The organism is Pseudomonas sp. C6002, assembly GCF_013385805.1.
Lineage (GTDB): Bacteria > Pseudomonadota > Gammaproteobacteria > Pseudomonadales > Pseudomonadaceae > Aquipseudomonas.
This window is the reverse complement of sequence record NZ_JACAPH010000009.1, coordinates 1-109,833: the sequence shown is the minus strand read 5'-3', so window position 1 is coordinate 109,833 and position 109,833 is coordinate 1. Positions and strand designations below refer to the sequence as shown.

The 109,833-nt window shown below is 61.5% G+C and carries 85 protein-coding genes, 4 pseudogenes and 1 riboswitch; of the genes and pseudogenes, 49 read left to right on the top strand and 40 right to left on the bottom strand.

The window, feature by feature from the left end; genetic code table 11:
* Positions 1-30: 30 nt before the first annotated feature.
* Both HX817_RS04240 and HX817_RS04235 read right to left on the bottom strand, forming a co-directional pair.
* Positions 31-2,667, bottom strand: coding sequence for a glucosidase (locus tag HX817_RS04240; protein WP_177039843.1), 2,637 nt, complete (start codon positions 2,665-2,667; stop codon positions 31-33).
* Positions 2,627-2,824 carry a hypothetical protein gene (locus HX817_RS04235; protein WP_177022110.1) on the bottom strand — a complete coding sequence of 66 codons (198 nt, stop codon included), beginning with the start codon at positions 2,822-2,824 and terminating at the stop codon, positions 2,627-2,629. The genes HX817_RS04240 and HX817_RS04235 overlap by 41 nt, the downstream gene beginning before the upstream one ends.
* Before the next feature lie 38 nt (positions 2,825-2,862).
* Between HX817_RS04235 and HX817_RS04230 the strand changes: the two genes are divergently transcribed.
* Positions 2,863-4,221, top strand: a complete 1,359-nt coding sequence (locus HX817_RS04230) for a VOC family protein (RefSeq protein WP_177039842.1) — start codon at positions 2,863-2,865, stop codon at positions 4,219-4,221.
* Positions 4,222-4,346: 125 nt separating this feature from the next.
* On the opposite strand, the gene HX817_RS04225 is transcribed toward HX817_RS04230, so the two are convergent.
* Positions 4,347-4,586 (bottom strand): DUF465 domain-containing protein, encoded by a 240-nt coding sequence (locus HX817_RS04225; protein ID WP_003215657.1) that lies wholly within the window; start codon positions 4,584-4,586, stop codon positions 4,347-4,349.
* Positions 4,587-4,775: 189 nt separating this feature from the next.
* On the opposite strand from HX817_RS04225, the gene tkt reads away from it, so the two are divergent.
* Positions 4,776-6,836, top strand: coding sequence for a transketolase (gene tkt / locus HX817_RS04220; RefSeq protein ID WP_177039841.1), 2,061 nt, complete (start codon positions 4,776-4,778; stop codon positions 6,834-6,836).
* Between the two features lie 61 nt (positions 6,837-6,897).
* On the opposite strand, the gene HX817_RS04215 is transcribed toward tkt, so the two are convergent.
* From HX817_RS04215 to HX817_RS04200, 4 genes are all read right to left on the bottom strand, one after another.
* Positions 6,898-7,659: an SDR family oxidoreductase gene (locus HX817_RS04215; RefSeq protein WP_102368785.1), complete on the bottom strand. Its 762-nt coding sequence runs from the start codon at positions 7,657-7,659 to the stop codon at positions 6,898-6,900.
* A gap of 43 nt (positions 7,660-7,702) precedes the next feature.
* Positions 7,703-8,530, bottom strand: coding sequence for a DMT family transporter (locus HX817_RS04210; protein WP_008434678.1), 828 nt, complete (start codon positions 8,528-8,530; stop codon positions 7,703-7,705).
* A gap of 75 nt (positions 8,531-8,605) precedes the next feature.
* Positions 8,606-9,511, bottom strand: a complete 906-nt coding sequence (gcvA, locus tag HX817_RS04205; protein ID WP_087693730.1) for a transcriptional regulator GcvA — start codon at positions 9,509-9,511, stop codon at positions 8,606-8,608.
* A gap of 70 nt (positions 9,512-9,581) precedes the next feature.
* Positions 9,582-11,639: a methyl-accepting chemotaxis protein gene (locus HX817_RS04200; RefSeq protein WP_177039840.1), complete on the bottom strand. Its 2,058-nt coding sequence runs from the start codon at positions 11,637-11,639 to the stop codon at positions 9,582-9,584.
* Positions 11,640-12,071: 432 nt separating this feature from the next.
* On the opposite strand from HX817_RS04200, the pseudogene HX817_RS04195 reads away from it, so the two are divergent.
* Both HX817_RS04195 and HX817_RS04190 read left to right on the top strand, forming a co-directional pair.
* Positions 12,072-12,221 (top strand): annotated as a pseudogene (locus HX817_RS04195) (FAD-dependent oxidoreductase); the annotation flags it as partial.
* Positions 12,222-12,292: 71 nt separating this feature from the next.
* Positions 12,293-13,180 carry a LysR family transcriptional regulator gene (locus HX817_RS04190; RefSeq protein ID WP_177039839.1) on the top strand — a complete coding sequence of 296 codons (888 nt, stop codon included), beginning with the start codon at positions 12,293-12,295 and terminating at the stop codon, positions 13,178-13,180.
* Here HX817_RS04190 and HX817_RS04185 read toward each other — a convergent pair.
* Entirely contained in the window at positions 13,177-13,833 is a 657-nt protein-coding gene (locus tag HX817_RS04185; protein WP_177039838.1) for a peroxiredoxin-like family protein, read from the bottom strand. The two genes, HX817_RS04190 and HX817_RS04185, sit on opposite strands and share 4 nt — an antisense overlap.
* Positions 13,834-14,115: 282 nt before the next feature.
* Here HX817_RS04185 and HX817_RS04180 point away from each other — a divergent pair, with 282 nt between their 5' ends.
* The 7 genes from HX817_RS04180 to msrA all read left to right on the top strand — a co-directional run bounded on the left by HX817_RS04180 (position 14,116) and on the right by msrA (position 20,857).
* Complete coding sequence (locus tag HX817_RS04180) at positions 14,116-15,081, top strand: amino acid ABC transporter permease (protein WP_177039837.1); 966 nt, start codon at positions 14,116-14,118, stop codon at positions 15,079-15,081.
* Between the two features lie 15 nt (positions 15,082-15,096).
* Positions 15,097-15,861, top strand: coding sequence for an amino acid ABC transporter ATP-binding protein (locus HX817_RS04175; RefSeq protein ID WP_023658742.1), 765 nt, complete (start codon positions 15,097-15,099; stop codon positions 15,859-15,861).
* Positions 15,862-15,935: 74 nt separating this feature from the next.
* Positions 15,936-16,775, top strand: coding sequence for a transporter substrate-binding domain-containing protein (locus HX817_RS04170; protein WP_003215621.1), 840 nt, complete (start codon positions 15,936-15,938; stop codon positions 16,773-16,775).
* Positions 16,776-16,858: 83 nt separating this feature from the next.
* On the top strand, positions 16,859-18,166 hold the full coding sequence (locus HX817_RS04165; protein WP_008434708.1) for an FAD-binding oxidoreductase: 1,308 nt from the start codon (positions 16,859-16,861) through the stop codon (positions 18,164-18,166).
* 27 nt (positions 18,167-18,193) lie between these two features.
* On the top strand, positions 18,194-18,664 hold the full coding sequence (locus tag HX817_RS04160; RefSeq protein ID WP_003215617.1) for an Lrp/AsnC family transcriptional regulator: 471 nt from the start codon (positions 18,194-18,196) through the stop codon (positions 18,662-18,664).
* 202 nt (positions 18,665-18,866) lie between these two features.
* The gene (locus HX817_RS04155) at positions 18,867-20,354 is read left to right on the top strand and encodes an MFS transporter (protein ID WP_003215615.1); all 1,488 of its coding nucleotides are present in this window, start codon (positions 18,867-18,869) and stop codon (positions 20,352-20,354) included.
* Positions 20,351-20,857 carry a peptide-methionine (S)-S-oxide reductase MsrA gene (gene msrA / locus HX817_RS04150; protein ID WP_087693735.1) on the top strand — a complete coding sequence of 169 codons (507 nt, stop codon included), beginning with the start codon at positions 20,351-20,353 and terminating at the stop codon, positions 20,855-20,857. The genes HX817_RS04155 and msrA overlap by 4 nt, the downstream gene beginning before the upstream one ends.
* A gap of 139 nt (positions 20,858-20,996) precedes the next feature.
* Here msrA and HX817_RS04145 read toward each other — a convergent pair whose 3' ends face one another.
* The 4 genes from HX817_RS04145 to HX817_RS04130 all read right to left on the bottom strand — a co-directional run bounded on the left by HX817_RS04145 (position 20,997) and on the right by HX817_RS04130 (position 26,211).
* The gene (locus tag HX817_RS04145; RefSeq protein WP_003215611.1) at positions 20,997-22,340 is read right to left on the bottom strand and encodes a cytochrome c; all 1,344 of its coding nucleotides are present in this window, start codon (positions 22,338-22,340) and stop codon (positions 20,997-20,999) included.
* A 17-nt stretch (positions 22,341-22,357) separates the two neighbouring features.
* A complete protein-coding gene (locus HX817_RS04140) occupies positions 22,358-24,610 on the bottom strand; it encodes a xanthine dehydrogenase family protein molybdopterin-binding subunit (RefSeq protein WP_177028422.1) in 2,253 nt (750 codons plus the stop codon).
* Positions 24,610-25,065: a (2Fe-2S)-binding protein gene (locus HX817_RS04135; protein WP_003215609.1), complete on the bottom strand. Its 456-nt coding sequence runs from the start codon at positions 25,063-25,065 to the stop codon at positions 24,610-24,612. The genes HX817_RS04140 and HX817_RS04135 overlap by 1 nt, the downstream gene beginning before the upstream one ends.
* Before the next feature lie 252 nt (positions 25,066-25,317).
* A complete protein-coding gene (locus HX817_RS04130; protein ID WP_177039836.1) occupies positions 25,318-26,211 on the bottom strand; it encodes a LysR family transcriptional regulator in 894 nt (297 codons plus the stop codon).
* A 94-nt stretch (positions 26,212-26,305) separates the two neighbouring features.
* Between HX817_RS04130 and HX817_RS04125 the strand changes: the two genes are divergently transcribed.
* From HX817_RS04125 to HX817_RS04110, 4 genes are all read left to right on the top strand, one after another.
* A complete protein-coding gene (locus HX817_RS04125; RefSeq protein ID WP_003215607.1) occupies positions 26,306-27,490 on the top strand; it encodes an MFS transporter in 1,185 nt (394 codons plus the stop codon).
* A gap of 184 nt (positions 27,491-27,674) precedes the next feature.
* Positions 27,675-28,196 carry a helix-turn-helix domain-containing protein gene (locus tag HX817_RS04120; protein WP_177039835.1) on the top strand — a complete coding sequence of 174 codons (522 nt, stop codon included), beginning with the start codon at positions 27,675-27,677 and terminating at the stop codon, positions 28,194-28,196.
* Between the two features lie 22 nt (positions 28,197-28,218).
* On the top strand, positions 28,219-29,328 hold the full coding sequence (locus HX817_RS04115; protein WP_008434719.1) for an HlyD family secretion protein: 1,110 nt from the start codon (positions 28,219-28,221) through the stop codon (positions 29,326-29,328).
* A complete protein-coding gene (locus HX817_RS04110) occupies positions 29,325-30,890 on the top strand; it encodes a DHA2 family efflux MFS transporter permease subunit (RefSeq protein WP_177039834.1) in 1,566 nt (521 codons plus the stop codon). Before HX817_RS04115 ends, HX817_RS04110 begins: the two co-directional genes overlap by 4 nt.
* A gap of 9 nt (positions 30,891-30,899) precedes the next feature.
* Here the strand turns inward: HX817_RS04110 and HX817_RS04105 are convergent, their stop codons facing one another.
* Entirely contained in the window at positions 30,900-31,679 is a 780-nt protein-coding gene (locus HX817_RS04105; RefSeq protein ID WP_177039833.1) for an SDR family oxidoreductase, read from the bottom strand.
* A gap of 109 nt (positions 31,680-31,788) precedes the next feature.
* Here HX817_RS04105 and HX817_RS04100 point away from each other — a divergent pair, with 109 nt between their 5' ends.
* Positions 31,789-32,229, top strand: a complete 441-nt coding sequence (locus HX817_RS04100; RefSeq protein WP_003215603.1) for a helix-turn-helix domain-containing protein — start codon at positions 31,789-31,791, stop codon at positions 32,227-32,229.
* On the opposite strand, the gene HX817_RS04095 is transcribed toward HX817_RS04100, so the two are convergent.
* Together HX817_RS04095 and HX817_RS04090 are read right to left on the bottom strand one after the other, a co-directional pair.
* Positions 32,224-32,757 (bottom strand): hypothetical protein, encoded by a 534-nt coding sequence (locus HX817_RS04095; RefSeq protein WP_177039832.1) that lies wholly within the window; start codon positions 32,755-32,757, stop codon positions 32,224-32,226. The two genes, HX817_RS04100 and HX817_RS04095, sit on opposite strands and share 6 nt — an antisense overlap.
* 46 nt (positions 32,758-32,803) lie before the next feature.
* Positions 32,804-32,965: a DUF2986 domain-containing protein gene (locus HX817_RS04090; protein ID WP_008434728.1), complete on the bottom strand. Its 162-nt coding sequence runs from the start codon at positions 32,963-32,965 to the stop codon at positions 32,804-32,806.
* Between the two features lie 145 nt (positions 32,966-33,110).
* Here HX817_RS04090 and HX817_RS04085 point away from each other — a divergent pair, with 145 nt between their 5' ends.
* Both HX817_RS04085 and HX817_RS04080 read left to right on the top strand, forming a co-directional pair.
* Positions 33,111-33,737: a glutathione S-transferase family protein gene (locus tag HX817_RS04085; protein ID WP_102368774.1), complete on the top strand. Its 627-nt coding sequence runs from the start codon at positions 33,111-33,113 to the stop codon at positions 33,735-33,737.
* Positions 33,738-33,832: 95 nt separating this feature from the next.
* Positions 33,833-34,459, top strand: a complete 627-nt coding sequence (locus tag HX817_RS04080) for a LysE family translocator (RefSeq protein WP_177039831.1) — start codon at positions 33,833-33,835, stop codon at positions 34,457-34,459.
* Here the strand turns inward: HX817_RS04080 and HX817_RS04075 are convergent.
* Positions 34,456-35,319 carry a sensor domain-containing diguanylate cyclase gene (locus HX817_RS04075; protein WP_008434731.1) on the bottom strand — a complete coding sequence of 288 codons (864 nt, stop codon included), beginning with the start codon at positions 35,317-35,319 and terminating at the stop codon, positions 34,456-34,458. The genes HX817_RS04080 and HX817_RS04075 overlap by 4 nt on opposite strands.
* A 67-nt stretch (positions 35,320-35,386) precedes the next feature.
* Positions 35,387-35,536, bottom strand: coding sequence for a hypothetical protein (locus tag HX817_RS04070; RefSeq protein WP_177039830.1), 150 nt, complete (start codon positions 35,534-35,536; stop codon positions 35,387-35,389).
* A 92-nt stretch (positions 35,537-35,628) separates the two neighbouring features.
* On the opposite strand from HX817_RS04070, the gene HX817_RS04065 reads away from it, so the two are divergent.
* Entirely contained in the window at positions 35,629-36,201 is a 573-nt protein-coding gene (locus tag HX817_RS04065; protein ID WP_008434733.1) for a helix-turn-helix domain-containing protein, read from the top strand.
* A gap of 17 nt (positions 36,202-36,218) precedes the next feature.
* Here HX817_RS04065 and HX817_RS04060 read toward each other — a convergent pair whose 3' ends face one another.
* Positions 36,219-36,827, bottom strand: coding sequence for a LysE family translocator (locus tag HX817_RS04060; RefSeq protein ID WP_087694681.1), 609 nt, complete (start codon positions 36,825-36,827; stop codon positions 36,219-36,221).
* A 114-nt stretch (positions 36,828-36,941) separates the two neighbouring features.
* On the opposite strand from HX817_RS04060, the gene HX817_RS04055 reads away from it, so the two are divergent.
* From HX817_RS04055 to HX817_RS04045, 3 genes are all read left to right on the top strand, one after another.
* A complete protein-coding gene (locus tag HX817_RS04055) occupies positions 36,942-37,805 on the top strand; it encodes a LysR family transcriptional regulator (RefSeq protein WP_177019879.1) in 864 nt (287 codons plus the stop codon).
* A gap of 101 nt (positions 37,806-37,906) precedes the next feature.
* Positions 37,907-38,446: a kinase inhibitor gene (locus HX817_RS04050; RefSeq protein ID WP_177039829.1), complete on the top strand. Its 540-nt coding sequence runs from the start codon at positions 37,907-37,909 to the stop codon at positions 38,444-38,446.
* A 5-nt stretch (positions 38,447-38,451) separates the two neighbouring features.
* Positions 38,452-39,261, top strand: a complete 810-nt coding sequence (locus tag HX817_RS04045; RefSeq protein WP_003215582.1) for an AraC family transcriptional regulator — start codon at positions 38,452-38,454, stop codon at positions 39,259-39,261.
* A gap of 134 nt (positions 39,262-39,395) precedes the next feature.
* Here the strand turns inward: HX817_RS04045 and HX817_RS04040 are convergent, their stop codons facing one another.
* Both HX817_RS04040 and HX817_RS04035 read right to left on the bottom strand, forming a co-directional pair.
* Positions 39,396-40,655: a serine hydrolase gene (locus tag HX817_RS04040; protein ID WP_177022088.1), complete on the bottom strand. Its 1,260-nt coding sequence runs from the start codon at positions 40,653-40,655 to the stop codon at positions 39,396-39,398.
* A gap of 246 nt (positions 40,656-40,901) precedes the next feature.
* Positions 40,902-41,597 carry a hypothetical protein gene (locus tag HX817_RS04035; protein ID WP_177039828.1) on the bottom strand — a complete coding sequence of 232 codons (696 nt, stop codon included), beginning with the start codon at positions 41,595-41,597 and terminating at the stop codon, positions 40,902-40,904.
* 354 nt (positions 41,598-41,951) lie between these two features.
* On the opposite strand from HX817_RS04035, the gene HX817_RS04030 reads away from it, so the two are divergent.
* Positions 41,952-43,178 carry an MFS transporter gene (locus HX817_RS04030; RefSeq protein WP_003209751.1) on the top strand — a complete coding sequence of 409 codons (1,227 nt, stop codon included), beginning with the start codon at positions 41,952-41,954 and terminating at the stop codon, positions 43,176-43,178.
* A gap of 358 nt (positions 43,179-43,536) precedes the next feature.
* Complete coding sequence (locus HX817_RS04025) at positions 43,537-43,866, top strand: DUF6124 family protein (protein ID WP_177039980.1); 330 nt, start codon at positions 43,537-43,539, stop codon at positions 43,864-43,866.
* A gap of 217 nt (positions 43,867-44,083) precedes the next feature.
* On the opposite strand, the gene HX817_RS04020 is transcribed toward HX817_RS04025, so the two are convergent.
* On the bottom strand, positions 44,084-45,397 hold the full coding sequence (locus HX817_RS04020; RefSeq protein WP_102605913.1) for a phospholipase D family protein: 1,314 nt from the start codon (positions 45,395-45,397) through the stop codon (positions 44,084-44,086).
* Positions 45,398-45,713: 316 nt separating this feature from the next.
* Between HX817_RS04020 and HX817_RS04015 the strand changes: the two genes are divergently transcribed.
* From HX817_RS04015 to HX817_RS03975, 9 genes and pseudogenes are all read left to right on the top strand, one after another.
* Positions 45,714-46,703, top strand: coding sequence for an aldo/keto reductase (locus HX817_RS04015; RefSeq protein WP_003209745.1), 990 nt, complete (start codon positions 45,714-45,716; stop codon positions 46,701-46,703).
* Positions 46,700-47,290 carry a flavodoxin gene (locus tag HX817_RS04010; RefSeq protein ID WP_177039827.1) on the top strand — a complete coding sequence of 197 codons (591 nt, stop codon included), beginning with the start codon at positions 46,700-46,702 and terminating at the stop codon, positions 47,288-47,290. The genes HX817_RS04015 and HX817_RS04010 overlap by 4 nt, the downstream gene beginning before the upstream one ends.
* A gap of 24 nt (positions 47,291-47,314) precedes the next feature.
* Positions 47,315-48,307 (top strand): aldo/keto reductase, encoded by a 993-nt coding sequence (locus HX817_RS04005; RefSeq protein WP_008432612.1) that lies wholly within the window; start codon positions 47,315-47,317, stop codon positions 48,305-48,307.
* Positions 48,308-48,369: 62 nt separating this feature from the next.
* On the top strand, positions 48,370-48,837 hold the full coding sequence (locus HX817_RS04000; RefSeq protein WP_008432610.1) for a cupin domain-containing protein: 468 nt from the start codon (positions 48,370-48,372) through the stop codon (positions 48,835-48,837).
* A 228-nt stretch (positions 48,838-49,065) separates the two neighbouring features.
* Positions 49,066-49,839, top strand: coding sequence for a carboxymuconolactone decarboxylase family protein (locus HX817_RS03995; RefSeq protein WP_003209734.1), 774 nt, complete (start codon positions 49,066-49,068; stop codon positions 49,837-49,839).
* Between the two features lie 121 nt (positions 49,840-49,960).
* Positions 49,961-50,905 carry an alpha/beta fold hydrolase gene (locus tag HX817_RS03990; protein ID WP_177039979.1) on the top strand — a complete coding sequence of 315 codons (945 nt, stop codon included), beginning with the start codon at positions 49,961-49,963 and terminating at the stop codon, positions 50,903-50,905.
* Between the two features lie 48 nt (positions 50,906-50,953).
* A complete protein-coding gene (locus HX817_RS03985) occupies positions 50,954-52,006 on the top strand; it encodes an alpha/beta hydrolase (RefSeq protein WP_008432604.1) in 1,053 nt (350 codons plus the stop codon).
* A gap of 81 nt (positions 52,007-52,087) precedes the next feature.
* Positions 52,088-52,981, top strand: coding sequence for a LysR family transcriptional regulator (locus HX817_RS03980; protein WP_003209726.1), 894 nt, complete (start codon positions 52,088-52,090; stop codon positions 52,979-52,981).
* Between the two features lie 283 nt (positions 52,982-53,264).
* Positions 53,265-54,062, top strand: a pseudogene (locus HX817_RS03975) (methyl-accepting chemotaxis protein); the annotation flags it as partial.
* A 141-nt stretch (positions 54,063-54,203) separates the two neighbouring features.
* Here the strand turns inward: HX817_RS03975 and yiaY are convergent.
* Entirely contained in the window at positions 54,204-55,352 is a 1,149-nt protein-coding gene (gene yiaY / locus HX817_RS03970) for an L-threonine dehydrogenase (RefSeq protein ID WP_076016933.1), read from the bottom strand.
* Between the two features lie 328 nt (positions 55,353-55,680).
* Here yiaY and HX817_RS03965 point away from each other — a divergent pair.
* Positions 55,681-55,791, top strand: a pseudogene (locus HX817_RS03965) (YeeE/YedE family protein); the annotation flags it as partial.
* 91 nt (positions 55,792-55,882) lie between these two features.
* Here HX817_RS03965 and HX817_RS03960 read toward each other — a convergent pair.
* On the bottom strand, positions 55,883-56,182 hold the full coding sequence (locus HX817_RS03960; protein WP_087694689.1) for a hypothetical protein: 300 nt from the start codon (positions 56,180-56,182) through the stop codon (positions 55,883-55,885).
* 452 nt (positions 56,183-56,634) lie between these two features.
* On the opposite strand from HX817_RS03960, the gene HX817_RS03955 reads away from it, so the two are divergent.
* The 7 genes and pseudogenes from HX817_RS03955 (at position 56,635) to HX817_RS03925 (ending at position 65,735) form a co-directional block, all read left to right on the top strand.
* Positions 56,635-57,648: a hypothetical protein gene (locus tag HX817_RS03955; protein WP_177036106.1), complete on the top strand. Its 1,014-nt coding sequence runs from the start codon at positions 56,635-56,637 to the stop codon at positions 57,646-57,648.
* Positions 57,649-57,952: 304 nt separating this feature from the next.
* Positions 57,953-58,400 (top strand): annotated as a pseudogene (locus HX817_RS03950) (transposase); the annotation flags it as partial.
* A 396-nt stretch (positions 58,401-58,796) separates the two neighbouring features.
* A complete protein-coding gene (locus HX817_RS03945; protein WP_177036105.1) occupies positions 58,797-59,297 on the top strand; it encodes a sigma-70 family RNA polymerase sigma factor in 501 nt (166 codons plus the stop codon).
* On the top strand, positions 59,297-60,244 hold the full coding sequence (locus HX817_RS03940; RefSeq protein WP_256344178.1) for a FecR domain-containing protein: 948 nt from the start codon (positions 59,297-59,299) through the stop codon (positions 60,242-60,244). Before HX817_RS03945 ends, HX817_RS03940 begins: the two co-directional genes overlap by 1 nt.
* Positions 60,245-60,357: 113 nt before the next feature.
* On the top strand, positions 60,358-62,766 hold the full coding sequence (locus HX817_RS03935) for a TonB-dependent siderophore receptor (protein WP_371316414.1): 2,409 nt from the start codon (positions 60,358-60,360) through the stop codon (positions 62,764-62,766).
* A 286-nt stretch (positions 62,767-63,052) separates the two neighbouring features.
* Entirely contained in the window at positions 63,053-64,549 is a 1,497-nt protein-coding gene (locus HX817_RS31485; RefSeq protein ID WP_177036104.1) for a methyl-accepting chemotaxis protein, read from the top strand.
* Between the two features lie 385 nt (positions 64,550-64,934).
* Positions 64,935-65,735, top strand: coding sequence for a GNAT family N-acetyltransferase (locus HX817_RS03925; RefSeq protein WP_177036103.1), 801 nt, complete (start codon positions 64,935-64,937; stop codon positions 65,733-65,735).
* Positions 65,736-65,837: 102 nt separating this feature from the next.
* Here HX817_RS03925 and HX817_RS03920 read toward each other — a convergent pair whose 3' ends face one another.
* Complete coding sequence (locus tag HX817_RS03920) at positions 65,838-66,779, bottom strand: LysR family transcriptional regulator (protein WP_177039826.1); 942 nt, start codon at positions 66,777-66,779, stop codon at positions 65,838-65,840.
* Positions 66,780-66,877: 98 nt separating this feature from the next.
* Here HX817_RS03920 and HX817_RS03915 point away from each other — a divergent pair, with 98 nt between their 5' ends.
* Positions 66,878-68,077 carry an MFS transporter gene (locus HX817_RS03915; protein WP_177039825.1) on the top strand — a complete coding sequence of 400 codons (1,200 nt, stop codon included), beginning with the start codon at positions 66,878-66,880 and terminating at the stop codon, positions 68,075-68,077.
* Between the two features lie 435 nt (positions 68,078-68,512).
* Here HX817_RS03915 and HX817_RS03910 read toward each other — a convergent pair whose 3' ends face one another.
* Together HX817_RS03910 and HX817_RS03905 are read right to left on the bottom strand one after the other, a co-directional pair.
* Positions 68,513-69,277: a sulfite exporter TauE/SafE family protein gene (locus HX817_RS03910; protein WP_003210527.1), complete on the bottom strand. Its 765-nt coding sequence runs from the start codon at positions 69,275-69,277 to the stop codon at positions 68,513-68,515.
* Positions 69,262-69,924 carry an FMN-binding negative transcriptional regulator gene (locus HX817_RS03905; RefSeq protein ID WP_177039824.1) on the bottom strand — a complete coding sequence of 221 codons (663 nt, stop codon included), beginning with the start codon at positions 69,922-69,924 and terminating at the stop codon, positions 69,262-69,264. Before HX817_RS03905 ends, HX817_RS03910 begins: the two co-directional genes overlap by 16 nt.
* Here HX817_RS03905 and HX817_RS03900 point away from each other — a divergent pair.
* Complete coding sequence (locus HX817_RS03900; protein ID WP_008432589.1) at positions 69,923-71,524, top strand: PLP-dependent aminotransferase family protein; 1,602 nt, start codon at positions 69,923-69,925, stop codon at positions 71,522-71,524. The two genes, HX817_RS03905 and HX817_RS03900, sit on opposite strands and share 2 nt — an antisense overlap.
* Positions 71,525-71,774: 250 nt before the next feature.
* On the opposite strand, the gene HX817_RS03895 is transcribed toward HX817_RS03900, so the two are convergent.
* Positions 71,775-72,506 (bottom strand): hypothetical protein, encoded by a 732-nt coding sequence (locus tag HX817_RS03895; protein ID WP_177019861.1) that lies wholly within the window; start codon positions 72,504-72,506, stop codon positions 71,775-71,777.
* A gap of 333 nt (positions 72,507-72,839) precedes the next feature.
* Here HX817_RS03895 and HX817_RS03890 point away from each other — a divergent pair, with 333 nt between their 5' ends.
* Both HX817_RS03890 and HX817_RS03885 read left to right on the top strand, forming a co-directional pair.
* Positions 72,840-73,601 carry a BPL-N domain-containing protein gene (locus tag HX817_RS03890; protein ID WP_003210508.1) on the top strand — a complete coding sequence of 254 codons (762 nt, stop codon included), beginning with the start codon at positions 72,840-72,842 and terminating at the stop codon, positions 73,599-73,601.
* 163 nt (positions 73,602-73,764) lie between these two features.
* Positions 73,765-74,817, top strand: a complete 1,053-nt coding sequence (locus HX817_RS03885; RefSeq protein ID WP_177039823.1) for a DUF1176 domain-containing protein — start codon at positions 73,765-73,767, stop codon at positions 74,815-74,817.
* Between the two features lie 74 nt (positions 74,818-74,891).
* Here the strand turns inward: HX817_RS03885 and HX817_RS03880 are convergent, their stop codons facing one another.
* The 3 genes from HX817_RS03880 to HX817_RS03870 are packed head-to-tail and all read right to left on the bottom strand — an operon-like array spanning position 74,892 to position 77,449.
* Positions 74,892-75,548, bottom strand: coding sequence for a hypothetical protein (locus tag HX817_RS03880; protein ID WP_177039822.1), 657 nt, complete (start codon positions 75,546-75,548; stop codon positions 74,892-74,894).
* Entirely contained in the window at positions 75,545-77,017 is a 1,473-nt protein-coding gene (locus HX817_RS03875) for a M48 family metallopeptidase (RefSeq protein ID WP_256348646.1), read from the bottom strand. Before HX817_RS03875 ends, HX817_RS03880 begins: the two co-directional genes overlap by 4 nt.
* A gap of 3 nt (positions 77,018-77,020) precedes the next feature.
* Entirely contained in the window at positions 77,021-77,449 is a 429-nt protein-coding gene (locus HX817_RS03870) for a hypothetical protein (protein ID WP_003210496.1), read from the bottom strand.
* Between the two features lie 161 nt (positions 77,450-77,610).
* Here HX817_RS03870 and HX817_RS03865 point away from each other — a divergent pair, with 161 nt between their 5' ends.
* Positions 77,611-78,558 (top strand): AraC family transcriptional regulator, encoded by a 948-nt coding sequence (locus HX817_RS03865; RefSeq protein ID WP_087694703.1) that lies wholly within the window; start codon positions 77,611-77,613, stop codon positions 78,556-78,558.
* A gap of 37 nt (positions 78,559-78,595) precedes the next feature.
* Here HX817_RS03865 and uvrA read toward each other — a convergent pair whose 3' ends face one another.
* From uvrA to lexA, 6 genes are all read right to left on the bottom strand, one after another.
* A complete protein-coding gene (uvrA, locus tag HX817_RS03860) occupies positions 78,596-81,124 on the bottom strand; it encodes an excinuclease ABC subunit UvrA (RefSeq protein WP_177039821.1) in 2,529 nt (842 codons plus the stop codon).
* 165 nt (positions 81,125-81,289) lie between these two features.
* A complete protein-coding gene (locus HX817_RS03855; RefSeq protein WP_177039820.1) occupies positions 81,290-82,999 on the bottom strand; it encodes an ATP-binding protein in 1,710 nt (569 codons plus the stop codon).
* 113 nt (positions 83,000-83,112) lie between these two features.
* On the bottom strand, positions 83,113-86,202 hold the full coding sequence (locus HX817_RS03850) for an error-prone DNA polymerase (RefSeq protein WP_371317766.1): 3,090 nt from the start codon (positions 86,200-86,202) through the stop codon (positions 83,113-83,115).
* Complete coding sequence (locus HX817_RS03845) at positions 86,178-87,593, bottom strand: DNA polymerase Y family protein (protein ID WP_177039818.1); 1,416 nt, start codon at positions 87,591-87,593, stop codon at positions 86,178-86,180. The genes HX817_RS03850 and HX817_RS03845 overlap by 25 nt, the downstream gene beginning before the upstream one ends.
* A gap of 7 nt (positions 87,594-87,600) precedes the next feature.
* Complete coding sequence (gene imuA, locus HX817_RS03840) at positions 87,601-88,212, bottom strand: translesion DNA synthesis-associated protein ImuA (protein ID WP_087694708.1); 612 nt, start codon at positions 88,210-88,212, stop codon at positions 87,601-87,603.
* Positions 88,212-88,829 (bottom strand): transcriptional repressor LexA, encoded by a 618-nt coding sequence (lexA, locus tag HX817_RS03835; protein ID WP_003210482.1) that lies wholly within the window; start codon positions 88,827-88,829, stop codon positions 88,212-88,214. Before lexA ends, imuA begins: the two co-directional genes overlap by 1 nt.
* A 101-nt stretch (positions 88,830-88,930) precedes the next feature.
* Positions 88,931-89,138, top strand: a riboswitch (cobalamin riboswitch).
* Positions 89,139-89,231: 93 nt separating this feature from the next.
* On the opposite strand from lexA, the gene HX817_RS03830 reads away from it, so the two are divergent.
* The 3 genes from HX817_RS03830 to HX817_RS03820 are packed head-to-tail and all read left to right on the top strand — an operon-like array spanning position 89,232 to position 92,427.
* Positions 89,232-91,166 carry a TonB-dependent siderophore receptor gene (locus HX817_RS03830; RefSeq protein WP_177039817.1) on the top strand — a complete coding sequence of 645 codons (1,935 nt, stop codon included), beginning with the start codon at positions 89,232-89,234 and terminating at the stop codon, positions 91,164-91,166.
* Positions 91,167-91,177: 11 nt separating this feature from the next.
* Complete coding sequence (locus HX817_RS03825) at positions 91,178-91,510, top strand: ferredoxin (RefSeq protein ID WP_003210478.1); 333 nt, start codon at positions 91,178-91,180, stop codon at positions 91,508-91,510.
* Positions 91,507-92,427 carry an ABC transporter substrate-binding protein gene (locus HX817_RS03820; protein WP_177039816.1) on the top strand — a complete coding sequence of 307 codons (921 nt, stop codon included), beginning with the start codon at positions 91,507-91,509 and terminating at the stop codon, positions 92,425-92,427. The genes HX817_RS03825 and HX817_RS03820 overlap by 4 nt, the downstream gene beginning before the upstream one ends.
* A 291-nt stretch (positions 92,428-92,718) precedes the next feature.
* Here HX817_RS03820 and HX817_RS03815 read toward each other — a convergent pair whose 3' ends face one another.
* The 4 genes from HX817_RS03815 to gspE all read right to left on the bottom strand — a co-directional run bounded on the left by HX817_RS03815 (position 92,719) and on the right by gspE (position 109,760).
* Positions 92,719-105,282 carry a filamentous hemagglutinin family protein gene (locus tag HX817_RS03815; RefSeq protein WP_177039815.1) on the bottom strand — a complete coding sequence of 4,188 codons (12,564 nt, stop codon included), beginning with the start codon at positions 105,280-105,282 and terminating at the stop codon, positions 92,719-92,721.
* 201 nt (positions 105,283-105,483) lie between these two features.
* Positions 105,484-106,647, bottom strand: a complete 1,164-nt coding sequence (locus HX817_RS03810; RefSeq protein WP_003210472.1) for a substrate-binding domain-containing protein — start codon at positions 106,645-106,647, stop codon at positions 105,484-105,486.
* A 483-nt stretch (positions 106,648-107,130) separates the two neighbouring features.
* Positions 107,131-108,342 (bottom strand): type II secretion system inner membrane protein GspF, encoded by a 1,212-nt coding sequence (gspF, locus tag HX817_RS03805; protein ID WP_177008690.1) that lies wholly within the window; start codon positions 108,340-108,342, stop codon positions 107,131-107,133.
* Positions 108,342-109,760: a type II secretion system ATPase GspE gene (gene gspE / locus HX817_RS03800; protein ID WP_177039814.1), complete on the bottom strand. Its 1,419-nt coding sequence runs from the start codon at positions 109,758-109,760 to the stop codon at positions 108,342-108,344. The genes gspF and gspE overlap by 1 nt, the downstream gene beginning before the upstream one ends.
* Between the last annotated feature and the right edge of the window lie 73 nt (positions 109,761-109,833).

Here is a 109,833-nt window from a genome sequence, read left to right as displayed (position 1 = left end):
GCCCGCTCCCACATTTTGATTGTGCTGTTTTCAGGTTTTTGGCTGCAACAACAGCGCCACCAACGCACTCCACCCTGTCTGATGCGAAGCTCCCAACCCCCGCCCGGTCTCGCCATGAAAATACTCATGGAACAACACCAGGTCGCGGCTCGCCGGGTCCGCCTCCAACTGTGCATACCCCACCATCGACGGCCTTGAACCGTTCTCATCCCTCAGAAACAAACGCGTCAACCGCTGACTGAGCCCATCGGCAACCTCCTCCAGCGACGCCAGATACCCACTCCCCGCCGGATACTCCACCGAGAAATTATCCGCGTAGTACCGATGAAACTCCCGCAGCGACTCAATCAGCATGTAATTGACCGGCATCCACAAGGGCCCACGCCAGTTGGAGTTACCCCCATACAACCGCGAATCCGACTCTGCCGGCTCATAACGGGCACACAGCGTATTGCCATTCATCTTCAGCGCCAGCGGCTCTTCGGCAAACGCTTTCGACAGCGACCGCACACCAAACGTCGAGAGAAACTCAGACTCATCCAGCATGCGCCGCAGCAAATCCTTGGTTCGCTCACCCCGCAACAACGCCAGCAACAGCCGATTCCCCTGCCCCGGCTCGTTCCAGCGCGACACCAACTTGGCCAGGTCCGGCCGATGCTTCATAAACCCCAGCAACCGCTCGCGCAGCCCCTCCAGCCCTTCATGCTCGCGCTGCTCCAGCACCAGCACCGCAAACAGCGGCATCAGGCCGACGATAGAACGCAGCCGCACCGGCTCACTTTCACCGCCCGGACGATGCAGCACGTCATAGAAAAACTGATCCTGCTCATCCCATAAGCCTTCGGCGCCATCGTCAACGCGGTTGATCGCCCCGGCGATATACAGGAAGTGCTCAAAGAACTTCACCGCGATATCCACATACACCACGTTGCGTTTGGCCAATTCCAGGCCGATACGCATCAGGTCCAGCGCGTACGCCGCAACCCACGCTGTGCCGTCCGCCTGGTCCAACTGATAACCCGGCGGCAAATCAGCCGAGCGATCAAACAGCGCAATGTTGTCCAGCCCGAGAAACCCACCCTGGAACAGGTTGCGGCCCTCGGCGTCCTTGCGGTTGACCCACCAGGAAAAATTCAGCAGCAGCTTGTGGAAGATCCGCTCCAGGAAATCCATGTCGCCCACGCCATTCAGCGCCTTGTCCTGCTGATACACCCGCCAACTGGCCCAGGCATGCACCGGCGGGTTGGCGTCGTCGAAACGCCACTCGTAGGCCGGCAACTGACCGTTGGGGTGCATGAAGCGGTCTTTCACCAACAGCAACAGTTGCTGCTTGGCATAACCGGGGTCGATCAGGGCAACGGCCACCGCCTGGAACCCCTGGTCCCAGGAGGCATACCACGGATATTCCCAGGTGTCGGGCATCGAGAGAATGTCGAAATTCGACAAGTGCCGCCAATGGGTATTGCGGATATGCAAACGCTCGGGCGGCGGCGCGGGCTGGGCCGGGTCGCCGTCGAGCCATTGATTCACGTCGAAGTAGTACAGCTGCTTGGACCACAGCAACCCGGCCAGGGCCTGGCGCTGCACATTGCGTGCGTCTTCATCGGCGATGCCCTGCTGCAGCGCCGCGTAGAAATCATCAGTCTCCTGACGGCGTTCTTCGAACAGCTTGCGCGCATTGATCCACGGCGCCTCCGCCGGGGCGAAGCGCAGGTACAGGGTTTTGCTTTCCTGGCCCGCCAGTTCCAGGATGAAACGCGCGGCCACTTTCGTGCCCGAATCCCGGCGAATCGCCGATTCCAGGCCCGTGGTCACATAGTCGTTGATCCCGTCCTTGAACGGCCCCGGCGCCGGTTGCCCGTCCAGCCTGGGGTAGTTGGTTTCGTTCTCGCAGAACAGCCATTCCACCCCGTCCTGGCCCCAGGCACTGAGGTGGCGATCGAACAGCTCATGGTGCCGCGCCACCACCTGTTCGCCCTCCAGGCGCAATTCAGGCTTGGGGGCATCGTGGGTCCAACTCCAGTCGTTGCGCGCCCACAGGTGCGGCAACACCTGCAGGCGTGTGGGTTGGTCTGAACGGTTGTGCACGGTAATGCGCATGAACACATCATCGGGCTGGTGCTTGGCGTATTCGACGGTGACATCGCAATAGCGGTTGTCTTCGAAAACCCCGGTATCGAGGATCTCGTATTCGGCATCTCCAAGGCCACGGCGGGCGTTCTCGGTGATCAGGTCATCGTAGGGAAAGGCCGCGTGAGGGTATTTGTAGAGCGTGCGCATGTAGGCATGGCTCGGCACGCCATCGACGAAAAAGTACAATTCCTTGACGTCTTCGCCGTGGTTGCCCTCGGCGTTGTTCAGGCCGAACAGGCGTTCCTTGATAATCGCGTCGCGCTCGTTCCACAGCGCCAGGCCCAGGCACCAGCGCTGGGCCTTGTCGCTGAAGCCCGCCAGGCCATCCTCGCCCCAGCGGTAGGCGCGGCTGCGGGCATGTTCGTGGGGGAAGTAGCGCCAGGCATCGCCGTCGGCGCTGTAGTCTTCGCGCACCGTGCCCCATTGCCGCTCGCTCAGGTAGGGGCCCCAGTCACGCCAGCGCTCGCCGTCAGGCTTGGCCAGGCGCTGGCCTTCAATCGTTTCCAGAATGTTCGTCGCAGGCTGTGCCGTCATCGAGTCTTCCGTCGCGTTCAGAGGTGACGGCCAGTGTAGAGCCCTTCGACGGTGAGATGCACGTGAAGCTGACGTCATCCAGCTCATTCATTTGCAGAATGAAGTCCAGAGGAATCTTCGTTTGCAAGGCGCCGGCAGGCCCAACAAAATCAGGCATCCGTGCTTTTCCTCTCTATAGCCGCCAGGAATTTTTCTATGCCCACCGTCAGCCCTGACGAGATTCGCAAAGGCTTCTCCAAAGCCATGTCCGATATGTACCGCGATGAAGTGCCGCTGTACGGAGCGTTGATGGAACTGGTGGCCGAGACCAATGCCCACGTGCTCGACACCGACGCGGGGCTGGCTCATCAACTGCAACGCACCGGGGAAATCCAGCGCCTGGACAGGGAGCGCCACGGCGCCATCCGCCTGGGCACCGCTGAAGAACTGGCGACCATCAGCCGCCTGTTTGCGGTGATGGGCATGCAGCCGGTGGGCTATTACGACCTCACGCCGGCCGGGGTACCGGTGCACTCCACCGCCTTTCGCGCCGTGCATGAAAGCGCCCTGCAAACCAGCCCGTTCCGAGTGTTCACTTCGCTGCTGCGCCTGGAACTGATCGAAAACCCGGAACTGCGGGCCTTCGCCCAGTCAGCCCTGGCCAAGCGTTCGATCTTCACCCCACGCGCCCTTGAGCTGATCCAACAAGCCGAAGCCGACGGCGGCCTCGATGCCGCCCATGCCGAAGAGTTTATCCAGCAAGCCCTGGAAACCTTCCGCTGGCACCACACCGCCACCGTCACTGCCGCGCAATACCAGCAACTGAGCGACCAGCACCGGCTGATCGCCGACGTGGTCGCCTTCAAGGGCCCGCACATCAACCACCTGACACCGCGCACCCTGGACATTGACCAGGTGCAGGCCGCAATGCCCGGCAAAGGCATCACCCCCAAGGCGGTGATCGAAGGCCCGCCCCGCCGCCAGTGCCCGATACTGCTGCGCCAGACCAGCTTCAAGGCCCTCGACGAGGCAATCGCCTTTACCGATGCCAAGGGCAGCCACAGCGCGCGCTTCGGCGAAATCGAACAACGTGGCGTGGCGCTGACGCCCAAGGGTCGCGCGCTGTACGACCAACTGCTGAATGCTGCACGGGATGAATTGGGCGCGTTTCCGAATGAGGCCAATGCCGGGCGCTACACCGAATTGATGGAGCAACACTTCCAGGCGTTCCCCGACAATCACCGCGAGATGCGCGAACAGGAGCTGGCGTACTTCCGCTACTTCGTAACCGAGAAAGGCTTGGCCGCCCAGGACAAAGTTAAAACCCTGGACGAACTGATCGCCGCCGGCCACGTGGACGTGGAGCCGTTGGTGTACGAAGATTTTCTGCCGGTGAGTGCGGCGGGGATTTTCCAGTCGAACCTGGGGGATGCGGCGCAGAGTCACTACGCGGCCAACTCCAACCAGGCCGAGTTTGAAAAGGCCCTGGGTCGCCAGACTATCGACGAGTTGAAGTTGTACGGTGAAACCCAGCAGCGCTCGATTGACGAATGCAAGCGCGCGCTGCTGGCTTGAAAGAGAGAGTTCGCCCGGCCACAGCGCATTCCATGCGCCGTCTAAGAGCCCCAGTGCCGGGCGAACGGTTGGCATGATAGGCAGCGGCGGTGCTGCTGTCTTTCGGGCAATTCTGAACAAATCTTCTACTTGGCCGTCGCTTTCTCCAGTTGCTCGACGATCTTGTCTTTGATCAACAGGCGTTTCTTCTTCAGCTTCTCCAGCTCCTCGTCACCGCCGCTTGAGGACTCAAGCTCCAGCACCTCCTTGTCGGCGCTGTCGTATTGGTGGAGCAGCGAATCCAATCGGTTATCGCTCGCCCTGCGTTCATGAATAGCTTCCTTGCTCAAACCCAGGTCCTGATACAGGTCGTGTTTCACTGGCATGGAGTACCTCCGCAAGTTGATCATTGACTGAATGCCCCTTGAAGCTAGCCCATCCGGCGGGCTCTTGTCATGTTTGAGATCAACCTGTCGCGTTTGCGTCCCCGTTCGTCGCGGGGCAGACGATTTCATAAAACCTTTGGCGCACGCTGCCCTCCACTGTAGATCGTCACCCGATGGAGAACAGGTTCCATGAATCACGCTGCCAACGCTGTCGACACCCAGTGCATCAACACCCTTCGTACCCTCGCCATGGACGCTGTGCAGAAGGCCAACTCCGGCCACCCCGGCACGCCCATGGGCCTGGCGCCCGTCGGTTACACCTTGTGGAGCCGCTTCCTGCGCTATCACCCCGAGCACCCCGACTGGCCCAACCGTGACCGTTTCGTATTGTCGGTGGGCCATGCCTCGATGCTGTTGTATTCGCTGTTGCACCTGGCGGGCGTGGTGGAGATTGACGCCCACGGCAAGCGCTCCGGCCAGCCGGCCATCAGCCTGGATGACATCAAGCAGTTCCGGCAGATGAGCTCCAAAACCCCCGGCCACCCCGAATACCGCATGACTACCGGTGTGGAAACCACCACCGGCCCCCTCGGCCAGGGGTGCGCCAACAGCGTCGGCATGGCCATGGCCGAGCGTTGGCTGGCCAAGCGTTTCAACCGTGACGACCAGGTGCTGTTCGACTACAACGTCTACACCCTGTGCGGCGACGGCGACATGATGGAAGGCATCAGCAGCGAAGCCGCGTCCATCGCCGGGCACTTGAAGCTGGAGAACCTGTGCTGGATCTACGACAACAACACCATCAGCATCGAAGGCCACACTGAACTGGCCTTCAGCGAAGACGTGATCAAGCGTTTCCAGGCCTATGGCTGGCACACCTTGCACGTCACCGATGCAAACAACCTGCTGGCTTTGAGCGACGCGCTTAGCACCTTCCAGAAAAACACTGGGGCACCGACGCTGATCGTGGTCGACAGCGTGATTGGCTATGGCTCGCCCCACAAGCACAACACCGCGTCGGCCCATGGCGAGCCTTTGGGCGATGAAGAAATCCGCCTGACCAAAGCCGCGTACGGCTGGCCCGAAGACTCAAGCTTCCTGGTGCCGGATGAAGCGCGCACGGTCCTGCGGGATGCACTGCTCAAGCGCAGCAAGCCGCTGTATGAGCAATGGACTGAGACCCTGTCCCACCTCGAACAGTACGAACCCGAACTGGCCGATGAACTGCGCCGCATGCGTGCCGGCGAGATGCCCGAGCATTGGCAGGAGCAACTGCCGAGCTTTGCCACTGATGCCAAAGGCGTCGCCAGCCGTGCCGCCGGGGGCGAGGTGTTGAATGCGTTTGCCAAGCAGATCCCGTGGCTGCTGGGGGGCTCGGCCGACTTGTCGCCGTCCACCAAGACCAACCTGACGTTCGACGACGCCGGGCGCTTCAGCGCCGAGAACTACGGCGGGCGCAACCTGCACTTCGGTATTCGTGAACATGCCATGGGCGCGATTGCCAACGGCATGGCGCTGTCGTACCTGCGGCCCTACACCTCGACCTTCCTGGTGTTCAGCGATTACATGAAGCCGCCGATTCGCCTCGCGGCAATCATGGAGCTGCCGGTGGTGTTCGTGTTTACCCATGACTCGATTGGTGTCGGCGAAGACGGCCCCACTCACCAGCCCATCGAACACCTGACCCAACTGCGGGCCACCCCGGGTTTGCTGACCCTGCGCCCGGGCGACGCGAATGAAACCCTGGAAGCCTGGAAGATCGCCCTGGCCCAGACCCATCGGCCGACCTGCGTGGTGCTATCGCGGCAGAACCTGCCGACCCTGGACCGCACGAAATACGCAGCGGCGACGGGTACATCCCGTGGTGCTTATGTGCTGGCCGGCGCCGATAAGCCCCAGGTGATCCTGATGGCCACCGGCAGTGAAGTCAGCCTGGCGGTGGAAGCCTATGAGCAACTGAAGACTGAAGGCGTGGCGGCGCAAGTGGTGTCGATGCCGAGCTGGGAACTGTTCGAAGAACAGGACCAGGCCTACCGCGACAGCGTGCTGCCACCCGCAGTGAAGGCACGACTGGTGGTGGAACAGGCCGGCCCGTTGGGTTGGGATCGCTACGTGGGGCAAACCGGGGCCAAGGTGGTGATGAACAGCTTTGGCGCCTCGGCACCGCTGTCCAAGTTGCAGGCCAAGTTCGGCTTTACCCTGGACAATGTGGTGAAGCTGGCGAAGGAGCAAGTCAGGCTCAACAGCTGACCCAGTGCACGCATGCCGGGCGTGGCCTACCGAGGGAAACCTCGGTGCCACGCCCTGCTGCTCATTTCCCGCCGGTGACGTCCAGGAACGTACCGGTGATGAAGGACGCCTCGGCGCCTGCCAGCCACAGGATCGCCCGAGCCACTTCTTCAGGCTGACCGCCGCGGCCCATGGGGATCGAATCCTTTACGCGATCAACCCGCCCTGGCTCCCCGCCACTGGCGTGAATGTCGGTGTAGATATGCCCCGGGCGGATGCAGTTGACGCGTATTCCCTCCCTGGCCACTTCCTTGGCAAACCCGATGGTGAAGGTCTCGAGAGCCCCCTTTGATGCGGCGTAGTCGACATATTCGTTGGGGCTGCCCAGCCGGGCGGATGCCGACGAGATATTGATCACGGCACCACCCCGCCCCTGGTGACGAAACGACATGCGCTTCACCGCTTGCTGGGCACACAGCATCGGCCCGATCGCGTTGACCGCGAAAATCCGCTGCATCCGCTCGAACGGCAAGTCTTCGACCCGGGACTGCAATGCGTTGATCCCGGCGTTGTTAACCAGCACATCGATGCGCCCGAACGCCCGATCTATCGCCGCAAATAACTGGACGACCTGCTCCGGGTCTGCGCTGTCCGCGCGTACGGCCAACGCCCGGCGCCCTGCCGCTTCTACATCCGCCACCACCGCGAGGGCGGCAGACTCATCGGAAACGAAGCTGATCGCCACGTCATAACCTTGTGCGGCGGCCAGCCGCGCGGTGGCGGCGCCAACGCCACGACTTCCACCTGTTATCAGAATCAGCGGTGCCTGCGGGACGGTATCCATTGCGCGAACCTTCATGTGGTGGTGGAAAATGCTTTGCCTGCTGTCAGCCGATCAGGATGGTGCCGGTGGCAATCACCACGCACGCCAGCACCTTGCGGACCGTCAGTGTCTCGCCCAGGAAGAAATAGCCGATCAGTGCCGCAAACAGCACGCTGGTCTCGCGCAAGGCCGAGACCGCGCCCATGGGCGCACCGGCCATGGCATAGATAATGATTCCGTAGGCCAGGAGCGACACCAGCCCACCGGCGAAGGCCGTGAAAAACCCGGGCCGCAGGCTGAACAGACTTTTCGGGCCCCGCAGGCCGATATACACCGCCGGCATCAACACGCCCCACAAGGCGCACATCCATACCGTGTAGGCCATCGGCGCACCCGACAGGCGCGCGCCGATGCCGTCTGTCACGCTGTAGGCGGCAATGAAACAGCCGGTGCCCAGGGCGTATGGCAGGCTGGGAACGGCGAGCCGGCGCCCCCTGAACGCCAGGGAAATGATGCCGCCCGACACCAGGGCAATGCCCAGAAGCGAGCTGGCCGAGACACTCTCCCCGGCAAACACGGCGGCACCCAAAGTGATCAGCACCGGCGAGGAGCCCCGTGAAATCGGGTAGGTCTGCCCCAGGTCTCCGACTTTGTAGCTGCGCACCAGGAACAGGTTGTAGCCCACGTGCAGCACCGCTGACAGCACCACATAAAACCAGCTGGCTGGCGCCGGAGGGTCCAGGAACACCGCAACGCCGCCACTGGCGATAGCGACCGCCAGGCACATCACCGTCATCGACCAGAGCCGGTCGGCGCCGCCACGCAGCAGCGCATTCCAACTGGCGTGCAGTAAGGCAGCGAAGAGGACCAGGAGAATAATGGGATAAGGCATGCGCCCATCCTAAGCAAACCGGCGCCTTAACTGAAGCGAAGTCTGCTCATTGAAGAATGAGCAAATCCTCATGCTTTATTCGTAAGCCAGTCCGGCGTTTACGGCTTCCTGCATCAGCCAATCACGAAAGCTGACGATATGCGGCTGGGACTCGATGCCTTTGGGGCAGACAAAGTAATAAGCGACCGGTGACGGGAACGGCACATCGAACAGCCTCACCAGGCTGCCATCGCTCAGCTCTGACTCCACATGCCCACTGCGCGCCAATGCAATGCCCTGGCCGAGCAAAGCCGCCTCGATCGTCATGTTGGTGTCCGCAAACCTGACACTTTCCTTGAGCGGCGCAATCGCCAGCCCTACGTGCTGGAACCAGACTTCCCACTTCGGCACCAGGTCGGCGCCGTCGCGCATCAGCAAGGGATAGCGCAGCAATTCGGCGGGTGTGTGTGGCCGGCCAAAGCGTTTCAACAGATCGGGACTGGCCACCGGAAAAATCTGCTCGCGGAACAGGAACTCCGAATACAGCGCCGGGTAATTCCCGTTGCCCAGGCGGATCGCAACATCAGCCTCCGCGCTTGAAAAGTTGATGATCTTGTCGCTGGAGTCCAGGGTGACCAATATTTCAGGGTGCCGTTGGGCCAGGCTCGGCAATCGGGGCAGCAGCCATTTCAGCGCGAAGGAATAGGTGGTACTGACCTTGAGCCGGACCCTGCCCTTTTGCTCGCGCAGGTCCGCGAGTGTCGCCTCAAGGTTCATGAAAAACTCGCGCACGATCGGCGCAAGGGCTGCTCCGGCAGGCGTCAGGCTGAGTGACTTGCCCCGCTGGAACAACTGCAACCCCCAGAGTTCTTCAAGGTGCTTGAGCTGATGGCTGACGGCACTCTGGGTGACATGCAACTCTTCTGAAGCCGAGGTGAAGGTTGCGTGGCGTGTGGCAACCTCAAAGGCGCGCAATGTCGAGGTGGGTGGCAGGTCTCTCATGGCATTGCTTCACCGCTTATGAATAGATGCTCATGATAGAACATCTATCCATTGCGCTGTAGGCCGCCCCTCAACCCAGCTGGAACCGCGCCGTGTTGTCGCTCAACGCCCGGCTGCCCTTGCTCAACCTATCCGCCGCCTGGTTCACCGCCCGCGCGCCGTCGAGCAAGCGCCCGGCGGCCTGGTCAACCTGCTGGATATTGCCGCTCACTTCATCCGCCGTCGCTGCCTGTTCCTCAACCGCCGTGGCGATCTGCGCCAGGGTGTCAGTGACGCTCTGCACCGCGCTGGCGATCTCCCCCAGGCGATGGCCCAGGCCCGTGACGGACTCGGCATCGGTCACCGCCTGCTCACAGGCCACGCCCATCAGGGTGACCGCCTGGCTCACCGTCGCGCGCAAACTGTCCACCGTGCCGGCGATCTGCGCCGTGGAGGCCTGGGTCCGTTGCGAGAGGCTGCGCACCTCATCGGCCACCACCGCAAAACCCCGCCCCTGTTCACCAGCCCGCGCAGCCTCGATGGCAGCGTTCAGCGCCAGCAGGTTGGTCTGCTCGGCGATACCCCGAATGGTGTCAACCACCGACTGGATCTGCTGGCCCTGCTGGCTGACGCGCTCCAATGCATCGGAGGTGTCGGTCAAGCGCTGGTTGAGTTGCTGGATACTCGCGGTGGTGCGCTGGCTGTCGCGGCTGCTGTCTTCGGCAATCTGCCGGGTTTTCTGCGCGCTGCCGGAGGCCTGCTCGCAGCTCTTGGCGACGCCCATGGAGGTCGCGGCCAACTGTGTGGCGGCCGCTGCAATCTGGCTGATCTGCTGTTGCTGGTCTTCCACTTCGGTCAGCGTGCTGCCCGATTGCGAATTGAGTGTCAGCACCGCAGAGCCCAACTGCTGCGTCTCGTGATTGACCCCCAGCAGGCTGGTGCGCAACTGCACCACCGCCACGTTGAGCGCCGTGCTGATGGCCGCCAGTTCATCGCGCCCTTCCACCGCCACTTCAACGCACAGATTACCGTCGCGCAGGGATTCGGCCAGGGTGGTGATGCCGCTGGCACTCCGGCGAATCGATGCCTGCAAGCACACGAACAGGTACAGGGCTGCCAGCGCCAGCACGCTGAACGTCACCGCCACCGGGATGAATTGCTTGAGCGAGCTGTCGCGGTAGTAACCCAGGCGCGCGTCCAGCGAGGTCAGCGACTGTTTACGCAACGCGCCGAGGGTACCGAGCATGCCATCCACACTGCGTTCGAAGCCGGTGGTATCGAGCTTGATGGTGCCGCCGAACACGCCTTCGTCCAGGGTCTTCAGCTCGTTGTCCAGCAGTTGCAAGCTGTCGTCGTATTGCGCGATCCAGGTTTGCAGCCCCGGGTATTGCTTGGCCTTGAGGGATGCGGCGGCCTTGACCAACTGGTCCCTTGCATCGCCGATGCGACCGCGCAAATCACGCATCTGCAAACGGCTTTGCAGGGTGAACTGCCCCGATGCGATGGATGACTGCCCGACGCTCGCCATACGCCCGATACGCTCGATCAGGTCGGGGGTTTGCTGGGTGGAAATCTGCATCAGCAAATAGGTTTCAAGCCACGGATCGAGGATCAACCCGGTGTCCATGGTGATCTGTTCGCGCAGGGTTTGCATCGCGCTCAGCGCAGACGTGAAGCGGTCATAACCATCCGGCCACCAGCCCACGGTGCGCAGGGATTGGGAATCCATGCCCGTGACCGAGGCTTGCAATGCCTCAAAACGTGCAAGGGTATCCGGGCGGGCGTTCTGGGCTTTGAGGGCCTCGCCCAGGGCCAGCACGCTTTGCAGGATCAGCGGGAAATTGGTATCGACCGCAGTCATGGCCGCCTTGGCCGCGGGTGTCTGGTCGTGGAGGATGTCGGCAGCTTTCCAGCGCGCCGCCAGGTTGCGCTGGGCGGTCAGTTGGGCGTCCAGGGCATCCAGCGCCAACAGTTCGCGTACCCCGGATTGCTCATTGGAAATCACCGTCAGCTTGGTGCGGTACTCCTGCGCGATCATCCACAGGCTGCCCGCCAGGGGCAGCATGAACAGGAAAAAAAGGATCTGGAACTTGCGCGCGAATCCAAAACGTCCGAGCAGGCGGATACCTGGCGACAACACACTTTGCATGTCCGACTACTCCTAGAACCACTCGCCTCAACAGCGAATCAAGCTTTGAAATGATTGACGGCAAAATGCCATGTCATTGATTAAGCTGGCTCTAGCAAGAAACGGACCGCTGTTGTCGGGCCCGCTGGATAGGCGGGACGTCGTGCAAAACACGCTGTGCCGTGCGCGAAAATGGGGCGAAAGCACTCAGCGCAGGTGGCAGAACGGTAACCGTCTGACCAATACCGCAAGCGTGAGGGCAGCCGACAACCTGTGGCGAGGGAGCTTGCTCCCGCTGGGCTGCGAAGCGGCCCCAAAACAGGCACTGGTGTTCCGTCAGGTCGATATCGATTGCAGGGTTCAGGGCTGCTTTGCAGCCCAGCGGGAGCAAGCTCCCTCGCCACAGGGTGAGTGCTTGCTGAATCAGGAGTGCCAATGGACGGCGCGCCCAGAATTTCGGCGGAGAGCGGGATTTACTTTCTGGGTTTGCCGAACCTGGTGAACCGCGCGTTTTCGTTTATCTATGGGGTTTGGCACGATGCGACGTACGTGGCGGATCACATTGTTTTGCAGAACGAATACATGGCTTACCGCAAGCCTTGATGTACTGGCGCCTCCCCGGCAATCCCGGCAGACTGCCCGCAAAGAGATGAATCATTGCGGGGAAGTACAGAATGGATCGGCTGGCGGCTATGGAAACCTACGTCTACGTAGTAGAGACAGGTTCCTTTTCTGCGGCTGCCAGGCGTCTGGACGTCGGGCAACCGGCTATTTCAAAAACCATCGCGCAACTTGAAGAGCACCTGGGTGTGCGCCTGCTGATCCGCTCGACCCGCGGCTTGACGCCCACCGAGGCCGGCACGCTGTTTTTCGAGCACGCCAGGAAGGTTATCGAGGGGGCGAACGAAGCCGAACTTGCCGCCCGCGGGTCGGCTGCCGGGCTGACCGGCACCCTGCGTATTTCGGCAGCGACCACCTTCGCCCGGTTGCACATTCTTGCGCACCTTGGCGACTTCCTGGAAATGCACCCGCAGCTGGATGTTGACCTGCGCCTGGACGACCGCTCGACGAACCTGATTGAAGAAGGCATCGACGTGGCGTTGCGCATGGGCAACCTCAGCGATTCGAATCTGACCGCGAGAAAAATCGCCCAGTGCCGGCGGCTCGTGCTGGGTACACCGGCTTACTTCGAACGGTACGGCAGACCTGAGTCCCCCGCCGACCTGGCCGATCACGAAGCGGTGATCTATGCGCTGGGCGGAGGTGGTACCTCATGGTCATTCAAAAAGGACGGCAGCGAACAATCGGCCACGCTCTCTGGCCGTGTTCGTGTGAGTGCTGCCGAAGGGGTGCGTACAGCGGTGTTGTCGAACTACAGCCTCACCGTCTCGTCAGCCTGGATGTTCACACCCGAGCTGGCGAGTGGCGAGGTGGTAGCGGTGCTTCAGGACTGGGCGCTGCCGGAGCTGGACCTGTGGGCGATCTTCCCCACCGGGCGGATGGCAAGCGCCAAGGCCCGCGCCTTTGTCGACTTTGTTGAGCAGTTGATGGAAAACCGTTAACCGCGCAGCGCTGGAATCAGCTCGGACGGATCCGGGCGACGGGTGTAGTCCGGGTTGACCTCCGCATAAGTGATCACACCGTCCTGCCCGATCACGAAGCGTGCCGGCATGGGCAACACCCAGGCCGGGTTATTGTTGAAGGCCGGCAGATCGTTGCCGAAGGATTTGTACAAATCCACCAGATAGTCGGGCAACTTGAAACGCAGGCCGAATGCATCGGCCACATCGCTCAGGGTGTCGGACAGGATCGGGAAGCTCAGCTTGTTCTCACGCACCGACTTGCGGCTGTTCACGTTGTTCTGTGGGGAAATCGCCACCAGGCTCGCACCCAGCTCACGGAATGCGGGCAAGGCTTCTTCCAGCGCTTGCAGCTCCATGTTGCAGTACGGGCACCAAACGCCGCGGTAGAAGGTCATCACCAGCGGCCCCTTGGCCAACAGCTCCACGGAGGAAACAGGATTGCCGTCCGGGTCGTTGAGCTTGAATGCCGGGGCTTTGTCGCCAACCTTCAACGCGCGCTCGGCCTGGCCGCTGGCAATCAGTTCGTCGGTGGCGCGCTTCATCAGCGCGTGCACGTGGGGCGGCGCGTTATACGGTGGTTTACCGGCCACGAAGTCAGCCTTGAATGCATCGAGTTTTGCTTGAAGAGTCATGTTCAGTTCCTGGGATTGGGGACGCTTGAACGCCCGGTTTTAATCGCCAGACCAGCATTCCTTTTTGCAGGGTGCGGCAGTAGAGAGGCTAAAAGCATAGGAACTATTCTTCGGTGGAATGCGCTTGCTGTGCCAGAAGATTCCGGCAGATGTAGGGTTCCCCTCGCCTCATACGCTCATAAAAACCGCAAATCCCAACAATCCGCAGGGTGCCGCCCGGCATTTCGTCAACCCATAATGGGCTTACAACAATAAAGGGGCTCACCCCGGGGCGTGTAAGCCATGTACAGAGACCATATCGTCAAGACCCGCATGACGGACAGCGCGGTATTCATGGGCGCGGTGGCCGTGGTGATTTTCATCATCACGCTCGCCTGCGGCGTCGGTGAAGGCCGCCTCTCCCACTTGATGGGCCCCATCGTTCTCGACCTGAAGGCACCACTGGCGCGTGACATTGCAGTGGGCGGCACGCTCACCCTGACGGTGGTGCTGAACCTGTTCATCCTAGGCCGCTTTCCCTTGCGCGCGCAGATCATCACGGTCTGGTGCGAGTTGCTGGTGCTGTTCCTGTTGTTCTTCGACACCTTCAACCTTTCCTACAGTTTCATCGCGACCAAAATCGGCTTCATGATCACCCAGGGGGTGTTCACCACCGTCTACGTGTCGGCGATTTCGATTGCGATTGCGTTCGTCCTGGCGCTGCTGGGCGCCACCGCGCGCTTGTCTTCCAACGGCTTCGCGATTGCGATTGCGAGCTTCTATACCTCGTTTTTCCGCGGCGTCCCGCTGCTGATCCAGATCTATCTGATTTACTTGGGCATCCCTCAACTGGGGTATGTCGTCGGGGCGGTTCCAGCCGGGATCCTGGCGCTCTCGCTGTGTTATGGCGCCTACTTGACGGAGATCTTCCGCGCCGGTATCAGCAGCATCTCGCGGGGCCAGTGGGAAGCCTCGCGGGCGATTGGCCTGAACCCGTTCCAGACGATGACCCGGGTGATTCTCCCGCAGTCCATGCGCTTGATCATTCCGCCAACGGGCAACCAGTTCATCTCGATGCTCAAGGACAGTTCGCTGGTGTCGGTGATCGGCGTCTGGGAGCTGATGTTCCTGGCACGAACCCAGGGACGCGCCGAGTTCCGGCACCTGGAAATGCTGATCACCGCCGCCGTGCTGTATTGGCTGCTGTCGATCGTGCTGGAAACCGTCCAGGCCCGCCTGGAAAAGCACTTCAACCGCGCCCATCGCTGAACCAGGAGCATGACGATGAATCAGCCCTCAATAGTCCCTGCTCCATACCCTGCAATATCGATCCAGGACATGCATAAATGGTATGGCGATTTTTATGTGCTCAAGGGCATCGACCTGCACATTGCCAGCGGTGAAATCGTGGTGGTCTGCGGGCCGTCGGGCTCCGGCAAGTCCACGTTGATTCGCTGCCTGAACCTGCTGGAAGACTTCCAGAAAGGCCACGTGTTCATCGAGGGCACCGAGTTGACCCGTGATGCCGCCTGCGTGGCGGGCATAAGGCGCCAGGTCGGCATGGTGTTCCAGCAGTTCAACCTGTTCCCGCACATGACGGTGCTGGAGAACCTCATGGTGGGACCGCGTCTGGTGAGCAAGCTCAGCGAGCCCCAGGCCCGCGAACTGGCCTATGAATACCTGGATCGGGTGCGCATCGGGAACCAGGCCGACAAATACCCCAGCCAGCTCTCGGGCGGCCAGCAGCAGCGCGTCGCCATTGCCCGGGCCTTGTGCATGCGCCCGCGCATCATGCTGTTCGACGAGCCCACGTCGGCCCTTGACCCCGAGATGGTCAAGGAAGTGCTGGACGTGATGGGCGAACTGGCCCAGGACGGCATCACCATGGTCTGCGTCACCCACGAGATGGGATTCGCCCGGCGGGTGGCCGACCGGATCATCTTCATGGACCAGGGCTGCATCATCGAGCAAGCCAAACCCACCGAGTTTTTTGACAACCCGCAGCACGAGCGTGCCCGGGAATTCCTGTCGCAGATTCTCAGCCACTGAGCAGCACCGTCGAACCTTGCGAAGTCACCGATAAAAACAACAGGCACCGCACTCAAGATACTGGAGGCTTACCCATGATCTCGTTCACTCGCTTCTTCACCGCAGCCGCTGTCGCCACCGCCCTCACCAGCCTCACAGGCGCGGCCTGGGCGGGCTCGACCCTCGACCGCATCCATGAAACCAAGGTGATCAAGGTGGCCACCTCGGCCAACTGGCCACCGCAATCGTTCCTGGGCCCGGACAATAAGCTGCAAGGCTTCGATATCGACGTCGCCAGCGAAATCGGCAAACGCCTGGGCAGCAAAGTCGACTTCGTGACGCCCGAATACGGGATCATCACCGCCGGGCGCTGGTCGAGCCGCTGGGACCTGTCGGTCGGCTCCATGACCCCGACCACCGAGCGCACCCGGGTGCTCGACTTCCCCGCGATCTACTACTACACGCCGTATGTATTCGCGGTGCACAAGGACGCGGCCGAGACCAAAGTGGCGGACCTGAACGGCAAGATCATCGGCGTCGAAGCCGGTACGACTTCGGAGGACTATATCAACCGCCGCCTGAAGATCGACGCCGCCGATGTGCCGCCGTTCACTTACGAAGTCACCCCCGGCGAAGTTCGCACGTACGGCGACAGCATGGGCCCGCTGGATGACCTGCGCATGGGAGACGGGGTGCGGCTGAACGCAACCCTGTCCGCCCTGCCCACCATCGTCGCCGCCGTCAAGAATGGCTACCCCATCGTCAGGGTGGAAGGCAAACCCGCCTACTACGAACCCCTGGCCATCGCCGTGGACAAGGGCGATGAGGCGTTCAACAGCGCGCTGACCAAGATCGTCGCCGACATGAAAGCCGACGGCACGCTCAAGCAATTGTCAGAGAAATGGTACGGCGCCGACCTTACCCAGGTGCAGTAAAAAACCCCACAGGCCGTACAGGCGCCCCGTCCTCGACGCGGCGCGCTGTACGCCTGCGCCGCAAAAAAAGGACGACCGACTTCATGTACACCTATAACAACAATTACTACACCGCCACGATGCGCGACACGACTGAACGCCAGGCGCTGTGTGGCAACGCCCGGGCCGATGTGTGCGTGATCGGCGCCGGGCTGGCGGGGCTGAGCACGGCGTGGGAGCTGGTCTCCCGGGGGCAGTCGGTGGTGCTGCTGGATGCCGGTCGCGTGGCCTGGGGAGCGTCGGGGCGCAACGGTGGCTTCGTGCTCCAGGGCTGGTCCGAAGGGTTGGCCGCCATCGAGCGACGCTGCGGCAAACCGACGGCCGCCGCGCTGTTCAAACTGTCGCTTGAAGGCGTCGAGATTGTTCGGGGCATGATCGCCCATCATCAGTTGCCCGGCTGCACGCCAACCCCGGGAAAACTGAGTGTGGTGCGCTACGAAGATGGCGACAACCTGCAGCGCGTGCGGGACAAAATGGCCGCGGATTTCGACTTTCACCTCGACTACCTGGATCGCCAGGCGGTGCGCGAAAAGCTCAAGACCGAGCGGTATTTCCAGGCGCTGCGCGACAACCATGGCTTTCACTTCCACCCCTTGAACTATTGCCTCGGCCTGGCCCGACTGATCGAGCAAAGTGGTGGCAAAATCCATGAACGCTCGCCCATGACCGCCGTCGAAAGCCGCAACGGGCGACACCGGGTCATCACCGATCAGGGCACTGTCGATTGTGCCCACGTGGTGTACTGCTGCGGCGGCTATGGGGGGCCTGAGTTCGGCAAATTACGCCGCGCCTTCCTGCCGATCGCGACCTATGCGGTGCTGACCGAGCACCTGGGCGATCGCCTGGCCGAGGCGGTCTGTACCTCCGATGCCGTGGGCGATAACCGCCGGGCCTCGGACTATTACCGCATCGTCGAGGGCGACCGCCTGCTCTGGGGCGGCCGCATTACCACGCGCAACCTGCAGGATGAGAAACGCCTGGGGCAATTGCTGACGCAGGATATCCTCGACGTTTATCCACAATTGCGCGGCATCAGGATCGACAAGGCCTGGTCCGGGTTGATGGGTTATGCGCGGCACAAGATGCCGCACATTGGCCCGCTGGGGCAGGGATTGTGGGCGTGTACATCATTTGGTGGCCATGGTATGAACACCGCGCCGATCGGCGCACGCGTCATCGCCGAGGCGATCTGCGGCGAAACCGATCGCTACCGCCTGTTCGATGCCTACGGCCTGGAATGGAATGGCGGCCCCCTGGGCCCGGCGGCCGCACAAACGGTTTACGCCGGCCTGAAAATGATGGATATGTTTCAGGAAAAGCGCTCGCAACACAGGGCGACTCATAAAAACTGAACCCCAGCGAGGGTCAAGGACGTGTCCATGGATACGCAGAATCCCGGTCCATTGTTTAACCTCACCGACAAGGACAGGCAATTGCTTGGCCTGCTGCAAGCCAACGCACGCGAACCCACCGCGTCATTGGCCCGCAAGCTCGGGGTCTCGCGCTCTGCGGTGCAGGAGCGGATTACCCGCCTGGAAAAGGCCGGCGTCATCACCGGCTACAGCGTGCGCATCGACCAGGACCGGCTTCAGCAGACGGTGACCTGCTTTACCATGACCTCCTGCACCAACAAGAGCTACACCGATGTGATGACCTCGCTGCGCAGGATGGAAGCGGTGCAGGCCGTTTACGCGGTCTCGGGGGAGTCCGATTTCATCATTCACCTGGCCACCGCCACCCTGAGCGAACTCAATGCCGAGCTCATCAGGATCAACATGATCAAAGGGGTGGCGCACACCGCTTCGCATATCGTGATGGAAACCAAGTTCAGCCGGAAACTGATGGTGTGAAGTGCTGCCGGCCGTGGGAAACCGCGCGTCTCACGCTCCCCCCTCGGCTGCCATAGCGACTCAGCCACCTGACAAGTCATTCCTTGCAAAATAATTCGCCTCAACGCAATATTAAAAGCAATTGCTTGGTTAATTACCTCAAGCCTGACGCTTATGCCCTTCGCCGGCTTCCATACCGCGAACGCATTACAAGGAATCGTTGATGCAAACCCAAGACAGCAGTTGGGGCGAGTTGCTTAGCGGCAAGAACGCCACGCGCTCCATTGCCCTTTCAGGCGGCATCGCGCTGTATGCCACCAACACCTACATCGCCACCACCATCCTGCCGTCGGTGGTGGCCGAAATCGGCGGCCTGGCGCTTTATGCGTGGAGCACCACACTGTACGTGGTGGCCTCGATCCTCGGTTCCGCCCTCACCTCCAAGTTGTTGCAACGCACCGGTCCACGGCTGGCGTATGCGCTGGCCACACTGGTGTTCATGGTGGGCGTGCTGATCTGTGCCCTGGCGCCGAACATGCCGGTGATGCTCGCGGGGCGCTCCATCCAGGGACTGGGCGGCGGGGTCTTGCTGGCCCTGTGTTACTCGATGATCCAACTGGTGTTCGAAGAGCGCCTGTGGCCGCGCGCAATGGCACTGGTGTCGGGGATGTGGGGCGTGGCGACGCTCGTCGGGCCGGCGGTGGGTGGCGTGTTTGCCGAGATGGACGCGTGGCGCCTGGCCTTCGGCTCGATGGTGCCGGTGAGCCTGGCGTACATGGTACTCACCAGCCGCGCCCTGCCCCCACGCGACACCACGGCGACCGCCACCGCCCGTTTGCCGGTGCCGCAACTGGTGCTGCTGGCGGGCGCGGTGCTGGCGGTGTGTGCCGGCAGCGTCTCGGCGCTGCCGAGCTGGAACCTGTTGGGTATCGCCACCTGTGTCGTGCTGGTGGTGCTGTTGATCCGCAAGGAGTCCAGCGCCACCGTGCGTCTTTTGCCCCGGGATGCATTGAAGTTCAGCACCCCGCTCTGCGCGCTTTATGCGACCACCTGCCTGTTGGTGATCGGCATGAGCAGCGAGATCTTCATGCCGTACTTTCTGCAGCACTTGCATGGCCAGTCGCCGCTGATCGCCGGTTACATGGCCGCGCTGATGGCGGCCGGCTGGACGGTCTCGGAAATCATCAGCTCCGGCTGGACCGGCCGCGGTCCACATCGCGCCATCATCGCGGGGCCATTGTTTATCGTGGCGGGCTTGATGATGCTGGCGATCACTACGCCCATCGCCAGCCAGGGCGAATGGACATTGCTGGCCCCTATCTGCCTGGGGCTGTTCCTGGTGGGGTTCGGCATCGGCCTGGGTTGGCCGCACCTGCTGACGCGCATCCTGCAAGTGGCTTCGGAACAGGACAAGGACACGGCCGCTTCGTCGATCACCACCCTGCAACTGTTCGCCATGGCCATGGGCGCGGCGCTGGCGGGGGTGATCTCGAACATGGCGGGCATCAATGAAGTGGCGGGCAATGGCGGCATCGCCCATGCCGCGCGCTGGCTGTTCGCGCTGTTTACCCTGGCACCCGTGTTGGCGCTGTTGATGGCGCTGCGGGCAACGCGGACAAAGCCGATCGAAGGCGCGCCCCTCGACCTTGGAATCGTCCAACCTGCCCCCATAACTAGCGAGGTATCCAACAAGGGGAAGCACAGACCATGACCAACCCGACCGAAACCGCCCTGCTCGCCGGCGGCTGCTTCTGGGGCATGCAAGACCTGCTGCGCCGCTACCCCGGCGTGCTGCACACGCGGGTCGGCTACACCGGCGGCGATGTGCCGAATGCCACGTATCGCAACCACGGCAACCATGCCGAAGCCATCGAGATCGTCTTCGACCCGACGGTGATCACTTACCGGCAGATCCTCGAGTTCTTTTTCCAGATCCACGACCCCAGCACGCCCAACCGCCAGGGCAACGACCTGGGCCCCAGCTACCGTTCGGCAATTTATTACCTGAGCGAACAGCAACGCGACATCGCTGAAGACACCGCAGCGGATGTGGATGCCTCGGGGTTGTGGCCAGGCCGTGTCGTGACGGAAATCGAACCGGCGGGGCCTTTCTGGGAAGCGGAGCCGGAGCATCAGGATTACCTGGAGCGGATTCCGAATGGCTACACCTGCCACTTCATCCGACCCAACTGGAAGCTGCCGAAACGCGCCTGAAAATGTGGCAGCGGGCTTGCTCGCGAAGGCGGTGTGTCAGTCAGCAAGTTCTTCACTGACACACCGCCTTCGCGAGCAAGCCCGCTCCCACATAAAGCAGTTCCTACACAAAGCGCCTCCCTCACAAGGCGCATTTCCCTCAGCGCATTTGCAGAATGATCGGGCTGCTGCTCGCCGGGCCCGTGTGCTCACGCAACTTGCCCACCGCCTTGGCATCCACCGCCCCACCCTGATTGCCCCAGGTGCCGCGCACAAACGTCAGCACTTCAGCAATCTCCTGGTCCGACAACTGCTCACGGAACGCCGGCATGCGATAAGCGTCCGCCACATTGGCCGCCACTACGCGCTGCGAGCCATTGAGGGTGATGTTGATCGCCGAGGCGTCCTCCTTGGCCAGTGCGGAGGTGGCGCCGGCCAGCGGCGGCATCCAGTCCGGTTGCCCTTTGCCTTCCAGCCCGTGGCACGAGGCGCAGCGGGTCACATAGGTATGCGCACCCGGCGCATCCAGGCGTTGCGCAGCCGACACCGCCTGATACTGCCAGGCCGCACCGTCGCGCTGCTCGTCGCCCGGCAACGACCGCAGATAGCGTGCAATCGCCGCCAGGTCATCGTCGCTCATGAACTGCGTGGAGTTGTTGAACGCCTCGGTCATCGAGCCATAAACCACCGCATGTTTGTTGCGACCGGTCTTGAGAAACTGCACCACTTCCGGCTCGCTCCAGCGCCCCAGGCCGGTGTTGGGATCATCCCGCAGGCTCGGTGCGTACCAGCCGTCGAGCAAGCCACCGGCCAGGTACGGCTTGCCACTTTCATCCAGTGCCTTCTCGTTGAAGGCCAGGCCCCGTGGTGTGTGACAACTGCCGCAATGCCCCGGGCCCTGCACGATGTAGGCGCCCCGGTTCCACAGTTCATCCTTCCCGGCCTTCGCGACATACGGCTTGCTGTCGGTAAACACGCCGTTCCACAGCGCGATCGGCCACCGCATATTCAATGGCCACGGGATCGAACTCTTGATATTGGCCTGCTGCACCGGCGCCACGCCCTTCATGAAGAACGCGTACAGGGCGCGCACATCATCGTCGCTGAGCTTGGCGTAGGACGGATACGGCATCGCCGGATACAGGCGGCGCCCACCCGGCGCGACACCCTGGCGCACCGCGCGGTCGAAGTCGGCGAGGCTGTAGCTGCCAATGCCGGTTTCCGGGTCTGGCGTGACGTTGGTGGCGTGGATCGCCCCCAGCGGCGTGGCCATTTCCAGGCCACCGGCAAAGGGCTTGCCGTTGGGCACGCTGTGGCACGCCACACAGTCGCTGAGCCGGGCGACATACTCGCCTCGGGCGACCAGCGCCGGGTCCGTGGCGACGGGCTCGGCCCCCAGCGGCGAGACAGGCTCGCGGGTGACATACCAGGCCAGCAGGCCTGCGGCGACCAGGCACGGCAGCGCCAGCCAGCCAACGGTTCTTGCGAATCGACGGTTGTTCATAAGTGCTCAGGCCCCGGTCAGGTGAAGGAGTGGCGGCTTAACGGCATGCTGCGAACACGCTGCCCGGTCAACGCCGCGACGGCGTTGGCCACGGCAGGCGCCACGGCGGGCAGCGGCGGTTCGCCAATACCGCCCATTTTTTCCCCGCTCTCGATCACGCGCACGTGCACCCGGGCCATCCGCGAAGGCGGCAGCACCGGGTACAAATCGTAGTTACGCGCTCGAGGCAAGCCGTCCACATACACCGCTTCCTCCAACAGCACCTGGGACAAGCCCAGCGACACCGCCCCATTCACCTGCGCCTCGACAATCGCCGGGTTGACGATGCTGCCCGGGTCGACTGCCTGCCAGATGTCATGCACCTTGACCTGGCCGTTCTCGATCGACACCTCGGCAATCACCGCCGTCTGGGTGCCGAACGGTGACGCCATCGCCACCCCGCGTGCGCGCTTGCTGCCGTCCTCGGCAACAAACGGCCCACGTTTCCAGCCACCCGACAACTCGCCCACCGCCTTCAGCAGAGTGGTCAGCCGCTGGTTATCCCGCAACAGATGCAGGCGCAACTCGAACGGGTCCTTGCCACCCTTGTCGGCCAGTTCATCCAGGAAGGATTCGTAGAAAAAGTCATTCAGCGAATTGCCCACCGAACGCCAGTAGCCCAGCATCACCGGGCCCTTCACATAGATCTGCGCGATACGCTTGTTGGGAATCGCATAGGACTTGCCGGACAGTCCCTCAAGGGCCGTCGGGTCGAGCTTCTCGCCCTGCTTGCCCGCCAGGGCCTCGGTCGGTCCCTCCGTGGCGCTCACCGCTTCAATCGCCACCGGCCAGCCGTCGCTGTCCAGCGCCCCACGGAAATTCACCGCTGCGACCGGGCGCAGCACATCCCGCAGGAATTCTTCTTCGCGGCTCCAGATCAACTTCACCGGGCGCCCCACCGCCTTGGCCAACTCGATGGCCTGCGGGTAAGGACTGGCCGAGTCATACAGGAAGTGCCGCCCGAAAAAACCACCCAACAACGGCGAATGCAGGGTAATGCGCTCCGGGGCCAGGCCGGTGCGCTTGGCGATATCGGCCAGGAACATGTCCTGCGCCTGATTCGGCAGCCAGATCTCCAGCGAACCGTCAGGGTTGAAGCGCGCCAGCGCCGAAGGCGGCTCCAACTGGGCATGGTGCAGGTACTGGTTGTGGTAAGTGGCCTCGACCCTGGTCTTGGCATTGGCCAGCGTGCCGGCCACGTCGCCCTCGTTCTCATCATCACGGGCCGGGCCGGTTTCTGCGGCCAGGCGCTTGAAATGCTCGTCGCTGGAAAAGTCCTTCGGCATCCCGCGCACCTTGGAATCAGCCGTCGGCTCCAGCCAGTCGACCTGAATCGACTCCACCGCACGCTTGGCATGCCACCAACGCTCGGCCACCACCGCCACCGCACCGGGCAGGCGATGCACCGAGTGCACGCCCGGCATGGCCTTGACCTGGTCTTCGTTGCGCAGGCTGCCCACGGTCATGCCGAGTCGGGGCGCATGCTGCACGGCGGCATGGAGCATGCCGTCGACCTTCATATCAATGCTGTACAGCGCCTTGCCGGTGGACTTGTCATACGCATCGAGACGCTTCACCGGCTTGCCGATCCAACGGAACTGGCTTGGGTCGCGCAGCTTCACACTGGACACATCCGGTACCGGCAGGTCCATCGCCCGCCCGGCCAACTCGCCATACGCAAGGGAACGCCCGGACGCCGCGTGTACCACCTTGCCCGGCTCGGTCGACAGCTCGCTCACCGGCACCTTCAGCGCCTGCGCCCCGGCCTCCAGCAACATGGCCCGGGCCAGCGCACCCAGCCGGCGCATCGTGGGGTAACTCATCCGCACCGACATACTGCCGCCGGTGATGCGCATGCCGTTCTCCATCACCACAAAGGCTTCACCGGGCGGGGCACACTCAACCAGGAACGTGGCCGGGTCGGCGTCCAACTCCTCGCCGACAATCTGCGCCATCGCGGTGAACGTGCCCTGGCCGCCTTCGATAAACGGGCTGAGCAAACGAATCGTGTTGTCCGGGCGAATCTCCAGAAAGGCCGGCACCTGCGTACCGCGTTCGGCCGTGGCCGCGGCGGTGGCCGCCTGCACTCGGCCAGACCCCAGCGGCAGGCCAAAACCGATCACCAGCGCGCCCACGGCCGTACTGGCCAGGAAGCGACGGCGGGACAGGTTCACCGGGTCAGTCAGCGCCGCGACCAAGGGCAGCGCAGTGGGATCAATGCGAATGTTCATCAGGCCTCTCCCTTCTGCGCAAGGTCATGCACGGCGGCATGAATGGCGTTATAGGTGCCACAGCGACAGAGGTTGACCATCGCGGCCTCGATCTGCGCATCACTGGGCTTGGGCGTGTGCTTGAGCAGCGCGGTGGCCGCCATTACCTGGCCGGATTGGCAGTAGCCGCATTGGGCGACCTGGTATTCGACCCAGGTGGCGACGACCCGCTTGCCGACGTCATCGGACTCGATGGCTTCGATGGTGGTGATTTCGCGGCCGACCACGCCGGAAACGGGCGTGACGCAGGAACGCACGACATTGCCGTCCACAAGCACCGAACACGCACCGCATTGCGCCAGGCCGCAGCCGTATTTGGTGCCGGTCATGCCCAGGTTGTCGCGGATGACCCAGAGCAGGGGCGTGTCGGGTTCGGCGTCGACTTGGTGGGTCTGCTGGTTAATTCGTAATTCCATGGCTCACCCGCTGATCATCGGTTGGTGTTGCATTTTTTAGTATTTTTAGACGGCAAGACGGGGCCTCGCCGCTGGGCATCGATGGCCCGTCTGGTTCGCGCGCGCGTGGTTTGACTAGTCTAGCGGGCGATGGGAATGACTTTAGACCCTGGTTCATCAAGGCGCTATGCAGGGGTGGGCAAGATCGCAGGATTAGGCAAGTATTCAAGAGGATTGCGTCAGGGGAGGAGCGGCCTGTGGTGTCAGTGGCGGTCACGCCGGGTGGTGTTCCACCAGAAAGTCGACAAATGCCCTGACCCGCGCAGGCATCGCCGCGCCGCCGACGAACACCGCGTGAATCGGCTCCTGGTCTCCGGGGTTGTACGCTTCAAGCAACGGCACCAGATCACCGCTGGCCAGGTCATCTGCCACGCTGAATGCGCCAATGCGCGCGATGCCGGCACCCAGCTTGGCCAGCTGGGACAATACCTCCCCGCTGTTACCCTCGATCGTACCCGACACCTGCAGCGAAAAATCGCGCCCGTCCACGCGAAACGGCCAGTCGGGCGCTGCCCGGCGGAAGTTGAAACGCAGGCAGTTGTGGTTGAGCAAATCCTGCGGCACCTGCGGCGTGCCATGACGCGCCAGGTAGTCCGGGGAAGCCACGATCACCTCGCCGATGGAGCCGATAAGGCGAGCGGTCAAGGGGCTGTCGGCCAATTGACCGAAGCGGATTGCAACGTCCGCTTGCCCGCCCAGGATATCCACCACCTCATCCTCCAGCCGCAACTCAACCACGATGGCCGGGTAGCGCGCGCTGAACGCGGCAACCAGCGGCACGATCGACAGCCGCCCGTGTGCGAGCGCCGCGCTGACCCTCAGCCGCCCCCGTGGCGCGCCCTGGTCGGTGATCGCATCCTCGACTTCGGCCATGTCCGCCAGGATCCGCCGGGCGCCGCGCAAATACGCTTCGCCTTCGGCGGTGAGCGTGATCGCCCGGGTGGTGCGCAGCAGCAGGCGGGTGCCTATGCGCCCCTCGATGCGGGTGATGATGCGGCTGATGGATGACGGCGTGAGGCCCAGCACCCAAGCCGCCCCCGAGAGGCTACCCTGCTCCGCGACCCTGGCGAACACCGCCATCTCCCCCGACCGACCGCCTATGTCCACTTGTGATCTCCACGCAAAGCTGTAGTGCCCTGCCGAGGGCTACCGCCTGAAAAGTCGTGATTGTAGCATTTGATACAAAGATGAGGAGTCACCCATGCGTATCAACCCACCCCTTGTAGCACTGTCCATCGGCGCCTTCGGCATCGGGGTCACCGAGTTTGCCCCCATGGGCATGTTGCCCGGGATCGCCGCCGACCTCGGTGTTTCCATTCCCGCCGCCGGGCTGCTGGTCAGCGCCTATGCCATGGGCGTGCTGATCGGCGCCCCGATCATGACCCTCGCGACAGCCAGGGTGGCGCGCCGTTATCTGCTGGTGGGCCTGATGGCCATTTTCACCCTGGGTAATCTGCTGTCAGCCCTGGCCACCGACTACCAGACCCTGATGGTCGCCCGGTTGGTGACATCGCTGAATCACGGGGCATTCTTCGGCATCGGCTCCATCGTGGCAGCGAGTGTGGTGGCGCCCGACAAACGCGCGGGGGCCGTCGCCGCGATGTTCCTCGGGCTGACCCTGGCGACCATCGGTGGCGTGCCCCTGGCAACCTGGTTCGGCGAGAACTTCGGCTGGCGTACGGCGTTCTGGGGCATCAGCGGGCTCGGGGCGTTCGTGATGGTGGCCCTGTGGTGGGCGCTACCGAATACGCCCGCTCCAAAAGGGGGAAGCCTGATGGCCGAAATCCGCGTACTGGGCCGCGGGCCGGTACTGGCAGCGCTGGCGTTGACCGTGGTGGGGTCCAGCGCCATGTTCACGGTGTTTACCTATATCGCGCCGATTCTGCGGGATGTCACCCACGCCTCGACCAACTTCGTCACCGCAATGCTCGTGCTGTTCGGGATCGGCCTGACCCTCGGCAACGTCTGGGGCGGCAAGTCTGCGGACCGTTCGGTGGACCGCACCCTGATAACGTCGCTCGTGGTCCTGATTGCCGTGCTGCTGGCCTTCTCTGTGCTCATGCAATGGCCGCTGCCCGCCGCCTTGTCGATCCTGCTGTGGGGCGCCGCCAGCTTTGCGCTGGTACCTCCCCTGCAAATGCGCGTGATGGAAGCCGCCAAGGATGCACCCAACCTGGCCTCGGCGATGAACATCGGTGCGTTCAACTTCGGTAACGCCATCGGCGCGGCGCTGGGGGGAGCAGTGATCAACGCAGGGCTGGGCTACCCGGCCATTTCACTGGCTGGCGCGATCATGGCGGCCCTGGGTTTGCTGATGGTGCTGGGCCTTGGCTGGCGCTCGCGGCGCACAGGTTCACGTATCTGCCAGGAACCGGCGCAGGCATAAGGACAGCCGCGCTCACACGGCCCTCTACACCCTACCCTCTGAAAAGCCCCGAATCCCGGGGCTTTTTTGCGTCTGCCTGGCCGCCATCCATCGCTGCAAAAAATTTCAACTAGTGACTTTCATTATGAAATCCACTGTGCAATATTACTTGCGTAATATTTAGCAACAGATCCCGGAGCCCCTCATGAAGAAAGCCAGCTTCCAACCCATGTCCTGCCCGGTCGCCCGTGCCCTGGAGCACATCGGTGATGGTTGGAGCCTGTTGATCCTGCGTGATGCGTTCTACGGGCTGCGCCGTTTCGACGAGTTCCTGCAGAGCCTCGGGATCGCCTCGAACACCCTGACCCGCCGCCTGAATGCGTTGGTGGCCGGCGGCTTGCTGGAACGGCGCCCGTACCAGGACAACCCGCCGCGCCATGAGTACCACCTCACCGAAGCGGGCCGGGACTTGCGCCAGGTCATTCTCACGCTGATGGCCTGGGGCGCGCGGCATGCCGAGGGCTCGACCAAGGTGTTTCTCGCCGATGAGGCCACCGGGCGCCCGGTGGCGCTGGCGTTGATGGATGCCAACACCGGCAAACCCATCACCCGTGCGGGCCACCGCGTACATGTCAGCGCCGATGCCGAACCGCTGACCCTGTGGCGCGCACGAACCGGCCGGGCCTACGCCGAAAAAGACCAGTTGGTCAGCCCCTTCCCCCACTAATACTCAACGAGGTCATTTCGTCATGGACGCTCCAGTCAGCGCTGTGCCCGAACCCACCCAACCATCCCGGCGCAAACAGGTTTTGCGCCTGGGGCTGCTGACCCTGGCCGTGGCGGGCGGCGTGTGGTACGCCAGTCACTGGTGGCTGGTCAGCCGGTTTATCGAAGACACCGACGACGCCTATGTCGGGGCGGATGTGACGGTGATCAGCGCCAAAGTGCCGGGCTATATCAGCGAAGTGACGGTGCAGGACAACCAGTTCGTACGGGCCGGCGACGTGCTGGCGCGCATCGATGTGCGCGACTACCGCACGGCCCTGGCCAAGGCCGACGGCGCCGTGGCCGCGCAACAGGCCTCGCTCGCCAACCTCGACGCCACCGAACAACTGCAACTGGCGGTGATCAACCAGGCCAAGGCACAGATCGACGCCACCGATGCCGAAGCCCAACGGGCCGGCGACGATCAAACACGTTACCAGAACCTGGTACGCAGCCAGGCCGTATCGGTCGAAAGCGCACAACGGGTCAGCGCCGTATGGAAGACCGCCCGCGCCGACCACTCCCGGGCACAGGCCGGGTTGATGGCGGCGCGCCGGCAAATCGACGTGATTGAAACCCAGCGCGGCCAGGCGCGTGCCGCGTTGCAACAGGCACAGGCCGAACGCGACCAGGCGCAATTGAACATCAGCTATACCGAACTGCGGGCGCCGGTGGATGGTTACGTGGGCAACCGCCGCGCCCGGGTCGGTGCCTACGCCGCGGCCGGCAGCCAACTGATCTCGGTGGTGCCCGCGAAAGGATTGTGGGTGGATGCCAACTTCAAGGAAGACCAATTGGGGCGCCTGCAGGTCGGGCAAAGCGTGAGCATCCGCGCCGACATCCTCCCCGGCCGTGAATTCCACGGGCACATCGAGAGCCTGGCCCCCGCCACCGGGGCGCAATTCAGTGTGCTGCCGCCGGAAAACGCCACCGGCAACTTCACCAAGATCGTGCAGCGAGTGCCGGTGCGCGTGCGCCTCGATAGCAACGATGCCGACTTCGGCGCCCTGCGTCCGGGCCTGTCGGTGATGGCGAAGGTCAACACCGATGAGGCGTTCGAGGACCAGGCCAGCGCCCTCAAGGCCCAGCTATGAACAGCCCGTTGCCCGCCCTCAGCACCGCACAAAAAGTCGCGGCCTTCGCCACCATGTGCGTGGGCATGTTCATCGCCTTGATCGACATCCAGATCGTCTCCGCCTCCCTCAAGGACATCGGCGGCGGGTTGTCTGCCGGCGCGGACGATACGGCGTGGGTGCAGACCGCCTACCTGATCGCGGAAATCATCGTGATCCCCATGTCAGGCTGGCTCTCCCGGGTGATGAGCACGCGCTGGCTGTTCGCGGCGTCGGCGGCCGGGTTCACCTTGACCAGCCTGCTGTGCGCGATGGCCTGGAACATCCAGAGCATGATCGCGTTTCGCGCCTTGCAGGGGTTCCTGGGGGGCTCGATGATTCCGTTGGTGTTCACCACCGCGTTCATGTACTTCAACGGCAAGCAGCGGGTGATCGCCGCCTCCACCATCGGCGCCATCGCGTCCCTGGCGCCCACATTGGGCCCGGCCGTGGGCGGTTGGATCACCGACATCTCCTCCTGGCACTGGCTGTTCTACATCAACCTGCTGCCCGGCCTCTTCGTGACCTTTGCGGTGCCGATGCTGGTCAAGGTCGACCGCCCCAACCCGTCATTGCTCAAGGGCGCCGACTATATCGGCATGGCGTTGATGGCGGTGTTTCTCGGCTGCCTGGAATACACCCTCGAAGAAGGCCCGCGCTGGAACTGGTTCAGCGACAGCACCATCTCGACCACTGCCTGGATAGCCGCCATCAGCGGCGGGCTGTTTATCTGGCGTTGCCTGGAGATCAAGGAGCCGATCGTCGACCTGCGCGCGCTTCGGGACAGGAACTTCGCCCTGGGCTGCCTGTTTTCATTTATCACCGGCATCGGCATTTTCGCCACCATCTACCTCACACCGCTGTTTCTCGGGCGGGTGCGCGGGTACGGCTCGCTGGATATCGGCCTGGCCGTGTTTTCCACGGGGGTGTTCCAGTTGCTGGCGATCCCGGTGTACGCCTTGCTGGCCAATCGTTTCGACCTGCGCTGGATCCTGATGTTCGGGTTATCGCTGTTCGCCCTGTCGATGTGGGACTTCTCCCCCATCACCCATGACTGGGGCGCCAAGGAGCTGCTGCTGCCCCAGGCCATACGCGGGTTTGCTCAACAAATGGCAGTGCCGCCGGTGGTCACCCTGACCCTCGGCGCACTGGCCCCCGACCGCCTGAAGCTCGCCTCGGGCCTGTTCAACCTGATGCGCAACCTCGGCGGCGCCATCGGCATCGCCGCCTGCGCCACGGTGCTCAATGACCGCACCAACCTGCACTTCCTGCGCCTGGCGGAACACCTGAACATCCGAAACGAATCGATGAACGTGTGGCTTGACCAGCTTTCGGGGAATGCCCAGTTGCTGGGGCAAAACAGCCTGGATTCGAGCCAGTTCGCGCTGAGTCAGCTGTGGGCGCTGACCTGGCGCGAGGCGCAAACGCTGACCTATGCGGATGCCTTCCTGATGATCATGGTGTGCTTTGTCATCGCGGTGCTGCTGGTGCCGTTGATGCGCAAGGTGCAGCCGCCGAAGCAGCCGACTGCGGATGCGCATTGAATCGTCCGATCATGTTGAAGGCCGCAACGGCGCCAGCCGGCTGAGCTTGGTCATCTGTTTGAATATCAGGCCAGGCGCAACCCGGCTGGCCACCTTCAGCACCTTGCTCAACCCCGGGCATATTTCCAGTTGGCCGGCTTCGATTTGCCGGATGCAGTGCTGCACCATCAGCACCGGGTCCATGCCTTTTTCGTTCTTCATTTCTTCCGCGAACTCGGCCCTGAGCAGCGGTGTTTCGGTGCCGGGTGGGGCAAGCTCCACCACCGTGACGGCGCTGTGCTGAAGCTGTGCCCGCAGGCACTGGGTGTAAGCGTGCAATGCGGACTTGGACGCACTGTAGACGGGCGCCGCCGGAAACGGCACAAACGCCAGCCCGGACGAGACGTTAACAATCAGGCCGCGCGGGTGCTTGAGCAGCCAGGGAAGAAATTGCTGGATCATCCGGATCGGGCCGTTCAGGTTGATCTCGATCTCTTCAGTCACGTCCTCCAGCGCCCGCTCCCCGGCCAGCTTGATATTGCGCATCACGCCCGCGTTATTCACCAGCGTATCGAGCCCAGGGAACTGACCGGTGACTGCCGCAAACAGCGTTTGGATGCTGGCGGGGTCACGCACGTCGCTTTGAAACGTGTGCAGGCTCGGCAGCAGTTGCCGCGCCTCGTCCAGCCTGTGCTGATCGCGGCCCGTCACGATCACGGTATTGCCTCGTGCCACAAGCTGGCGGGCAAGCTCAAGCCCGATACCACTCGAACCTCCCGTCACTAGCACTGTTCGTCCGGTCATCTTCATCGAAACTCTCCAATGGTGGGTCACACGCAAGGAGCTTGAGGGATACACTGGCCTTAAGTAAGTAGGCACCCAAAAGATCTATACGCACCTGAAAGAGAGCGTCCAACGAATGAACAAACACCCTGGCTTTACCGACGAGCAGATTGCCGCCGCCCAGTTTTATGCCCGGCAAACACCCCCGAAGGATCTGGACCCACGGATCGCGCCTCTGGTGACCGACCTGATAGGTCGCGTTGCAGACAAATGGACCATGCTGATTCTTGAAGCCTTGATCGAGACGACGCCGCTGCGCTTCACGCGCCTGAGTGAGCGAGTCGGCGGCATCAGCCAGAAGATGCTGACGCAGACTTTGCGGGGGATGGAGAGGGACGGCTTGGTGGTGCGCAAGGTCTACCCCGTCGTACCGCCGAAGGTCGAATACAGCCTGACAACCCTCGGCTTTACGCTGGGTGCCGCCTTTTGTGGCGTGTGGGTCTGGGCGGCAAACAACCTGGAGGAGATTGAACAGGCACGGGCGGATTTCGATCTACGGTGCAACACCGAGTCATAAGGCCGCAAGGTACTGGAGCACCTCTCCAATCCCGTGAATATCAGGAGCCTCGCTCACGGCGGCTTGCGGGCTGCACCATGGGTAACTCAGGCCGGACACCCAGCTCATCACGTTCCCCAGGTCTGACGCCGGCAGCGTCTTCATATGCTCGATGGTAATCGTCAGCCTTTCGACCAGCCCCGCTTCGGCATTGAACTGCCATTCATACACCCCGCACCCAACCCGGGCTTCGCCGGAGTTCTTGTCGGACATGCCCACCAGCCATTTGCACTGATAGGTTTTGGCCCCCGCCTGCGGTGGCTGCCCCAGGCAAAACGTATAGACGTTTTCAAAGGTCTGCCCGAACCGCCTCACCAGCACATCGCCGATGCCGCCCACCCCTTCGACGTGGGGCGGAAACGAGATGGACCCGGTGCGTACCACCATGTCCAGGATTGCCTCGGGAACAAACGCCCGGCTGAGCAAATGCGGGCGGTTGCCGTCCTTGGCGAGTATGTAGTGCTGAATCGCGAGTTGAGCAGTGTTCATGGTTTTTCCGTCGATTCCCTATCAGGTAATGCTTAGGCCTTCTGGATCAGCTCTCAGAGGTAACAACAGGCTCATCACCGGACTCGGCAGCCAGCTTCAATCGGTCTGCTTTGCTGATGTATTTATCCTTTTTGGCCGGTGCCAATTTGGCGCTGGCCTTTTTGGCCTTGGCCTTGAACAGCTGCTGTAGTTTTTTTTGACGATTCATGTTTTCTATCCGGTGTGTAATCAGTGCTTGCCGGCGTGATTATCCATCTTTCATGCCTTTATCGAAGCAGATTTAATTCACGGCACTCCACAGCGCCACCACGGTCTGTCCCTATACGCCTCTATTCTCGCCCAGCGGAGCCACCATGATCATCGTCCACCACCTCAACAACTCCCGTTCGCAACGCATCCTGTGGCTGCTCGAAGAACTCGGCCTGCCCTACGAGCTCAAGCGCTACCAGCGCGACCCGAAAACCAACCTCGCGCCCCCTGAACTCAAGGCGATCAATGCCCTGGGCAAATCACCGGTGATTCAAGACGGTCCCCACGTGGTGATCGAGTCCGGCGCCATCATCGACTACCTGATTCGCCGCCATGGCAACGGCCGCCTGCAACCGGATCCGGCCACTGCAACCTATGACGAATACGTGCAATGGCTGCACTTCGCCGAAGGGTCGGCCATGCTGCCACTGATGCTCAACCTGTACGTCGGGCGCCTGGGTGACGCGGGTGCGCCGTTGCATCCGCGTATCGAATCCGAGGTGGCGAACTACCTGGGTTATCTGGACAACGCACTGGGGCTCACGCCGTACCTGGTGGGTGACGAATTGACCGGCGCGGATATCCAGATGAGCTTCATCGGCGAAATCGCCCGGGCTCAGGGCAAGCTGCAGGCCTACCCGAATGTGGCGGCGTGGGTGCAACGCTTTCAGGAACGGCCGGCGTATCGCAAGGCGCTGGAACAGGGTGGCGCATACGCGTTCGCGAAGTAAAAGGCCAGGCGGTTCCGGCGGGTGTTCATCTGTATTGCGTTAATCCCCGGGATGAGGATTACTGTAGGACGCATCCGGCATTGAGATAACACAGCATGTTCGAACTCGCCCCCATCCTGACGTATGTCGCCGTGGTCATCGGCCTTTTCCTGATTCCCGGCCCAGCCGTGCTGCTGGTGATCACCCGCACCCTCCAGGGTGGGCGCAAGGTCGGGATTGCCACCGGGCTGGGGGTGGCCTCGGGCGACCTGATCCATACGCTGTGCGCGGCGCTCGGCCTGTCGGCCATCCTGATGACCTCGGCCGTGGCGTTTAACGTGGTCAAAATCGTCGGCGCCTGTTACCTGATCTACCTGGGCGTACGCGCCTTCATGGCCAAGCCTGGCGCCACCACGCGCAAAGACCTGCCCACCGTGACCTCGACCCAGGCGTATTTCCAGGCGGTGGTTGCCGAAGTGCTGAACCCGAAAACCGCGATTTTCTTCCTGGCCTTCCTGCCGCAATTCATTCACCCGGAATCGGGTTCTTCCCTGGCGCAGTTCGCGGTGCTGGGGTTGATCTTCTCGGGGCTCAGTGCGGTGTACACCACACTGATTTCGCTGGCGATTGGTCCGTTGAGCCAATGGATGACGGGGCTTGCAAGGCTGCGCCGTTGGGAGGGGAAGATCATTGGGACGCTGTTCATGGGGTTGGGGCTGAAGATTGCTTTCCAGCAGCGTTAATCGGTTGCAAACCGCTGCCTTTTAACCCGGTACATCTCACCGTCCGCGTGGCTGAGCAGGCTGTCGGCATCTGCTCCATCCGCCGGGTAAAACGCTACGCCGATACTGCAGGACGGCATCTTGACCGCGCCAAACTCAGCGCTCAGGGGCTGGGTCATCACCGCAACTATCTGCTGCACTTTGGCCGACACGGCTTCCGGTGATTGAATATCCGTCAGCAGCACGGTGAATTCATCCCCGCCCATCCGGGCCACCAGGTCGCTCTCACGCACACACCCTTCCAACCGTCGTGCAATCACACAAAGCACGCGGTCGCCCACGGCATGCCCGTGCACATCATTGATGGCCTTGAAGTCATTCACGTCCAGAAACAGCAAGGCCAGAGGACTTTTGTGGTGGTGAGCGGCTTGCAGGGCCTCGTCCAACCGGTCATTGAACAGCGAGCGATTGGTGAGGGCCGTCAACGGGTCGTGATGGGCGAGGAAACGCAGCTCTTCCTCCGCCTGCGTCAGGGCGGTTACGTCCCGCGCAACACCGATCCGCGCCCCCACTTCCTCGGACCAGAAGGCCGCCCACAGAATGTGCACCACGCTGCCATCCTTGCGGATGTAGCGGTTGCGGAAGTCGACGTGGGGCTTGCCATTCATGACCCGCACAATCGACGCCCGGGTGCGGGCCAGGTCTTCAGGGTGCATGTAGTGGGTGATCAGGGTGCCGGTCAGTTCCTCGGCGCGGTACCCCAGCAGCGCTTCGCAGGCATCACTCACAAACACGATCTGATTTTCACTGTCGACCACGAACACCGTATCCAGCATCAAGTGGATCAGTTTGGGATAGAGGGCTTGCAGGTCAACGGGCATAGGTCTGGGGAGCGTCTGGTTCGGATTGGGCGATCATAGCCCGATCCCGAAGGATGGCGAAAAGGAATCATAGCGGCCCGCAGAATAGCCCCCGGCAATGTTGCTGCGCCAACTGCGTCGCCACCAGCAGGCTGCGCCACCCTTCAAGGTCGTAGGAGAGCGCCCGCCAGAGCAGCAACGGCCAATAGTCGCAGAGGTGGAACACGCACCAGATCATTCGACACTCGGTTTTTATAATGAACGAATGATTGCTATGCTGAACACCCGGCGACAAAGCGTCAACCCATTTATGGATGATTTGAAGAACAAATGACCGACATAACGAACAATCTCAATCCAAGCCGAATCGACCTGCTGGCCCTGTCGATCAAGCGCGAACGCCAGGCTGCGGGGCTTTCATTGACTGAACTGGCAAAACGCGCAGGCGTGGCGAAGTCGACCTTGTCCCAGCTGGAGTCCGGCATCGGCAACCCCAGCATCGAGACCCTGTGGTCGTTGGCCACGGCGATGGGCTTGCAGGTGACCCGGTTCTTCGAACAACCCCAGCAACACCTGCGGGTAATTCGCGCCAACGAGGGCCTGACCACCTACACCGAAACCGGCCACTACGCGGCCACACTGCTTGCGGATTGCCCGGCGGGCGTGCGTCGCGATATCTACCGGCTAAAGGTACAGCCGGGCGAAGCGCGCCTGTCTCAGCCCCACCCTGCCGGCACCGTCGAGCACGTGCTGCTGTGCAGCGGCAGCGCGAATATCGGCCCGGCCGGTGCGCCTGTGCTGCTGCACGCCGGCGACTACATCAGCTACCTGGCGAATGCGCCCCATGTGTTCGAAGCACTTGAGGCGGATACCACGGCGGTGATGGTGATCGAACATCCCTAAGCCGCGGGGATGTGCCCTCAGGCATGGATAGGCAGGGCCAACCCGAACAGCACAAAAAAACCGCCGCAGACTTTATTGAATCGGCGCCCGGTTCGCGCCAGCCAGGGCCGTACCCGGTGCGCGGCGCTGGCCACCAGGTACTCGACGATGAACTCCACCACGGCGTAGGTCAGGGCGATGGTGAGCGTCTGCGCGATGATGCTCCGGTGCGGGTCCAGGAACGGTGGAATAAACGCGGTGAACAGCAGCAAGGCCTTGGGGTTTGAGATCGCCGATACCAGCCCCTGGCGGAACAGCGGCCAGCTCCGCGAGCTGGTAGTGCCGGTCGCCTCAAGGCTGACCGGTGCCGCCCGCCACAGCCCGAAGCCCAGCCAGATCAGGTACAGCCCACCCGCCACCTTCAAGGCCGTGAACAAACTGGCCGATGCCTGGATCAGCGCACCCAACCCCAACGCACACAGCGCCAGCACAATCGCAAAACCGAGCACGCCGCCGCTGATGGTGAACAGCGTTTTGCGGCTGCCGTGAAGGGCACCGTGGGTCAGCGCCAATAACGCATTGGGCCCTGGCACCACCGAGATGCCGAAGCAGGTAACCAGGTAAAGCAACCAGGTATCAAAGGGCATGGATCCGATCCAGAAGGTGTTGGTTCAAGGCAGAATGTTGCGGGTGAACAAGCGTCCATGAAAAGCGCATAATTCAGGCCTTAGCCATTCGATTAACGAATAGAGGTCAGCGCGATGCCCGCCAGCGATTTGCAACTCGATTGGCTCAAATGCTTTGTGGCCGTGGTGGATGCCGGCTCGTTGTCTGGCGCCGCCCACGAGGTCAACCGCTCGCAGTCCGCCGTCAGCATGCAGATGAAGAAACTCGAAGCCGCCCTTGGACGACAGCTCTTGAGTCGCGGCCCGAGGCACCTGCAACTGACTGCCGATGGCCAGACGCTGCTGAGCTACGCCCGGCGCATGCTCGCCCTGCACGCTGAAACCCAGGCGGCGTTTCACGGTGAAGAGCTGACCGGGCGCATCCGCCTTGGCGTTGCCGAAGACTACGCGGCCCGGTACCTCACGCCGCTGCTCAAGCGCTATTCGCCGCGCTACGCCGGGGTGGAAATCGAACTGACCTGTGAACAGTCGACCACGCTGATCCCACAGTTGCGCAGCGGCGATCTTGACCTGGCGCTGGTGTCTCGGGACTCGCCCCAAAGCGGCACCTTCCTGTTCAAGGAGCCCATGGTGTGGGTAGGTTCACCGCAGTTCGAACTGTGGCGGCGCGACCCGATCCCCATCGCCGTCTACGAAAGCGCAAGCCTCGCCCGGCGGTATGCGGTGAACGCACTCACCCAGCAAGGCCGCGAATTCAAGGTGGTGTACAACAGCTCCAGCCTTGCCGGCCAGGTGGCCGCCGTCGAGGGCGGGCTCGCGATTGCCGCGATTACCCAATGCACCGTGCAGGATTCGCTTCAGGTACTCGGTGACGAGCACGGTTTGGGCAGTATTGAGCCCATGGAGGTTTCGATTCTGCGTAGCCGGGCGTCCCGCGGGTCCAAGGCGGTCAATAGCCTGCATGCGTTCATCATCCGAACGCTGAGGGCTCAGCCTTAGTGGGCAGAGCGTTTCGGCACAATCATCGAGCGCTTCGGCGCAGTGCAGTGCCCCTGCGCTGTTTAGGATCAAGGCTCAAACCACGCCTGGACATCACCGCAATGAAACTCAAAGCACTTGCCCCCGCGATCACCCTGATCATGGCCGCCAGCGGACACGCCGCCAGCTTCTCACTCAGCAGCCCGGACATTGCCGACCAACGCCCGCTGACGCACCAGCAGGAATTCAACGGCTTCGGCTGCAGCGGCGGCAACACCTCCCCTGCCCTGTCCTGGGCCAACGCCCCGGCGGGCACCAAAAGCTTCGCCATCACCGTCTACGATCCCGACGCCCCGACCGGCAGCGGCTGGTGGCACTGGACGGTGGTGAACCTGCCTGTCACCGTCTCCAGCCTGCCGAGCAATGTGGGCACCCACCTGCCGGCCGGGGCGGTGCAAGGCCGCACGGACTACGGCCAACCCGGCTTCGGCGGCGCCTGCCCGCCCGTGGGTGATAAACCGCATCGCTATCAATTCACCGTGTGGGCGTTGAAAGTCGACACCCTGCCGATCGACAATCAATCCAGCGGCGCCCTGGTCGGCTACATGCTCAATGCCAACAGCTTGGCCAAGGCCACAATCACGGCCCCTTACGGACGCTAGTCACGATGGATGTTCACGAAGGTCTGCGGCACAGGGAAAGCATCATCGAAAGCTGCGTGATCAGGGCCCGGCAACACCATACCCTGCAACGCGTGCCGGTCTTCATGACCGCCCTGTGCCGCGTGCGCCAGGGGCAAAAACTGATGCAGTGGGATGAGCGCGAAATGCGTGCCGGCCCACAGCACCTGATTCTACTGCCGGCGGGCCGCGAGCTTGGGGTGACCAACTTTCCCGGTGCCCAGGGTGACTACATCGCCGACGTGGTGTCGTTTCCGGTGCCGGTGTTGCGTAACTTCGTTGCCCGGTATGGCGCGCAGTTCAAGGGCAGCATGCATGCCGACCTGTGCGTACGCCTGGACAAACAGACCCGACAAGCCTGGGACCAACTGCTGACCGCACTGAGCACCGGCGCCCCGTCGGCCCTGTGCACCCACTATGGCGAGGCCGTGTTGCTCTGCCTGTGCCTGGCCGGCCAGGCGGGACCGTTGCTGATGGATCGCAACGACCCCTTGAGTGAACGCGTGCAGCGGTTGATCGGCAGCAACCTGTCCAGGGACTGGACCGTTGCCACGGTCGCGCAGCAGTTGAATCTGGGGGAATCGACGTTGCGTCGGCAGCTGGCCAATGAGGATGCGAGCTTCAGGGCCATCCTGGAAAATGTTCGGCTGGGGGCGGCGTTGCAACAGCTGCAAACCTCCAGGGATTCCATCGGGGAGATTTCCAGTGCGTGCGGGTATGCGTCGGCGTCGCGGTTTGCGGTGAGGTTCAAGTCACATTATGGGCTTTCACCGCGGTCGTTGCGGGCGGCTATGTGAGGTACACACTACCTGAGTAGCCCGTAGCCTGTGGCGAGGGAGCTTGCTCACGCTGGGCCGCGCAGCGGCCCCAAAAAATGGGCCTGCTGCGCAGTCCAGCGGGAGCAAGCTCCCTCGCCACAGGTACTTCGCGGTTATTGAAGCGCTTTGGCAACCGCATCAAAGGCAAACATATCGTCGATCACCTTGCCACCCGTGGGTTTGGTCTGCGCCTGCCACACCACAATCACCACATTCCTGGTCGGATTGATGTAGAGGTACTGACCAAACGTACCGGCCGCCGTAAAGGCTTTATCCGCTTTGGAGGCGTCGGTCCAACCTGGCCACCACATGGACGCAAAGTCACCGTACGCCGCATCTGAACCGGTAGTCGCGCTGGCAAAACTCAACCAGCCTTCAGGCAACACTGGCTGCCCACCGGCCTTGCCACCGCTAAGCACGAACTGCCCAAAACGCCCGTAATCCTCAAGCGTCGCGCTGATACCGCTGCCGCCCACTTCATTGCCATTAAGACCATCCAGCCACCACTTGGCATCGGTTTGCATGCCGTAAGGCGCCCAGATCTTCTCGCTCAGGTATTGCGTCAGTGGCTTGCCCACCGCAGCGCTCACCAGTTGCCCCAACACTTGAGTTTCACCGGTGCTGTAGTTGGTGCGAGTGCCAGGCGGCGCAGCGGTGGGCAGGCTGGCCATGAACTTGAGGAGCGACCCGGGCACTTGTTCACTACGCAGTTTGATCAAGTGGCGCTCGTCCGAGGTAGGGTCCGTGTATTGCTCGTTCCACTTGATCCCGGAGCGCATGGAGAGGATCTGGCGCACGGTGACCTGGTCATAACCGCTACCGGCCAACGCGGGTAAATAACGGGTGACCTTGTCATCCAGGCTCTTGATGGCGCCGTCCTGCAGCGCCGCGCCCACCAGCGTCGAGGTGATGGACTTGGCCACCGACATCGACATCCACCGGGTGTCGGCGGTGTTGCCTTTTTCATAACGCTCATCAACGATCTTGCCGTCCTTGAGCACCAACAGCCCGGTTACCCGGTTGATCGCCACGTAGTCATCGAGGCTGTAATGCTTGCCTTTGTAGTCAAAGGCAACCGGCCCGAGTGGCTGGCTGCTGCGGGGTAACGGGAACGGATGGCCGCCGGCCTTGATCGTGCGCGTCGGGAACAATCGGTCGGTATTACGGAAGGTAGTGACCGCCAAGTCCTCGCTGAGCCTGCCGTCATAGATGGCCTGCACGTCGCCGATCGGTTCCTGTGCATGGAGATAAGGCTTCGCGGGATCCGGGGTGGCCGCGCAGGCGGTTAACGACAGCGCAAGTGTCGACGCACACACCAACACATGAAGCGCACTGCGTTCAACCGGGGATGAAGAGCGATGAAGCACGGGCATAAACACCTCTTTATTATTGTTTGATCGGCCTTGAAACGCTTCGGCACATCAGCAGAAACCGACATGCCGAGGCTCAGGATGCAGCGGGGGATTTTTTCTGGCGCGCGGGATCGGGCCGGATTACGCGCGGAGTCGGGCCATGGGGGCTTCGGAGGGTTTAACAGGCCAGGACTGGCTGTGTGATTTGCTGACAAAAAAGGGGGACAGATCGTTTTTAATCAAATAGACCCGCCCCCTTATTTTGCCCTATGAGCAATCTTCTATACGCGTTACCGACCCCGCCAGCCGCGCGGATTTCAGTGACACCACCTTATAATCAAGTGCTTTACATGCACGAACAACATCATTGGGACGCGGCTCGTGACTTCTTTTTATCTGGGTAGAGATAGTACCTCCAGCTTTTGAATCAAGATAGACTACTAAGCTGGAGCAAAACTCGCCCGGAAAATCCTTAACAAACCACTTAAGACACCTGAAACGCTCAAGCGCTTTGATTTTAGGGCGAAGATGCGGCAGAAGATAAAGTGTCAGAGGGTACAGCAAAAACATTGCAGCAAGAGGCATGTAGTTTATAGCCCCGAGAAAATACATAAGCACTAACCAAACCAGTGCGGCACCATAGAAAAAATTACGTGAAATAGGCAGATATCCGGAGTAAAGCATTCTAGGAAAGGAATACTTCACCTCATCAGCTTTAAGCCTTTTATACTCACTCTCTAGGACCTCAGCCTCCAGCTTTGGCAAATTATCAGGCCGCTCATACAAAAAAGCGCCACTACAACCCTCAACACATTTCTCCAGGCTAACCCTTCGCAGGCCACTCGTTAAAATTTCAACTACTTCAGACTCATTTATTGCAATAGCAACATGAGTACAGTTATCAAGTGTCGCCACTTTAATAATAATATTGGACGATAGCCCGACAACATCTCCAGCTTTCAAAAAGCTCTCCCTATCATAATTTTGCGCAGCACCAACAAGCCAATATCGACAGATGCGTTGAAACCTTTAATCAAAAACACTCATACCGCAAAATCGCCCGGTCGATCTGGCATTCCGAGCATCTGAGCTAGAAAGCCACGCAGTTCACAACTCTCTCTGGGGTTTCCCTGCATTACTCGATGATTGCTATAGGTCAGAGCGAAGGCTCTGCTTAGGAGGCCGTCTAATCGATGAGGTTGATGATTACTATCGAACCGGTCGCCTATTGGCTTACCAAAACCCATTCCTATAATCGCCTCCACTTTCTCCCTCCCGTCTGCCCGCAGGCGAAATCTCCTCCCGGAACCCGACACCATGCCAAGCGCAAGCCGGGCCCCTAGCGGCCTCCCCGAACATAACCAACAAACCGTCCTGCAGCAGTGGCTGGCGATTCTCTCGGTGGCCGTAGGCGCCTTCGCCCTGGTCACCAGCGAGTTCCTGCCGGTAGGCGTACTCAACGACGTCGCCGCCGATCTCGGCATCAGCGCCGGCCATGCCGGCCTGATGGTCACCCTGCCCGGCATCATGGCCGCCCTCGCCGCCCCGTTGCTGTCGGTGGGCATTGGCGCCATGGACCGTCGCTACCTGCTGATCGGCCTGACCCTGATCATGATCATCGCCAACATGGTGGTGGCCTACGCCAGCGACTTCAGCCTGCTGCTGTTCGGCCGCGTCCTGCTGGGCATCAGCATCGGCGGCTTCTGGGCCACCGCCATCGCCCTCAGCGGCCGCCTGGCGCCCAAGGGCGTCGGCGTAGCGAAGGCCACCTCGATCATCATGATGGGCGTGACCCTGGCCACCGTGCTCGGCGTACCCGTCGGCACCTGGCTGAGCGGCCTGATGGGCTGGCGCATGACCTTCCTCGTCACCGCACTGGTGGGCATCCCGGTACTGCTGGCACAGATGTTCCTGCTGCCCCGCCTCGAACCGGAAAAAGCCATTCGCATCGCCGACCTGCCGGCCCTGTTCATCAACCCACAAGCCCGGGTCGGCTTGATCGCCGTGCTGCTGATCGGCCTCGCGCACTTTGCCGCCTACACCTACGTCGCCCCGTTCTTCAAAAACAGCTCCGGCTTCGACGGCCCGACCATTGGCTCCCTGCTGCTGCTCTACGGCGTGGCCGGCGTAATGGGCAACGTCTTCGCCGGCTTTGCCGCCAACCGCAGCGTGCGCCACACCTTGCTGCTGGTCGCGCTGATGATCGGCACCAGCACCGCCCTGTTCCCCTACTTCGCCACCGGCATGAGCGGCGCAGTAATGCTGATCGCACTGTGGGGCTTTGCTTTCGGTGCCTTCCCGGCGTGCGCGAGTATCTGGATGTTTGTGGTTGCGCCCAAGGATGTGGAGCGTGGCATGCCACTGTTCGTCGCGTTGTTCCAGGTGATCATTGCCGTGGGCTCGTTCTTTGGCGGGCAGATCGTCGACAAGATGGGGACGTCGGTGCTGTTGAGTTTGGCGACCGCGTTGGTGGGCGCCGGGTTTGTGACGGTGCTGGTGTTGGGGCGCAAGGTGAGTAATAGCCTGGCGGCCCAGCCTGCTTAATCGAGGAAAACGGGACTGATTGAATTCAGTCCCGTGGCTGGAGGCAGTGAGCGCCGCACCTTGCTCCATTGCCTACAGTTGCGTCAGAATCCGCCGGCTTGTGCACCTGGGTTGGCGTCTCTAAGGTTGCTCGGTCGCTGAAACCTCAGTGATCGGGTTTAGTAGCCCGAGGTTCAACCTAACGTGTGCATGAGCTTCATCTGTCGGACGTCCTTGTCTGTGCTTGATGGTGGCTGTGCGTAGGGCGCCCTCGGGCGCGCCGGTTTTTGTTAGGTTCCCCCGGTCTACTAACCTGCGTACAGCTGCCACCCCCTCGTTTAGTAGCAACGGGGTGGAAGCCCAAGCAAGGAACTTAACGATGTTCAAGGTAACGCCGAATCCTCCGGGAACTCCCGATTTGAAACTCAACCAAGCCGCGCAACGTGCCTTGGATCACTATCTCAATCCCTCCTCCGCCAAAACCACCCCGCCGTCGGGTGCGCTGTTCAGTGTGGCTGCTGATGCCAGCAGTGAAAGTCTGATTACCAATAGCTATGAAACCTTTGCCTCGGTCAGCGCGTTGCTGCTTGATCTGTCGGAAGATTTGAGCGGGAAAGACCGTGATGTGGCGTTGGCGATTCACCAGCTGAGTGAGTTGGGGGTGCTGTTGATGGGTAAGTTGATGGATCGGGAGGTGCCGTCTAGCTGAAACCGGACGCTGTCCAGGCTACTCAACTAGCTCAATCGACTGATCGCCGAGGCGCTGTAGGCATCTACGGCGGCTCAGCGACGACGATGCCGCTTTAGTTGAGTAAGTCGCCGCTCATGCTGCGCTCAATAGCGGTTTCAGGCCATTTGCCGCCATTACGAAACGCCGTTTTCGACTCCAAACGGACACTCCACTGATGTCAGGCAGGTGTGGGATTTCAGCTTCTGGTGGTCGCGACAAGAATGGGCTTTGTACCGTTGCGCCCTTTAAAGACCATTGTCACATCGACCACCGTATCCATTCCCTCAAAAAACACATCCGCGTTGACCCCATCGAGCCGTTTCTTCAGAGGGGTAGTACTGGTGATGTGGCGGCTCAGTAGGCTTTCAAAGTCAGCCCTATTGCTATCAATCCACCTCTTCAGATCGGTTCTGAGCTGCTCGATTGGCTTGAGCTTTTTACCCGACGGCTTTCGCTTGGGTCCTAGCGTGTCGAGAACGCTGATCTCGTCGATTGAGTAGAGAACCGGGACCATGCACAGTTCGGTCCCGTTCTCGTTCTTCAAGATGGCAACAAGAGTCGTGTCGGAAGGCGCCCGAGCAAGATCTTTTGGGGTGACGGAGAGTGTCACATCCACCCGATCGAACGGTTTAGGCAGAATCCCACCAATGGTCATGCTTTGAGCGAATTTCGTGATTTGTTGGCTCGCAAGCCTTGCCCAGCCGACCTTCTGTTGATTGAGCACGCATAGGCAACGGCTCGACTTAATCATCCGGGGGAGCACGATGCCGTTCTTCCTGGTCCACTGGAGCAGGTCAACCTTCGCATCAAATTTCAGTCGTGCAGAGCCCTCAGATGGCTTTACTGTTCCGGTGTATTTCGTGCCGGAAGGTGCGCCAGACCGAACGGCAGCACCAATTGCAGCTAGGTTCTTAGCCTTTCGTGCAGCTCTCTCTTGTTCCTGCTGATCCCGAGCAACCTGGACTCGCTTGGCTTGGTAGGTATCGGCTTTACCCTGAATCTTGGACATCGCTTCGTTGAATTCTTCGAAAGCCTTTTTGGCTAAGCGAACATCCTTCTCCATCCGCAACACCCTGGCCCAGTCGATCAATTCCAGATCCGGGTCGTCAATCCAATCATTGACCACGCTCCGAACTCGCTCACAAGAATTGGCTTTACTGTTATCGAAACAAACACTCAACTCCTTATTTTTCGAGGCCCCCCTGAAGGTAAGGTTCTGGCTGCCAAGTGTGACGAAGTCAGCCTCGTCCATGATGACTTTCGCATGAAGGTCCTTCACCTCGTAAATCGTGCACTTGTTGATGAGCAACAGCTTGAAGGCAGCGATTGTTGACGCCATACAGACGAAGTCCCTTACCTCGAACCGTGTGTAAAACGTTGCTTGCTTGTTGGCCAAGAGCTTAAGCGTGCTGTTTTCTGTGATGTAGGGGGACAGCACTGTCAGAGGCGTGGTGGCTTCTCGGATCTGCCGATTCCATCGAGGAGCCAAATTGGTTCTGATGCGGATCATTCAACCGTCCCTGGTCTGCCTGGGCGCGAGGCGCGGGGTATATTGGAATCCCTCCAGTATACCGCCGGCGCAGCTGACCATCACAGGCTGTAACCTTGATCGGCAGAGAACAGCCAAAAGCGAACGATCAAGAGAGTGTCAGATTTTTTGTGTACGAGCGGTGATGGCCTACCGTGAGGCAAGCCTTCATTCGACAGTCGCCACCGCCCCTCTTCCGGGACTGATGAGCAAACCTCATGAAGCCTTGCCGATTTACCCGTCTAGTCCTCAGTCGTTAGCGCGCTTACTGTCTCCCCACGCCCAACGGGAGATCAACATGCACAAACGCACACTCGGCAACAGTTCACTCGAAGTATCCGCCCTCGGCCTCGGCTGCATGGGTCTGAGCCATGGCTATGGCCCGGCCACGGATACCGAGCAAGCCATCGCACTGATCCGCTCAGCCGTTGAACGAGGCGTCACGTTCTTCGATACCGCCGAATTCTACGGCCCCTATATCAATGAGCAAGTAGTCGGCGAGGCGCTGGCGCCAGTTCGCGACCAGGTTGTGATCGCTACAAAATTCGGCTTCGCCGTCGGCACCGACAATACAAAACAGGCTCTGGACAGCCGGCCCGAACGTATTCGAATAGCCGTCGAGGGTTCGTTGCGTCGACTGAAGACCGATTACATCGATTTGCTCTACCAACACCGCGTCGATCCGGACGTGCCGATTGAGGACGTTGCCGGGGCGGTGAAAGACCTGATTAGCGAAGGAAAGGTCAAGCACTTCGGCCTGTCGGAGGCAGGCGCGCAAACCATTCGTCGCGCCCATGCGGTACAGCCGGTCACGGCGCTGCAAAGCGAATACTCGCTGTGGTGGCGCGAGCCTGAGCTGGAAATCCTGCCGACCCTTTGGGAGCTGGGCATCGGCTTCGTACCGTTCAGTCCATTGGGTAAAGGCTTTCTCACCGGCACGGTGTCGGCCGATTCCACTTATGGCAGTGACGACTTCCGCAGCATCGTCCCGCGTTTCAGCCAGTCGGCGCTGCAGGCAAATCAGGGTCTGGTGGTGTTGATCCGTCAGATTGCTGCGCAGAAACAAGCGACACCGGCCCAGATCGCGCTGGCCTGGCTGCTCGCGCAGGCACCGTGGATTGTGCCGATTCCGGGCACGACCAAACTGCATCGCCTGGAAGAAAACCTCGGCGGCGCGAACATCACCCTCGACGCTGCCGAACTCAAGGCCATTGATACCGCGCTGGCGCAGATCCGCATCGAAGGCGAGCGCTATCCCGAGGCTCTCAAGGCGCGCGTCGGTCGATGAGTACCGATCACGATCCGCTGCGGCGCACGGTCATCGCCGCACTGGCCAGCGCCCCGCTGCTGTCGCTCGCCGACGCGCAAGGCGCCAGTGAAACACCGCGTTCGGGCTCGCGGATTCTGGTCGCGTATTTCTCGCGCTCGGGCAATACCCGCGTGGTCGCCGGGCTGATCCAGCGTGGACTGGGTGCCGATCTGTTCGAGATTCGCCCCGCCCACGCCTACCCCGAGGACTATCTGCAAACCGTGGAACAGGCGCGCCAGGAACGTGACAGTGGCTTCGAACCCGAGCTGCAAAACACGGTTCACGCCCTCAGCGACTACGACACGATCTATCTCGGCTTTCCGATCTGGGGTGAAACCGCCCCGCCGATCGTGCGCGCATTCCTCAGCGCCCACGATCTGACCGGCAAGACCCTCATCCCCTTCAACACCCATGGTGGATATGGCCTGGGCAACAGCCGCCGTGTGCTGGTCAAGCATGCGTCGAAGGCCAAAGTGCTGGAAGGTTTTGTGATGGAGGGTGAGCAGGAGCGCAAGACCATGGAACGCGTGAACGGCTGGCTGAAAGATCACCCTCTCACGCACTAATCGAATTCTGTACGGAGTAACTCCATGAAAATCCGCACGTTGGGTAATGGCCTGGAAGTGTCCGCCTTGGGTCTTGGCTGCATGAGCATGACGTCGGCCTACGGGCCGGCAGCCGACCAAGCCAGCATGATCAAGCTGATTCGTTCGGCCCACGAGCAAGGCGTCACCTTGTTCGACACCGCCGAAGCGTATGGCCCGTTCGCCAATGAAGAGCTGCTGGGGGAGGCCTTGCAGCCGATCCGCGAGCAGGTCGTCATCGCCACCAAGTTCGGTTTCGATATCGACCTGATCACCGGCGCACGTGGCGGCGGCACCAACAGCCGCCCGGAGCATATACGCGCCGTGGCCGAAGCGGCGTTGAAGCGTCTGCGCACCGATTGCATCGACCTGTTTTATCAGCACCGCGTTGATCCCCAGGTGCCCATCGAAGACGTGGCCGGCACCGTCAAGGATCTGATCGCCGAGGGCAAGGTCAAGCATTTCGGCCTTTCTGAAGCGGGTGTGGAAACCATTCGCCGGGCCCACGCGGTGCAACCGGTCACGGCGGTGCAAAGCGAATATTCGCTGTTCTGGCGTGGCCCGGAGCTGGAACTGCTAGCCGTGCTGGAAGAACTGCGGATCGGCTTCGTACCGTTCAGCCCGCTGGGCGCCGGTTTCCTCACCGGTCAGATCGACGAGAACACGCAGTTCGACGCGAGCGATTTCCGCAATTTCGTCCCGCGCTTTTCCCCTGAAGCGCGCAGGGCCAATCTGGCGTTGGTCGATGTGGTGAAAGCCGTCGCGCAACGCAAACACGCCACGCCGGCGCAAGTGGCACTGGCCTGGTTGCTCGCACAGAAACCGTGGATTGTGCCGATACCGGGCACGACCAAACAGCATCGCCTGGAAGAAAACCTGGGCGCGGTCGAGCTGCAATTGAACGGCGACGATCTGCGCGTGATCAACGAACAGATGGCACAGATTCGGGTGCACGGCGAACGTCTGCCGGAGTCGGCACTGAAAATGACCGGACTCTGAGTCTGCCCGACGCGGCGCCATGTGCGGCGTCGCTTTCTCTGTCTGACCGGAGAACTCATCCGATGAACCGATTGATTGCGCCACTCGTTGCTTTGTCACTGATGGCGGCAGAGTCCCAGGCCGCCAGCGAAATCCGCGTTACGCCGAACGGATCCCAGCCTTCGATCAAGGGCGCAGCGGAAAACTTTACCGGCTCTGTACGCGTCGATGGCCTGTTCAAAGGTGAAGCGCCCGCGCGCATCGGTGGCGGCACGGTGACCTTCGAACCCGGCGCACGCACGGCGTGGCACACCCATCCGCTGGGACAAACGCTGATCGTCACTGCCGGCGTCGGCTATGTGCAGCAAGAGGGTGGCGCGCGTCAGGAGATCCATCCGGGCGACACTGTCTGGATTCCACCGAACACCCGTCACTGGCACGGCGCCACGGCCAGCAACGGCATGACCCACATCGCCATCGCTGAAGCCGAGGATGGCAAGACCGTCACCTGGGCGGAGCAGGTCTCGGAGGCGCAATACGCCGGCCAATAAAGTTACGGAATGTGTCGAAGCTGCTCGACCGGCACGTTCGCGGCGAACCGCCACGTAACCTCAATGCCCCGTAACAACCTGCCCGCACCGGGATTCCAGCGGTTATCGCACGTCGACTCATGAGTTCTGCTCATGAGTCCATGCGCTATTTCGGGGTTAATCGCCACAACCATCCTCCTTACGATCCAGCAACACCGCAGCGCCCCGCAATGGATGGAGCCCTTCACGATGATCACTGACACCCGCAACCGCACTGCCCTCCCCACACTCATGGCGCTCTGCCTGAGCGTCGGGGCGATGTTCAGCGTCACCACTCAAGCAGCCGAGGCTTCGCCCACTATGACCAGCACACCCGCCAGCGCAGCCCGCTTGTCGAGCCAGCAACAAGCCATTCCACTGATCGCGGCGTTCATGGCGACCAGCGACATGCCCAACCTCAACACGGCGCTCAACCAAGGGCTTGATGCCGGCCTGACCATTAGCGAAACCCGCGAAGTCCTCGTGCAGCTCTACGCCTACGTCGGCTTCCCGCGCAGCCTCAACGCCTTGAATGAATTGATGACCGTGGTGCAGGCGCGCAAACAACGCGGCCTTGACGATGCGCCGGGGCGTGAGCCGAGCCGGGTGATACCGGTGGGGGATGAGCTATTGGCAGCGGGTACGGCGAATCAAACGAAAATCTCCGGCGCCCCGGTCAAAGGCCCGGTGTTCGAGTTCGCCCCAGTGATCAACCAGTTCCTGCAAACGCACCTGTTCGGCGACATCTTCGAGCGCGACAACCTCGACTGGCAAAGTCGCGAATTGGCGACTGTCGGAGCGCTGGCAGCGACGCCGGGGGTCGAGCCTCAGTTGCGCTCGCACATGGCGGCGAGCCTGCGCGTCGGGCTCAGCGCAGCACAGTTGCACCTAGTCACCGAACTGCTGAAAAAGCATGGCGATGCACAGACTGCCGAGCGGGCCAACGCAGCGCTGGTCCAAGCCCTCGCGGCGTCGAGGAAGTGACATGAGAACTGCAAAACGTCTGCTGAGCGTCATGCTGTTGAGCCTGTTGGCGGCCTGCGCGAACCACTCCGAAGGCCCGCTGCTGATCCAGAAACAAGGCAGCTTCGCCGCCGGCGGAACGATGACCACGGCACCGGGCACCTTCAACCCGCGCCAACCGATGACGCCCAACGGTCAGACCTACCACGGTGACCACGCCTACGCCTTCTATCAAATCCCGGTGGACGCGCGAAAACTGCCCATCGTCATGTGGCACGGCGCAGGTCAGTTTTCCAAGACCTGGGAAACCACCGCCGATGGTCGCGAGGGTTTTCAGAACATCTTTCTGCGCCGCCACTACGGCGTCTATCTGATCGATCAACCCCGGCGTGGTGATGCCGGGCGCAGCATGGTCGAGACTACCATCAAGCCTATGCCGGACGAACAACTGTGGTTCAACCAGTTCCGTATCGGCCTTTGGCCCCGCTACTTCAACGGCGTGCAAGTGGCACAGGACGCCCAGACCCGCGAGCAGTTTTTCAGGGCTATGACACCGAACACCGGGCCGTTTGACATGGGCGTGGTCTCCGATGGTGTGTCGGCGCTGTTCGACAAAATCGGCCCCGGCATCCTGTTTACCCATTCTCAGGGCGGCGGGCCGGGCTGGTTGACGGCGATCAAGAACGACAAGGTCAAAGCCATCGTGGCGTTCGAACCGGGCAGCAGTTTCGTGTTTGCTGACGGTGAAGTGCCGGCGCCGATCCCCAGCGCGTTCGACACGGTGCAAGGCGCAGCGGTGCCGATGGAGCAATTCATGGCACTGACGCGCATTCCGATTCTGATCCTGTACGGCGACAACATCCCGGAACAGGCAGTCGATCTGCCCGCTCAGGACAGTTGGCGCGCACGCCTGAAAATGGCCCGGCTCTGGCGTGACGCGGTCAATCGCCATGGCGGTGATGTGCGACTGATACACCTGCCGGAGATTGGCATTCACGGCAATACCCATTTCCCCATGTCGGATCTGAACAACGTGCAGATCGCTGACCTGGTCGCGCAGTTCCTCAAAGAAAAACAGCTGGACTGACCCAAATACTTTCGCAACTGCCGTCCTTTTTTTGCTCAGGAGCTTCACGTGAAGAACACCCTCAAAGCCACGTTCATGTCGGCATTGGTCGGCCTCTCGGCAGGCGAAGCCTTGGCCGCCGACTACAAGAAGAACCCATTCACCCTCGCCTACGACGGCGCGATCACCCGCAACGAACCGGGCAGGGTCAACATCCACCCGGTCAGCTATAAGCTCAACGGTCTGGACATCGCCGCCAACGTCTACACGCCTGCCAACTACGACGCGAAGAAGACCTACCCGACCGTAGTGGTTGCGCATCCAAATGGCGGCGTAAAGGAGCAAGTCGCCGGTCTGTATGCTCAGCGCCTCGCCGAACAGGGCTACATCACCATCACGGCCGATGCGGCCTATCAGGGCGCCAGCGGTGGTCAGCCGCGCAGCATCGATAAACCGGCGTATCGCATCGAAGACATTCACGGCATGGCCGATTTCATCAGCCAGTTCGCTGGCGTGGATGACAATCGTCTGGGCCTGCTCGGCATTTGTGGCGGCGGTGGTTATTCGTTGGCGGCGGCGCAAACCGACAAACGCTTCAAATCCCTGGCAACGGTGAGCATGTTCAACTCGGGTCGAGTACGCCGCAACGGCTACAGCGACTCGCAACTGGACAGCATCCAGCAACGTTTGCAACAGGCATCAGCAGCCCGCGCGCAAGAAGCAGCGGGGGGCGCGGTGCTGTATACGGGGGATGCCAACCTCACCGATGAGCAGACTGCCAAACTGCCTTTCGAACTGTATCGCCAAGGCTATGAGTACTACTGGAAAACCCACGCGCACCCGAACTCGACCTTCAAATACACCACCAGCAGCCTTATTGACCTGATGCGTTTCGACGCCACCGACCATATCGAGTTGATCAATCAACCGTTGCTGATGATCGCCGGCAGCAAGGCCGACAGCCTGTACATGACTCAGGATGCGTTTCCCAAAGCCGCCGGCACCACCGACAAGGAAGTGTTCATCATCGATGGCGCCACCCACATTGAAACCTACTGGGTGCCGCGTTATGTCGATGCGGCGATCGGCAAACTGACGGATTTTTACGCACGCACCTTGTGATCAGCGCGCCAAGGGTCGCACATCCGTGCGCGACCTGCTTTCATGGAATAATCACGCGCTCCTCATGAGAGGTTCTCATCAATGTCCCGCCCCAATCTCAACGACCTGCAAGCCTTCGTGGTCATCACCCGCGAAGGCAGTTTTACCCGTGCTGCCGCGCAACTGGGCGTCTCGCAGTCAGCGCTGAGCCACACTCTGCGGGCACTGGAAACCCGGCTGGGCGTGCGCTTGCTGACGCGGACTACGCGCAGTGTTTCACCAACGGAGGCGGGCCAACGCCTGTATCAAGCGATGGCGCCGCGCTTTGAAGAAATTGAACTGGAACTGGCTGCCGTCAGCGAGTTTCGCGACACCCCCGCCGGCAATGTACGGATTCAGGCGTCCGAGCATGCGGCGAACAATATTCTCTGGCCGAAGCTGCTGAAGGTGCTGCCCGACTACCCGGACATCAAGGTCGAAATCACCGTCGATTACGCCCTCGCCGACATCGTCGCGCAGCGCTATGACGCTGGTGTTCGACTGGGTGACCAGGTGGCCAAGGACATGATCGCCGTGCCGATCGGGCCATCGTTACGCATCGCCGTTGTCGGCTCACCGCAGTATTTCCAGCAGCGGCCTTACCCGATGGAACCGAGAGATCTGGCGGCGCACAACTGCATCAACCTGCGCCTGCCGACTCACGGCAGCCTGATGCAATGGGATTTCGAAAAGGATGGCCACGAACTCAAGGCCCGCGTCGAAGGCCAATGGACATTCAACAGCAGCGTGCCCATTCTGCGTGCGGCCGTGGCGGGATGTGGCTTGGCTTTCCTGCCAGAGGACATGGTGGCGAAGGAGCTTGCCGACGGTAGCCTTGTGCGGGTGTTGGAAGATTGGTGCCAACCCTTTGCCGGTTACCATCTCTACTACCCCAATCGCCGTGAACATTCGTCAGCGTTTGGCGTTGTAGTTGAGGCGTTACTCTACAAGAGCTGAGTCATCGACCTTCAAGGCGTCTGAATTTTTCCCGCCCCCTCAAACCGTGAATGAGCAGATGATTTTGATCGACTGCGTCGGGCGCGACCGGCTGCAAGCCGATTGCTGCCCCTCGTAACAAGCAGCTTCTGGCTTATCCCTCCTAAAGCCCCACCCAAAAACGCCGATAACCTCCTACCATCAATCAACCCCCGCTCCCCTACACCCGATTCGCTCCCCGCATGCTCGTATGGCACGTCGCATGCTTGCCTCACCCCGGCCCGTCCACATGGAGTACGAGTGAATGCCTGCCCAAGCCCGTTTCATCGAGCACTACCGCAAAGCCGACCGCATCATGCTCGCCCTGATCTGGCTGATGACCCTCTTCTCCCTGGGCCTGGCGTTCTGGCACGACACGCTGCTTCAAGCGCTCTTCATAGGCGCCGGCACCAGCGTGGTGCTGACCCTGGCCTATCGCGTCATCGGCGGCACCCGCCTGATGCGTTGCGCCCTTGGCGTCGGCCTGATGGTCATGGCGGCGTTGCACATCAACCAGGCCCAGGGTGTCATCGAATCGCACTTCGGTATCTTCGCGCTGCTGGCGGTGCTGACGTTCTACCGCGACTGGCTGCCTATCCTGGTGGCCGCTGTCACCATCGCGGTACACCACGTGGTGTTTCATGCCTTGCAGCACCAGGGTTTCCCGGTGTTTGTGATGGAGCATCACGGCGGCTGGAGCATGATTTTCGTCCACGCGTTCTACGTGGTGATGGAGACGGTCGCCCTGCTCTACCTCGCGGTGCACAGCCAGACAGAAGCGCTAGAAAGCCAGGAAATGCTCGAAAAAATGCTCGCCGTCACCACGCAGTTCAGCGGTGAGGCCGTCAAGGGCAGTCCGGAAAAAGTGCATGTCTCCCTTGCCACCCGTTTCGATCACTTTCTGACCCAGATCACCGGCCTGATCGACGGCGTCGCCCGCGACTCCCACGGCCTCGGCCAACTCGGTCAGGAGCTGGCTCACGCCAGCGGCACCTTCAAAAAAGGCGCGCGCCACCAACTGGCGGAAATCGCCCAGATGACCGGTTCCATGCAGCGCATGGACTAATGGCCGACAGTAGCCGCTCATGACAGACCACTTCCAGCCAAGCCAGTGAGCCACTCCAACCCTATCGGCGAACAAAACCAAAACACCCCGCACTTCAACCAAAGGCGGGGCGTTCTCTCCAGCGTCACTTCACATCAATCACATCGCCGTATGAAAAATCTGCTCAATCTCATCCTGATTGGCAGGACGCGGATTGGTAAAGCCGCAGGCATCTTTCATCGCATTGGTTGCCAGGGTCGGAATATCGTCAGCCTTTACACCCAGCTCAACGAGCCCGCTCGGAATCCCCACATCCGCAGACAGTTTACGGATGGCCGTGATAGCCGCCGCAGCACCCTTCTCCGCATCCAGTTGCTGAGTCTCAACCCCCATTGCATGGGCAATATCCTTAAACCGGGCCGGGCACACGCTGGCGTTGAAGCTCGACACATGGGGCAGCAGGATCGCATTGCACACGCCGTGAGGCAGGTCGTAGAACCCGCCCAGTTGGTGCGCCATGGCATGTACATAACCCAGCGAAGCATTGTTGAAGGCCATGCCGGCAAGGAATTGCGCGTAGGCCATGTTTTCCCGGGCGGTCATGTTGTCACCCTGGGCAACGGCGGTGCGCAGGTTGGCCGAGATCAATTCGATGGCTTTGAGTGCACAGGCATCGGTGATCGGCGTGGCCGCCGTCGACACGTAGGCTTCGACGGCGTGGGTCAGTGCGTCCATGCCGGTGGCGGCGGTCAGGCCTTTGGGCATGGCGGCCATCAGCGAGGGGTCGTTGACGGATAACAGGGGGGTGACGTTGCGGTCGACGATGGCCATTTTCACGTGGCGGACTTCGTCGGTGATGATGCAGAAACGCGTCATTTCACTCGCCGTGCCGGCGGTGGTGTTGATGGCGATCAGTGGCATTTGTGGTTTGGCGGATTGGTCGACGCCTTCGTAGTCGCTGATGTGCCCACCGTTGGCGGCGCACAGGGCAATGCCTTTGGCGCAGTCATGGGGGGAACCGCCGCCCAGGGAAATAATGAAATCACAGTCGCTGCGGGCCAGCAGCTCAAGGCCCTTTTCCACGTTGCTGACGGTCGGATTCGGTTTGGCGCCGTCAAACAGAGTGGAGTCGATGTCTTGCTGGGCCAACAGGCCGGCGACCTTGGCCGCCACGCCGGCTTTGGCCAGGCCAGCATCGGTGACGATCAAGGCTTTGCGGAACCCGTACTTGCGGATTGCGAGCATCGCCTCGTCGAGGCTGCCAATGCCCATCATGTTCACGGAAGGAATGAAGAAGGTGCTACTCATGATAAATCCTCTTTTTATTATGGAGACACGGGAGTCAGTGAGGTTTTCTACTCATCTCGCAGGTGATGCGGCGCGCCTTGTTGTCATCGTTGACGATCACAAAGCTGAGCCTAAACCTATGGCGTCAGACCGAAATGGTCCTTTAGCGGGCATTGACACCTCCTTTAGTACTGGGAGCAGGGCTTCACCCATTCCATGGGGGGCGGCAGCAAAATCTGACTTGCGCAGACCCCGACCCGCCCGGATGGTTATGATGGTTCGCTGATCAACAGCCCTCACCCACTCTCCTGTGCAGGAACTGCAAAATGAGCATTGATTGGATCAAGTTGTCGCAGGTATCAGTGGCTTGCTGGGCAGCGTGATGCGGTTTGGCAGTGAGGGCTGGGGCGAGAAAGCGTTGTTTCTGCTTGGCCTGGTGATTGCGCCATTGCTGCGGGGGTAGGTCTTCATCGCCAGTGTTGTAGCGCGGGGCTTGCTCATCTAGCACAGGCCTTGGATTGACTCCCCATAAATGGCCGATACTCCTCTTCTTATTGATGAGTATCAGCCTCCTCAGCGGGGTAAAACTCGCCCTCCTTCCCCATTTTTTTCAGCCGTTCGCGCACAATTACCTCAACGCTGGCTACGGCGGTTTGATCGTCAGGGTTGACCAACTGCAAGCATAGGCGTTGGACATTCTGATCGTGGGTGCCCTCGCTCATCATCTCGTGGGTGAAGACCTGTTCGCCACGCCATAGGCATAGCTGGGTATGCGTCCCGCCAAGCCATATTTCGTTGATTGATCCAAGGTCGGTGGTCGCTAGTTGATCGACGGTGATTGTCTTATCCATTGCGCTGTACCTTACCCATGAGTAGATACAGGTAGACTTGCCTGCATAGCGGGTCGTTCCACGCGTTGGCAGTTCAACCGGGCTAATGGTGGTTAAGCACGTCCCGGTTAGAACCAGGACAATTGACGATTGAAGGCGGACAGTACGAGCCGAGAAGGGCAATCACATGACTGATCCTGCTGTTCCACATGCAAATGGCCGCGCTTGGATCAACTTTAATCTCACCTTCTCGGGCTGATACTGCCAGCTGAAAGATGGCGTGCAGCCTACGAAACGACCGGCTGCTATCGGCCAGAAGCAGCCAGTCAAAAGCGCCTAGGAAATCAGCGTCGATTCAAGATTCGTCGAGCACGGCCGACACAAAAGCATCAATAGACACTTCCCTGACAAGGAAACGATCACTAGATGCAGGCTTGGCAACCATGTGTTTGGCCAACAAGGAGCGTTACCCAATGCTAGATCTTATTTACATCGTAGAAGATCATTTCGCCTCAGATACCTCCCAGCAAAATGACAGCGGCTACACCCCAAACTTCACACTTTCTGGCCAAAATACAACACCGCAGACTGGAAAAACTGCATATTCCGGCGTAGCGGTAGCTACGGCCGCGGCGGCCGCAGCATCGTCATTCCTCATTCCTATTCTGCCTATTTCTATGATTATTGGCGCAGCGGCTACCGCTGCCGGTGTTGCAGGCGCGGGTGCATCACTAATCGCCAAAGATCGCAGCTCCACAACCGATGAATCAGCCACAGCTCTAGCCATAGCCGAAGAAACACGTTTGCTCACTGCTTACGTACAACGCCATTCGCTTTCCCGCACCCAAGCCAGAGAGTCTGACTATCGTTTCCAGCCAGGGCACCCAGTCGTTGGAAAGGCTTACCGCAAACACCCACTGTCCGACTACTCGAACCCGGATAACAAGAACCTCTACATTCCCAGCGATAGCTACGATGCAATCCTGCTGGAGGAGCGCGAATCGGAACTGGTCAAGCTACTGGTTCAACTTGGAGCGACCAAAATCCGCATCACCAAGAAAGTATCCGATAAAACCCGCAGTTCCATCAGCGCAGAAGCATCCGTGCAAGTTGGCCCTATGGGTGGCGGTGCAGTCAGTTACGCAGGTAAAACTGAATGCGATACTGATTCACTCGATACACGTGAATTCTCGTTAACCGGCAAGCCTTGGAAAGCAGATAGCAAAGTCGATCGTGAGAACTTCTTTTGGCTGTCGTATGAGCCTTCGTGGAAGGCGGTCGTGTTTGCACGCGAAGTGGGCGGTTGTCTGACTGCGTCCCTAGAGATTAAAGAAAACACGTCATTCTCCACAGACAAAAATTTGGAACTGTCAGTCAAGGCAAAGCTAGTAGAGGTTGGTGCGCAGGCCGGCATATCGAATCTCGAAACCGGAGAAAAAACATATTTTGTGAAAGCAGAGTTCGCACCGGTAAGCCACAGCGCTTGACCAAAACCAAGCGATTTAGCATTGCGAGTAAGCAGGAAGGAGTGCTCTTTACAGAGGCACTCCTTTTTTATTTGGCAATCATCGCCGATTCAGGGAGTCGTGGCCGACTGCACATCAAAATACTGACTGCTGATGGCAACTCGCGAATGACCACTTTTGGCCGATTTTTGCCTGGCGCGACAGACCGAAATCGGCCGATTCTGTTGAAAAAGTAGGTCTCCTGTCGATCTATAACGCGAGACCAGCTTAAGCAGGTTGGCTAGAAAGCGCCCCCTTGAGAACCTTAGAAACCAGTATCATCCGATTCCACTGGAATGACGAGGCTTAGGAATACTCCTGCCCGGCCGGCAACCCATTGCGCAGCGAGTGGCGAGCCTTCAAAAATGAGCGCTCACACGTCACCAAAGCCAACATCATCATCTTCCGATCCAGACAGACCGACTGCGCGACGTGTCCGATGAAAGCCAAGTGCTGCCCGAACACTGCGTTTTCGTAAGATCGCCCGCAGCGTCCATGAAGCTGCTCGGGATGCGGACCTGCGAATTGCAGCAACGCCGGCGTATCAGCGCTCTCGCCACGAACTTAAAAAGGTCGAAATGTTGTTTACCCACCTCAAGCGCATCCCTACATTGGATCGCTTGCGACTACGTGGCATGAGTGGCGCGACAGATGAATTCACGCTGACCGCTGCGGTGCAGAACCTACGACGGCTGGCCAAATTTTCATCTCAAGGGCCACCATTCACGGAATAGTTGCGCCTGCACCAAGCAAAAAACCTCGAATTAACCAAATAACTGAGCAGCAAAAGTCACCGATGGGCCGAAAAACCACTCAATGTGGTGAGTAGGCTCTCCAGTGGTGGTCGTGCCTGAGTTTAGGCGATCTGAAAATCCGACTGTTTTCAACAGAATCGGCCAATTGCAGCCAGTCGAAACTCGGCTGAAATCGGCCCGGATTTGAGAAATCCGAGCCGATTCAAAACATCAGACAGATTATTCTCCGCAAGGGGAAATCACCTTGTTTCCAAAGCTAAACAAATCTCTTGAACTCTCTATGAGCCTTCACCAGCCTTAGAAAAGACACTTGCATAAACAGCTTGCCATGACGACAATGAGATCGATTAGCATTTACTCATCGGTGACACTATCATGTCGGCGCTTGATCATTCAGTTCTCGATCGGCTCTATAGCGAACACAACAGTTGGCTGAAGGGCTGGTTACGAGTCCGGCTGGGCAATGCCGCCGATGCTTCGGACTTGGCCCAGGACACATTCCTGCGAGTCATGACCGCTCGCCATGACACCCCAATCCGCGAGCCGCGGGGTTACCTCAGCGCCATTGCGCGCTCCCTGTTGATCGATAAATCCCGCCGCCGCACCATTGAGCAGGCGTACCTGCATGCCTTGGCCCAGCGACCTGAACCCGTAGATGTTTCGCCAGAAATACGTTTGTCCATCATCGAAATGCTGATCGCGGTCGATAGCCTACTCGACGAATTGGGTGCCAGGACTCGGGAGATATTCCTGGCGGTCCAGCTTGAAGGGCTAAGCTATGTTGCAACGGCTGAACGTTTCGGCGTCTCGGTCACCACGGTCAAAAATCATTTAATTCGCGCCATGACCCGGTGCCTTTTGCTGGTCGAAAGCTGATGCCTTCCTCCCTGGACCTCAAGATACTTGAAGCTGCCGCCACCTGGTACGTGCAACTCAATGACGGGACGGTCAACGAGGCAAGAACCCAAGCCTGGAACATCTGGATGCAATCCAGCCCACAGCACGCTGCGGCTTGGGCGCGCGTCGAAACGCTGCAACAACAATGGAAAATGGTGCCCAAACAAGCGGCCCTATCCAGCCTCAGCGCAGCAAAAATACAACGTCGTGATGTGCTGAAAATACTTGGCATGCTAGTGGCCGTTGGCGGATGTACGTGGCTGGCAGTTGAGCAAGTTCCGTATCGTTCAATGCTCGCTCAACAGCGTACGAGTATCCGTGAGCGTCGCTCGCTACGCCTGGACGATGGCTCACAACTGGAACTGAACGCGGATACTGCATTGGATATCCGCTTCGACTCAAAGCAGCGGTTGATCCAGTTGTACCGTGGTGAAATTCTTGTCAAGACCGCCCAGGATCCCACTCAGCGCCCATTTATCGTTCAGACTGGCGAAGGTCGGGTACGTGCGCTCGGCACCTGGTTTAGCGTCCGTCAACTGACCGAACAAACGCGTGTTGGAGTACTGCAAGCCGCTGTTGAAGTAAGTCCGCTCCAGCATGTTGAACGCACTCTGCGCCTCGATGCTGGAAAGCAAGTCACCTTTGACCGCGATGAAGTCGATGCCGCCAGTCTTTTACCCCCGGGCTCGACCGCTTGGGTACAGGGCATGCTGAGCGTGAATGACTGGCGGCTGGGCGATTTCATCGAAGAGTTGGGACGCTATCGCCCTGGCGTACTGCGGTGCGCTGCATCGGTTCAGGGGCTTAGCATCTCAGGGGCGTTCCGCATAGATGATACGGATACCGTGCTGGAAAACCTGAGCCAAGCCTTACCGGTGAGAGTGCGCTACCTGACGCGCTATTGGGCTAGCATCGAACCGGCATGAGTTCGATTTGAAAATGTTTGACGAGTCACCTTGCTGATTTTGATTCTCATCCGTCAATGACACAAGCCGCGATGACAGCGACTCTCTGCCATGACTACGAAAGGATCAACAAAATGCCCCTGCTTCCCCCCTATGCAAAGACTTCAATGACCCGTCCGGTTCGCTTGGCCCTCTTTGGACTGAGCCTCGCGAGTCTGTCGGGGCCGGCGCTAATGTCCACGCCAGTATTGGCGCAGAGCCAGACGTCCTACCAGATCGCTTCAGGTCTGCTCGGCACTGCCCTGATCCAGTTCGGAGTGCAAGCGGGCGTGACTATTTCATTTGATACCGAGCAAACCCGCCGTCTGACTACAACGGGCCTGGCTGGCGTGTACAGCGTCGAGGAGGGACTGATGCGCTTGTTGGCGAACAGCGGGTTACAAGCGCAGCGTCAGAGCAATGGTGGATACGTGTTAATCCCTGCCAATAACGGAACAACGGTGGTGCTTGGCGCGACGAGTGTCACGGGCCAATCGCTGGGAGCAACGACAGAGGGGAGCGGATCGTACACCACCGGTTCCATGAGCACTGCGACCAAACTGTCGACCTCCATGCGCGAGACGCCGCAGTCGGTCACGGTGATCACCCGCCAGCGCATGGATGACCAGAACATGCAGTCCCTGGAGGATATTTCGACTTATACCCCAGGCCTGACCATGCGCAAGACCGGCGGTGAACGCCCGGAGTTCTACTCCCGCGGATCCGCCATCGACAACATCATGATTGACGGCCTGCCCGTCGCGTATGACAGCGACACCCTCGGCACCTCGACACTGGCGATGTTCGACCGGGTGGAAGTGGTACGCGGTGCATCGGGACTGATGATCGGTGCCGGCAACCCGTCCGGCACCCTCAACCTGATCCGCAAACGCCCCACCGTCGAGCCGCAAGTGTCGGTCACCCTGGGTGCCGGTTCGTGGGACAACTACCGCACCGAAATCGATGCCAGCAGCGCCCTCAATTCCAGCGGTTCGATCAGGGGCCGCGTGGTCGGTGCCTTCCAGGACAAAGACAGCTTTACCGATGGCTACAGCAGCAAGCGCCAATTGTTGTACGGCATCACCGAGTTTGACCTGAGCGAAGCCACTACCCTGACCCTTGGAGCGTATTACAACCGTGAGGACAACCCGGGTGCCGACTGGTCAGGCATTCCGACCCGTGCCGATGGCACGTTCCTGCCGATATCCCGTTCGACGCGCATGAGCCCGAACTGGACCTACTGGAACAAGAAAAACACCAGCGCATTTGCCGAAATTGAGCACCGCTTCGACAACGACTGGAAACTGCGCCTGAATACCACGTGGCTGCGAGGCGATCTGGACATGCTGGGCACCAGTTTCTATCGACTGGACTCCAGTGCGGATCAGTTGAACCTGAACGTGGGCCGCTACACCTACCAGCACACGCAAAAAAGCGTCGACGGCTACGTGTCCGGCCCCTTCACCCTGTTTGGTGCGACCCACGAACTGGTGCTCGGGGGCAGTTATCGCAATGATAAAACCGACGATGGCCCCGGCGGTGGTTTCCTCAACGACCCGAACATCGTGCTCGACCCGTCAAACTTCGACTATCACGGCGTAGAGAAACCGGCCATCAACTACAACTGGTCGCGCAAGGGCAAGGTCGATCAATACAGCACCTACGCCACCGTACGCTTCCATCTGCGCGACGACCTGAAACTGATCCTCGGTTCACGCCTGGACTGGTACGAATACGAACAGAACACTATTTCCGGCGAATACACATTCGGCGCCGACTACAAGGCGACGCGGGAATACACTCCCTATGCCGGCCTGATCTACGACATCAACGATACCTACTCGGTGTACACCAGCTGGACCAGAATCTTCCAGCCGCAAGCCAACGTGGACTTCCAGGGCAGCCTGCTGCCGCCGGTCACCGGTACCAACCGTGAAGTCGGGATCAAGGGCGAGTACTTTGACGGCGCGTTGAACGCCAGCCTGGCCTACTTCCAGTTGAACCAGGAAAACCTCGCCCAAGGGCTTGATGCCTGTGCACCGGGTGTTGCTTCCTGCTCCGTGGCCTCCGGCGAAGTGGAAACCAAAGGCGTCGACCTTGAACTGCAAGGCATGCTTGCCCGTGGCTGGCAGGCCTCGGCCGGTTACACCTATGCCGGTGCCAAAAACGTCAAGGGCGGCAGCGGTCGCTTCGACAGCGACACGCCATACAACCTGCTCAAGCTGTCCACCACTTATCAATTGCCGGGCGATCTCGAAAAATGGTCGATCGGCGGTTCATTCCGTAGCCAGAGCAGCACATACACAACCTACGGCGTGTCTCAGGGCGGCTACAGCATCGTCGACCTGATGACCGGCTATAACGTGAACAAAAACCTCAAGGTGCAAGCCAACCTGAACAACGTGTTCGACAAGCACTACTACCAGAGCATCAGTAACCCGGCGGGCGCAAACATCTTCGGCGACCCGCGTAACGTGGCCGTGACCATGAAGTGGAGCATGTAAGCCACATATTCTGAGAATGACAACATCCTGCTAGGGTAGGTGTTGTCGTTCAGGACGTTGAGTCGCCCCGGATCTTTCAGATCATGATCGACGGCTTTTGGCCGATTGCAGCCCCTCGTAACAAGCAGCTTCTGGCTTATCCCCCCTAAAGCCCCACCCAACACCGCCGATAACCTCCTACCATCAATCAACCCCCGCTCCCCTACACCCGATTCGCTCCCCGCATGCTCGTATGGCACGTCGCATGCTTGCCTCACCCCGGCCCGTCCACATGGAGTACGAGTGAATGCCTGTCCAAGCCCGTTTCATCGAGCACTACCGCAAAGCCGACCGCATCATGCTCGCCCTGATCTGGCTGATGACCCTCTTCTCCCTCGGCCTGGCGTTCTGGCACGACACGCTGCTTCAAGCGCTCTTCATAGGCGGCGGCACCAGCGTGGTGCTGACCCTGGCCTATCGCGTCATCGGCGGCACGCGCCTGATGCGTTGCGCCCTTGGCGTCGGCCTGATGGTCATGGCGGCGCTGCACATCAACCAGGCCCAGGGTGTCATCGAATCGCATTTCGGTATCTTCGCGCTGCTGGCGGTGCTGACGTTCTACCGCGACTGGCTGCCTATCCTGGTGGCCGCCGTCACCATCGCGGTCCACCACGTGGTGTTTCATGCGTTGCAGCATCAGGGTTTCCCGGTGTTTGTGATGGAGCATCACGGCGGCTGGAGCATGATTTTCATCCACGCGTTCTACGTGGTGATGGAGACGGTCGCCCTGCTCTACCTCGCGGTGCACAGCCAGACAGAAGCGGTAGAAAGCCAGGAAATGCTCGAAAAAATGCTCGCCGTCACCACGCAGTTCAGCGGTGAGGCCGTCAAGGGCAGTCCGGAAAAAGTGCATGTCTCCCTTGCCACCCGTTTCGATCACTTTCTGACCCAGATCACCGGCCTGATCGACGGCGTCGCCCGCGACTCCCACGGCCTCGGCCAACTCGGCCAGGAGCTGGCTCACGCCAGCGGCACCCTGGAAAAAGGCGCGCGCCACCAACTGGCGGAAATCGCCCAGATGACCGGTTCCATGCAGCGCATGGAAGATGCCATGGGCCATATCGCCGTGCACGTGGAGCATGCCGTCGAGCACGCGGGGCAAGCCAGCCAGCAGATCATCCGTGGCCAGGAAAGCGTCGGCCGTGCCCAGCTGGAAATCACTCAGCTCGCCACCCGCCTCCACGACACTAACGAGACGGTCGAAGGGCTGGCCGTGCAGGCCGAACAAATCGGCTCGGTGCTGGAGGTGATCAACAGCATCGCCAACCAGACCAACCTGCTGGCCCTCAACGCCGCCATCGAAGCCGCCCGCGCGGGTGAGCAAGGGCGCGGGTTTGCCGTGGTCGCCGATGAGGTCCGCAGCCTGGCGCAACGCACGGCGGTGTCGACCCAGGAGATCAAGACGATTATTGAAGGGTTGCAACACGGCAGCCGGCAAGCGGTAGAGGCCATGCACGACAGTCGCCAGGGCGTGGAGCGCTGCGTGGAGGACAGCCAATTGGCGGTGGAGATGCTGCGGGCGGTGGGCAATGATATTTCGCAGATCGACCAGTTGAATGGGCGGATTGTGTCGACCACCCGTGAGCAATCCACGGCGAATGTGGAGATTGTCGGGCGGCTGCAGTCGGTGCAGAGCATCGCGCAGAATACGGCGCAGGATGTGGAGACGCTGGCCAGGAGCAGTGAGCGGTTACCGCCGATTGCGGTACGGCTGGATGCGCTGGGGCGCCGGTTTCATCAGTGAGTGGGAGCATTGGCCGGTGCTCGATTCAAGCGCTGCTTCTGACGCGGATGGATAGTCCAGGCGTGAGCGTCGCTACGGGCAGATCGGGTTTCAATCAAATGAATCGGGCCCTTTCTGCTCCTTTATTTGGACGTGGCGTGTTCATTTTGAGCGTGGGCCGGATAACGCATAGCGGCTTGCCTCTTCCATCAAGTCATCGCACATCGGATTGGCTTTGAGCATGTACGCAGCCGGGTCGATTATCGACAAGCCAAGCGATGTCTCTTCTGTGGCAGATGCCCAAACTTCTCCCATTGGCCCGACAATCTATTTCACTGCCCTCCCAGGTGCGTAGGGGTTGATTTACCGCTACCTTCCCTGGAAATCTTGCAAAGAGACGATGCACATGGATGTTGAATGGGCGCATGCCATCGAAGCCGCAGAAAGCGAGTACTTGTGTTCCCGCGTTGAGAGCTTGTCGCGGGTTAGTGGAAATCCTTTTGGTGCTCGTGTGTTTTTCAATGGGGCCTTTCCGTGCTTTCAGGTGAAGGCAACACCTAGCCCGATGTTCAATCGTATCTACGGTGACAGCACCGGCAACCCCCTTTCACTGCTGAGCTTGCTCAAGGAGTCAGCGGAGTATTCAACAGTAACGCCCCTTATCGGGAAAGCCTCGACGTTGGAGCAATTCGCTTTTGTGGGTGAGGAGCGATTCGAGCGTTTGAGGGGGTGGACGCATCTGCAGCTTGCGTGCCCCATCGAGGATGCGGTGTTGACCCCCCAATTATTCAACATCGAAGAGGCCACTTCAGACTCTCTCCCGGAGTTCGCGGCAGTTCATGCGAGTGGCTTTCATACCAAGCCAGAGCATCGTCAGTTGAGCCAGGCTTGTTTTGCAGGACTGATGTCGAATGAACGCCTGAAAATCTACGTCCTTAAAGCTGATGGGCAAGTCGTTGCAGGCGCGTTGATGTACCTGGCCAGCAATGGCGTTGCCTACCTGGGCACGGCTGCCACTCGAAAAAATGCACGAGGCTTGGGCTATCATGGAGCGCTGATATCTCACCGGATAGAGCAAGCAAAGAAGCACGGCAGCCTGGTGATTGCTGCAACTGCGCTTCCAAGTTCACAGAGTCGCCGTAATTTGCAGCGCATTGGGCTGGCGGCGTCTCATGCTCAGGCGCTGTACCGCTTGGCAGATGGTTGAAACAGATTCGTAATCTACCTTCCGCTTGTGCGAACGGTAGATGTAAAAAGCTGCTGCGCCTATGGCGAAAATGGTAAGTCAGCCAGAGCTGTTCATATTCATTTAAAACCTCGGCACATCGACGTCGCGCAGAAGTTCCTCGGTGGCACATTTGAAACGCTCCACCAGAACGTCCAACAGGACCCGCACTCTGGCAATTCGGTACCGATTGCCATGCAGCACCGCAAACACCCCAGCTTCTGCTACGCAATAGTCAGGCAGCAGCACCTTCAACCGCCCGGCACGGATATCCGCTGCTGCGTCCCAAATGGTCTTGCGTGCAATGCCATGACCGGCCAATGCCCAAGCACGTGCCACGGCGCCATCGTTGGTTTCCCAGGCGCTTTCCAATGGCACACTGTGGTTCCATGTCTGGCCGTCCACCCTGAAATGAAAGGTGTTTAAAGGACCCGCCGGAGTCACCAGCAGAATAAATTTATGCCCGGTGAGCTCGGCCGGCGTCTGCGGCTCGCCGTGGCTCGCCAGGTAGTCCGGCGAGGCACAAAGCACCCGCCAGTTGGGTGCCAGTTGCCGGGCGATCAACGAGCTATCACGCAGTGGGCCGAAACGAATGGCCAGGTCGACATCGTCCTGTACCAGGTTAGACATAGCGTCCGACAAGGTCAGCGCCACCTTCAACTGCGGATGCTGCGCGCAAAAGGTCTCGAGCCAGTCATTAAGCAGGTGACGGCCAAAGTCAGTAGAGGCAGACAGACGGACTTTACCGCGTACTTCCTGCTGACTCGCCTGCAACCCCGCCTCCGCCTCATCAATGGCGCGCAAAGCGACCCAGCATTGCTGCAGATAGAACCGGCCTTCATCAGTCAGCCGCAGTTGACGGGTTGTGCGATCAAACAAGCGGGTATGCAGCGCCGCCTCCAATTTGAGCAACCGTGCACTGGCCGCCGCCGGCGACAACCCCAACTTGCGTCCAGCGGCTGAAAGACTGCCGAGGTCGGCAGCCTCAACGAACAAGCGCATGTCCCCCAATCGATCAGTGGCCATCTTCAATCCAGATTTGATTAAGCATCAAATTCTAGACCAATTATCAAATCACAGACACTTCATCACAATCAGGCCTCACCTGTTTTTCGAGCAAGCTCATGAACCGCGAAGAATCGATTCAACCCACCCCCCCGCCGTCCTCAGAACTACCTATCACTGGCTTACTGGCCCTGACCACCGCGAGTTTTATCGCCACTGCCAACGAGAGCGTACCCGCCGGCCTGTTGCCACACATCTCCGACACGTTTGAGGTTTCCCAGGCATGGGCGGGGCAATGGGTCACCGCGTGTGCCCTCGGTTCCGGGCTGGCGGCCGTTCCCTTGACCTTGGCCTTGCAAGGTTGGCCACGGCGCCTTGTGTTATTACTGACAGTGGGGGTGTTCTGTTTGTGCAACGCGGTAACTGCCTTGTCGCCGTATTTTGCCCTCACCCTGGTCGCGCGCCTGATCGTCGGGGTCGCCACTGGTGTGGCGTGGAGCCTGTTGGCCGGTTATGCGCGACGCATGGTCGCCGCGCCCTTGCAAGGCCGCGCGATGGCAGTGGCTATGCTGGGTATCCCCGTCGCCTTGGCGCTGGGCGTACCACTGAGTGCATGGCTGGGTGAGCAGATCGGTTGGCGCAATGTGTTCGGGCTGCTAGCGGCGTTGAGCCTGGCGCTGATGGTTTGGATTCGGCTGAATGTCCCTGACTTTGCCGGGCAACGGGCTGGCCAGCGCTTGTCCCTGGGCCATGTTTTGTCCAGGCCAGGCGTGCGACCGGTGCTGACGGTAGTTATGCTGTGGATCATGGCTCATTACATGCTCTACACCTATATTGCGGCATTCCTGGCATCGGTCGGGTTGGATGGACAGGTCGAGCAGGCATTGCTTGCGTTCGGCATTGCGGCTCTCGTGGGTATCTGGCTCACTGGGCTATTGATTGACCGCTGGCTGCGGCGGTTGGTGCTGTTGAGCCTGGCCGGGTTTGCGCTGGTATCGCTTGCATTGGCGTTGGGTGGCTTGCCTGCCATAGCGGTTTATGTGGCGATGGCTGCCTGGGGCCTGAGTTACAGCGGTGCACCGACCCTGCTGCAGACAGCTTTGGCGAATGCTGCTGCCGACGGTGCCGATGTGGCTCAGTCGATGCTGGTGACCGTACTGAACCTCGCGTTTGCGGGCAGTGCCGTAGTGGGCGGTGTACTGCTTGAGACGACAGGCGTGGGATCGATCCCCTGGGCAACCTTGGGATTGGTGCTGCTGGCCTGGTTGGTTGTTAAGGTGGGTGGCCAAGCTGGGTTCAGGAGCTTGTCCAAGCCCTGACCGGTTTTACTGCCGCTTAGTCCGAATTCGGCTCAGCCAAAATGCAGGCAAGCCAGTTCACACAAATGCTGTGTGATGCCTTCCTCGGAGTGTTCCGGAGCTGCAATCAACAGCATCTCCGAGGCACTCGATGAGGCTCAAGCGACGGCACGCAATGCCGGTGATATTACGCCGCCGCTCAATCTCAACTTCGTCACTCTAAGCAGCTCGATTAAATTGTTCGGAGCGCCGTCTGAGTATCTGCGTCCAGCTCAGATGCTCGGTTACTACCCTGACGAAGTCCTCAAGCGCTAATTTTAGCTCGATGAAGCACGCCTAGCCGAGCAGAGCATCCTAGTGTCACAGGCCATTTGAACGGCCTCTGACTGCTAACATTCCGTTGGCAGCCAGTCGGATAATGGCCGTAACGTTGGGCCTCATAGTGGTGAGGCATTTTCAGACGATATAGCCACTTATGCCGTCCCACAGAAGTTTTACCGCCGTGACTACGAGCAGGCAGTAGCAGGCAAGGTACATCTGGCGTTGATCCAGCTTGGTGTGCAGTCGCCAGCCCAGCCAGACACCACTTGGAACTGCTAACAGGCAGATGACCATCAGGCTTAGCACGTTACCGGTGGGCCTGGCTAACAGCAGCCAAGGCACTGCCTTGAGCAGATTGCCTACGGTAAAGAACATGCTGGTGGTGCCGGCATAGGTTTTCTTGCTTAGACCGAGCGGCAACAGGTACATCGCTAATGGTGGCCCACCAGAATGCGCGACCATAGTCGTGATCCCAGAGGTGACGCCTGCGGACACCGCCTTGAGCGATGAGCGCTGGCTGACCCTGATTTCCCCACCGGTCTTGAACCAGAGGCCGACAAAAATCAGGGTAACCGCCGCCATCACTAACGCGACTGCGCGGTGATCCATGACGCGAAAGAGTAGATAGCCGACACCGATGCCGACAATCAGACCTGGTAACAACAGCACCAAGTCGGGTTTAGACCAAGTGGATGGCTTCCAGTAACGCAGGCCGAACAGGTCCATCGCGATAAACAACGGCGCTAGCAGTCCGCCGGCTGTGAGCGGATCCATCACCAGCGACAGCAGCGGAATGCCGACAATGGAGAAGCCTCCACCGAAGGCACCTTTCATAAAGCAGATCAAAAAAACTCCGGCGAAGGTCACCAGAATCGTGGTGGTGGTCAACTCAAGGTCCACGGTGCTGCCCCCTGATCCGGCTGCTCAAGGTTGGCCAGCATTATCGAAGAAAGCTCAACGTGCCCGCGCTCGCGCAAGTGCGCGATCGCAGACAAGCGATCAGCGTGCGACTTGTTTTGATTGAGCTTGCGCTTGCATTCAACGCACTGCATTTCGATCTCGATACCGACAACTCTCGACACCATCTCGTCCAGATATTCACGCGGCGCATCGCCCATCTTCCAGGGCTTGATCTCCTTGGACTCCTGGTGGCGAGTCAGCTGGGCCAGGGTGCGGCGCAGGAGCTTTTCTTCCGACATCACGCGCATGACGCCATGCACATGCACCACCTCGTAGTTCCATGTGGGAACCTGGCGATGCGTTTCGTGCTTGGACGCATACCAGTTGGGCGAAATGTAGCCTTCTGCCCCCCTGAAGATCACCATGACAGGCGTGCCGCCGGCGCAACGTTGCCACACAGGATTGGAGCGGGCCACATGAGCGGTCAGCAGCCCGTATGTTCCGTGGCCGGTATCGAGTTCAAAGGGAATGTGGTCCGCATCCATGCCGGATTCACCCTCAGTCACGAGGATGCCCAGCGGATTGTCGCGGATAATTCGGTGCAACTGTTCCGGGCGGTGCTCTGCGAAGTGTTCGGGAATGTACATGGGATTTCACTACGGATTGTTGGGAGTCCATAATGTCGACCACGACCTGCATCATCGAAAGTGCCAGTTTCGAGGTTTTTCCATGGGCCAGTTTTCAGCCAATCCGGATGCATTTTCCCGCGGCGCGCAACGTCGGATCTATGCCAGGCTGCGCGCGCAGATAGAAGACGGCACGCTTGCCGCCGGCACGAGGCTCATGTCGACGCGGGCAATCGCGGCCGAACTCGGCGTGTCGCGAACCACGGTAACGGCGGCTTACGAGCAACTGGCGGCCGAAGGCTTTGTCCTGACATCAGTGGGCAAGGCCGCCACGGTAGCGAGCATAATCAGCACTCAATCCGGGCATGCCCAAGGGGACTCGGCGCAGCAAAAGGAACTGCCGCCAGTGCTTTCCCTTTACGGGCAACGAGTGGCCATCATGAAGCCGTACAACATGGCGTCACCCCAAGCCCGCATCGATTTCAGGTACGGCTCGGTCGCTACCAGGGATTTTCCGGCGCTGGGTTGGCAGCGCGCCTACCGTTCCGAACTAGTCAAGCGTCAACCGAGCCTCGCTTACGGCCACCCCGAAGGGGAAGAGCGCTTGCGCAATGCGCTGCAAGGTTATCTGCGACGCGCACGCGGTCTGGCGTGCGATGCGGATCAAATACTCGTCGTGCATGGCTCGCAGCAAGGACTTGACCTGTGCGCCCGGCTTTTGCTGAACCCGCAAGATGCATTCGTCTTCGAAGAGCCTGGCTACCGCATGGCCAGATATTGCTTTGAGGCCACGGGCGCGACGGCGTTGCCCATACCCGTCGATGCCTCTGGACTGGATACCAGTGCTCTGCCGGAAGGTGATCGCGTGCGCCTGGCCTTTGTCACTCCGTCGCACCAGTTTCCCATGGGGGCGGTGCTTCCTGTCGCACGTCGCCTCGAACTGCTGAGTTGGGCGAGGCGGCATCGTGCGTGGATCATTGAGGACGATTACGGCGGCGAGTTTCGCTATGGCCAGCGGCCCATCGACGCACTGCAATCCATGGACGCAGATGCTCGCGTCATTTATGTCGGAACGTTCTCCAAGGCACTCTCACCGCAACTCAGGTTGGGTTATCTGGTTCTTCCACGCGAGTTGGTTCACGTTTTCCGTGAAGCAAAACGGCTGACCGATCGACACTCACCGCGCTGGGAGCAAAACGTGCTCGCCTCATTGATCGAAAGTGGAACCTATGAGCGTCACGTTCGCCGCCTGCGGCGGGAAAATGAACTGCGGCGAAGGGCATTACTGGAGGCTTTTGAACAGCATCTGGCGGAATATGGGCAACTGGCCGGCATGGCGGCGGGCTTACACGGCGTATTAACGCTACCCGCGCTTCGCGCTCAGGATGAGCCGACGTTGCAGGCGATAGCGCTCGAACGCGGGGTTGGCGTATATCCGCTTTCGCCGCTGTTTGCCGAACCCACGTCGGTAGAATACGAGCGACCGGCAGGGCTCATTTTGGGCTATGCCGGCCTGACAACGCAGCAGATTCATGAAGGGATCGGCATTCTTGGCACGGTGGTTCGGGAGGTTGAAGAGCTTGGGGCTCGGTCCGGATCAGTGGATGACTATGTCATCTAATATGCGGCTCGAACACGAGCAAATTTACAAGGTAGAGATAAGGCGAATAAGAAAAAGTGGTCGGCTTGAGTGACTGCTAAGGGTGGAAAATGGTTCTGGACGGAGGGACTGCTATTGGCCGATTGCAGCCCATCGTGACGGGTAGCTTTTTGAAAATTGGCCCCCATTATCGGCCCCAATTTTTCGATGCTGATAATTGACTACTTTTCCCCGAAAAACCTCCTGGCTTGGGTCGAAGTCGTCGATACAACTACCACCGCCTCCACCACGCTTTCTGAGCAACCACCTCAGGCTTCAGCGAGGCGATCTTAGAGCCAGCAATCTTTACCGGTGCGACGTCCAGACCATCGAAGCTACCTAGACCCAGAGGGGGGCTTTCTGCTTGTAGAAAGCGAGTGGTTTCTGCTGAAGCCACTGCATGCAGTAACGACGAGGGCGTTATATTCCGACTCAAGACGTGAATGCCGCTCTCTGGGTCATGCAGACCACTTACATCGGTGCCTTCAACGCCGTCTATCAGAAGCGGCTGGATCATGACCGTCCCAAGCTCGTAGGTGATATCCAGATCACCGCAAACGCAACGCAGCCTTTGCAGTTCACCATTCGAAGATACACACACAAAATCCAGCCCGTCGTCATCCGTGCAAAAGCTGCAAACGTGTAATTGAAGGCTTTTACTCAGCGCTAAATTCACATTCAGGAAAGCTCTCTTGAAGTAGTCGGCTAGCTGAGCATCCTTAAGCACTTTGTATATCCGCGATAGCGCTGCCAATTCTTGAGGGAGCTCAAGCGGTACATCCTTGATGGGTGGCATAGACGTAAAGGGCCATTTCCGTTCTTCGCCAGCCTTGAACGTGTCTAAGTAGAACGACGTGGCGTTTTCATCCTGGTGCAATGACCAACCAATGCTCACCGGCAACGTAGAAAGTGGTTCTAACTCCGGCTTCACATTCATCGCGTGAGCAACGACAAGGTACCCCATTGTTTAGATCCTTCAGGTACAGGGCTGAATCGCTCCAAGCATAGTCGATACTTGAGTGTGCGCTATTGGCCGATAGCATTCGCGCATGGCCGAGAGCTGACTCAAACGGCCTGAAAAATTCCGGGGACTGAAAATGGAAGAAACGCTCTCTTCGATATTTATGCACTAAAGGAAAACCCATAAATTTCAATGGGAAAACCGTCGTTGCGATCATCAATCCCGATTTTTCCTAGCCGTTTTACAAATGTTAACTCCTTCAACTGGCTATTGGCTTTAGGCTTCGAATCACAAAGTCCGATCGGACCCAATCAGCTCTAAGACGACTCTACAACCATGAATCTGCACGCCATCGCCGCGACGCTTTTTGCGTTTTTCACGCTGCTTCCTTACTCGGTACACGCCGCAACCCCCATCGCCCATGTCGCTATCTACCGAGGCCCGGCGGGCTGCGAGGGATGTTCAGAGAATGTCAAAACAGCCCTGCTGCGCGTCCGCCCGACTGCGCAGATTGACTTTGTAGGTGCCGATGAATCGATCGACATCACGCCGCAAAACCTCGCTCGTTATGACCTCTACGTTCAACCGGGTGGCGGTCAGGACATCCCTGCGGCGCTTGATAGTTTGGGGGATGCGCGGGTGCAGGCCATTCGTGACTTTGTCGCCCAGGGTGGGCGCTACCTGGGGCTTTGTATGGGTGCTTATCTGGCCGATGACAGCAACTTTGGCCTGATACCCTACGACCTTGATTCAGAGGCGGGCAGGCCTGGGTTTGAGGTCGCGGGCATTGCGGACGCGGCGGTGCAGGTTGTGTGGGATGGGAAAGCCGATAGCGTCTTTTATCAGGATGGGCCTTACTTCCCCAAGCCTGACGCGACCTCGCCTTCTTCAACCATTGCGACCTACCGGAATGGTGATGTGGCGGCAGCGCGTTACACCTATGAAAACGGGGTCGTGGTGCTGAGTGGCCCGCACCCTGAGGCGGATCGGGAGTGGTTCGAGAAGGCGAATATTCCCTTGAGCAAGATGCCGCGGGGTGAGCTTTTTGGGGCGTTGGTGCGCAGCATTGAGGGGCGCAACGGCGCAAAGTCACCCTGACTTGCAGCGCGCTGGACTGGCGACATCCCACGTTCAGGCGCTGGCTGGAACACCGTACCGATTGTTCCAGCCGGGGTTTCTGTTGTGCCTGACGGCCATGCAATAGGTATTGGCAAAGAACCCTGCCCTAATAGCGTTTTTCCAGTCTACAGGCACCTGTTTGATGACCCGACTCCCCCTCATATTCCTGATGGCTGCTGCAGTTACCAGTGCGAACGCCGCCGACAATGTCCCTTTGGAGCGTTCTATCAAGGACTGGATTGTCGGCTGTGATAACACGCGTGCCTGCACGGCTATCGGTGCCGTCCCGGAGCGTGACGATATCGGTATCTCGACGTTCAGCCTGCGGGTAACCCGTGAAGCCGGACCACATGGAGACTTGCGGGTAGGCGTGTTCAGCTACACCGCCCCCCATGGTCAGCCAACACTCGATGGCAAGCCGCTGAAAAATCGATTCGAGCCTGGCGAACTCAAAAAAGGTGAGGTATCTGAGGTGTTTGCTCTGACCGGAACGAATGCCGACACCTTGATTGCAGAGTTGCGCAACGGGCGGGAGTTGATTTTACCCATTGAGGGCGGTACCTCCGTCGCCTCGCTAAACGGGTTGAGCGCGGCGCTTTTGCTGATCGACTCGGTCCAGGGGCGCGTTGGTACACAGGACGCACTGATTTCCAAGGGGCAGGCGCCCGCCAGCAGCGTGCCGCAAGCACCGGCCGCACCGCCGGCACCGAGTTGGCAGGCACCCGTTGCGCTAACCCCGGACAGGGCAAAAGAAGTCGCGGATGCCGTGGTGGCGGCCACGCGCAAGGAGTGGCAAGCGGATCTGAATGAAGGCGTTGCGCCAAAGGCTAACGCCTATGCCTTGAGTGCAGATCAAGCGCTGGTGATCATCGAAACCGGCTGTGGGGCATACAACTGTTTCTACAATATCTACCAGGCGCCCCTGGACCACCCTGAGCAGGCGCGCCCAGCGCGGGTCGCCGAAGTGCCAAATCTGCCGGAAAGAGAGCCCAACGGCCTGGTCGATTTTGATCCGGCCACGGGTGAACTGAGCAGCCAGGCAATGGCGATGGGCATGGGCGGTTGTGGCACTGCGCTGCGCTGGCGCTACGACGGTAACGGTTTCACGCTGACCCATGCGGCTGAAATGAACACCTGCATGGGGCTGGAGCAGGTTCATTGGCCTGTGCTGTGGCGTACCGAGGCAAGTCGCTGAAACTGTCGAATACATCAATGTGTGTGGCGAGGAGCGAGCGCCCTCGCCACACACGGGTGTAGCCCCCTACCCCTTCAGGAAGCCTTCAACGCCCGCAACTCACCCTCTACACGCGCCGCGTTGCAGTAGGTATCCAGCATTTCCAGCACTTGTTCGCCGGTGAGGACTTTACCGTTCAGTTGCAGGCCGAACAGCGTCAGGCATATCTGTGGCTCCCGGGAGCGCTTGATCTTGACGTGGGGCATCAGGGGGCCCGCAGCGTTTTTGCAGGCGGGCAATGGCGCACCCTCGCGCAATGTCAGCGTGATCCATAGCTTGATGCGGCCCTCTTTGATGCGGATATCGCCGATATCCAGCAGATCGATTTCTGCATCAAGGTTGCGAAACCACAAGTGGCTATGGGTCAGGCGCATCAGGATTTCTTCGCCGGCCCGACGGTGCAGCCACACCCCGCTGAGCAAGACCAGCGCCACGATTGCAAAAATGCCTCCCATGAACGCGTTTTTGCCATCCCATGCACTCCCGCCCGCCATCACGAAAGCGAACACTGAAAAGAGCAACAGGGTGCGGCGCACCTTGCGTGGGTAGGCCAGTTCGGTGACTGCGGGAACCTCGGCCAACCACTCCTCGCGTTCCTGGATGGCCGCCTGCAACTGATCGCCAGTGTGCTGATTAAAATCCTCAGTGAGGGATTGGGCCAGGCTGGCCAGTGGATCATCAGGGTGGTTCATACCGGTACTCCATTCTTGTTGGCATCGTCAGCCGACTGCGGATCATGAGTGAGTTGACTGAACCACTGCCGGTCGTGCGCGGTGGGCGTCCGTGTTGCCTGGGCCAGCAACTGGTCGTCGAGAACCACACCCAGTTGCTGCAGGCGCACGGCAGTGGGGGGATGGGTATCGAACGGATGAGCGATCGCGTGATCCATCACCGCCTCGTTCAAGATCACCGGAGCCTGGCGAAGGTGTTCCGCTAACGCCTGGATCAAGTTGCTGTGGGTACGCTGCCCAAGCAGTTTGTTGACTTCGGCATCAAGGGCGATGACGCGCAGCAGCGCCTGGCAAAACAGCCGCTCGCCGGCAATTTGCGCCCCGACCTTATCCGCCACCAATTCCTGCGCACGACTCCAATGGTGCACGGCTATCTGGAAGTGGTGCAGAAAGAGCCACGTCATCCAGATCGCCGGGCGTTCGATCCAGGACGGCATGTCATCCACCGCGCTGATGTTCAGGAAATGCATGTACATCAAGCTGAACCGTGCCCCGGCTTCACTGCCGCGCTCGGTGTCGCGGCTGCTGAAGTGGCCAAGCTCATGGCCGATAATCGAGGCGGCTTCTTCCTGGCTCAGGGTCGACAGGAAAGTCAGCGGCAGGTACATCGTACGGCCCGTCAACAGTTGACCCGAGGGTTGCAGGGCCACCTGGACACTGGTGACGAAAAACGATTGGTCGACCCCAATCACGATGTGGTCTGGCACGGGCGCGCGGGTGACGGCTGCCAGTTTTTCTATCCACTCCCATAAGGCCGGGGCGCTGGCCCGGCTGATTGAACGCCCCAGAAACCCGGATTGCGGCGTTTCCATATCCTGCCATTGCCGACGCAGGCGCCCAATCAACAGCACGCCCAGGTACAGCATCACCAGCAAGGGCACCACCACCAGCAGTATCACCATGCCGCTGTTCTGGCGGTTGCTCCAGCCCCAGCTGACTTCATACAGCAGGGCCATCGCCAGCGCCCCCACTATCAACCCGGTGTAGACCACCAGCCACTGCCCCAGCGCACGCCAGCTCAGGACCAGTCGATCATAAAGAAAGTCCCGCGAACGCAACGCGCGCCAGGCATCCAGGCGCAGTTTTACCCAGGTCGCGCAGCCCGCCAGCACGGCTGCGACCGCCAGCCAGTAACCGAGAAACGCCAAGACCTGGCGCATGTGCACCGAGCCCTGGTCGGCATCGGCCCGAGCGACCTCACGCTGCAGGTAGCCGCGCAGGCTGTCGTCCGGGAGTACCGGCGTTTTGCGCCATTGTTGCGGCAGTTGCTGCCTCAATTCATCGCTCGGGCTGGCGAGCCATTGGCGCATCACCTGCGCTTCTTCCAGGGTACTGTCGGCACGCCAGCTCTGAAGGCTGCTCCAGCCCATCAGTACCAGCGGCAGCAGCAACATCGCCAGGCCCCACGACCATCGTCTCAACAGGCTCATGGCTCAGTTCGCCTGGAGATAGTCAGTGAGAAATGCTTGCGCATTGCCCTGACTCGCCAACGCCTCGTTATAGGCGACGGCCAGCGCTTTTGCTTCGCCTGGCAAGTACAGCTCTCCCCAGCCGTTTTGCAGAATCAACACGACGAACTTCTGACCGTCTACCGTGGTGTAATAGCGCGTGTCCTTGCTGGTCTTCTCGACAGACATCTTTTGGATTTTCAGGTTCCAGTCGTGGTCAGCCCCTTCCACTTGCACCAGTGCCTGATTTTCGTCACGGGCCCCGATACGCAGTGTCCAGACTTTCACCCCGGCCTCACCCGAATACGCAGCGACCTTATCTGCGACTTCCGGGCGATCTTGAGCGAAGGTATTGCCCGTCATGACGGCCAGTACCATGCTTAGCACGGCAGCCCATTTGCGATAAATCAGCATACTCAGGTTCCTTGAATTTCACGGCCGACCATTGAAAGTCACCCTCGGCGATCTGCCAACCGTGCAGGCCGTTGCGCACAACAATGAGACTGCAGTTCACAACGACGAGTGACGGGGTACAATGGCGCGAACACATAAGGACATGACTCAAACCCTTCTCGATGAAACGCCAGAATCCTTATCTCGACACACACTTCTGCTTCGATCACCCGGGTCCCCTGGACCAGGCCGGCGTATTCGACGACAGCGCTCGTCAGGTTATTGGTTCTGCCATCGGCCACTACCGCGCACGGACCGTTCGGCCAGACCTGCAGTATTTCGACTGTGACTTGCAGTTCCCCGAGCCGCTGAAGATCCACAAGGTATTGCCCGACAGTGTGTGCATCGTGCAGGTGCTCGGCGGCCAGTGGCAGCATCGGGTCGACGGTGTGCTCAATGAATACACCACGGGCGCAGTCCATGTGCTGGGCCTGAGTGAGAGCATGGAAACCGTCGATCAACTGCCCGCCGGCAGTCATGCGCGCATGGCCGGGCTACGCATCGCAGGCGATTATTTGCGCGAGCTGGCCGAAGAAGACTCGGCGCTCCAGCCGTTACTCAGCCTGCTCAATGACGGCGTTCAATTTTCGGGACTGCACGGGTGCCCGGCACTGGGGCGTTTGCTGGAGCGGATATATCACTCTCCCTACCAAGGCGCCTTGGAGCGCCTTAATCAGGAAAGCCTGAGCCTGGCAGCGCTGGTGGAGCTGGCAGCCCATCTTGCCCCTCAACCTGCCAGGCCAATACCTGCGGTACGCGGTCATTCAGACCTGGCCCATGAAGCGCGGTTTCAACTGGATGCCAACCTGATCGACCCTCCCGGCACTCAAGCGCTGGCCCGTAGCCTGGGTGTGGGGGAAACCACGCTGCGCCGGGCGTTCAGTCAAATCTACGGCCAGTCGATGCTGGATTATGTGCGCCAGCAACGCATGGAGCTTGCGCGCAATCTGCTTCGTCAGCGCAAGTGGCAGGTGGCGCAGATCGCCTACCGCCTGGGCTATGCCAATCCCGCTAACTTCAACCATGCCTACAAGGCCTACTTTGGTCACCCGCCAGGTGCCGAACGCTAGAGAGCAAAGCCATGAATAGACCCCTTCCGGCCATTAGCTATCCCAATTCCCGCCCCAAAAACGGCGCAGTCCGGCTCCCCTTACTCTTCGCCACCTTCTGCGGCGTCCCGCTCACCACCACCTTCCCGCCTCTGTCCCCAGCCCCCGGCCCAATATCAATCACCCAATCACTCTGCGCCACCACGCGCATTTCATGCTCTACCACAATCACCGTGTGCCCCGCCTCCACCAGATGATTCAACTGGCTCAACAACCGATCCACATCCCGCGGATGCAGCCCGGTCGTCGGTTCATCCAGCACATACAACGTCGCGCCCCGGGCATTGCGTTGCAGCTCGGTCGCCAGCTTGATGCGCTGCGCCTCCCCGCCTGACAACTCGGTCGCCGGCTGGCCAAGGCGCAAATAACCCAAGCCAATATCCCGCAGCACTTGCAGCGAGCGCAGCACACCCGGCTCTTCGGCAAATACCTCTACCGCCTGTTCAACCGTCAGCCCCAGCACCTGGGCGATGGTCAGCCCTTCCCACTTGATCGCTAACGTTTCCGGGTTGTACCGCGCGCCGTGGCACGTCGGGCATGGCGCGTACACGCTGGGCATGAACAGCAATTCAACGCTGACAAACCCCTCGCCTTCGCAGTTCGGGCAGCGGCCTTTGGCGACGTTGAAGGAGAATTGCCCGGCGTCGTAATTCCGCTTTTTCGCCGCGGGTGTGGCGGCGAACAGTTTGCGTACGTTGTCGAACAGGCCGGTGTAGGTCGCGAGGTTGGAGCGCGGTGTGCGGCCAATGGGTTTCTGGTCCACCTGCACCAGGCGGCGGATGTGTTCCAGCCCGCCACTAATGCGGCCGCCGCTGGTTTGCGGGGCGTCGTCTTCGAGGCTGGGTTCGTCTTCGGTTTCCACCACGCGGCCCAGGCCTGCGCCTACCAGTTCCAACAACGCCTGGCTGACGAGGCTGGATTTGCCCGAGCCGGAAATGCCGGTGACGGCGGTGAAGCAGCTCAGGGGAAAGTCCACGCTGAGGTCGTTGAGGTTGTTGCGCGTGACGCCTTCCAGGCTCAGCCAGCCGGTGGGTTGGCGCGGTGGTTGGCTGACCGGGCGTTTTTCGGCGAACAGGTATTCGCGGGTTTGCGAGGCTTCGACCTGCGCCAGGCCGGCGGGTGGGCCGCTGTACAGGACCTGGCCGCCGTGTTCACCGGCAGCCGGGCCGACGTCGATCAGCCAGTCGGCGCGGCGCATGGTTTCCAGGTCGTGTTCCACCACGAACAGTGAGTTGCCGGCGGCCTTCAGGCGGTCGAGGGCGGCGAACAGGGCTTCGCCGTCAGCGGGATGCAGGCCGGCGGAAGGTTCGTCGAGCACGTAGATCACGCCGAACAGTTGCGAGCCCAGTTGGGTGGCCAGGCGCAGGCGTTGCAGTTCGCCGGAGGACAGGGTCGGTGTGCTGCGCTCAAGGGCCAGGTAGCCCAGGCCGAGGTCGGTCAGGGTGCTGACGCGTTCGAGCAGGTCCTGGGCGATGCGTTGGGCGGCCAGGCGTTTTTCCACGGAGAGCTTTTTATCGCCCTGCCCTTCAGCCACCGGGCGCAGCAGTTCGGCGAGTTGCAGCAGGGACATTTGCGACAGTTCGCCAATGTCCACGCCGGCAAACTTCACCGACAGCGCGGCCTTGTTCAGGCGTTTGCCTTCACACAGCGGGCACGGGCTGCCTTGCATGAACTGCGACACGCGCTTTTTCATCAGGGCGCTTTGGGAGTGGGTGAAGGTGTGCAGGATGTAGCGGCGGGCGCCGGTGAAGGTGCCCTGGTAGCTGGGCTCGAGTTTGCGTTTGAGGGCGTCGCGGGTCTGGGCCGGTGTGAAGCCGGCGTACACCGGTACGGTGGGGGTTTCTTCGGTGAAGAGGATCCAGTCGCGCTGTTTTTTCGGCAGGTCGCGCCACGGGATGTCGACGTCGTAGCCCAGGGTGACGAGGATGTCGCGCTGGTTCTGGCCTTGCCATGCCAACGGCCAGGACGCCACGGCGCGTTGGCGGATGGTGAGGGAAGGATCGGGCACCATCAGGGCCTCGGTCACTTCGTACACGCGGCCCAGGCCGTGGCATTGCGGGCAGGCGCCCTGGGGCAGGTTGGGGGAAAAGTCTTCGGCGTACAGCATCGGTTGCCCCGCCGGGTAACTGCCGGCGCGGGAGTAGAGCATGCGGATCAGGCTGGACAAGGTGGTGACGCTGCCCACTGATGAACGTGTGCTGGGTGTACCGCGCTGTTGTTGCAGGGCCACGGCGGGCGGCAGGCCTTCGATGGCGTCGACGTCCGGTACGCCGACCTGGTCGATCAGGCGGCGGGCGTAGGGCGCCACGGATTCGAAGTAGCGGCGCTGGGCTTCGGCGTAGACGGTGGAGAATGCCAGCGAGGACTTGCCGGAGCCTGACACGCCGGTGAACACCACCAGGGCATCGCGGGGGATGTCCACGTCGACGTTGCGCAGGTTGTGTTCCCGGGCACCCCGCACCCGCACGAAGCCAGGGCGTTGGGAGGTGAGTGAGGTGTCTGGTGGCAGGTTGCGCTGGGAAGTCATGGGTAACCTTATCGGTGTGTTCAAGGCAGTGAAGATCAACTGTGGGAGCCGGGCTTGCCCGCGATGACGGTGTGCCAGTTACCGGATGGGGTGCCTGACACTCCGCCATCGCGGGCAAGCCCGGCTCCCACAGTGGTTTGGTGTTGCTGGCTGGATCTTCATTCGTCACATCATTCGGGAGGTCAGTACCGAGCGCACCCGTTGCGCCAAGTCATCCGGGCCATAGGGTTTGCTCAGCAGGTGAATGTCGTTGCCCAGCAGGTGGTTGCTGGAAAGAATGTCGCGGGTATGCCCGGAGGTAAACAGCACCGCTATCGCCGGCACTTGCCTGCGCGCCCACTCGGCCAGGTCGGTGCTTTTGACCCGGCCCGGCATCACCACGTCGGTGAAGATCAGGTCCGGTTGCAGGCCGGCCTGGAGCATCAGCATGGCCCGGTCGCCGTCTTCGGCGGTGAGCACGGTGTAGCCGGATTGTTCGAGCAATTCCACCGCGGCCGCGCGTACGCCTTCGTTGTCCTCAACCACCAGGATCGTCTCATGGCCGCCGGTGGGTTGTGTGAGCTCGACGGGCGCATCGTGGTTTTCCGGCTCTCCCAAATTGCGCGGGAAATACATTTGCACCACGGTGCCGCTGCCCTCCACGCTCTCGACCTCAACATGCCCGCCACTTTGGCGCACGAACCCGAACACCATGCTCAGGCCCAGGCCGGTACCGTGGCCATTCGGCTTGGTGGTGAAAAACGGTTCGAAGGCACGGGCCAGGATCGTCGCTGACATGCCGGCGCCGCTGTCGGCGACGGCCAGGCGCACATATTCACCGGGGTTGATGCTTTTACCGACGCAATCCGGAGGGTTGAGAATAATGTTTTCGCCGGTGATCCGAATCACGCCCTCGCCTTTCATGGCATCCCGGGCGTTGATCGCCAGGTTGAGCAGTGCGTTTTCCAGTTGGTTGCGGTCGACGTTAATGCACCATGGATCCTGGGGCAGTTGCACATCAATGTGGATGGTTTCTCCCAGCGCCCGCTGCAGCAGCTCGCCCAGGCCTTCATAGATGCGCAGCGGGTTGTACACCGCCGGTGACAATGGCTGGCGACGGGCGAAGGCCAGCAGTTGCGAGGTCAGCTTGGCCCCACGTTCCACTGCCGCGATGGCGGCGCTGACACGGCGCTGCACCTGGGGGTTGTCCGGCTCATGCCGGGCCAGCAGGTGCAGGTTGCCGGCGACCACTTGCAGCAGGTTGTTGAAGTCGTGGGCCACGCCGCCGGTCAGGCCGCCGATGGCTTCCAGCTTCTGTGATTGACGCAACTGTTCTTCGGCGGCGGAACGGGCCTGCACCTCCGCGGCCACGCGCTGCTCCAGGTTGTGGGTGAGTTCCTGGCGCAGGCGCTCGGAGATCATATGTTCGGTGGTCTCCACCACAATCGCCAGGACCCCGGCCGGTTGTTGGTCGTCACCGGCCACGGGGCTGTAATACAGGTCCATCCAGACTTCTTCCGGGCGGCCGTCGCGCAACAGTTCCAGGGGCAGGTTGCGGTAGGACAAGGTGCCGCCGGCCAGGCAGGTGTCGACCACATTGCGGTTGAAGTCGGCGACTTCCGGCCAGCCCAGTTCCACCGGCGCACCCAGCAGATAAGGGTGGCGACCGCCGGCAAACACCGAATAGCTGTCGTTGTAGATCATGTAACCGGCGTGCCCCCACAGCATCACCATGGGCATGGGCGATGCCAGCATCATCTGCACGGCGCTGGTCAGGCTGGAGGGCCAGGCACTCATCGGGCCGAGGTCGGTGGTGGACCAATCGAAAGCACGAATCCTCTGGGCCATTTCCCCAGCCCAACCCTCACAGCCGTGGGTATTGGATAAAAACTGCATCGGTCGGCTCTGCAAAAGATAAAAGGTGGGCGGCGATGAAAACTTTGAGCCCGGCAGTGGCGGTTGGTTTCATCGCATATTGCTTATGCCGGCAGGAAGGAGCAAGGGCCGACTCAGCGAAAGTCCCGGCTGCGCACACTGATGCCCGACAGCAACGGGGTCAGGTCGGTCAAGCGCCCGGCGATCAAGTGCCGAACCTCGCCCACCGCCTCCCAGCGGCCATCTACCTTGAGCAACCGCGAGCCCACCAGCGCCTGGCGTTGGCGCTCGGCCAAATCGCGCCAGACCACCACATTGATATTGCCGAACTCATCTTCCAGGGTGACGAAGGTAACGCCGCTGGCCGTGCCCGGGCGCTGTCGACCGGTGACCAGGCCGGCGACGCTGACGTTGCGGCCATGCTCAACCCACAGCAATTCCCTGGAACTGCGGCAACGCCGCGCGCGCAGTTCATCGCGCAACAGCGCCAACGGGTGTGGGCCCAGGGTAGTGCCGACGCTGGCATAGTCGGCATACAAATCTTCGCCGACTGTCGGCTGCGGCAGCTCCACCACCGCCTCTTCCGGGCTGGCGATACCGGCAAACAGGCCCAGTTGTTTCTGCACCCCGGCCACCTCCCAACGCGCCCGGTGCCGATGCCCGGCCAGGCCGCGCAAGGCACCGGCATCCGCCAGCAGCTCCTGGGCGCGAGTGTCCAATTGGGCACGCTCGCCCAAGTCGGCAATATCAAAAAACGCCCGGGCCTGGCGCGCCGCTTCGATACGCCGGCCGGCCTCTTCGCGAAACCCGGAGATCATGCGCAAGCCCATGCGAATCGCCGGTTGCTGGCCTTCGATCGGCTCAAGGCTGCAATCCCAGTCACTGGCCTGCACATCCACCGGGCGGATCTGCAAATGATGGCGACGGGCGTCCTGCAGGATCTGGTCGGGGCTGTAGAAACCCATGGGCCAGCTGTTGATCAGGGCGCAGGCAAACGCTGCCGGTTCATGGCATTTAAGCCAGCAACTGGCATAGGTCAGCAAGGCGAAACTGGCGGCGTGGGACTCGGGAAAACCGTAGCTGCCAAAGCCCTTGATCTGCTCGAAGATCTGCGCGGCGAAGGCTTCGCTGTAGCCGTTTTTCAGCATGCCGGTGCGCAGGCGTTGCTGATGGGGTTCTAGGCCGCCGTGGCGTTTCCAGGCGGCCATGGAACGGCGCAGTTGGTCGGCTTCGCCGGGTGTGTAATCGGCGGCGACCATGGCGATCTGCATGACCTGTTCCTGGAACAGCGGGATGCCCAGGGTGCGCTCCAGTACGGACTTGAGTTCCGGCGACGGGTAGGTGGTTTCTTCCTCCTTGTTCCGCCGCCGCAGGTACGGATGCACCATGCCACCCTGGATGGGCCCCGGCCGCACGATGGCGACCTCAATGACCAGGTCGTAGAATTTTTCCGGTCGCAGGCGGGGCAACATCGACATCTGCGCCCGCGACTCAATCTGGAACACGCCGATAGTGTCGGCCTTGCTGATCATCGCGTAGGTTGCCGCATCTTCCTTGGGCACCGAAGCCAGGCTCAGGTCCCGGTTGCGATGGCGGCGCAGCAGGTCGAAGCAGCGGCGAATCGCACTGAGCATACCCAGCGCGAGGATGTCCACCTTGAGCAGGCCCACGGCGTCGAGGTCGTCCTTGTCCCACTGGATGATGGTGCGCTCGGCCATGGCGGCATTTTCCACCGGCACCAGGGTGTCCAACGGGTGTTCGGAAATCACGAAGCCGCCGGGGTGCTGGGACAGGTGCCGGGGGAAGCCGATCAGTTGTTGGGTCAAGGTCAGCACTCGGCGCAGCACCGGGCTGTCGGGGTCGAACCCCCCTTCGCGCAGGCGTTCCAGGGGCGGTGCTTCGTCGCTCCAGCGCCCACAACAGTCGGCCAGGGCGTTGACCTGATCCGGCGGCAACCCGAGGGCCTTGGCCACGTCGCGCACCGCGCCGGCGCCGTGATAGCTGCTGACCACCGCCGTCAACGCGGCGCGGGTGCGCCCGTAGCGCTGGAAGACGTATTGCAGCACTTCTTCGCGGCGTTCGTGCTCGAAGTCCACGTCGATGTCCGGCGGCTCGTTGCGTTCGCGAGACAGGAAGCGCTCGAACAGCATGTTCATCAGGCTCGGGTCGATCTCGGTGATGCCCAGGGCAAAACACACCGCCGAGTTGGCCGCCGAGCCACGGCCCTGGCACAGGATCGAACGGCTGCGGGCGAAGCGCACAATGTCGTGTACGGTGAGGAAGTAGCTTTCGTAGCCGAGGTCGCTGATCAGTTCCAATTCGTTATTGATCTGCTGGAGGGTCTTGGCGTCGACCCCTTTCGGCCAACGCTGGGCGATGCCTTGCTCGGTCAAGGTGCGTAACCAGGATTTTGCATCCTGGCCTTCAGGTACCAACTCCCTGGGGTATTGATAGCGCAATTGGCCGAGGTCAAAGGTGCAACGCCGGGCAATGTTCAGGGACTCTTCCAGCAAGTGCGCCGGGTACAGCGCGGCCAATGCATCGAGGCTGCGCAAGTGCCGTTCACCATTGGGATGCAGGCGCGCGCCGGCTTCGGCCACCGGGACGTGGTGACGGATTGCGGTCATGGTGTCTTGCAACGCACGGCGACCGCGCACATGCATATGCACATCGCCGCAGGCCACCGCCGGCAGGTGCAGGCTGGCGGCCAGGTTCAGGCGTTGCTCAAGGTGACGGGCATCGTTCTGGCCGCAATGCAGTTCCACCGCCAGCCACAGGCGATCGGTGAAGGTGCTGCGCAGCCATTGGATATGGGCCTGGGTATCGGTGTCTTCGACCATCCATAACGCGAGCAAGCCGTGTACCGCGGTGAAGTCTTCCTGCAGCAAGCGGTAGTGACCTTTTTCCGCACGGCGGCGGGCGATGGTGATCAGCCGACACAGGTGTTGATAGCCTTCCAGGTTCTCCACCAGCAGCACCAGCTTCGGGCCGTTTTCCAGGCGCATCTCGCTGCCGATAATCAGCGGCAACCCGACTTCCTTGGCTGCCTGCCAGGCACGGACGATGCCCGACAAGGTGCATTCATCGGTGATGGCCAGCGCCTCGTAACCCTGCTGCCTGGCCCGTTCAAACAGCTCGCGGGCACTGGAGGCGCCCCGCTGGAAACTGAAGTTGGACAGACAATGCAGCTCCGCGTACTTCATGCGAACCAGCCTTGCAGCCACAGCGTGCCGCTCTCGCCCACGGTGCGGTAGGCCCAGCCTTGCTGGCCGGCACGGGTGCGCACCAGGTAATAATCGCGGCGCACATCGGCGCCATCCCACCAGCCGGATTCGATGCGCTCCGGGCCCATCAGGATGTGTAGACCCTGCTCGGCCAGGGGCGTCGGTTCATGCAACAACCAGCCCGGGCGTTGCACGTTGTTTGAGGGTGAGCACGGGCGAAGATCAGCACCGGCTTGCCAGGCGCATTCTGGGCGGTGGTCGGCGTGAAAGCGCAGGCCTTGCACCGCTTCGTCCCCCAACCGCGCCCGCAGGCGTTCGCGCAGTTGTTCCCACGGCAGGGTTTGTTGCGGGCGCTCGTCGAACAGGTCCTGGCGCTGGGGCACAAACACCGGCAGGTCCTGGGCCACCAGGCGAAAGCCACGCACCGGCGAGGTGACTTGCACCTGCTCCAGGCGGCCGCGGGCCAGTTCGAACAGCATCGCTGCGTCACGCTCGGCGCTGAGCAGGCCGACCTTGATCACGCTGTCGGGCTCGGCCGCGTGCTCCAGGTGCAGGTCAAAACGCTGCACGCCACTGTCGCGGCCACACAGGAACGCCGACAGGTCGCCAGTCAAACGGCGCAAGGGAAACAGCAAGGCCTGGTGGGACAACACATCAAAATTCAGCTCGATGCGCACATCAAACCGGTCCGGCGGCTGGTAGAACGCCAGGGCCAGGGGCCGTTGGCCGCACAGTGCATCGAGGTGCTTGAGCAGCGCAGCATCGAAGCGCCGGGCCAGGGTATGCCGAGGCAACGCCTGCACCTGGGCCAGAGTGCGCAAGCCCATGCGCGACAATGCGGTGGCAGCTTGCGGGTCGAGGCCGGCGCGGTCGATGGGGATCGGTGCCAGGGCGTGTTGCAGGTATTGCTCATCGGCCACGGCCAGGCCGTCGTAGACATTCGCCAATATCCGCGCCGCCGCCGGGTTCGGCGCGGCGACGATGCGGTGACGAAACCCCAGTTCGGTCAGCTCCTTGCGCAAGCGCGCTTCGAGCAACGGCCAGGGCCCGAACAGGCCCAGGCTCGACTCGATCTCGAACAGCAACGCCCGTGGGTAGAACACGCTGACCTGGGAGCTGAAACGGTAGGCCCAGGCCGCGAGAAACTGCTGCCAGTATTCGATCTGCGCCGGGTCGTATTCGGCGCAGGCGAACGCCTTGGTCAAGGCATGGGCCGCCGTCAGCGACTGGCCGGGGCGCAGGCCGAGTTTGCGCGCGGCGTCATTGACGGTTTGCAGCACCCGCCGCTGCGGCGTGCCGGCCAACAGGGCCAATGGCTGATCCGGTTCGGGGCGCAGACGCAGCACCCCGTCCAGCGCCAATTGCGGGAACACAATACACACCCAGCGCATGCCAACCTCAGTGCCCAAGCGCAATGGGCGCGGGATGGGCCAGGCCACCCCGGCACTTGAGCACCCGCACCTGCGCCGGGCTCGCCTCCACCGCCAGGCGCAAGGCGGCCGGTGACGGGTTGATGGCCTCGCTCAAGGAGCGCCAGGCGAAGGCCAGGGTCTGGCCGGTTTCCGCCGCCACCTGCAAGCGGCGCAAGGCGCGGTCATCGGCCTTGCGCGGCCAGCACAGCACCGCGCCACAGCTGCCGGAACGCAGGCATTGCTCCACTGCCCACAAGGCATCGCGTTCATCGGCCTGGATCACTGACAGCTGGCGCACATCCACCCCGGCGTTTTGCCAGGCGTGGGGGTACGGCGTGTAGGGCGGCGCCACCAGCACGATGCGCTCACCGGCCGCCGCCAACCGTGCCAGGGTCGGCCACACCAGCTGCAACTCGCCCACGCCCTCCTTCGCCATCAGGATTTCGCTCAACGCCGCTTCCGGCCAGCCACCGCTGGGCAGCACCGCATCCAGGGCCGCAAGCCCGGTGGGATGGACGCTGGCCGGCGGCGCGGCGGGCCGGCCTTTCCAGACCCGGCCGCCATTGAACAGCGAGTCCAGTGCAACGACGGCGCCCATCAGCCTTGCCTCACCAGGCCGCAGAACACCCCTTCGATGGCCAGGTCCTGATCGGGCCGCACCACGATGGGTTGATAGGCGGGGTTGCGCGGCAGCAGGCGCACGCGCTCGCCCACGTGCTCGAAACGTTTGATGGTGACTTCACCGTCCAGGCGTGCCACCACGATCTGCCCGTTCAAGGCCTCGGCACTGCGGCGTACGCCTACCAGGTCGCCATCGAGGATGCCGTCTTCGATCATCGAATCGCCCTGCACCCGCAGCAGGTAATCCGGGGTTTTCGCGAACATGCCCGGGTCGAGCAATAGACGGTTGTGCACTTCGGCATCGGCGCCAATGGGCAAACCGGCGGCCACCCGGCCGAGCACCGGAATATCCAGCAGCTCCGGCCGCGCCGGCTGATTGAGCAGGCGGATGCCGCGAGCCTGGTTCGGGTTGACCTCGATAAAGCCGCCCTCGGTCAGCGCCAGCACATGCTTGCGCGCCACGCTGCGGGAGGCAAAGCCGAACGCCTCGGCGATCTCGGCGAGGCTGGGAGACTGGCCTTGCTGCGCGATACGGTCGCGGATAAAGGTCAGGATGGCGGTACGGCGGGGCGTTAGATTCTTCATGGAGTACATTTGTACTCCTGTGGGAATTTTCTGGCAATATCCGTCAGTCGCTTCCCATGCAGCCACCGGAAAAGTACCCGCCAAGTTGACGAACGGTCTTTCGAATGTTCAGATGCCGGCCTGTTTCAGGTGCCTCATGCCGCCGTGCATGGGGTGAAACGGGAAACCGGTGCCGCTCTTTTCGAGCCAGTCCGGTGCTGCCCCCGCAACGGTAGACGCGTGACTCCTTCGACACACCACTGTGGCCTGCGCGCCATGGGAAGGTGAAGGTGTCCATACGCGTGAGCCCGGAGACCGGCCTGGAATTCTGTTTGGCAAAATCCTGCGGTGGGCGGGCATGGGCCGGTATTGGCGTGTGCTCGGTGCCTACTCGTGCGTGCTTTTCGCGAAAGATACTTTTCCGAGAAGACTATGATTCGACCTTACAATACGTCCGTGCCCAGCCTGCTGCTCGGCTGCCTGTTCAGCCCCCTGCTGCTGGCCGACGACCCTCCCCTTGAGCTCAAGCAGCAGATCATTTCCGCACCGTCGGTGGAGTCCACCACCGTGGCCGACATGGCCCAGTACGGCAGCAAGGTCGAGATCGTCACCCGCGAACAGATCGAACGCGCCGGCCCCGCCGCCGATGTGTCGCGCGTGATGCAGATGTTCATCCCCGGCCTGTACGTGGCCCCCAAGAACGGCCCGTTCGACTACGGCACCTATTCCCTGCTGGGCGGGCGCAACGACGACACGCTGATCCTGCTGGACGGCGTGCGCCTGAACAACCGCCTGTACGGCGGCCTGTACCTGGACACCCTGCCCGCCAACGCCATCGAGCGCATCGAAGTGCTCAAGGGTGGCCAGAGCCTGCTGTTCGGCACCCAGGCGGTGTCGGGGGTGATCAACATCGTCACCCGCAGCCCGCAAACCCGCGAGGCGTCCGGCGAGGTGAACCTGGGCGCAGACACCTTCGGCGGCACCACCGGCGATGCCCGGGTCGAGAAGATCTTCAACAACGGTTTCGGCGATCTTGGCTTGCTGGCCTACGTCAGCCGCAACGTCTCCGAGGGCTACCAGCCGTTTCGCAACCGCGACATGAAAAACGTCAGCGACAAGAAACGCTCCTACGAAGTCACCACCTTCGGCACCAAGGCGATCCAGTCGTTTGGCGATGGCACGCGCCTTGAGCTGTTTTACCAGTACGCCGACGCCAACCTCGATTTCGCCCGCCCGGTGGACAACCACAAGACCACCAACGACCGCGTACAACAAATCGCTACGGCGACCTTCGAGCAAACCCTCAACGAGCGCCTGAGCTACTTCGTCAAAGGCCATATCAACGATTGGGACACGCGCTATACCCGCATCAACAATATCGAAGGCGGCGGCACCCGGGCCATCAACCACAACGACTACTGGGGCTTCACCGACTGGGGCGTGCAGGCCGAAGGCAAGGCCGTGCTGCCCGGCGAGCACGTGCTGGTATTCGGGTCCGATAACCAGTGGTTCAAGGGCCAGGACGATGTATTGATCATCGACGACAACAAGGCCCAGGCCCACGCGCTGTACACCCAACTGCGCCCGACTATCGAAGCCCTGCCGAACTGGCACCCGAGCATCGGCGTACGCCACGAAGCCATGAGCGGCGGCGACAGCGCCACCGTCGGCATGCTCACTTCGCTCTACGACCTCAACGACAACTGGGCCCTGCGCGGCCAATACGGCACTGCCTACAAACTGCCGAATGCCGAGCAACTGTTCGTCAACGAAGACGATGAAAAAGGCAACCGCAACCTCAAGCCGGAGAAGAGCCGCAACGCCGAACTGGGCGTCGACTACAAGGGCAGCCTGCTGGCCCGGGACTTCAGCGCCAGCGTCACGCTGTTCAAACGCAAGATCACCGACCTGATCACCCTGGACGATATCCAGTGGGTCAACGGCCAGGGGCAGATCCAGATGCGTGGTTTCGAGGCCGACGCCAAGCTGCAGCTCAATGAACAATGGAGCGTGCAGGCCGACATGACCCGCAACCTCACCGAGTCCCGTGCGGGTGTCACCATCAACGATATCCCGGGCTTCTTCGCCCGCTCGCGGGTCGGCTATGAATCGGCGGACCGCCTGTGGGGCGCCGGCACCGCCGTGCGTTACATCGGCGATATCGTCAGCTCGAAAAAGGTCGAATACGGCAACTACACCGTGGTGGATGCCGACGCCTATCGCTACCTCGACAACGCCCACCAACACCGCGTGAGCCTGCTGGTAGAGAACCTGTTCGACCGCGACTACGTCACCAGCCGCGCCAGCAACGTCGACAACCTCGGGCGGCCGTTCACCTCCGAAGTACGCTACACGTATCGCTTCTGATGAGTACGCCCGTGGAAACTCATCCGGACTGGTCCCACGTGCCTGACCACGCCCGTCACGTGTTCCTGTGCACTGGCCCACGCTGTACGCAGCGTGGCGCGCTGCAACTGTGGAAAACCCTGCGCCGCCACCTGCTGCAACACGACTGCATCGAAAAGCCTGGCGGCGTGCTGCTGACACGCACCCACTGCCAGTTCCCGTGCAACCTGGGGCCGATTGTGACGGTGTACCCGGACACGTGCTGGTACGGTGTGCACAGCAACGCAGATGTGCAACGGCTGGTGGAAGTGCACCTGGTGGGCGGCGAAGTCGTCGAGGATTTGCTGATCAAGGAGCGCCCATGAAAGCCTCGTGGTTGCTGTTGGGCGCCCTGCTCTGCCCATCGTTGGCCCTGGCGGACCGTTATCGCAACTGCAACCAGGACTGGACGGCCACCCACTCACCGCCCTCGCGCATCGTGGCCCTCAACCAGCATGCGGCCGACCTGTTATTGGCGCTGGATGTCGGTACGGCATTGGTGGGCGTGGCGTATCTGGATGACAACGGTGTGGCCCACCGACACGGCGAGTATTTCGGCGTGCCGGTGATTGCGCCCAAGTACCCGTCCAGCGAAGTGCTCTATGCGCAGAAACCGGATCTGGTGGTCGGTGGATTCGCCACTGCCTTTGGCACTGGTGTCACCTCCCGCACAGGGTTGGCAGGCAACGGGGTTGGGTCGTACTTGCTGGAGTCGGCGTGCGACGGGCACTCGCTGGATTACTTCGGGCATATTCGCAACGACCTGTTTACCCTCGGCGCCCTGGTGCACAAACAGCAACGGGCGCGGGCGTTGAGCGATGCCATGGACGCCGACCTGGCCAGTGCCCAGGCACTGGCGGGCGAAGGTAAACCGCTGTCGGTGTTCTACCTGGACAGTGAGGTCAACGGGTTGGACAGCGAAGGCCGGCGTGGGTTCGTCACCACGTTGGTGGCGGCTGCTGGTGCGCGCAATTTATTCGCCGGGATCAACCAATACCGCGTCACCGTGAGCAGCGAAACCCTGCTGATGAGTGATCCGGATGTAATTTTGCTGGCGGATGCGCTGTGGTCACCGGCCAGCCGCAAACGTCAGTTGCTGACCACCGACCCGGTGCTGTCGCGTTTGCGGGCGGTGCGGGAGAACCGGATGATCGATATTCCCTTTACCCATTTGGTGCCCACCGCGAATAGCGGCCGAGTCGTGTTGGAGTTGGCGAGGCAATTCAAACAACTGGCTGAATAATTCACGAGCGAAGCGCCTGACCAATTTACTCAGTCCATGCCACCGACCAAAGTTGTGAAACGCTGTAGGTTTCCAATGCTGAGCGCTTCGTACTTTTAATCGCCTCCAGCTCCTGGCCTGACAGATCAGGGTGATAGAGCTCGCACTTGGTGGCCGAGATATCACTCATCCCGGCCTCAGTGACTACCGGCTCGACCGCGCCACCATCCACCGGGGAAAGCCCGGCCCCAAGACGAAAAAAAGGGGCGATCAATGATCGCCCCAAATACAACGAGAGGTCCTTTTCTAAAACTACAAGCTGATCTGCTGGCGCTCCTCATCCGTCAACCGCGCCCGCGCCTGGTCACTCAACGGTCCGGCGCCGAGCACCTGCACCGGGCTGTTGGGGTTGTAGCCCGAGGTCTTCTGCCCGTCCTCCGGCTTGCGCTCCACTGGCTCGCTGCCAAAGCTCAACACTTCCACCGTGACAATCGACGCCCGGCCCTGTTTGGCCGCCGCCTGCTGGCTGCGCGCGGCATCTTCCGCCGCCTGGGACGCCGCCGCACCGGCTGCGCTCGCCGAGGTCATGGCCCCGGTGTTTACCGCCGCCGACACCGGCACCCCGGACGACTTGCCCTGGGTCTGGATGTTCGCGGCGTTTACAACGCGCAACGCGGCAATGTTGATGTTGCCCGAGACCCGAATCCCCGCTTCACCCGCATCGATGGTGCCCAGCGGGGCGATCAGGTCGATGTCTCCGGCCGGCACTTCCGGAATCGGGTTCAAGGTGGCAATCCCCGCCCCGGTGCTCGGCACCGCCGGCGACAGGGTCACGTTGCCCCAGTTGTCGTAGACACGCTTGGGCGGCGTGTACACCACGGTGGTCTTGGATCCGCGACCGGCGTTGATGTCGCCCTCGCCGGACCAGCCCATGATCGAGCCGCCGAAGGTGGTCATGATGCGGCTCTGGCCCAGCAGGATGCTGCCCATGGAATACAGCTGGATATCGCCGGCGCCCTGGGTGATCACACCGGCGGTGGACGGCGGTGCCGCGCCTTCGATGCCGAAGGTCTGCCCACCGCCCGGGGTGAGCATCTGGATCGAGCCGCCGAAATTGGTGTGTACACCGGAGCCGCCGAACAACGTGATATCGCCCTTGTAGGTGATCGGGTTGCCGGCCACGTCCTTGTCCGGGAACAGCGCGGCAATCGCCGCACGCCCCCGTACATAGCTGCCCTGGCGCACACCGCCCACCGCGTTGTACTCACGGCCGGCAGCCTTGAGTTCGGCGAAGTACACATCACGGGCGAACACCCGTTGCTGTTCAGCGGGCAGTGCGGCGTAAACCGCGCGGGCCTGCTCGCGGGTGCCGACGAAACCGAAGCGCTCGGCGAGCCAGGTGACCAGTTCGTTCTCATAGGTCTTGGCGACCTTGCCGCCCTGGATCGACAGGGCTTCGCCTGGCTGGACGAGGTTGGCCGGGTCCAGGTAGGCCTCGACAAAGCGCCGGTAATCCGGGCCGTTGGGGCCGACGCCAGCTTGCATGACGATGCCTGCGCCAGGGCGGTTGTCGCCCGCGACCACCGGGCCCAGGCTGGTGATGCTGACTTCGCCGCCCTTCGCCGGGTCACGCCCGGACATCAGGATATTGCCGCCCGCCGTCACTTCCAGCAGGCCAGGACCGGCAACCTGGAAGTTGCTGTACAGAATGTCGCGCCCGGCGGAGACGATGGAGATGTCAGTGGGGTTGTTGTGGATGAACAGGTTGCCGGTCGACTGCTCGCTGACCGCACCGGGGGCCGTATTAAAACGGCTGCCACTGCTGACAATGTCTCGCCCCGCCATCATCCAAACCGGCCCGTTGCCCTCGTACCAGGTCTGCCCCGAATGCAAAAACGTGGGGGAAGAATTGAACGTCAGGGTCCGGCCGCTGCTGACCCCCACCAGATCGCCGGTCAAGGCATAGAACCGCGCCGGTTCCGTTGGCGCGTAAGCGGCTGCCGACGCCGTGGCGGAGCCAAAGGCAAACAGAGGCCGCGGAAGGGAACCCGACGAGCTACCGTTCTCCGACAGATTGTTGCCATCGGCAACCACCTGACCATCAATGGTCCCGACGAACGCCGGCCGCCAAGGTGTGGCCATGATGCTGGGGTCGGCCCCGGAAGGCGTGACAAACATACCGCCCGCATAAATCGAGTCATGGGCCAGGAATTGCAACTGGCTGCTGGCACCGGGGGCGAGCACCAAGGCATTTATCGGACTCGTATCGGCTTGGTACCCCAGGACGGCGTTACCGTAATAAATACTGCCGCCAGCCGCCGTCGCTCGAACGATCGATGGGTAGACAGTTGCCAGGTCGGACGCTGCGGCGGAGACAGATGGCGTCAAGTTGCCCCCCGCTGAAAACAGGTCGATTGCCGTGTGACCGGTCCACAACGAGAACCAACTTTCGCCGGTCCCACTCGTCCCGCCACGGGTAAACGATGAGTTGTTCAGCAGGACGACACGGCCCGGGTCAATCACTTGCTGCAGCACCAGGTCACCCAATGTGGTCAGGTTGAATGTGGCATCCCCCGGCACCAGGGTGATACCCCCCACTGCCCGACCACGGGTCGCCTGGAACGGATCGAATGCGCGGGTTTCGCCCGGGCTCTGCTCAGAGCTGTTGCTGCCGTAGGTCAGGTCGATCCGGCCCGTGGTCGCACTTTGCAGTTGGACATTGCCCCGGATATTCACCAACTGGCCGTTCTGATCGTTTACATCAACCACGCTGCCAGGGTTCAGGGCGCCACCGATACGCACCCGCAGATCACCACCGCCCGTCAACTGCAGGCTGCCATCACCGGCAACCCGCCCGGTACTGCCAACCGCCAGCACCAGCCCCTGGCTGCGCGGGTTGGCAGAGGCCGACATTGGGTTGCCGTCCATGCGCCGAAGCACACCGGCATCCCCGCCTACCTGTACATCCACGTCACCGCCGCCGAGGGTGCCGAAACCGGTAAACCCGACGAACGCATCAGCCTTGGAGGCGTTGGCGGTATAGCTACCGAAATTGATCCACCAGGCCGTCGGCTGCGCCTGCCCGCCGGTGTTCACCGTGCCGCTGCCCTGGCGCCACAGCCAGTTGGCCACATCGGCGGAGTCGATGCCGTTATCCAGGGGGTTGGGCCGACTTGGGTTGAAGACGCCTCCCAGGATATTCCCCGTCAGGTTGCCCCCCACGTTCACGCTCAAATTCCCCCCTGCCTCCGGGTACCAGGCACGGTACAGGCTGTCAGATGAGCCGTTGACGAACTGTTCAAAATAACTGTTGGTATCGTTCAGCACCGTCTTCGCGCTGTTCAGCGCCTTGGGCTGGTTGTAGGGGTCACTGGCACCGGTTGCAGTGGACGATGTACCGGCGGTGTAGACCCCGTACAGGGAGTCCATGCTCAAGTCGCCGGCGCTGAGCAGTTCGAGGTCGCCCGTACCGGTGCGAATCACACTGAAACGGCTGCTGGAGGGGGTCGCCGCATACTCTTTGCCGCTTTGGGCCTGGCAGTAGGCGGGCGAGCTTGCACAGAACTCATCGATGGACGGGATACCGAACTGGTCCAGGATGCTTTGCTCGATCGGCGTTCCGACGGTGACGATAATCCCGTTGTCCGCCAGGTCCTTGGCGCCGAACTCGGTCCAGACATAGCCAACTTTCACGGCGCAGTACGCCGGATTGCCCCCACAGAAATCATCAATCGAACCCAGCCCGAAATCATCGAGGATCTTTTGGTCGATCGGGTCGCCTTCCTTGACCACCACCCCATTGGCCGCAAAGTCCTCCACCGCGAAGGCGGTCCAGGTCAACTTGCCCTTGGCGGGCATCTCCTTGGCAAACATGCCGTAGTGGCTGTCAGCCAAACGCAGGTCGCCGCTGCGCGGATGGGCTTGCAGGATGCGGCTGTCGGCCGCCTCGGTGTCAGCACCTGCAACCAACCGCAGCGACCAGGATTGCGAACCTTCGGCCAGCATCGGCGAGAGGGCCCACAGCTTGCCCTGGCGCCCCGCCACTTCCGGGCGCAACGCCACCGACTCAGCCCCGCCCGGCAACTTGACGTTGGTGCCGGAAGGAATCAACGCGCCGCGCGGCAGCGGTATGTCGCCATTGAGGGTCACGTGGTTTTGCGTCGGGTTAAGCGCCTCGTAGTTCGTCGGCAACGGCACCCCTTTGGGCCAGGTCAGCGCCCCGAGCCGGGTGTCCTGGGTCAGCAGGCTGCCGGCGTCCAGCTGTGAGCCGGCCGCCAGGGTGTGTGCCTGGCTCAATAACGTGCCTGCGGCAAACAGCACATTGCCCGCGCTGTCGAACACCGCTGCGGCCAGTACCGTACCGGCAGGCAGCGTCAGGTCCTGGTTCAGCGTCGCCCGGGTCGGCAAGCGCGTACCGGCGGCCACGCCCACGGCCTTGATCGGCAGGTCGTAGTTGAGCACGGTGCCCGCCGGGAAGGTCGTGCCGTCCGCCAGGGTGATGCCGTTACCCGGCACGATGATCGTGCCCCCGGTAAAGTCGATACCCGGCAACAACACCCAGCCCTTGTCATCGACGGTCTGCGGTGGCGGTGCAAAACCGTCGTTGATGCTGCCGTAAATATTCAGGTCGCCACCGGCGCGCAGGGTCAGGCTGCCCGACTCACCGGAGCCATACACCGAGGTTTTCTGGCTGTTGGGGTTGAGGCTGGCGTAGCGGTAGCCGGACAGGTCCAGATCGCCCTGCACTACCAGGTCACCGTCCGCGGTCTTGCTGACGACTTCCACGCCCGGGCGCAGGTGGAACGCATCGGCGTAGGTTGCATTGTTAAGCCCGGCGAGTTTGTTTTGCAGCAGGTTCTGGTTGAGCAATGCACCGTTGATAAAGGCCGTGCTCAGCACATGCTTGCCATCCAGGTAGGCCTGGTCGATCTGTTGGTAAGGCCGCCCGCTGGCCGTCGGGTCGGTGACCAGTGGTGCATCGTCGTAGCTGATCATGCCGTTGAGGGTGATCGAGCGCGCGCCCTGGATCGTCAGGCGGCCATGGGCATCGATGTTGATGTCGTTGCTGGTGCCATCGACGTTGATCAGCCGTGGTGCATTCAGTTCCAGGGTGCCGCGGTTGCGCCCGTCATTGCCCTGGACCGCCTCGGTGCCGTGGCGCAGGTCGACGCGTGCGCCATCGGCCAGAGTCAGTTGACCGGTGCCGGAGCCGAGCACCACCATGGCCCGGTTGGGCGAGTCGATGATCTTGCCGTAGCTGTCCACCCGCAGCTTGCTGCCATGGGCGTCGAGTACCGCGCCGCCGTCCAGCGTCAGGCCGTGCTTGCCGGCCAGGTTGATGCTGCCGACGCGCTCGCCACTGGCGTCCACCAGGCCGGTGACCCGCAGGCTGCCGTTGTCCACGGAGACGTTGACGGTGCCGGCCTTGAGGCCATTGCCGATGGTCAAGTCGCCCTGCTTGAGCTGGAAGCTGCGTGTGCCGAACACCTGGCCTTGATTCAGGCGCTGGTTGAGGTCGGCGAACTGCTGGTCCAGTGAACCGCTGCTGCCCAGGCGCTGGGCCTGGATTTCCACGGTACCGGCCTCATAAGGCATCGTGGTCCCGCCCGCATCGTAATAGCCACTGCTGCCGGCGAGGATCGTGCCTTGCAGGTCGACGATACCGCCCGCCGCGTCCACCGCAACCGCCCGCAGTTTGCCGGCCTGGTTGTTTTTGGCCGAGAGGTCGATGGTCGAGCCGGCAGCCTGCAGTATGTTGCCGCTGCGGCTGTCCAGCAGCACAGTGCCGCCCGCGCCGTATTGGGTCACATCGTTGAACACAGTGGCGCCACCGGCCACGTCGATCAACGCCGCATCCGTCAGCACCACATCACCCCGGGCGCCCAGGCTGACTTTGCCGCTGGGCAGCACTACCGCCGTGGCCAGGCGAATGCTGTCGCCTTGCAGGGACAGTTCGGCGCCCTGGCCGTCGGCCTTGCCACGCGCCCCCGCGGACGCTGCAATATCAATCGCCCGACCTGCGGTGATGCGGTTCACCGAACCGGCTTCGCCGGTCATCAGCGGGGTGAGGATATTCAGGTCGCCGCCGCTGTACTGGAAGCCCTTCACCGGGTCATAGGCGCCCTGGCTCTGATACACCGAGAGGCTGCCCTTGTGGTTGGCGGTAATGCGCTCGCTGGCATTGAGGTTCACGCTGGCAAAGCCCAAAGCCAGGCGATCGAAACTGCTCACGGTGTTGGTCTGGGCAAAGGCGCCGTAGCCGAACTCAATACGCTCGGCGTTGATATCCAGGCGCCCGCTGCCAGTGCCCGCCCCGCCGGCGATCACCGAGCCCGGTGGGGTGGTCGCGCCCTGCCAGATCAGGTTGGCGGTATGAATGTTGGCCACGTCGCCAGCGCCACCGGCACCGTAGATCGCCGGAGTGGAGAGCATCAGGTTGCTCAGCCGCGATTTACCCGTCAGTGGGTCATAGGTGTCCAGGGAGGTACTGCCGTAGAAGTTGAAACTGTCCCGCGCCGAGAGCTGCAGGGTTTCCAGGGCCGGCGCACCGAACTGTGAATCACCTTTGAGCAGGCGATCAAGAAGCGCCTGGGTGAGTGTCAGGCCGGCCGGCAACTGATTGGCCGCAGCGGCAGCGGCCAGGGCTTGGGCGCTGCCGAGGTTAATGGTGTTGACCCCCAGGTTGAGGTGACGGGTGCCGTAGCGCACCTGGTCGCCCAACTGGAAGGTATTGTTGGTCAACGCCACGATGCTGCCTTCGGAGTACAGCCCGGTTTGCCCGCTGCACAGGCCCGTGTCACACACACCGATGCTGATCCCGCCGCTGGGCACCGTCGTATTGAATGCAATGACATTGAGCAAGCCGTTGGACGCCGCCAGCATATTGGTGACTTTGTAGATAAAACCGTCACGAGCGTCGTAGCTGGCTTTGCCACGGCCGATGGTGTTGATGGATGCGCCCTGCTCCAGGACGATCGCGTTGGTGTCACTCAACAAAAAGACTTCCGGCGCTGCGAGCGTCACACCTTCCCGAAGCGTGACGGTGCTGTTGGCCCGACTCGTACCGCCCGCCAGGACGATGTAATTCCCGGACTGGCCATACGTAACTGCCGTCATCCCCCCCACCATCAAACGCGAGGCTCCCAAGGCGTTGAGGCTGTCATCGTTGAAGGTAATGCCGGAAAAACCGCTGGTTGCGGAACTGCCCGCCGCGACGACTTCAATACCAAGCTTGCCTGGATCAATCACCGCCACCGCGCCGCCATAGCCACCCGCCGCGGCCTCAAAACGGCCTATGCCCTGGAACGAAAACGCATCAGCGCCGCCCCCTGGCCGCAAGGCCAGTTTCAGGGTCTTGGCGTCGACGGCGAGCATCGGGCGTGGCACACCCTGTTTCGCAGCGTCGGCCATGGCGAACTGGGCGTAGCTGGTTTCGTTGTATTGGGAATAGCGACGCAAGGTATCGGCCGAGGTCAGAATCAACTGGCTGGCAACGCTGTTGCCGATCCCGGTGTTGGCGATGGACAAGCGCCCGGCGGTGGACCAGGAGCCATTGCGCATCCGCTGGGTGGCGGCATCACTGCCGAGCCCGGCCAGGCCGTTGATCTCGACGCGGAAAGCGCCGGGCATCAAGGCGTAGGTGGACGGCATCAGGGTATAAGTGCCCGCCGGCAGCCCCGGCACTCCGGCGCCGATGGTGACCTGCTGGCCCACCAACGGATCGACTGCGCCCTTCTCCGGTGCCACCGGCGCCGCGCCAGGCTGCACCCCGGGCACGATGGCGTAAATCGGGTTGGTGCCCAGGCCCGGCAACACAAAACCGCCATTGGCACCAAACTGCACCAGTGGGCTGTAGCGCGCATCCGTAGAGCCTCCGCGCCCGGAAACGAAACCGGCCCCCAGCAATTCGCCGCCGCCCGACAGGTCCAGGGTAGCCTCAGGCTGCACCTGCACCGACTGGCCGCCGAGAATCACCCCGACGCTGAGTTCCGCGTCCTGGTTGACCAGCCCGCCCTGGCCGACAAACGTCACGGTCTTGCCGTTGTACTTATAGACCTGCCCGTCCAGGGTGCCGCCATACGGCAGCACCAAGCCCCTGCCGCTCACCGAGGTCACGCTGCCCGGCAGCAATTGCACCTGGCTGCTGCCCATGCTGCCGATATCGATCAACCCCAGGGGCGCCCGCACCACACCGCCCTGCCGCACCGTCGCGGCGCCCAGTTGCAGGCGCCCGAATGCCGAGTAAGGCACCGCGGCATCCGTGTTGCCGGTACGGCCAATGGTCAGGGTGCGCAGCGGGTCGAACGTGATGTTGAGGCTGTTGAATTCGCTCAGGTAGCCGGCAATGACCCGCGCACCGACCTCCGTGGCCGGATACAACTGCGCCGCCCGCAAGGTCATGTCGCCCTGGGTCAATAACTGGGTGCTGACCCTCAAGGCCACGCCGTCCGGGTTCGCACCCGCCAGGAAGCGCAGATCGCCCTGGCTGGTCAGGTTGACCTGATCAAAGCCGCGACGCTCAAGGCCGACCAGGCTGTCGTCGGCCTGGCGCAGTTTGCCCTTGCTGCCAAACAACACGCTGCCGCGCACATCGATCAAGCTGCCGCTGGCATTGAACTGCGCCTCGGTGGCGCGCAGCGAGGGTAACGGCAACACCGACACCGGGTTCACGTAGAACTCCCGGGCCGGCGAATCCATGCCGGACAGCAGCAGAGACGGTGCCGACAGATTCACCCGGGCATTGGCTGCCGCGCCCTCACTGAGGTTGAAGGCACCGCTGTACAGGCGCAGGCTCTGGCCCATGTTCAAGGACACATCGCCGTCGAAACTCAACAGGCCGTTGCTCATCAATGCCAGGTTGTCGAAGCCGCCCGCACTGACCTGGTCGACGCCCAGGCGAGCGTGGCCGTATTCCAGGCTGTCGGCCGCGTCGGCGGCGGTGCCGGCGAGCGGGTGGGCCTGATGGGTCTGGCCGAGCACCAATTCACGCACCTTCAGCACGCGATCCGTGACACTGCTCTTGGTGTAATACGGGCTGTCCAGCGCTACGTTCAGGCTGCCGCCCGCTGCGCCGGCACCGCCGGCCCGGGCTACCAGACTGCCGTCCAGGTACAAGCCATTGTTGGACGCCAGGCTGATGCTGCCGCCATTGCTGGCCACCCGGGTTGCGCCCTGCCCCGGCACATCCAACACCGCTTGCGTGCCCGACGCGTCCAGCCGGGCGCCCTCGCGTACCACCACAAACAGGTCGCTGGCAGTGACCGTGCCGGTGCTCAGGTTGATCTCGCCGCCGATGCTGATCTTGCCGCCGTCACGGACCAACCCGTATTGGCTTCCACGATTGTCCACGGCGGTCGCGGCCCGGGCGGCGACATCGATCAGTGCATTTTCACCCAGCCAGATGGAGCGGCCGTGGCCAATCGCGTTGGCCGGCTCGAACGCGCGCGTGGTCAGGCCGTTCAGGTTGACGCTGCCACCCCAGGCATTGAGCGTGCCGTCGACCGTCAGTTGGCCGATGCTGCGCAGGTTGATCGACTGGCTCGGGTCGACGCTGATCACCGCGCCCTTGCCGACCACCAGCGCGGTTGTCGGCAGTTGCTCGGCAGGCGACTCCAGGTGGCCGGCGGAAAGGGTCAGGCTGGCGCCACGGCGTTGGCCGAGTACGCCCTTGCTCGCGTCTTCCTGGTAAAGCGGCGGGGTCCAGCGCTCCATCACGCTGGCCGCAGCGCCGCCGCCCGGCGTCGTGGCGGCCTGCTCCGAGAGCCGGTAGGCCGGCACGTTCACATCCACCTGAGTACCATCGGCGACCAGCAATCCTTCGTTGCCGGTAATGTCATAGGCCGAAAAACCCTTGTTGAAAAAATCCCCGGCCAACTGCAAGGTCTTGGCATCCGGCGCCTGCGGGCTCTGGCCGATCTGCACCTTGTTGGCCTGCAAGGTCAGGGTGCCGCCTGCGCTGACGCCATAGCCGCGAATCTCGGCGCCCAGGTCCAAAGCCCCCAGTGCGCCCACGGTCACGTCGCCGCCCTTGCCGCCCCGGACTTTGCCATCCAGGCCGATGGTCGCCCCGGAGGACGTTTCCACCAGGCTGCCCGCCGCGAGGTTCACGTCGCCGGAGCTGCGCAACGACACCTTGCCACCGTTGATATACGCCACCCCGTCAGTGGCCGAAGGGTCCAGCGCCAGATTATTCCAGCGCCCGGAACTGTCCAGCTTGACTCCGGCGGCCACATCGAGCCGGCCGATGCCCGGCAGAATCACATCGCCAACGACATTGGAGCGATTGAGGTCGACCTGATTCAGCAGGTTGCCCGCGTTGATGATGCCGCCGTGGGCCGTGAGGTTGGCATTGACTGAAACCACGGGGCCGAACAGGGTGATGTCGCCGCCGTCAGCCACCTTGAGTGCGCCATTGACGTCAATCTGCTGCTTTGCGCCGACCTTGATCGCGCCCAACCGGTAGCCATTGAGCTGGTCACTGTCGAGCACCAGTTTGCCCTGGCGTTCGGTCGGCAGCGCAGTGGCCAGGTCCAGGCCGTCGGCGATTTTTTGCGTGCTGCCCTCGATCAGCACCTGGTCGATGGTCGGGGTCAAGGCGTAGCGCAAGGTGCCGGTGGCCTTGTTGTACACCGGCGTGTACTGGCCAATGATCAACTGCGCCCGCTGGGCCATGGCCTGCTGTGACTGCTGATAACCATCAAGGTTGATATTCGGTGCCTGGGTCTGGCGATCGCCCTGGAATACATCGCTGATCAACTGGCCTTCCAGCACCGCGTTGGTGGTGCCCACCACCAGCTTGCCGGCGTCGCGGCCCACGGTGTAGCCCGCCTCGTAGCGGCTTTGCTGGGCCACCAGCGGGTTGTAGTAGAAATCGCTGCGGCCCCAGCGGACGCTGGTGTCTTCAAAGCCCTTGTAGATCCCCGCGTAGAGAATGTCCCCGGGGGCTTTCGACAGATCATAGAGCTGGCCGTCAGGCCCCTTGAGCCAGGTCTGGCGGATGTAGCCGGCCTGCACATCGACGGTGCCGCCCGACAGATTGACCTGGGCCCCCTGCTGGGTCACCACGTCCTTGCCGGTGAACGTCACAGTGCCGCCCTGGGCCATCCACTCGCCGACCGAGTGGCCCTGGGTGCCCAGGTAACCGCCGACTTCCAGCAGCCCGCCGGCGGTGTACCAGCGGTCCGTCGCATAGCCGTTGGTGCCGGCCGGGACGAACACCAGGTCCCGCAGGTCGACCCACACGTCATTGTTGATCAATTGCCCGCCGTCACGGTTGGCGGGCGCGTCGCGCTGTTCGTTGCCTTGCACGTTGATCTTGATGTTGTTGGCTTCCATCGCCACCTTGACGCCAATCGCGCCGGACACGTCGATCATCGCGCCGTCACGCACCAGGCTGCGCTGGCCGGCACTGACCGCCACCTGGCCGCCGGTGGCCAGGGTGATCGAGCCTTTGCGCAAATCCACAGTGCCGCCGCTGACGATCTCGATCCGCGACTGGTCAGTGCGGTCGGCCACCGCGCTGAGGTTGTTGAACTGGCCGGTGATCAGGTTGGCAGGCAAGCCGTCGAGCTTGATCAGGCCGTTGTCCTTCTGGCTGTTGAGGGCGGTGCTGCCGCTGGCGTCCAGCAGGATCGCCGTGGTGCTGCCCTCGCCCAGGGTCACGCTGGCGCTGGTGTCGCTGGCGGCGTTGAGCAAGTGAATCGTGCCGCGGGTATCCACCGAGGTGCTGGCCAGGGCCACGCCGTTCTGCTGCACCTGGTGCCCGGTGAGGGTGATGTCGCCGGTCGACGCCATGATCAGGCCGCTGTTGCTGACCTTGCCCGACGTGCTGCCGGCCTTGAGGCTGGTGGCCACTTCATTGCCACGGGTGGTGGAGCGGTCGTTGCCGGTGGTGCCGACGCCCTTGCGGATATAAAAACTGTCGCCGGCGGCCAGGGTGGCCTGGCCCCTGGCGGTGATGATGCTGCCGGCGTTCTCGACCTCCGAGCCGAGCAGCAAGGCGTAGCCACCGGCGTCGGTAGAGGTGGCCGGGTTGTGAGTCTGGATCAACGCGCCGCGCTGCACCTCGACCTTGCCCGCCGCGTCGGTGAAGGTCGGCTGGGTGCCGTTGGCATCCACATAGATCCCGCGTTGGGTGAATTGGTCATCGGTGATGGTGGCAGCGGCCGCCACCAGGTTGCGCACATTGACCTGGCTGCTGCCGCTGAAGATCACCCCGTTGCGGTTCATGATCATCACTGTGCCAGGGGCGTTGATCTGGCCCTGGATTTCGCTGGGGCGCGCGTTGGGGTCGTTGACACGGTTGAGCACGGCCCAATTCGATTGCTGCTGGAAATCGACCGTGGTGTTGCGTCCGACGTTGAAGGTTTCCCAGTTGAGGATCGCCTTGTCGGCGGTCTGCTCGATAGTCACCGTGGTCTTGCCACCGGACTGGCTCTGGGTCGGGCCCTTGGCGTTGGTCCAGCCCTGGGTCAGGCTGTTGTCCACCTGCAAGCCGCCCTTGCCGAGGCCGTCGGGAATCGTCGAGACCTGGCCGAGCGCCGCTTGCCGGCCAGCGGCCTGGGCGGCCTGCTGGGCCGCAATCGCCGCGACACTGTTGTTGAGCGTGCTGATGGAACGTGACAACTGCTGGTTCGCCCGCGCCTGCTGATTCAACGACGGAATCCCCGGCACCTGCGCCCCGTTGAGGCGGGCCGCTGTCGCCGCCTGGGAGGCACCCTTGTCGGCAAACCAGCCGGAGCTGAACGCTGTCGCCGCGTGGGCGCTGCCTGCCACCATGAACAAGGCAATCGCCTGGGCCAGGGGTTTGAGGCGCAAGATCGTCTGGCCGCCAGGGCCTTGGGCATTCAGGTTGACCGGTGGTTTGCAGCGGACCATCAGGAAGCTTCCTTCTTTGTTTTTGCCCATGGGGAACTGGCGACGTGCGTCACGTATGGGAGTTAGGCGGTTGGCGAGGGGCGGGACTGAACTTCTGTCATGGAAAGTTCATGTAAGGCTGATAGCCGAGCCGCAAACGCAAAAATCAGCAACGGCACAGGCCGTTGCTGATCGGGTGTTGCCGGTCGGTAAAAGCGTGGGTTACAGCGGACGACCGATGGCGTTGCAGACATCAGACTTGCCGATGCTCAGCGCGCTGGTTGCGGTAACGAAGTTGCTGGTGATCGCGGCTTTCCAGGCAGCTGGCAGTGGCACGAAGCGGTTGGCCTTGATCGCGTTGTCGTTGCTGTTCAAGGCGCTGGCACCGAAGTGACGGGTGAAGAATGCACGCACTTGCGAGGTCTGGGTGGCGTCGGCGTAGCACTGGCTGAAGATCAGGTTGGTGAAGCCCAGGATCGGATAACCGCTGCTTGGGTAAGGCACGACGCTTGGATCGTTGGCATCGGCGGCGGCAGCAAACACCGGTACCCAGGCGTTCTGGTTGGCGACGTTGGCAGCAGCCGGTACGGGCACAGCAGCGATGGCGGCGGAAACGTTATCAGGGGCTGGAGAAACACCGGCGACCTTGGCCACTTTGGTGGCGTCATCCAGGCCAGCCAAGGTAGGCGCGGCATAGTCCGGGCTCATGTAGGTGATGCGACCATCACCGGCGTTCAGCGCGGTCATCACGCCTTGGCTGGTCACGGCAGGCACGGCGCCTGGTGGCACGCCGAAGCTGTCCGCGAAGTTGGTGGTGACCACAAATTTCTTGGACTCATTGACGCACTTGGCCGCCAGGAAACGGGTGAACAGCTCGGTGGTGCCGCTGGCTTCGTTACGGTAAACCACCACGATGTTACCGGTGCGACCGGTAGCCGGGAGTTGGTTCCAGGTGGTGATGCGGCCCGAGAACACGCCGCACAGTTGATCAACGCTCAGGTCAACTGCGTTGGTACCGGCCTTGTTGAATGGAATGGCAACCGAAGTGGCGACCGAAGGCACTTGAATCAGCTTGCCCCAGGTCGCTTGTTTGGTGGAGGCGTAGGTGGACAGTTCAGTCGAGGTCAGCTTCGAGTCGCTGCCCGCCCAGTGAACGTTCTTGGTGCCGGTGCCGAACTGGCTGTAGTCGTTGTTCAGGAACGCCAGTTTGCCCTTGCCGCTGCCCACGCCGATGTACGGGGCGAAACCGGCGGTCAATACGCCGGAGGTCTGGTACAGCGGTTGTGGCAGGGTGGCGCCGCCGCCGTTGATGTCTGCCATGGCAGCCTGGGCCGAGCACAGTGCAGCGAGGGTCATGGATACCGCGAGAACGTTGCGCTTAAACATGAAGAAGCTCCTTTCGTCGTGTTTGTACGTTGGGGTAGATGACGCTATGGCTTCGGTCCCGGGCTGTGTTCCGGGGGGTACCCAGGGGTGAGGCCATGGGTATGCAATTTCGCAGCATCCGATGACAGCTAAAGGAAAAAACCTCGGGAGGAACGGCTTGATTTTTAAAAAGATTCTCGGGTGTTTTGGTCACACTTTTGAGCGGTTTGGGGGTGAGGTGACAGCGAGGTTTCAGCGCGGATTTCGAGGACCGGGCTGGAGGCGTTACGGGCCGTGTGGTGGGGTTGGGCAGATGACAGAATGAGGAACCCGAGGTTGGGACCCGCGTGTCGGGCGCGCGAAAATAGTCTTGAAGAAACGCAGTTAAAATGTGGGAGCGGGCTTGCTCGCGAAAGCGGTGGATCAGGCGCGACATGTGTTGACTGACACACCGCTTTCGCGAGCAAGCCCGCTCCCACATTTTTGATCGTGTTTCGTCAGCAGTCAGGTCACCAGTTGGTTGATTTCGATGATCGGCAGCAGCACGGCCATGACGATGACCAGCACAACGGCCCCCATCACCACGATCATCAGTGGCTCAAGCAACGCCGTCATGCCCATCGCCCGACGCTCGATATCCCGCGACAGGGTTTGCGCCGCGCGTTCGAGCATCGGCGGCAGCGAGCCGGTTTTTTCGCCGCTGGCGATCAGGTGGATCAGCACGGGCGGAAAGACCTTTTCCACCGCCAGCGCAGGAGCCAGGTTGACGCCCTCGCGCACCTTGGCGGTGGCATCTGTGACGCACTGGCTCAAGCGGTCGTTGGACAAGGTCTGGCGCGCCGCTTCCAGGGCGCGCAACAACGGCACGCCCGCCCCGCCGAGAATCGCCAGGGTCGAGGCAAACCGCGCGGTGTTGAGGCCCAGTACAAAACGCCCGATCAACGGCAGGCGCAACACCCGGCTGTGCCAGCTCAACCGTGCCACGGGGTTGCGCAGGTACAGGCGCCAGCTCCAGAAACCACCCACGATCCCGGCAAAACACAGCCAGCCCCAGGCGCGGATAAAGTCACTCGCATTGAGCATCGCCAACGTCAGGCCCGGCAGGTCCTGGCGAGCCTGGGAAAACGCACTGACCACCTGCGGCACCACGTAGCTGAGCAGGAAAATCACAATGCCGATGGACACCAGCCCCACCACGCCCGGGTAGATAAACGCCGTGAGGATCTTGCCCCGCAGGTTATTGCGTTCCTCGATGTAGTCGGCGAGGCGCTCCATGACCTGGGCCAGGTCGCCGGACTCCTCCCCCGCCGCGATCAGCGCCCGATAGATCGACGGAAAGTCCCGGGGCCGGGCGGCCAACGCATCGGCCAGGCGCATGCCGCTGCGCACATCGGCGCGCACCGCGCTCAAGGTCTGGGCGATGTGTTTTTTCTCGGCTTGCTCCACCGTGGCGCTCAACGCGGCCTCCAGTGGCAAGCTCGCACCGAGCAGGCTCGCCAGCTGGCGCGTGGCCCAGGCCAGGTCGTTGTCCGAGAGCTTGGCGCTGAACCGGCTGCCACCGCCGGCACGCTCGTTGTTGTTCTCGACCTGCACCCGCAAGGCCGTCAGGCCACGGCTGCGCAGGTGGGCAAACGCGCCGCTCTGGCTGTCTGCCTCAAGGTGCCCGGACTCCAGCTTGCCGCTGGCGTCGGCGGCTTCGTAGCGGTATCGGTTCATCAGGCGTCCCGTGTTACGCGCAGGATTTCTTCGGGGGCGGTGGCGCCGCTGCGTACCCAGCGATCGCCATCCTCACGCATGCTGAACATGCCGGCCCGGCGTGCGGCGGCCTTCAAGGCCTGCTCGCCGGCGCCCTGGTGGATCAGCCCGCGCAGCTCGTCGTCGATGCAGAACAATTCATGGATACCGGTACGCCCGCTGTAACCGATCTGGTTGCACTGCGCGCACCCGACAGGCCGCCAGGTGCCGGGCGCGGCCGGGTCTTCCTGCTTGCAGTGCGGGCACAACCGACGCACCAGGCGCTGGGCCAATACGCCGAGCAGTGACGAGGCCAGCAGGAACGGTTCGACGCCCATGTCGATCAAGCGGTTGACCGCCGAGACGGCATCGTTGGTGTGTAGGGTGGCGAGTACCAGGTGGCCCGTGAGCGAGGCCTGGACGGCAATTTGTGCGGTCTCCAGGTCGCGGATTTCGCCGATCATGATGATGTCCGGGTCCTGGCGCAGGATTGCCCGCAGGGCCAGGGCGAAGGTCATGTCGATCTTGGCGTTGACCTGGATCTGGCTGATGCCCGGCAGGTCGTATTCCACCGGGTCTTCGACGGTCAGGATATTGCTGGTGCTCGCATCCAGCCGGGCCAGGGCGGCGTAGAGGCTGGTGGTCTTGCCGCTGCCGGTGGGGCCGGTGACCAGCACGATGCCGTGGGGTTGGCGGATCAGGGTGTCGAGTTTGGCCAGGACGGCGGGGTCCATGCCGAGGGTTTCCAGCTGCAGGCGGCCGGCTTGTTTGTCCAGCAGGCGCATCACTACGCGCTCGCCATGGCCGGTGGGCACGGTGGAGACGCGGATATCGATGGGGCGACCGGCAACGCGCAGGGCGATGCGGCCGTCCTGGGGCAGGCGTTTTTCGGCGATATCGAGTTGGGCTATGATCTTGATGCGTGAGACCAAGGCGCCGTGCAGGGCCTTGCGCGGGGACACCACGTCACGCAGCGTGCCGTCGACGCGGTAGCGCACCACGGAGTGGGTTTCGTAGGGTTCGATGTGGATGTCGCTGGCTTCGTCGCGGGCGGCCTGGGTGAGCAAGGCGTTGATCATGCGGATCACCGGGGCGCCGTCCTGGGTGTCGAGCAGGTCGGTGATTTCGGGGATGTCTTGCATGAGGCGGTCGAGGTCGACTTCGTTTTCGGCGGCGCCCACGACGGCGGCGGCGCTGCCGGTGTCGGCGTAGGCAGTGGCCAGGAGGCCGTCCAGTTCGTCGTCGCGCACCTGGATCAGGTGGGTTTGGCCGAACTGGCGGTGGACTTCGCTGATGGACCAGCCGGGGGTCGAGGGGCAGATGGTCAGCGTCGGGCCCTGGGTTCCCGGGTGAAGGAGGATACGTTGGGATTTGGCCCAGGCGTAAGGCAGGAGGCTCATGCTTTTGGGCTTCGTTTGGTTGAGTACATATCCATTCCTTCGGTTACGGCTTGTATTGGTTCCGCTCTTACAG

What these genes read in the sequence shown, in the direction of transcription:
- HX817_RS04165 (WP_008434708.1), top strand. Translation starts at nt 16,859, where the DNA reads ATGTACACCTATAACAACAATTACTACACCGCCACGATGCGCGACACG.
- gspE (WP_177039814.1), bottom strand. Translation starts at nt 109,760, where the DNA reads ATGAGCCTCCTGCCTTACGCCTGGGCCAAATCCCAACGTATCCTCCTT.
- HX817_RS04090 (WP_008434728.1), bottom strand. Translation starts at nt 32,965, where the DNA reads ATGAATCGTCAAAAAAAACTACAGCAGCTGTTCAAGGCCAAGGCCAAA.
- HX817_RS04100 (WP_003215603.1), top strand. Translation starts at nt 31,789, where the DNA reads ATGAACAAACACCCTGGCTTTACCGACGAGCAGATTGCCGCCGCCCAG.
- HX817_RS03945 (WP_177036105.1), top strand. Translation starts at nt 58,797, where the DNA reads ATGTCGGCGCTTGATCATTCAGTTCTCGATCGGCTCTATAGCGAACAC.
- HX817_RS04155 (WP_003215615.1), top strand. Translation starts at nt 18,867, where the DNA reads ATGCAAACCCAAGACAGCAGTTGGGGCGAGTTGCTTAGCGGCAAGAAC.
- HX817_RS04230 (WP_177039842.1), top strand. Translation starts at nt 2,863, where the DNA reads ATGCCCACCGTCAGCCCTGACGAGATTCGCAAAGGCTTCTCCAAAGCC.
- HX817_RS04185 (WP_177039838.1), bottom strand. Translation starts at nt 13,833, where the DNA reads ATGACTCTTCAAGCAAAACTCGATGCATTCAAGGCTGACTTCGTGGCC.
- tkt (WP_177039841.1), top strand. Translation starts at nt 4,776, where the DNA reads ATGAATCACGCTGCCAACGCTGTCGACACCCAGTGCATCAACACCCTT.
- gspF (WP_177008690.1), bottom strand. Translation starts at nt 108,342, where the DNA reads ATGAACCGATACCGCTACGAAGCCGCCGACGCCAGCGGCAAGCTGGAG.
- HX817_RS04170 (WP_003215621.1), top strand. Translation starts at nt 15,936, where the DNA reads ATGATCTCGTTCACTCGCTTCTTCACCGCAGCCGCTGTCGCCACCGCC.
- HX817_RS04025 (WP_177039980.1), top strand. Translation starts at nt 43,537, where the DNA reads ATGTTCAAGGTAACGCCGAATCCTCCGGGAACTCCCGATTTGAAACTC.
- HX817_RS04190 (WP_177039839.1), top strand. Translation starts at nt 12,293, where the DNA reads ATGGATCGGCTGGCGGCTATGGAAACCTACGTCTACGTAGTAGAGACA.
- HX817_RS04065 (WP_008434733.1), top strand. Translation starts at nt 35,629, where the DNA reads ATGACCGACATAACGAACAATCTCAATCCAAGCCGAATCGACCTGCTG.
- HX817_RS04095 (WP_177039832.1), bottom strand. Translation starts at nt 32,757, where the DNA reads ATGAACACTGCTCAACTCGCGATTCAGCACTACATACTCGCCAAGGAC.
- HX817_RS04110 (WP_177039834.1), top strand. Translation starts at nt 29,325, where the DNA reads ATGAACAGCCCGTTGCCCGCCCTCAGCACCGCACAAAAAGTCGCGGCC.
- HX817_RS04005 (WP_008432612.1), top strand. Translation starts at nt 47,315, where the DNA reads ATGAAAATCCGCACGTTGGGTAATGGCCTGGAAGTGTCCGCCTTGGGT.
- uvrA (WP_177039821.1), bottom strand. Translation starts at nt 81,124, where the DNA reads ATGACTTCCCAGCGCAACCTGCCACCAGACACCTCACTCACCTCCCAA.
- HX817_RS03900 (WP_008432589.1), top strand. Translation starts at nt 69,923, where the DNA reads ATGGGATTTCACTACGGATTGTTGGGAGTCCATAATGTCGACCACGAC.
- HX817_RS03920 (WP_177039826.1), bottom strand. Translation starts at nt 66,779, where the DNA reads ATGGCCACTGATCGATTGGGGGACATGCGCTTGTTCGTTGAGGCTGCC.
- HX817_RS03935 (WP_371316414.1), top strand. Translation starts at nt 60,358, where the DNA reads ATGCCCCTGCTTCCCCCCTATGCAAAGACTTCAATGACCCGTCCGGTT.
- HX817_RS03875 (WP_256348646.1), bottom strand. Translation starts at nt 77,017, where the DNA reads ATGAGCCTGTTGAGACGATGGTCGTGGGGCCTGGCGATGTTGCTGCTG.
- yiaY (WP_076016933.1), bottom strand. Translation starts at nt 55,352, where the DNA reads ATGAGTAGCACCTTCTTCATTCCTTCCGTGAACATGATGGGCATTGGC.
- HX817_RS03885 (WP_177039823.1), top strand. Translation starts at nt 73,765, where the DNA reads ATGACCCGACTCCCCCTCATATTCCTGATGGCTGCTGCAGTTACCAGT.
- HX817_RS03890 (WP_003210508.1), top strand. Translation starts at nt 72,840, where the DNA reads ATGAATCTGCACGCCATCGCCGCGACGCTTTTTGCGTTTTTCACGCTG.
- lexA (WP_003210482.1), bottom strand. Translation starts at nt 88,829, where the DNA reads ATGTACTCCATGAAGAATCTAACGCCCCGCCGTACCGCCATCCTGACC.
- HX817_RS03870 (WP_003210496.1), bottom strand. Translation starts at nt 77,449, where the DNA reads ATGCTGATTTATCGCAAATGGGCTGCCGTGCTAAGCATGGTACTGGCC.
- HX817_RS03810 (WP_003210472.1), bottom strand. Translation starts at nt 106,647, where the DNA reads ATGTTTAAGCGCAACGTTCTCGCGGTATCCATGACCCTCGCTGCACTG.
- HX817_RS03995 (WP_003209734.1), top strand. Translation starts at nt 49,066, where the DNA reads ATGATCACTGACACCCGCAACCGCACTGCCCTCCCCACACTCATGGCG.
- HX817_RS04200 (WP_177039840.1), bottom strand. Translation starts at nt 11,639, where the DNA reads ATGCAAAGTGTGTTGTCGCCAGGTATCCGCCTGCTCGGACGTTTTGGA.
- HX817_RS04075 (WP_008434731.1), bottom strand. Translation starts at nt 35,319, where the DNA reads ATGCCCGTTGACCTGCAAGCCCTCTATCCCAAACTGATCCACTTGATG.
- HX817_RS03905 (WP_177039824.1), bottom strand. Translation starts at nt 69,924, where the DNA reads ATGTACATTCCCGAACACTTCGCAGAGCACCGCCCGGAACAGTTGCAC.
- HX817_RS04210 (WP_008434678.1), bottom strand. Translation starts at nt 8,530, where the DNA reads ATGCCTTATCCCATTATTCTCCTGGTCCTCTTCGCTGCCTTACTGCAC.
- HX817_RS04160 (WP_003215617.1), top strand. Translation starts at nt 18,194, where the DNA reads ATGGATACGCAGAATCCCGGTCCATTGTTTAACCTCACCGACAAGGAC.
- HX817_RS03895 (WP_177019861.1), bottom strand. Translation starts at nt 72,506, where the DNA reads ATGGGGTACCTTGTCGTTGCTCACGCGATGAATGTGAAGCCGGAGTTA.
- HX817_RS03820 (WP_177039816.1), top strand. Translation starts at nt 91,507, where the DNA reads ATGAAAGCCTCGTGGTTGCTGTTGGGCGCCCTGCTCTGCCCATCGTTG.
- HX817_RS04085 (WP_102368774.1), top strand. Translation starts at nt 33,111, where the DNA reads ATGATCATCGTCCACCACCTCAACAACTCCCGTTCGCAACGCATCCTG.
- HX817_RS31485 (WP_177036104.1), top strand. Translation starts at nt 63,053, where the DNA reads ATGCCTGTCCAAGCCCGTTTCATCGAGCACTACCGCAAAGCCGACCGC.
- HX817_RS03990 (WP_177039979.1), top strand. Translation starts at nt 49,961, where the DNA reads ATGACCACGGCACCGGGCACCTTCAACCCGCGCCAACCGATGACGCCC.
- imuA (WP_087694708.1), bottom strand. Translation starts at nt 88,212, where the DNA reads ATGGGCGCCGTCGTTGCACTGGACTCGCTGTTCAATGGCGGCCGGGTC.
- HX817_RS04050 (WP_177039829.1), top strand. Translation starts at nt 37,907, where the DNA reads ATGAAACTCAAAGCACTTGCCCCCGCGATCACCCTGATCATGGCCGCC.
- HX817_RS04135 (WP_003215609.1), bottom strand. Translation starts at nt 25,065, where the DNA reads ATGGAATTACGAATTAACCAGCAGACCCACCAAGTCGACGCCGAACCC.
- HX817_RS04020 (WP_102605913.1), bottom strand. Translation starts at nt 45,397, where the DNA reads ATGATCCGCATCAGAACCAATTTGGCTCCTCGATGGAATCGGCAGATC.
- HX817_RS03955 (WP_177036106.1), top strand. Translation starts at nt 56,635, where the DNA reads ATGCTAGATCTTATTTACATCGTAGAAGATCATTTCGCCTCAGATACC.
- HX817_RS04080 (WP_177039831.1), top strand. Translation starts at nt 33,833, where the DNA reads ATGTTCGAACTCGCCCCCATCCTGACGTATGTCGCCGTGGTCATCGGC.
- HX817_RS03925 (WP_177036103.1), top strand. Translation starts at nt 64,935, where the DNA reads ATGGATGTTGAATGGGCGCATGCCATCGAAGCCGCAGAAAGCGAGTAC.
- HX817_RS03815 (WP_177039815.1), bottom strand. Translation starts at nt 105,282, where the DNA reads ATGGTCCGCTGCAAACCACCGGTCAACCTGAATGCCCAAGGCCCTGGC.
- HX817_RS03830 (WP_177039817.1), top strand. Translation starts at nt 89,232, where the DNA reads ATGATTCGACCTTACAATACGTCCGTGCCCAGCCTGCTGCTCGGCTGC.
- HX817_RS04120 (WP_177039835.1), top strand. Translation starts at nt 27,675, where the DNA reads ATGAAGAAAGCCAGCTTCCAACCCATGTCCTGCCCGGTCGCCCGTGCC.
- HX817_RS04045 (WP_003215582.1), top strand. Translation starts at nt 38,452, where the DNA reads ATGGATGTTCACGAAGGTCTGCGGCACAGGGAAAGCATCATCGAAAGC.
- HX817_RS04015 (WP_003209745.1), top strand. Translation starts at nt 45,714, where the DNA reads ATGCACAAACGCACACTCGGCAACAGTTCACTCGAAGTATCCGCCCTC.
- HX817_RS03980 (WP_003209726.1), top strand. Translation starts at nt 52,088, where the DNA reads ATGTCCCGCCCCAATCTCAACGACCTGCAAGCCTTCGTGGTCATCACC.
- HX817_RS03915 (WP_177039825.1), top strand. Translation starts at nt 66,878, where the DNA reads ATGAACCGCGAAGAATCGATTCAACCCACCCCCCCGCCGTCCTCAGAA.
- HX817_RS03940 (WP_256344178.1), top strand. Translation starts at nt 59,297, where the DNA reads ATGCCTTCCTCCCTGGACCTCAAGATACTTGAAGCTGCCGCCACCTGG.
- HX817_RS03960 (WP_087694689.1), bottom strand. Translation starts at nt 56,182, where the DNA reads ATGGATAAGACAATCACCGTCGATCAACTAGCGACCACCGACCTTGGA.
- HX817_RS04040 (WP_177022088.1), bottom strand. Translation starts at nt 40,655, where the DNA reads ATGCCCGTGCTTCATCGCTCTTCATCCCCGGTTGAACGCAGTGCGCTT.
- HX817_RS04115 (WP_008434719.1), top strand. Translation starts at nt 28,219, where the DNA reads ATGGACGCTCCAGTCAGCGCTGTGCCCGAACCCACCCAACCATCCCGG.
- HX817_RS04105 (WP_177039833.1), bottom strand. Translation starts at nt 31,679, where the DNA reads ATGAAGATGACCGGACGAACAGTGCTAGTGACGGGAGGTTCGAGTGGT.
- HX817_RS04145 (WP_003215611.1), bottom strand. Translation starts at nt 22,340, where the DNA reads ATGAACAACCGTCGATTCGCAAGAACCGTTGGCTGGCTGGCGCTGCCG.
- HX817_RS04070 (WP_177039830.1), bottom strand. Translation starts at nt 35,536, where the DNA reads ATGATCTGGTGCGTGTTCCACCTCTGCGACTATTGGCCGTTGCTGCTC.
- HX817_RS04010 (WP_177039827.1), top strand. Translation starts at nt 46,700, where the DNA reads ATGAGTACCGATCACGATCCGCTGCGGCGCACGGTCATCGCCGCACTG.
- HX817_RS04030 (WP_003209751.1), top strand. Translation starts at nt 41,952, where the DNA reads ATGCCAAGCGCAAGCCGGGCCCCTAGCGGCCTCCCCGAACATAACCAA.
- HX817_RS04235 (WP_177022110.1), bottom strand. Translation starts at nt 2,824, where the DNA reads ATGCCTGATTTTGTTGGGCCTGCCGGCGCCTTGCAAACGAAGATTCCT.
- msrA (WP_087693735.1), top strand. Translation starts at nt 20,351, where the DNA reads ATGACCAACCCGACCGAAACCGCCCTGCTCGCCGGCGGCTGCTTCTGG.
- HX817_RS04240 (WP_177039843.1), bottom strand. Translation starts at nt 2,667, where the DNA reads ATGACGGCACAGCCTGCGACGAACATTCTGGAAACGATTGAAGGCCAG.
- HX817_RS04055 (WP_177019879.1), top strand. Translation starts at nt 36,942, where the DNA reads ATGCCCGCCAGCGATTTGCAACTCGATTGGCTCAAATGCTTTGTGGCC.
- HX817_RS04060 (WP_087694681.1), bottom strand. Translation starts at nt 36,827, where the DNA reads ATGCCCTTTGATACCTGGTTGCTTTACCTGGTTACCTGCTTCGGCATC.
- HX817_RS04180 (WP_177039837.1), top strand. Translation starts at nt 14,116, where the DNA reads ATGTACAGAGACCATATCGTCAAGACCCGCATGACGGACAGCGCGGTA.
- gcvA (WP_087693730.1), bottom strand. Translation starts at nt 9,511, where the DNA reads ATGAGAGACCTGCCACCCACCTCGACATTGCGCGCCTTTGAGGTTGCC.
- HX817_RS04175 (WP_023658742.1), top strand. Translation starts at nt 15,097, where the DNA reads ATGAATCAGCCCTCAATAGTCCCTGCTCCATACCCTGCAATATCGATC.
- HX817_RS03845 (WP_177039818.1), bottom strand. Translation starts at nt 87,593, where the DNA reads ATGCGCTGGGTGTGTATTGTGTTCCCGCAATTGGCGCTGGACGGGGTG.
- HX817_RS04000 (WP_008432610.1), top strand. Translation starts at nt 48,370, where the DNA reads ATGAACCGATTGATTGCGCCACTCGTTGCTTTGTCACTGATGGCGGCA.
- HX817_RS04225 (WP_003215657.1), bottom strand. Translation starts at nt 4,586, where the DNA reads ATGCCAGTGAAACACGACCTGTATCAGGACCTGGGTTTGAGCAAGGAA.
- HX817_RS03880 (WP_177039822.1), bottom strand. Translation starts at nt 75,548, where the DNA reads ATGAACCACCCTGATGATCCACTGGCCAGCCTGGCCCAATCCCTCACT.
- HX817_RS04125 (WP_003215607.1), top strand. Translation starts at nt 26,306, where the DNA reads ATGCGTATCAACCCACCCCTTGTAGCACTGTCCATCGGCGCCTTCGGC.
- HX817_RS03865 (WP_087694703.1), top strand. Translation starts at nt 77,611, where the DNA reads ATGAAACGCCAGAATCCTTATCTCGACACACACTTCTGCTTCGATCAC.
- HX817_RS04215 (WP_102368785.1), bottom strand. Translation starts at nt 7,659, where the DNA reads ATGGATACCGTCCCGCAGGCACCGCTGATTCTGATAACAGGTGGAAGT.
- HX817_RS04140 (WP_177028422.1), bottom strand. Translation starts at nt 24,610, where the DNA reads ATGAACATTCGCATTGATCCCACTGCGCTGCCCTTGGTCGCGGCGCTG.
- HX817_RS03855 (WP_177039820.1), bottom strand. Translation starts at nt 82,999, where the DNA reads ATGCAGTTTTTATCCAATACCCACGGCTGTGAGGGTTGGGCTGGGGAA.